The organism is Kitasatospora cystarginea, from assembly GCF_039533515.1.
In the GTDB taxonomy this organism is placed as follows: Bacteria; Actinomycetota; Actinomycetes; order Streptomycetales; family Streptomycetaceae; genus Kitasatospora; species Kitasatospora cystarginea.
In genome coordinates, this window is the sequence record NZ_BAAATR010000040.1 from 1 (window position 1) to 82,985 (window position 82,985).

An 82,985-nucleotide genomic window follows, 5' to 3' on the forward strand; every position below is an offset into this window, starting at 1 on the left:
GACCGGTGGGAGGTTGCCGTCCGGGTCCACCACCGCGCCCTCCGAGCGCGGGAAGAACTCGTACCAGGACCCGAACAGCGCCCGCTGCCGGTCCACCTGGAGCGGCAGCGGCCGGGAGGCGCTGACCAGTTCGCGCAGCGGGTAGCGGGCCAGCAGTTCGGTCACCTCGGGCGCGAGGGCGGCGGCCAGCCGGCTGAGCGGGGGCAGCCCGGGGTCGCGCAGCGCGTCCACGGCGCCGAGGACGTGCGCGCGCCCCTCCTTCTTCGGGACGCCTGCGGCGGCCCGCTCCAGCAGGTTCGCGCCCTCCTCCAGGACGAGCGCCGTGTCGATCCCGGCGGGCAGCTTTACCGCGGCGGTCTTGCGCCAGCTCTCGACGGGGTCGGACCAGGCCTCCACCAGGTAGGACCAGCGCCCGGGGGCGCTCGGGGCGATGTACGCGCCCCAGCGGTCGGTACCGGGCGCCAACTCGCGCATCGGCGTCCACGGGCCGCTGCGGCCGCGCGGGTCGCGCAGCACCACGTTGGCGTTGACCGCGTCGTGCCCCTCGCGGAAGACGGTGGCGGTGACCAGGAAACTCTCCCCGACCACGGCCTTCGCCGGACGGCGCCCGGCGTCGATCAGGGGGGTGACGTCAAGGACGGGGATGCGGCCGATCACGGTGTCGCTCTCTGTCGTCTTGCGGGCGGGGGCCCTTCGGGAGGAGGCCCGGGGTGCCGGCTTGCGAGGCGTCGCGGTCTTCCGGGCGGCGACCCCGCGCGGGGTCCGTTGATCAGGAGTCTGACGGTCAGTGTCCCGGTTGGCCGCCGCACGAGGAGACGGCAGTGGCGGTTCCGCCTCTGAGGGTGTATCGGGGCCGCCCGCCACCGAGATGGACTGGTCCCGTGTGTCGCCGTGCATGCCAAGCTCCTGCCCGAGATCGGCGGCAGCTCCCGCGGGCCGTGCGGGGCCGGGGGAGTACCGGGAGGACTACGTGGGTGTGGGGGAGGACGTACGTACGGCCGGCTGGAAAACCTGCCCGCGCCGCCGTGCGCGCGTCCCGGCGCGCAGCCCTCGGAGCACGCCCCGGAGTGACCCGACCCACCCGTGAACGAGCAGATCATGGGCCAGGACACGCGTGAGGACAGCGGCTGAGGCCGAATGGGCTACGAAGGCGCTTGATGGTTCGTCAACGCAAGGATCTCCGGCCGTGGGGCAGCAGGGAGGCGCCACCCGGATCGCACTTCCCGCAGCACCAACGACCTTTGTGCATCCTCGCACCACCGGCAAGCCCTGCGTATGGGTAAGCGCGCGATTTCGGACGGTAGGCAGGGGCATATCGGCCAGCGGAAACGGCGCTGTTCCCGGCTGTTCACGCGCCTGGAGCGCAGCTGGGTCATGGCGTGCGCCCCCGCGCGCCCCGTGTGGCCCTGTGCGCTGAATGTGATCTCATCAATAGCCCGAACGGGTGCGCAATACGACAGTTGACGACTCGTCACCTCAGTGCCGGGGTCTAGGCTTCACGCCGTGAAGGCAATCCGCAGATTCACCGTCCGCACCGTCCTGCCCGAACAACTCCAGCCGCTGCATGAACTCGCGCTCAATCTCCGCTGGTCCTGGCACCCCGAGACGAGGGAGCTGTTCCGCTCCGTCGACCCCGAGGTCTGGGCCGCGGTCGGCGAGGACCCGGTACGGCTGCTCGGCGAGGTTCCGGCGACCCGGCTGGCCGCGCTGGCCGGCGACCGCCGCTTCCTGCGCAGACTCGGCGACCTCCACGACGACCTGCGCGACTACCTCACCGGACCGCGCTGGTACCAGTCCGCCGCGTCCCTGGGCGACCGCAACGGCCCGCTGCCCGCCGCCGTCGCCTACTTCTCACCCGAGTACGGGATCGCCGCCGCACTGCCCCAGTACTCCGGCGGGCTCGGCATCCTGGCCGGCGACCACCTCAAGGCCGCCAGCGACCTCGGGGTGCCGATCATCGGCGTCGGCCTGTTCTACCGGCACGGCTACTTCCGCCAGTCGCTCTCCAGGGACGGCTGGCAGCTGGAGCGCTACCCGCTGCTCGACCCGGACGAGCTGGCCGTCAGCCTGCTGAGGGAGAGCGACGGCAGCCCCTGCCGGGTCGACCTGGCCCTGCCGGCCGGGCGCACCCTCGCCGCCCACATCTGGAAGGCCCAGGTCGGGCGGGTGCCGCTGCTGCTGCTCGACTCCGACATCGAGCCCAACAGCCCGGCCGACCGCGACGTCACCGACCGCCTCTACGGCGGCGGCAGCGAGCACCGGCTGCTCCAGGAGATGCTGCTCGGCATCGGCGGCGTCCGCGCGGTGCGCACCTACTGCCGGCTGACCGGCCACCTCGAACCCGACGTCTTCCACACCAACGAGGGCCACGCCGGCTTCCTCGGCCTCGAGCGGATCCGCGAGCTGATCGACCGGAAGGACGCCGCCGAGCCGGGCCTGGACTTCGCCGCCGCCCTGGAGGCGGTCCGGGCCGGCACCGTCTTCACCACCCACACCCCCGTCCCCGCAGGGATCGACCGCTTCGACCGCGACCTGGTGGCCCGCCACTTCAGCGGCGACGCCGCGCTGCCCGGGGTGCCCGTCGAGCAGGTGCTCGCCCTGGGCGCCGAGAGCTGGGACGGCGGCGACCCCAAGCTGTTCAACATGGCCGCCATGGGTCTGCGGCTGGCCCAGCGGGCCAACGGGGTCTCCACCCTGCACGGCCAGGTCAGCCGGTCGATGTTCAACGGGCTCTGGCCCGGGTTCGACGCCACCGAGGTCCCGATCGTCTCGATCACCAACGGCGTCCACGCACCGACCTGGATCGACCCGGCCGTGTTCCTGGCCGGCGCCGCCGAGATCGGCCTGGAGCGTGCCGAGGACGCCCTGATGACCGGTGAGGCCAAGCGCTGGACGGGTCTGGAGCGGATCGGCAACAGCGAGATCTGGGAGCTGCGCCGCACCCTGCGCGGCCAGCTGGTCGAGGAGGCCCGGCAGCGGCTGCGCGCCTCCTGGCGCCAACGCGGCGCGGCTGAGGCCGAGCTCGGCTGGGTCTCCAGCGTGCTGGACCCGGACGTGCTCACCATCGGCTTCGCCCGGCGGGTCCCGTCGTACAAGCGGCTCACCCTGATGCTGCGGGACCGGACCAGGCTGCGGGAGCTGCTGCTGCACCCGACCAGGCCGGTGCAGATCGTGGTCGCGGGCAAGGCCCATCCGGCCGACGACGGCGGCAAGCGCCTGATCCAGCAGCTGGTCGCGTTCGCCGACGATCCGGCGGTCCGGCACCGGATCGTCTTCCTGCCCGACTACGACATGGCCATGGCCCAGCACCTCTACCCCGGCTGCGACGTCTGGCTGAACAACCCGCTCCGCCCGCTGGAGGCCTGCGGTACCTCCGGGATGAAGGCGGCCCTCAACGGCTGCCTCAACCTCTCCATCCTGGACGGCTGGTGGGACGAGTGGTACGACGGCCAGAACGGCTGGGCCATCCCGACCGCCGACGGCATCGGCTCCGCCCTCGACCCGGACAGCTCCGAGGCCGAGCGCCGGGACGACCTCGAGGCCGCCGCGCTCTACGACCTGATCGAGCACCAGGTCGCCGCCCGGTTCTACGACCGGGGCGCGGACGGGCTGCCGCACCGCTGGATCGCCATGGTCCGGCACACCCTGGTCACGCTCGGTCCGAAGGTCCTGGCCGGGCGGATGGTCCGGGAGTACGTCGAGCGGCTGTACGCGCCGGCGGCGGCGGCCCGGCGGGAGCTCAGCGGCCCGGTGGTGCTCGGCGAGCCCTCGTGCGCCGGGGCGCGGGAGCTGGCGCAGTGGAAGGCGCGGGTCCGTGAGGGGTGGCCGGGCGTGCGGGTCGAGCACGTCGAGGCCGAGGGGCTGGCCGAGGCCCAGGAGCTGGGCTCCACGCTCACCCTCCGGGTCCAGGTCTCGCTCGGCAGGCTGGATCCGGCCGACGTCGAGGTGCAGGTGGTGTCCGGGCGGGTGGACGAGTCCGACGCGATCTTCGACGGCGTCGTGCTCCAACTCAAGCCGACCGGCGGTGCCGACCTCGACGGCCGGCACCGCTACGAGGGCTCACTCGAACTCTCCCGTACCGGCCCGTTCGGCTACACCGTCCGCGTGCTGCCCACCCACCGCCTGCTCGCCTCCCCGGCCGAGCCCGGCCTGGTCGCCCTCCCCGCCGAGACGGCCGGCATGGACGCGGGCCTGCTCAGGTAGCCGGGACCGGCCGGGCGGCAGCCCGGTTCCTCAGACGAGGCTCTCCCGCCAGGCGTGGTGGAGGTCGGCGAAGCGTCCCCGTCCGTCGATCAGTTCGGCGGGGGCGCCGTCCTCGACGATCCGGCCCTGGTCCATGACCAGGACCCGGTCGGCGATCTCCACCGTGGAGAGCCGGTGCGCGATGATCACGGCCGTCCGGCCGGCCAGCACGGTCTGCATGGCGCGCTGCACCGCCTGCTCCCCCGGCACGTCCAGCGACGAGGTGGCCTCGTCCAGGATCAGCACCGCCGGGTCGGCGAGCAGGGCGCGGGCGAAGGCCACCAGCTGCCGCTGCCCCGCCGAGATCCGGCCGCCGCGCTTGCGGACGTCGGTGTCGAAACCGTCGGGCAGCGCCGCGATGAACTCGTAGGCGCCGATCTCCCGGGCCGCCCGCTCGACCTCCTCGCGGGAGGCGCCGGGCTTGCCGATGGCGATGTTCTCGGCGACCGTGCCGGAGAACAGGAAGGACTCCTGGGTCACCATGACCACCCCGCGCCGGAGTTCGGCGGCGGACAGGTCGCGCAGGTCGACACCGTCCAGGGTGACCCGGCCGCCGGTCGGGTCGTAGAACCGGGCGAGCAGCTTGGCCAGGGTGGACTTGCCGGCCCCGGTCGCGCCGACCACGGCGGTGGTCTGCCCGGCGGGCAGCACCAGGTCGAAGGTGGGCAGTACCTCCTTGCCCGTCCGGTACGCGAAGCGGACCTGTTCGAAGGCCACCTCGCGGCCCTTCAACGGACTCTGCGGCAGCTGGACGGGCGCGGCGGGATCGGCCACGGCGGGCTCGTGGGCGAGCAGACCGGCCATCTTCTCCAGGGCCGCGGCCGCCGACTGGTAGCTGTTCAGGAACATCGCCAGCTGGTCGATCGGGTCGTACAGCCGCCGCAGGTAGAGCACGAAGGCGGTGAGTACGCCGAGTTCCAGGCTGCCGTCGTTGACCAGGAAGGCGCCGAGCACCACCACGCCGGTGATCCAGGTGTTGGCGGTGGCCCGGGAGCTGCCGACGTAGCGCGCCATCTCCAGCAGGCTGTCCGCGGTGGCGACGGCCGACCGGCGGTTGGCGGCGGCGAAGCCCTCGTTGTTGGCGGCCTCGCGGCGGAAGGCCTGGACCGGGCGGATGCCGTTCATGGTCTCGGTGAACTTGACGATCAGTTCGGCCGACGCCGTCCGGGAACGCCGGTAGACCCGCAGCGAGCGGTGCCGGAACGAGCGGACGGCCAGGTACATCGGCAGGAAGGAGACCAGGGCCGCCAGGCCCAGGCGCCAGTCCATCACCAGCAGGACCACGGTGATGTAGCAGACCGAGAGGATGACCGTCAGCAGTTCCTGGAGGCCCTCGGAGAGCAGCTCGCGCAGGGCGTCCACGTCGCTGGTGGCCCGGGAGATGATCCGGCCCGAGGTGTAGCGCTCGTGGAAGTCCAGGCTGAGCCGCTGGGCGTGCTTGAAGAGCCGGCCGCGCAGGTCGAGCAGGATGTCCTGGTTGATCCGGCCGCTGAGGCGGATGAACGCCCACTGCAGCGCGGTGCTCAGCAGGCCGCAGCCCAGGTAGGCGGCGATCACGGCGACCAGTGGGCCGCTGTCGTGGTGGCGCAGCGCCGGGATGCCCCGGTCCATCGCGACGGCGACCAGCAGCGGGCCCGACTGCAGCGCGGCCTGCTGGACCAGGATCGCCAGCATCGCGACGGCGATCCGGCCGCGGTGCGGGCCGAGCAGTTCGCGCAGCAGGGCGCGGGCGGCACCGGGCGGGACGGGGATGTCCTCGTCCTCGGCCACCGACGGGAGCCGGTCGGCCTCGCTGACGGCCTCCGTGTCCGGAGCGGACTTCGCGGGTTCGACGGTGGTGGTCATCAGGCGGGGCTCCCTTCGAGCGCGGGGGCTGCCGGCGCGCCGGATTGGCCCGACATCAGCTCGCGGTACACCGGCGAGCTCTGCAGCAGTTCCTGGTGGGTGCCGACCGCGACGATCCGGCCCTGGTCGAGGACCGCGACCCGGTCGGCGAGCAGTACGGTGCTCGGCCGGTGTGCCACCACCAGCGCTGTGGTGGAGCCGAGGACCCGGCGCAGCGCCTGCTCGACCAGGGACTCGGTGTGCACGTCCAGTGCGGAGAGCGGGTCGTCGAGCACCAGGAAGCCGGGTTCGCCGACCACCGCGCGTGCCAGTGCCAGGCGCTGGCGCTGGCCGCCGGAGAGGCTGAGCCCCTGCTCGCCGACCTGGGTGTCGGCCCCGGCGGGCAGCCCTTCGACGAAGCCCGCCTGAGCGGTGGCCAGGGCGGCCGCGAGCCGGCCGTCATCGGCGCCGGGTGAGCCCATCAGCACGTTCTCCCGGACGGTGGCCGAGAACAGCGTCGGCTCCTCGAAGGCGACCGAGACCAGCTCGCGCAGCCGCTGCCGGGGGATGTCCCGGATGTCGGTGCCGTCCAGGGTGATCCGGCCGCCGGTGGCCTCGTAGAGCCGGGGGAGCAGTGCGGTGAGCGTGGTCTTGCCGCTGCCGGTCGCCCCGACCAGGGCCATCGTCTCGCCGCTGCGGATGTGCAGGTCGATCCCGCACAGCAGGTCGGGGGAGTCGGCGGGGGCGTCCGGGTAGCGGAAGCGGACGTCGCTGAACCGGATGCCCCGGTCCGCCTCGGCGGGGTGGCCGGAGGGTTGGTCGGCATGCTCGGGTTCGTCCATCACCTCGAAGAAGCGGTCCGTCGCGGTGGCGGCCTCGTTGGCGTACGCGAGCAGCCAGCCCAGCGACTCGACGGGCCAGCGCAGGGCGAGCGCGGTGGAGAGGAAGGCGACCAGGGTGCCGGCGGTGAGCTCGTCGTCGGCCACCCGGACCGCGCCGAGGGCGAGGGCGAAGCCGAGGGCGATCTCCGGCAGGCCGACGATCACGGCCCACAGGTTGGCGAGCTGGTCGGCCTTGGCCAGTTCGGTGCCGCGCAGTTCGCGGGCCTGCTGCCGGAAGCGCTCGGCCATGGTGCGGTGGCGGCCGAAGGCCTTGAGGATCCGGATGCCGAGGATGGACTCCTCGATCACGGTGGCCAGGTCGCCGTTCTGGTCCTGGGCGCGCCGGGCGAGGGTGGCGTACTTGCCCTCGAAGTGGCGGGTGAGCATCACCAGCGGCACGGTGGGCAGCAGGGTGATCAGGCCGAGCCGCCAGTCCAGGGTGAACATCAGCACCGTACCGGTCAGGAAGACCAGCGAGTTGACGATCAGGAAGACCAGCGGGAAGGCCAGGAACAGCCGCATGGTGAACATGTCGGAGGTGGCCCGGGAGAGCAACTGCCCCGAGGGCCAGCGGTCGTGGAAGGAGACCGGCAGGCGCTGGAGCTTGGCGTAGAGGTCGCCGCGCATGGCCTGTTCCACCCGGGCGAGCGGGCGGGCCACGAGCACCCGGCGGACGCCGAACAGTCCGGCCTCGGCCAGACCGAGCAGCAGGAGCACTCCGGCCAGCGGCCAGAGCGCGTGCAGGTCGTGGTCGGCGATCGGGCCGTCCACGATGGCGCGGAGCACCAGTGGTACGACCAGCACGCTGCCGGAGGCGATCAGCGCGGCGGTGACCGAGCCGGCGATCCGCCAGCGGATCTCGCGCGCGTAGGGCCACAGGCGCAGCAGTGAGCGCACCGTGGACCGGTGGACGGGAACGGGGGTTTGGTTCGTGGCCATCGCGCAGAGGGTAGGCGCGACGGTCGCCACTTCTCACCTGGTTTTACCGGCCGGACGACATGAACTGGCCATGGTCGCACCGTGGTTCCGATTCAGAACGGCCTCGTCCGGGACCGTTACGGCGGCGGGTTGCCGGCTGCGCCGTTCCGCGCGGGCACGAGCGGCTGGTCCGCGTCGATGCGGAACAACCGGCAGGAGCGGGCCGCGAGTTGGATGGTGGCCAGGGCCTGGTGGGTGCGACTGGTGAGCTCGGGGCGGGCGGTGTCCAGGACGGACTCGTAGGCGGCGGCCCAGGGCGCGCCGGGCAGGGTGAAGGGGAGGCCCTGGGGGCCGGAGTTGAGCAGGAGCAGGAAGCTGTCGTCCGTGAGGTCGCAGCCGTGCTCGTCCCGTTCGGACATCGCGCTGCCGGAGAGCAGCATGCCGAGCACGGCGGTCGGCGCGAACCAGTCCGCCTCGGTCATCTCCCGTCCGCGCGCGTTGAACCAGGTCAGGTCCTGCTGCCCGCCGGGCACCGTGGCGTGTCCGGAGAAGAAGGCGCGCTGCCGTAGCACCGGGTGCGCCCGCCGCAGCCGGATCAGCCGGGCGGTCAGGTCGTGCAGTGCCCGCCAGTCGGGGTCCTCCAGCAGTGACCAGTCCAGCCAACTGACCGCGCTGTCCTGGCAGTAGGCGTTGTTGTTGCCGTCCTGGGTGCGGCCGAGCTCGTCCCCGGCGGTGAGCATCGGGACGCCGGTTGAGAGCAGCAGTGTGCTGATCATGTTGCGCAGTTGGCGGTGCCTCAGGTCCCGGACGGCGGCGTCGGGCGTCTCGCCCTCGGCGCCGCAGTTCCAGGAGCGGTTGTCGTCGGTGCCGTCCCGGTTGTCCTCGCCGTTGGCCTCGTTGTGCTTGCGCTGGTAGGAGACCAGGTCGCGCAGGGTGAAGCCGTCGTGAGCGGTGACGTAGTTGACGGAGGCGTACGGCCGGCGCCCGCCGCGCTGGTAGAGGTCGGAGGAGCCGGAGAGCCGGTAGCCCAGCTCCCGTACGTCGCGGCGGGCGCCGCGCCAGAAGTCCCGGACGGTGTCGCGGTACTTGTCGTTCCACTCGGCCCACAGCGGGGGGAAGCCGCCGACCTGGTAGCCGCCGGGGGCGACGTCCCAGGGCTCGGCGATCAGCTTGACCCGGCTGAGCACCGGGTCCTGGGAGACCGCGGCCAGGAAGGGGTGGTGCATCTCGACGCCGTCGCCGCCCCGGGCGAGCGCCGCGGCGAGGTCGAAGCGGAAGCCGTCCACGCCCATCTCGGTGACCCAGTAGCGCAGCGAGTCGGTGATCAGGCGGACCACCTGCGGCTGCCGGGTGTCCAGGGTGTTGCCGCAGCCGGTGTAGTCGGCGTAGCCGCGGCGGCTGCGGTCGAGCCGGTAGTACGCGGTGTTGTCGATGCCGCGCAGCGAGAGGGCCGGACCCATCACACCGCTCTCGGCGGTGTGGTTGTAGACCACGTCGAGGATCACTTCGATGCCCGCCGCGTGCAGGGCCCGCACCATCCGCTTGAACTCGCCGACCTGCTGGCCCCGGCTGCCGCAGGCGGAGTACCCGGCGTGCGGGGCGAAGTAGCCGAGCGTGTTGTAGCCCCAGTAGTTGGTGAACCCGCGCTGCTGGAGGTGGTCCTCGCTGACGTGGTGGTGGACCGGCAGCAGTTCGACGGCGGTGACGCCGAGGTCCACCAGGTACTCCAGCGCCGCGGGGTGGGCCAGGCCGGCGTAGGTGCCGCGCAGTTCCGGTGGAACACCCGGGTGGCGCATGGTGAAGCCCCGGACGTGCAGTTCGTACAGGACGGTCTCGGCCCACGGGGTCTTGGGGCGGTGGTCGTCGTACCAGTCGTCGTCGTCATGGACCACCACGGCCCTGGGCACGTACGGGGCGGAGTCCCGGTTGTCCCGTACGGTGTCGGCGACCTCGCGCTCGGGCCAGTTGCGGACGGCGGTGCAGACCGCGTCGTGGCTGGTGTAGTGGCCGTCGATGGCGCGGGCGTACGGGTCGAGCAGCAGTTTGGCCGGGTTCCAGCGGGCGCCGGTCCACGGGTCCCAGCGGCCGTGCACCCGGTAGCCGTAGCGGGTGCCGGGCAGGACGCCGGGCAGGTAGCCGTGCCAGGTCTGGAAGGTCTGCTCGGTGAGCGGGTGCCGGGTCTCCTGGCCGTCCTCGTCGAACAGGCAGAGTTCCACGGCCTCGGCCCCGGCCGCCCAGAGCGCGAAGTTGGTGCCCCGGCGCCCGGCCGGGCCGGTGCGGAAGCGGGCCCCGAGCGGTTGCCAGCTGCCGGGCCAGGGGGCGGCGGTGGTGGGCGGCGGGGTGGTGCCGCCCGGGTGGGCTCTGGCGGGCGCACGTCGACGGGTCTCCTGCCCCAGCTCCTGCCACGCTGCCATGGCCGCACCCTCCCAGCGCGGGGAGTCCCGTTCCCCGCCTCCCTCTTGTTCCCTGATCGGCCGCCGGTGTCACGTGACGGTGTGTCTCGTGACGGACCGTGAACGATTCTGTCCTTACGCTGGTCCTCCCGGCGTCCGCCGAATGAAATCGTTCCCTCGTGTCCACCCGACGATGCGGTCGTTATCACCGGCATCGGGCGGTGGAGACGGGACAACCGAAGCTGGGAGGGCCGATGCACCCGGCGGTACAGGCCTTGGGGCGGTGTGCGGGGGCGCTCGGGCTGCTGCTGCTCAGCGGCTGCTCCGGCCTCCCGGTGTCCGACGACTTCGCGCGGTCCTCGCGCGCCGTGATCACCACCAGCCCGGCGGACGGCGACCAGAACGTCCCGCTGGACGGTTCGGTCAGGGTGAAGGTCAAGAAGGGCCGGCTGGTCTCGGTCCGGCTGACCGACCGCGGCGGCAACCAGCTGAACGGCCGGATCAGCCGGGACGGCACCGAGTGGACCCCGGACGCCGGACTCGCCCTGGCCACCCCCTACCGGCTGGACACGGTGGCCAAGGACGCCTGGGGCCTGAGGTCGGTCAGCCACATCGCCTTCACCACCGTCACCCCCGAACACACCTTCGCGGCGTTCTTCAGCCCCGAGGACGGCAGCACGGTGGGCGTCGGCATGCCCCTCTCGCTGCACTTCAGCCGGCCGATCACCGACCGGGTCGCCGTCGAGCGGGGCATCGGGGTCGACGTCCTGCCGCCGGTGCCGGTGCGCGGCCGTTGGTTCGGCGACCGGCGGCTGGACATCCGTCCGGAGGGGTTCTGGCAGCCGGGCACCCGGGTCACCCTGTCGCTGCGGCTGAGGGACGCGCAGGGCGCGCCCGGCGTCTACGGCATCCAGCGCAAGGACGTCCACTTCACCGTGGGCCGGGCCCAGATCAGCACGGTGGACCTGGACGACCACACGCTGACCGTCCGCCAGGGCTCCCAGGTGCTGCGCACCCTGCCGGTCTCGGCCGGCGGCTCCGGGCACCCGACCTATCTCGGCACCATGGTGGTCTCGGAGAAGTTCGAGGCGACCCGGATGAACTCGCACACCGTGGGCCTCGGCGACGAGTACGACATCAAGGACGTGCCGCACGCGATGCGGCTGACCCAGTCCGGCACCTTCCTGCACGGCAACTACTGGTCGCCCAGGGAGGTCTTCGGCAGCGCCAACACCAGCCACGGCTGCATCGGCCTGGAGGACGCGAAGGGCGGCGACGACGAGGGCCCGGCCGGCTGGCTGTACACGCACTCGCTGGTCGGCGACGTGGTCCAGGTACGCGGTAAGGAGGGCGTGCAGGTGCTGGCCGACAACGGCCTCAACGGGTGGAACCTGCCCTGGGCCCAGTGGACGACCGTGATCGGTCCGGCGGCTCCGCCCGTCCACTGAGTGCACACGACCTCCACCCAGGATTCACTCAGCCGGTCCAGCTATCCTGACCTGCGCAGCCCGCCACTGACCGGTCGATCTTCGGGCCCGGTGCAACTTTTCCGGGGGCGTCACGCGTGTATTCGGTGTGGATACCGGGAGGAAAGCAGCAGTGAAGCCCAATCAGGCGGTCGGCGCCGCGATGGCGATGACCCACGGCCCGGCTCGGCGCGGCGGTGTCCGCGGGGCGGGCCGGCGGGCCGGCGCCGCGCTGCTGATGGGCGGTGTGCTGCTGCTCACCGCGGCCTGCAACTCCGACGGTTCGTCCTCCGGGGACGACGCCGCCGGAGGTTCGGCCTCGGCGGCGCCGAAGACCTCGGCGGCCGTGGTGACGGTCTCGGCCAAGGACGGCGCGGGCGACGTGGCCCCGGCCGGCTTCCAGGTCACCGTGGCCAGTGGCACGCTGACCGGCGTCACGATGGCCGACAAGGACGGCAAGCCGGTGACCGGCAAGGTCTCCTCCGACGGCCAGAGCTGGAAGCCCGACGCCGCGCTCGCGGTCGGCACCGCCTACACCGTGAACGCCCAGGCCAAGGACTCGGCGGGGCTGGTCTCCGCGGCGACCAGCAGCTTCACCACGCTCTCGCCGGCGAAGACCGCCGCCGCCACCGACAACATCGCGGACAACGGCACCTACGGCGTCGGCATGATCGTCTCGGTGAACTTCACCAAGGCGGTCAAGAACAAGGACGACGTGCTCAAGGGCATCACCTTCGAGGCCAGCGACGGCAGCGTGGTGAAGGGCCACTGGTTCGGCGACCGGCGGGTGGACTTCCGGCCGGAGAAGTACTGGAAGCCCGACACCAAGGTGACCATCCACTACCGGCTGAAGAGCGTCGAGGTCTCGCCCGGCGTCTACGGCGACGTGGACAAGGACGAGCCGTTCAAGATCGGCCGGGAGCGGACCAGCACCGTCGACGCGGCCACCCACCAGATGACGGTCCAGCAGGGCGGCAGCACCAAGACCATCCCGATCACGGCGGGCAACGACGACAACCCGTCCTGGAACGGCGTCATGGTCATCTCCAGCAAGGAGAAGGTGACCCGGATGAACTCGGCCACCGTCTCCAACGTGAAGGGCTCCGAGTACGACATCTCGGACGTGCCGCACGCGATGCGGCTCACCGCGTCGGGCACCTATGTGCACGGCAACTACTGGGGCAGCGCGTTCGGCAAGGCCAACGCCAGCCACGGCTGCATCGGTCTGCAGGACGCCAAGGGCGGTGACGACTCGTCGAGCGCCGGGAGGTTCTTCGCGGACTCGATCGTCGGCGACGTGGTGAAGGTGGTCAACTCCAAGGGCAAGACGGTCCAGCCGGACAACGGTCTGAGCGGCTGGAACCTGAACTGGGCCAACTGGTAGGCCGTTTCGGACAGCACGGGTCCGGCCGCCGAATCGGGTGGCCGGACCAATGTGGTGCCTTCGTGACTCGATCCTCGGTGTCGGGCGCAACTTATCGGGCGGATGCGGCGTGTATACCGCTGGGATTCAGTGATGAGGGGACGAAAGTGAAGTCGGTGCGCAGGGCCCTGGTGGCCGGGTTGCTCGGGGGCGCGCTGGCGCTGACCACGGCTTGCAGCAGCGGCGGCGGCGGTGGCTCATCGGACGGCGGCAAGACGGCCGAGTCGAAGGCGGCGGCGTCGGCGGCGCAGATCGCGATCACACCGAAGAACGGTGCCACCGACGTGAAGCCGTCGGACGGGCTGAAGGTCTCGGTGGCGAGCGGCAAGCTGTCCAAGGTCACGGTGACCGACAAGGACGGCAAGGCGGTCGACGGGGCGATATCCGCGGACGGGGCCAGCTGGGTGCCCAAGGCGGGCCTCGCGGTCGGCTCGCAGTACAAGGTCAGCGCCCAGGCCGCTGACGACAAGGGTGTGGTGGCCACTGCCGAGAGCAGCTTCAGCACGCTCACCCCGGAGAACACCATCAACTTCAGCGACAACCTGGCGAAGGACGGCACCTACGGTGTCGGCATGATCGTCCGGCTGGAGTTCAAGAAGCCGGTCAAGAACAAGGACGACGTGGTCAAGAACATCACGTTCGAGGCCACCGACGGCAGCGTGGTGAAGGGGCACTGGTTCGGCAACCAGCGCATCGACTTCCGGCCGGAGAAGTTCTGGAAGTCGGGTACCAAGGTGACGGTGCACTACCACCTGAAGAGCGTTGAGGTGGCGCCCGACGTCTACGGCGCGCGCGACCTCGACGAGTCGTTCACCATCGGCCGTGACAAGGAGAGCACGGTCGACGCCTCGACCCACCAGATGACCGTCGAGAAGGACGGCCAGGTGGTCCAGACCATCCCGATCAGCACCGGCGCCTCCGAGCCGGAGTCCTGGCGGGCCTACAACGGCACGATGGTGATCGAGGCCCGTGAGGGCTCGGCCATCATGGACTCCTCCACCGTGCCGGGCCTGCAGGGCGCGCCGTACAAGCACCCCGTCCCGCACTCGCTGCGGCTTACCGACTCGGGCACCTATGTGCACGGCAACAACTGGTCGGACTCGAGCGTCTTCGGCCACGAGAACGTCAGCCACGGCTGCGTCGGTCTGCGGGACGCGCCCGGTGATGCGGGCGGCGACGACACTCCGGCGGGCAAGTTCTACGCCGACTCGATCATCGGCGACGTGGTGACCGTCAAGAACTCGGTCGGCAACGACGTCAGCCCCGACAACGGGCTGAGCGGCTGGAACATCGACTGGAAGAACTGGTAGGCCGATCGCGCCGTCGGGATCTCGGACCGGCCGGCGACAGGGAGCGCGACGCCGCGGGCCCTGTCGCCGGCCGGTCCCAGCGCAGCACAACTCACAGGGGGGAAGAGCAGATGAGGCGGATCCGGGGCGGACTCACCGCGGGGGCACTGGTGCTGGCCACCGCGGCCTGCAGCGCGGGGGGTGGCGGCGGCTCCGACCAGGCCGCCGCCAAGATGGCGGCCTCGCCCAAGCCGACGGTGTCGGCGGCGCGGATCGACATCGAGCCCAAGGCCGGTGCCACCGACGTGAAGCCGTCGGGTGCGCTCAAGGTGTCGGTGGCGAGCGGCAAGCTGTCCAAGGTCACGGTGACCGACAAGGACGGCAAGGCGGTCGACGGGGCGATATCCGCGGACGGGGCCAGCTGGGTGCCCAAGGCGGGCCTCGCGGTCTCCTCCCAGTACAAGGTGACGGCGCTGGCCAGTGACGCCAACGGCATCGCCACCCAGGCGGAAAGCACCTTCGGCACCCTCACCCCCGAGAAGGACGCGGGCCCGCACGACAACATCGACGACGGCAGCACGTACGGCGTCGGGATGATCGTCTCGCTCAACTTCAAGAAGGCGGTGAAGGACAGGGACGCCGCCCTGAAGGGCATCAGCATCGAGGCATCGGACGGCAGCGTGGTCAAGGGCCACTGGTTCGGCGACGACCGGGTGGACTTCCGGCCGGAGAAGTTCTGGAAGCCGGGCACCAAGGTGACGGTGCACTACCGGCTGAAGAGCGTCGAGGTCTCGCCGGACGTCTACGGCGGGGTGGACAGCGACCAGACCTTCACCATCGGCCGGGACCAGCAGACCACGGTCGACGCCCGCAAGGACACCATGACGGTGGTCCGCGACGGCCAGACCGTCGACACCATCCCGATCACCGCGGGCAAGCCGGGCTTCGACTCCTGGAACGGCACGATGGTCATCGAGGAGAAGGCCGAGCGCACCAGGATGAGTTCGCAGGGCCTCAGCAACGTCTCCGCGGCGGAGTCCTACGACCTCTCCGACGTGCCGCACGCGATGCGGCTCACCGACTCGGGCACCTATGTGCACGGCAACTCCTGGGCGGTGGGCGCGATGGGCTCCTACAACGCGAGCCACGGCTGCATCGGTCTGCAGGACGCCCGGTACGGCAGCGACGGCTCCGACGCCGGCAAGTACTTCCGCTCCGCTCTGGTCGGCGACCCGGTCACCGTGGTGAACTCCAAGGGTGCCGAAGTGGCCGCGGACAACGGCCTCAGCGGCTGGAACACGGACTGGAAGAACTGGTAAACCGGCTGCGGCCGGTTCGAACTAGTAGGGGAGGGCGGGTACATGAGGTTGATGCCCCGAAGGGTGGCAGTCACCACACTGGTGCTGACCACCGCGGTCGGCGGTCTGACGGCCGGCGCGGGCAGCGCGTTCGCGGCCCAGCCGGCCGCGGCCGAGCGGCAGAGCGCAGGGCCGTACGACAACGTCACCAGCGGCAGCACGTACGGCGTCGGGATGATCGTCTCGCTCAACTTCCGGAAGGCGGTGCGGAACAAGGCGGCCGTCGACAAGGCCATCAGCTTCACCACCTCCGACGGCAGCAAGGTCAAGGGCCACTGGTTCGGCAGCTACCGGGTGGACTTCCGCCCGGAGAAGTTCTGGAAGCCGGGTACCAAGGTGACCGTGCACTACCGGCTGAACAACGTCCAGGTCTCGCCCGGCGTCTACGGAGGGGTGGACAGCGACCAGACCTTCACCATCGGCCGCGACCAGCGCACCACGGTCGACGCGGCCAAGCACACCATGACCACGGCCCGCGGCGGCAAGAGGGTGAGCAGCTACCCGATCACCGCGGGCAAGCCGGGCTACGACTCCTGGAACGGGATCATGGTGATCTCCGAGAAGGACGAGCACGTCGAGATGAAGTCCGCGCCCGGCGCTCCCAAGAACGAGCAGTACGACGTGAAGGACGTCCCGCACGCGCTGCGGCTCACCGACTCCGGCACCTATGTGCACGGCAACTACTGGGCCGTGGACTCGATGGGTCGGAGCAACGTCAGCCACGGCTGCATCGGGGTGCAGGACGTCGAGCACGGCAGCAACAGCTCGAACGCAGGGAGGTTCTTCCGCTCCTCGCTGGTCGGCGACCCGGTCACGGTGGTCAACTCGGACGGCGGCAAGGTGGCTCCGGACAACGGCCTGAGCGGCTGGAACCTCGGCTGGAGCAAGTGGTAGGCACCGGCTCAACTCGGCCTAGCCAAAGCTGACTTGCACCTGGCATATGCCAAATGAATAGTGATCGTTTCGTCATTGTCCGTACGCGGCCGCTTGCAGTCCGCAATGATTGGCGCATGGCGGGATGGGGCGAAGCGGAACGGGCATCACATCCGGGAGCGGACCTGGCTGCTGATGGCCGGTCGGCCGACCGGTCCTCGGCCCCGGAGACACTGATGCTGCTCACTCCTCGACAGCTCGAGGAGGAGTGCTTCAGCCGGCTCTGCGAGCTGGTCGCGGGTGAGCAGGAGGTCTTCCTGCCGTCCAGACCGGAGCTCGTCCGGGTGGTCAGACGGGCCGTCGTCGCGGTGCTGGAGGGCTGGCAGCTGCCGCAGCTGCTGGAGGTCGGCGAACTGCTCGCCGGTGAGCTGATGGCCAACGCGGTCCGGCACACCGGCGGGCGGACGGTCAGCGTCCGGCTCAGCCGGCGGCCGGGCTGGCTGCGGATGGAGGTGCGCGACTCCTCGCGGGCGCTGCCCTGCCTGGTCCTGGCCGAGCCGGGCGGCAGCGAGCACGGCCACGGGATCAAGCTGGTGGACGCGCTCTCCGAGCGCTGGGGGGCGGACTTGCTGCCGCGCGGCAAGGGCGTCTGGCTCGAACTGAAGATCCGCGAGCGGCCGGCCTGAGGCCCGGCCGCAGGCCTCGGAAGACGATGCGGGGCCCCGCCCCGCTGATGTGCGGTCGTCGGGGCCCCTGCATGGTCACCGCGGCGGCCAAGGGGGTGCGTGCCGCGCGGTGGATGACGGCCGAACCGGGTCAACTGGAAGGCCGTGAGTTGTCGACGGACGCGCATGCGTCCGGACATGTCCGACTATCGCATGGTCTCAGTACGGGAGCAAATTCGATTGAAAGGTTTGCGATCTATTGAACCTTTGGTATGCGCATAAATTCACGCTGATGCCTGTGAATATTCATTAATGATCTTTAATGGCATGCCTCCCGCAGAAAGCGGTCGAGTGATCGTGCCGTGGGTCCAGCCGCGGGTTCGGCCGTGGGTTCAGCTCTGACCGCCGGCTCCGCCCCGGTTCCACTGGACGAGGTCGTCCCAGGTGGGACCGCCCCGGCGGCGCATCCCGGATGGTTGCTCGGCGGCCGGGTGGCCGAGGCAGACGATCAGCTCGGGCGCCACCTCCTCCGGGAGGGCCAGCAGCGTGGCCACCGCCGCCCGGCTGAACGAGGTGACCGGCCCGGCGCCCAGGCCGATACCGTGTGCCGCCAGCAGCATGGTCGCGGCAGCGGTGCCCACGTCCACGTGCGGGCCCCGGGCGGTCGCAGGGAAGCCGTAACTCCTGGCCCGGGCCCAGTCGACGCAGACCACGATCGCGGCGGCCGGGTGCTGCAGCATTCCCGGTGAGACCAGCCGCAGCGCGCGCAGCAGCGGCGGGTGGGTGACGGCGACGTAGCGGTGCAGGCGGCGGTTCCCGGCGTGCGGCGCGAAGCGCGCGCTGTCGAGCACCGTGCGCAGTTGCTCCGGCTCGACGGGCTCCGCCGTCATGGCGCGCACCGCACGGCGGCTGCGGATGGCCTGGAGCACCTCGTTCACCGGGTGTCCCCGTTCAGGTCCAGGGTGGCCACCAGATGGGCGGCCACCGCCCGACACAGGGCGTCCAGTCGCTCGGTGTACCCCGCAGGATCGCCCGCGCCGACGGCCGTCTCCACGCACCCCTGCCGGACCTCCAGCAGCAACGGCCGCAGCCCGGCGCCGGCCTGAGGGGTGATCATTTCTGCCAGTCGGCCCGCCGCCGTGAGCAGCCGCAGCGGGGCGTACTCGGCCGCCTCGTCCAGCTGGGTACGGGCGGCCGTCACCAGGTACGCGAGCAGCTCGACGGCGTCGTCTTCGGCGAGCACGAGAGTCTGGGACACCGCGGGGCCTCTCTACGGGGCTACCTCAGCAGTCTGCGGCTGCGGCGACCGGACCGCGCGGTGGTGGCGCCCCAAGGGTCAGCTCGCCGGACGGCGTCGTCCCCGGCGAGCGCGAGCGCGAGCGCGGGACGGGCGCGGGAACCGGGGGCGCCGCAGCGGCCCTTCGGCCGGGGCCTCAGTGGTCCGCCGCCGGAGTGTCCCGGCCGCGTGTCGAACGTGCCAGGCGCACCGCTGTCCGGATCCGCTCGGCGTGGGCGTGGACCGCCTCGGGGCCGAGGGGCTCGGGGATGAAGGGCTCGGGGCTGACGGGCATCCTGTGGATCCTGTTGCCGAGGGTCTGAGCGCTGAGGAAGGTGTCGGGCTCGCCGGACGGGGCCTCTTTCCAGCAGTCGTGGCACAGACCTCCCGACAGGTGCTCCGGGCGGCCGGGTACGCCGCAGACGAAGCACTCCATGATCCGGATGATTACGGGTTCGGGCTGCCCGTTCAAGGTGTTCCCTCCGGTCTGGACGGGTGCGGGCGGCATCTTGGCGATGAGCCGCTTGCGGACGAACGCGCCCGCGCAGTGGACGGTTTCGGGCAGCCCGGCGGTGAGGACGGCCGTGAACTGGCGCCGGTCCACCCCGCACGCCAGCCACTCGGCGGCCAGGCCCTCCAGCGCGGCGCACTCGGCGGCCGAGAGCAGCAGCCGGGTGTCGGCGCGGCCGAGCGAGGCCAGCGCCTCGAACGCCTCGGAGCGGGCGGGCCTGGCCGGACGGGTGGCCTCGGTCGGACGGGCGGGGTCGGCCGAGCGGGCGGGCCGGGAGGAGGCTGCCAGTTGGGAGGAGGACGGACCGGCGGGCTGGGAGAAAGTGGCGGGTACCGGCTGCTGGATGCGTCGCGGGGTGGACCGTTGACCGGGGCGTCGGCTCGGTCCTGGGCCGGGCGGGCTGCTCGGGTGGGACGGGCGGTGTGGCTTCGGGCGCCTGGCGCCTCGCTCTTTCGGGTGAATGCCCTTCGGTGGGGCCGGAGTTGGTTCGGACTGGGCGCTGCCGATGCGCCTGGTCGCCAGGAAGTCCGCCCACCAGCCCTTGCCGCGGGCCGTACGGGAGAAGTACGTCCGCTGCACCCAACGGACCTGGCCGACGCCCGCGTTGTCCCTGACCCGATACAGATGTCCGGTTGCCGAGAGGTTCCTCAGTGCCGACAGGACGGCCTGCTGGCCGTAGAGCGGTTGCGAGCCGGCGAGAGTCTTGGCGTCGATGGCGGCGCCGTCGGGCAGCTTGTCGATGAGCGCCGCGATGATCGCCTCGCGTGCGGGAAGGTGTTCGAAGTCGCGTTCGCCTTGGGGAAGTTGATCCGGCGCGGAGTGCTTTCCGTAGCCCGGAGGGGCCATCTTGACCGCGTGCGGGGGCATGGGAGCGCTAAGGTTGGCAGCAGCCACGAGATCGCTCTATTCGATCGAACTGGTCAGGCCCTCGTCCGGTGTCGCAAGCACCGGCGGGGGCCGTTCTGTTGCTGCGCACGCTACACCGAGACTCCGCTGCGTGGCGAACGGTGACGGTAAGTCATATATGCGGGTATGTACGGCGCTTGGGTGGGAGGGTGGTTTCCAACCCACCACCCTCCTGGAAAAGAAAGCGCTCGGGTCTCGGCGCTGGACTCTCGTGCTTCGGGGGCCGGGCTTCGGGGCCACCCGGGTGAGCTCCTCGCGCTCCTCAAGGGCCAGCCTCCCCCGCGAGGGTGAGCCGTTCCCGTGCCCGGGGTGGATGTGTCGTCCGAGGGCTCCCTGCGATCTTTGGCTCGGGCCGGTGGACGAAGCCGGCCGTCCGCACCGATCATGCGCTCGATTCAGGAGGATTCCCTCATGGCGGCTCGCTCCGTCCTCGCAAGGTTGCACGGCCGGGTGGTGGCGGGTGTGCCCCGCTGGGCGGTGTGGGCTGCGTACGCGACCTCTCTGACCGCGCTGCCTGCCGGTCTCTGGCGAATCCTGAGCGTCGACCTCCGGCTGCCGCTGATGGAGGCCCCGACCGACGGCCGCCCGCCGCCGGCATGGTTCGGCGGTGAGTGGTGGTACGTCATCGCACTGAGCGTGGTCAGCGAGACCCTGGCGTTCCTGGCGGTCGGCCTGGTCAGCGAGTGGGGTGAGGTGTGGCCCCGATGGATCCCCGGCCTGGGCGGACGCCGGGTGCCGATCCTTGCCGCGGTCATCCCGGCCGGCCTCGGTGCAACGGTGAACACCCTGCTCTGGCCGTACTCGATGACCATGATCAGCATCGGTCGCAATGTCAACGGTGCTGTCCATACCGGTTCGGGCGTGCATGGCTGGCAGGCAGCCATCTTCTACGGAGCGTACTGGCCGCTGGCCGCCTGGGGGCCGCTGCTCGGCATCCTCACCGTGCACTACTACCGCCGTCGCCGCGCTGCCGAGTCCGCCGACACGGAGGCCCCCGGAAGGCTGGAGCAGTGTCCAAGCGCAGCATGACGGCCCGTTGGCTGGCTGCGTAGGTGAGACCTGGTTCTGGCTCAACCTCCGTGGAGTACTGACTCAGCGTGACTCTTGATCTCGTTCCGTCCTGCGCTCGAACTCCTGGAGGGGCTCACCGGCGCGTACGCCGAGGGGCACCCGGATGACGTCCTCCACCTGCGGCTCTGGCTGCTGGGCGAGGTGGGCCGCTGCGCGGAGGGCATCTCGGAGGCCACCGCCCTCAACGAGCGGGAGCCCGGCGAGTGGGACACCGCGCTGGCGCGGCTGCTGGAGCTGGACGGCCGGCTGGAGGAGGCCCTCGCGCTTCTCCGCTCGTCCACCCACTACCTGGCCGACCTCGACCTGGCCGACATGCTGATCAGGCACGGCCGCCCGGCCGAGGCCCTCGCCTCCATCCCCACGATCGCCGAGGAGCGCGCGGCCGCCGAGCGGAGGGAGCGAGAGGTGGCGGAGCTGCGGAAGCAGGACGACCCCTGGGCCGGGGTGGGCGAGTTCACCCAGGAGCCCCCGTTCTAGGGCCTGTGTGATGTGCCTAGGACACCGTGTCGGCGCAGGCGTCGGAGCTGCTCAGAGGCCGGGAGCGGAGACGGATACCGGCTTGAGGTCCTTGGCGTAGCAGATCTGCACGTACGGACCAGTGCAGTACGCCGGGATCTCGGCGTAGCCGTGGCGAACGTACAGCGAGCGGGCCTCGATCAGGTCGAGGCGGGTGTTGAGGACCATCCGGGAGGCGCCGAGCAGGCGCGCCTCGCTCTCCAGCAGGTCCAGCAGCAGGCCCGCGCCCCCCTTGCCACGGAAGGCGGGGCGCAGGTACACCCGGGTGAGCTCGGCGCGCTCGGCGTCCAGCATCAACAGCCCGCCGCAGGCGGCGGCCTCGCCGCCGTACCAGCCGACGACGAACTGACCCGTGGGCGGGGTGAGCAGCTCGACGCCGTCGTTGGTGAGGCCCTCGTCGATCTCCTGCGAGGTCGCGGGCCGCTTCCAGTAGCGGCTCGCGACCTCGTCGTAGTAGTCGCGGCGAAGTGCGGTCGCGTCGGGGGTGTCGAAGGACTCGGGGGCGAGGCGCCAGGAGGTCATGGCAGTTCTATAGCCGGGGGCGGCGAGCCCTGGCCAGCGAATTTCGGCAGGGGAGTGAGTGGCTACTCGACGCTCTGCCGGGCGGCGTACGCGACGAACTCGGCCCAGGAGGTGGGGGAGAAGGCCAGCTGCGGGCCGTCCTTGTCCTTGGAATCGCGGACGTGGATGGTGTGGGGGCGGGTGGCTACCTCGATGCAGTTGTTGCCATGGGCGTCGCTGTGGCTGGACTTGAACCACTTGAGGGGGGTGCTCATAGTTGCTCCGCTAGTTTGCTGATGAGACGTGCTGATTCCTCAACGGTCATGGCCTGCATGCGGATCATGCCGTAGCGCTGGGTGAGGGCGTTGACGCTCTTCCGGTCACTGTAAATCGCATGTGTCTGCTGCCCTTCCACATAGGCGAGCTGCTCATGCGTGGAGGTTTCGAGCAGGTAGAACGGCCCAGTGAGGCCGACATGAACAGTACTCCCTGAGGGGAGCACCTGGACCGAGAGATTACGCAACTCTCCTGCAGTTAGAAGGTGCTGGAGCTGTTGCTTCATTACTTCTCTCCCACCTACGCCGGTCTGCAGCGCCGCCTCGTAGATCACGAAGCTGAAGAGGGCTGGCGGTCTGCGGGTCAGTTTCTCCTGCCGCTTGAGCCGGAATGCCACTCGCTCCTCGACGATGTCCTCGTCCGGGGGCGGGCAGTGGCCGCCCAGCAGAGCTCTCGCGTAGCCCTCTGTTTGCAAGAGGCCTGGGATCAGTAGGGACTCGAACGCTTGCACAGCGATCGCGTCCTCCTCGGCTGCCATGAAGTCCTGTACGTGAGTCGGGAGCTTCTCCGGCTTCAGGTACTCCGTTGCGGCGATCAGCAGACCCCGCGCGCCGCACAAGTCGTCCGCCACCTGAAGCAGTTGCGGCGTGGGCCGCCGCCGCCCCTGTTCCATTGACTTGATGGTCTCGTACTGGTAACCGGCCTCCTCGCAAAGTTGCTCGCGGGACACCCCCGCCCGCTCACGCCAGAGCTTGATCTGGCTACCGCAATACCGCCAATTCATCGGCGGCGGTGATGCCTCGCTCGTCAACTCGCGCCTCCTATCGGCTCTATGCACGCCACGAGTACAACCGCTTCCGTACGCGCGCCGTGGCTCCCGAGAGTAGGGCCGCGACGGGATCGTAAGAGGGCCGATCGATGGAATCCGCCCCTTCCGGATGACATCCGACGGCCCGTTCAGTGCCAGCCGTGAGCCCCAAGGATCTTGATGACCGTGCGTCCCGCCCCGCCCAGAGTTCCCGTCGCCGCGCCCCCGGAGGTCGAGTGGCGCCTGCCACGCCACTTCCGCAGCGTGGGCCGCGCCCGCAGCCTGCTGCGCGACCAGGCGGCGACCTGGCAACTCCCCTCCGAGGCGGCCGAGATGGCGGTGCTGCTGCTCAGCGAGCTGATGACCAACGCCTGTTGGCACGCCCGCCTCCCCCGGGGCCGCCACATCGCCGCCCGCTGCGTCCGGTATGCCGGCCGCCTGCGCGTCGAGGTCTCCGACGCGAGCAGCGAGATGCCGAAGCCACGCCAGGCGGCACCCGACGACGAGTCCGGCCGGGGCCTCGCCCTGGTCGCCGCCCTCGCCGACGCCTGGGGCGCCCACCCCCGCGACTGCGGCATCGGCAAGACCGTCTGGTTCGAACTCGGCCTCCCGCCGGGCGACTCACAGCCCGATGCCCCACAAGGTGCCCCGGTAGCGGACCGGTAATCCGACCACCGGCCAGAGCCGCGAAACCGCGTGACCTCGGGCTGGTTCAGCTGCTGAGACCACCCCGGGTCGAAGGGCAGGGACGGGCGGCCGGTGACCTGCACCTACACTCCCGGGGTGCCAACTCATCAGCTGATAGCCGTGGCCGTCGGCCTCACCATCGGAATCGTCTTCGGCCTGCGCCTTCGCCGCGCGAACCAGCGCCGCGCGGGCAAGCCGCTGTCGTTCGACTTCAAGGCGCACGGCGGTCGGAACTTCATCGATCAGACGCTTCTCATCACCAATCCGAACGCGAGCGACGTGGCCCCCGTGCTGGCGTTCACGGCCCTGGGCAAGGACGGGAGCGCCGTGCCCGGGGTCCAGGTGACCACCGCTTTCGGCAGCGACCAGGGCAGGCTCGTGGTCCACTCGGGCAGGGGTTTCGACGTGCTGGCCTTCAGCGGTCCCGACGCGGCCCTGGTCGCCGACGTCCGGGTCACCGTCAAGAAGATCATCGCGATGCGGACCGCCGGCCCCGCGGGCTACATCGACGCGGAACCGCTCGACGGGAACGGCAAGCCGGTGAGCAGGTTCGCCCCGTTCACGGCCGTCGTTCTGCGGAACCCGCATCCGGTGCCCGTTTCGCGCCGCATCGTCCACCTGGCCTACGACTCGCCGAAGGCCGGAGCCTCGCAGCAGGTCGTCCATCGCACCCCGATCGGGAACCTGGCCGTCGTGCCGGCCGGGGGCGAGCTGGTCGTCCCCGTCCCCGAGCCGGTCGCGGCCGAGATCCGCCGCTGCTCGGCCGGCCGGGCGGTCAGCGTCAAGACGTACCCGTCGTCCTGCTAGTGCCGCATCGGCCGACGTCCGCCCCGGCGTTCCCGTCCCTCGCGCCGTTCTGTGAGCCGGTGGGCTCGTGGCCGTTTCCGGGAGTTGGAGGAGAGCTCGGACGGCTTTGGTCAAGAGCCCGGTCCCTTGTGCATCCCGTTCAGGAAAGGCTGGATCGCTGGGCGCGTCCCACCTTACGGTGGCGCCATGAGCAATCACTCCGAAGCGCCTGTCGCGCCCGTCGAGGCCTATGAACCCCCCTACTACGTGGCTGTGTTCACCGCGGTGCGAACCCAGGACCAGAGTGGCTACAGCGAGACCAACGCACGCATGGAAGACCTGGTGAAGGACGTCCCCGGGTTCCTGGGGATGGACCACGCGCAGACGCCTGGCGGGCTGTCCATCACCGTCGGGTACTTCCGCGACGCCGACGCCCTCGCGGAGTGGCGGGGCGACGCCGAGCACCGCGCGGCGCAGAAGCGCGGGCAAGCCGAGTGGTACCAGAGCTACACGCTGCATGTAGCGAAAGTGGAGCGGAGCCACGGGTTCGTGCGAGCGCAGGTCGCGCAGAGCCCGACAGCAGGCTGACCAGCCGAAGTCACCTCGGCGACCGTTCCGCCACAAGCTCGCATCGAACGGGTGGGCGTGCCCCTCGCGAGCCCGATCCGGCGCCGCATCAGAGAACCTTCGCACTCCGATGACCGGAAGTCCCCGGCCCGCAGGGCGCGGACCGGGGACTTCGGGCTTGCTCAGCGCGGGGGCGTCAGCACTCGATGACGTTGACCGCGAGGCCGCCGCGCGAGGTCTCCTTGTACTTGATCTTCATGTCGGCGCCGGTCTCCTTCATGGTCTTGATCGCCTTGTCGAGGGAGACGTGGTGGCGGCCGTCGCCGCGCAGGGCCATCCGGGCGGCGGTGACGGCCTTGACCGAGGCCATGCCGTTGCGCTCGATGCAGGGGATCTGGACCAGGCCGCCGACCGGGTCGCAGGTGAGTCCCAGGTTGTGCTCGATGCCGATCTCGGCGGCGTTCTCGACCTGCTCGGGGGTGCCGCCGAGGACCTCGGCCAGGCCGCCGGCCGCCATCGAGCAGGCGGAGCCGACCTCGCCCTGGCAGCCGACCTCGGCGCCGGAGATGGAGGCGTTCTCCTTGAAGAGCATGCCGATCGCGCCGGCCGCCAGCAGGAAGCGGACGATGCCCTCGTCGTCGGCGCCCGGGATGAAGTTCAGGTAGTAGTGCAGGACGGCCGGGATGATGCCCGCCGCGCCGTTGGTGGGGGCGGTGACCACCCGCTGGCCGGAGGCGTTCTCCTCGTTGACGGCCATCGCGTAGAGGGTGACCCACTCCATCGCGTTCGCCGGGCCGATGCCCTCGGCACGCAGCGCCCGCGCCCCGGCGGCGGCGCGCCGGCGGACCTTGAGCCCGCCCGGCAGGATGCCCTCGCGGGCCATGCCGGCCGCGACGCATTCCTTCATCACGGCCCAGATCTCCAGCAGCCCGGCCCGGATCTCGGCCTCGCTGCGCCAGGCCTTCTCGTTCTCCAGCATCAGACCGGAGATGGACAGGCCGGTCTCCCGGGTGAGGCGCAGCAGCTCCTCACCGGTGCGGAAGGGGTAGCGCAGCGCGGTGTCGTCCGGCTTGACCCGGTCAGCGCCGATCGCGTCCTCGTCCACCACGAAGCCGCCGCCGACCGAGTAGTAGGTCTTCTCCAGCACCGGGACGCCGTCGGCGTCGTACGCTGCCAGGGTCATGCCGTTGGCGTGGTAGGGCAGGGACCGGCGGCGGTGCAGGATCAGCTGGGTGCCGGGGTCGAAGGGGATCTCGTGGTCGCCCAGCAGGAGCAGGCGCTTCTCGGCGTTTATCCGCTCCACGTCCAGGTCGGCCTTGTCGACGTCGACGGTGCGGGGGGAGTTGCCCTCCAGGCCGAGCAGCACGGCCTTGGGGGTGCCGTGGCCGTGGCCGGTGGCACCGAGCGAGCCGAACAGCTCGGCGCGGACGGAGGCCGTCTGGGCCAGCAGTCCCTCCGACTTCAGGCGGCGTGCGAACATCCGGGCCGCCCGCATCGGGCCGACCGTGTGCGAGCTGGACGGGCCGATGCCGATGGAGAAGAGGTCGAAGACGCTGATGGCCACGGTGGACGTCCTTGTCTGGGTCTCGTGGAAGGACTTGCTAGCGGTACATGGGTCGGGGCACCGCGCTCACTGTCCAGTGTGCGCGGTGCCCCGGAGTTCCAGGTGACGGCGGCGGAGTGAGGCCGGTCACCCAGGGCGGGACGCCGGTGGCTCCCGGGGAGGCCTACAGCTCCGGGTAGAGCGGGTACTTCGCGGCCAGCGCGGTGACGCGGGCCCGGAGCGCGGCGGCCTTCTCCTCGTCGAAGGAGGGCAGCAGCGTCTCGGCGATGACGTCGGCGACCTCGCGGAAGTCCTCGGCCTGGAAGCCGCGGGTGGCCAGGGCCGGGGTGCCGATGCGCAGGCCGGAGGTGACCATCGGCGGGCGCGGGTCGTTCGGGACGGCGTTGCGGTTGACGGTGATGCCGACCTCGTGCAGCCGGTCCTCGGCGTCCTGGCCGTTCAGCTCGCTGTTGCGCAGGTCGACCAGGACCAGGTGGACGTCGGTGCCGCCGGAGAGGACGGAGACGCCGGCGGCGGCGGTGTCGTCCTGGAGCAGGCGCTCCGCCAGGATCTTGGCACCCTCCAGGGTGCGGCGCTGGCGGTCCTTGAACTCCTCCGAGGCGGCGACCTTGAAGGCCACGGCCTTGGCGGCGATCACGTGCTCCAGCGGGCCGCCCTGCTGGCCGGGGAAGACCGCGGAGTTGATCTTCTTGGCGAACTCGGCCTTGGAGAGGATCACACCGCCGCGGGGGCCGCCCAGGGTCTTGTGGGTGGTGGTGGTGACCACGTCCGCGTACGGGACCGGGGACGGGTGCAGACCGGCGGCGACCAGGCCGGCGAAGTGCGCCATGTCGACCATCAGCAGCGCGCCGACCTCGTCCGCGATGCGGCGGAACTCGGCGAAGTCCAGCTGGCGCGGGTAGGCGGACCAGCCGGCGATGATCAGCTTCGGCTGGTGCTCCTTGGCCAGGCGCTCGACCTCGGCCATGTCGACCAGACCGGTCTTCTCGTCCACGTGGTACGCGGCCACGTTGTAGAGCTTGCCGGAGAAGTTGATCTTCATGCCGTGGGTCAGGTGGCCGCCGTGGGCCAGGCTCAGACCCAGGATGGTGTCACCCGGCTGGATCAGCGCGAACATCGCGGCGGCGTTGGCCTGCGCGCCCGAGTGCGGCTGGACGTTGGCGTGCTCGGCGCCGAACAGCTCCTTGATCCGGTCGATGGCGATCTGCTCGACCACGTCGACGTGCTCGCAGCCGCCGTAGTAGCGCTTGCCGGGGTAGCCCTCGGCGTACTTGTTGGTCAGCACCGAGCCCTGGGCCTCCATGACCGCCACGGGGGCGAAGTTCTCAGAGGCGATCATTTCGAGGGTGGTCTGCTGACGGTGCAGCTCGGCGTCGACCGCCGCGGCGATCTCGGGGTCGAGCGCGTGCAGGGACTGGTTCAGAACCGTCATGGAGATGGGTCTTCCTGTGGGGCGGGGCAGGGGACCTGAGGAGGCGTGGGGCGGCCGCCGCGCTGCGGCCGCCGCCCCCGAAGGGCCGGAAGGGTCAGGCGCCGATGAAGGCGTCGTACCCGGCGGCGTCGAGCAGCTCGTCGGTCGCGGTGACGCGGACCTTGTACAGCCAGCCGCCGGTGAAGGGCTCGCCGTTGACCAGGGCCGGGTCGTCGATGACGGCCTGGTTGATCTCCACGACCTCACCGGTGGCCGGCGAGAACAGGTCGCTGACCGACTTGGTGGATTCGAGCTCGCCACAGGACTCACCCGCGGTGACGGTGTCACCGACGTTCGGGAGCTGGACGTACACGATGTCACCGAGCGCGGTGGCCGCGTGCTCGGTGATGCCGACGGTCGACACGCCGTCCTCGTCGGCGGCGGTCAGCCACTCGTGCTCCTTGCTGTACTGCAGGTGCGTGGGGTTGCTCATGGCGTCATTCTCCAGGATCGCAAGAGGGTAGGGCGAAGCCGTCCGCTGAGCGGACCGGACAGGCGGGGGTTATGAGACGGCCGGGGCGGGCCGTGGGCTCAGCGGGCGCGCTTGTAGAAGGGCAGCGCGACGACCTCGACCGGCTCGTGCTTGCCGCGGACGTCCACCGCAACTGCCGTACCGGGCGCGGCGTGTGCGACGTCCACGTACGCGATGGCGATCGGCTTGCCCAGGGTGGGGGAGGGGGCGCCGGAGGTGATCCGCCCGATCACGGTGCCCTCGGCGTCGACCACCGAGTACTCGGCGCGCGGCACCCGCTTGCCCTCGGAGACCAGGCCGACCAGCTTGCGCGGCGCCTTGGACTCGGCCTCGGCGGCGGCCTGCTCCAGCGCCTTGCGGCCGACGAACTCGCCGCCGCCCGTGGTCTTGTCGAAGCGGACCACCCGGCCGAGCCCGGCGTCGAAGGGGGTCAGCTCGGTGGAGAGCTCGTGCCCGTACAGCGGCATGCCCGCCTCCAGGCGCAGGGTGTCCCGGCAGGACAGGCCGCACGGGACCAGGCCCTTGTCGGCACCGGCCGCGCTCAGCGCGTTCCACAGGTGCTCGGCGTCGCCGGGGGCGCAGAAGACCTCGAAGCCGTCCTCGCCGGTGTAACCGGTACGGGCCAGCCAGACCTGACGGTCGGCCACCGTGGCGGGCAGCAGCGCGTAGTACTTCAGACCCGGCAGGTCGGCGTCGGTGAGCGAGGCCAGGATGGCGTTCGCCTCCGGGCCCTGGACGGCGAGCAGCGCGTAGGCGTCCCGGTCGTCCCGGACCGCGGCGTCGAAGCCGGCCGCGCGCTCGGTGAGCGCGTCCAGCACCACCTGGGCGTTGGAGGCGTTGGCGACCACCATGTACTCGTCCTCCGCGGTGCGGTAGACGATCAGGTCGTCGAGGATGCCGCCGTCCTCGCGGCAGATCATGGTGTAGCGGGCGCGCAGCACGCCGAGCGCCGAGATGAAGCCGACCAGTGCGTGGTCGAGCAGCTCGCCGGCCTGCGGGCCGGAGACGGTGATCTCGCCCATGTGCGACAGGTCGAACAGGCCGGCCTTGGTGCGGACCGCGATGTGCTCCTCGCGCTCGCTGCCGTAGCGCAGCGGCATGTCCCAGCCGGCGAAGTCGGTCATGGTCGCACCGAGGGAGCGGTGCAGGGCGTCGAGCGCGGTGTGACGGAGGGACACGGCGGAACTCCTTGGCTGGGGCACTCAGGGGTTGACCTGCGTACGGGCACACGGGGGTGGAGTCTCCCCGTCTGTCGTCACAACCTGAGAGCTTCACCGCTAACCAAGGATGGCGGCTTGCACCGTGGGTGGGCGCACGGCGCGGCCGTGTCCACTTTCCAGATCTGCCTCGCCCGTGCGGTAGGGGTGCCTGAGAGATTCCGGGGAGGACTTGCTCCTTCGGCGCCGGCCCGTGCCCGTGCAGGGCACTCCGGACTCTCCCGCGCGGGTTCGAACGGCCAGTATGAAATTGGGCGCTGCGTATGAGCGCGCTCATCATGGCATGCCGGGTGGGCCGAGGGGGAGAGGGGTCGGACATCTCCTCCCCAGGTGGGGCGGGTTCACCCTTGCGGTACGGGGGCGCATCGGGGACGGACCGCCTCCCGCTACCCTTCTGGCAGCGGTGGAGACCGGGGCAGCACCCGGTCAGGTTGGAGGGGCAGGAGCCGATGAGCTACCCGGCTGGCGAGACGCAGGCATGGGCTGAGCCCGGTACGGCCCCGACGGGCGGCGGCTGGCCCGCCAACGAGCTGGAGCAGGTGCTCACCGCCGCGCTCGGCGAGCCCGGCGCGACCGCCAGGGTGGTCGAGGTGCTGGCCCGCAGCCAGGTGTGGATCCCGCTGCCGGCCGGTGCCGACCCGCAGGGCGCCTCGCTGGACCTGCCGACCATCGAGCTGGCCGGCGCGCCGTACGTCCCGGTCTTCTCCTCGCAGGAGGTGTTCCTGCAGCACGCCCCCGGGATGCCGTTCGCTGTCGCCCCGGTCTGGGAGTTCGCCCGCGGGCTGCCGCTGGGGGTCGGGATCGCGGTCAACCCTCAGGCCCCGGTGGGCATCCCGATCCCGCCCGAGGGGGTCGGCGAGCTGCGGCGCGGCCCGCAGGGTGACCGCTGGCAGGGGCAGCCGGACGGCGCCAAGGTGGCGCTGCGCGAACCCGAGCCGCACGAGGAGCCGTACGCCTTCCTGGCCGCGGCCGCCGCCGAACTCGCCACTCTGCCCGGGGTGCTGACGGCCCGTCGGGCCTGCGCCTCGGTGGAGGGGGACGCCCCGGCGCTGTTCGTCGGAGTGCAGTTCGACCCCGACCTGCTGACCGATCCGGCACAGGCCAACGAGGCGCTCGGCCGTGCGCTGGGAACCGCCCCGCTGCCGTACGGCGTCCACCTGGTGCTGCTCGACCTGGTCGCCGACCCGGTGGTGGAGTGGCTGCTCACCCGGGTGCAGCCGTTCTACGTCCGGGGCTGAGCTGGTGAGTAAGGGGCGGTGGTGTCAAGTCCGTCGGCGCCGCCCCATAGGCTGCTGCCCGGCAGCGGCGTACGGTCGGGTGAGCGGCCCGCTGTCCGAGTAGCGGCAGCGCGTGCCGACGGACGAGTACGGAGAGGGCCCGACGTGAGCGAGCAGGGCATCGGGGCACCCCGGACCAGGGGGCGGTGGACGCGTACGTCCGCCATGCCCGGAGCGCTCGCCCGGGGCACCCGGCCGGAGGCGGGGGCATGAACGGCACAGTGGCAGGCGGCGCACCGGGCTGGGGCCAGCCCCCGGCCGCACGTCCGGCGGCCGATCCGGCTGCCATCGAGCGTGCCCTGCGCGACGTCGCACCGGAGCGCTGGGAGGCGTACGAGAACCTGCTGCGCGCCCTGGCCGAGGGTCAGGTGTGGATGCTGCTGTGGCACGGCACGCCGGGCAGCCCCGACGCCCAGTACGGGAACATGGACATCGGCGGGCACGGCTACGCACCCGCCGTCACCTCGCCCGAGCAGTTGACCGCGAGCGGCTGGGCCCGCGGCCATGAGGTGATCTCCGGGCTGGAGGTCGCGAACGCGCTCTACCGGACCCGCTGGGGCCTGTGGCTCAATCCCCATGTGCCGGGCGGCGGCATCGGCGTCCCGTGGGCCGACCTGCGCCGGATCGCGGCCGGGCTGGACCGGCTGCCCGCGGGGCCGCTCCAGCTGGGCGAACCCCAGGTGCAGGCACCCCAGTTCTACGCGGTGCTGGAGCAGCAGGCCTCCGAGGTGCGCCCGCTGCGCTCGCTGCGCCGGGCCTGGGTGCAGCCGGCCCTCGGCGAACCGTACCTGGCGATCGGGCTGGACCTGTACGACACCTCGCCGCCCGCCGTCGAGGCCGCCCGGGCCCTGGTGCAGCGGGCGGCCGCCCATGCGCCAGAGGGGCTAGCGGTCTCCACCGTGCTGATGGCCGACGACTACGACCCGGTCGCGATGTGGCTGCGCGCCTGCGCCCGCCCGTTCTTCGACCGCGACGCCTGGCAGGGCCACCCGACCCGCTGACCGGGGAGACCCCCCGGAGGGAGGGCGACCGCGTGACCGGCCGCCCGCCGAGCCGCAATCCCGCCCGGGCGGCCCTGTGGGCGCCGGGTGGCCGCAGGGCTCGGACGGCGTGTCAGTTCGCATGCGTGTGGCATCTTACCGGCACTGCGCCAGGTGGCTGAAGGGCCTCATGCGGCCGGATTCACCGTGCATGCCCGCAGATCACAGCTTTGCATCCTTCGGCTGCCAGGGCTGGCGCAAGGTTGTCCGAATGACGGAGAGTCTGCGCAAGCAATGACGGCGCCCGCCCCACAAGGGCGACATCGCGCCGACTGCCTGACCCCGCGCGCTGTGCACGCTGCGCGGCAGCACTTCGGCATGTCCTGCTCCGAATGCAACTCCCGCACCACTTGGCACTGTTCGCACTTCCACCGCGCGCCCGACGTCCGGCGCGATGTCAAGTGCACCCGTGAACAATCACTTCTTCACTGCCGCACCCGGGCACCACCGCACCGACGCACCCGCACCACACCGCAAATGTCGCGACAACCGGACCGTCCTCGGCCCGGGCCCTGACCGGGTCCGGTCACTCCGGGTACGGCCAGGACCGTGGGCCGGCCACCGTCGGCGAGGGGAACGAACTGACACATGACCACACCCACCGAGACCACCGGGTCCGCCCCTGAAGCCGGACCCGCCGAGGCCCCGTCGAAGCAGATCGAGGGCCGCTCACCGGGCCGGATCGCCTGGAGCCGGTTGAAACGCGACAAGATAGCCATGGCCGGCGGCATAGTGGTGATCCTGCTGATCCTGGCGGCGATCCTCGCGCCGGTACTGACCTCGCTGTTCGGCCATCCGGCGGACCAGCCGCATCCGGACCAGATCAACGCGGACACCGGCCTTCCCAAGCACCCCTTCGGCGGGATCAGCGGCGACTTTCTGCTGGGCGTCGACCCGGTCTTCGGCCGTGACGTCTTCAGCCGCATCGTTCACGGCGCCCAGATCTCGCTCACCGTGGCCTTCCTCTCCGCCGGCGTCTCGGTGGTGATCGGTGTACTGATGGGCGTCGCCGCCGGCTACTTCGGCGGCTGGGTGGACGCGGCGATCAGCCGGGTGATGGACGTCCTGCTGGCCTTCCCCCAACTGCTCTTCAGTATCGCGCTGGTGTCCGTGATGCCCGACAGACTGCTCGGGCTGAGCGGAACCGGCGTCCGAATGGCGATTCTGGTCCTGGTGATCGGCTTCTTCGGCTGGCCCTACATCGGACGCATCGTCCGCGGTCAGGCGCTGTCGATGCGCGAACGCGAATTCGTGGACGCGGCTCGCAGCCTCGGCGCCGGCAGTGGTCACATCCTGCTGCGCGAGCTGCTCCCGAACCTGGTGGCGCCGGTCCTGGTCTATGCGACCCTGATCATCCCCACCAACATCCTGAGCGAAGCGGCACTCAGCTTCCTCGGCGCCGGCGTCAAGCCGCCGACGCCCTCCTGGGGACAGATGCTCTCCGACGCCACCAAGATCTACCAGGTCGATCCCACCTACATGGTGATCCCGGGCCTCGCGATCTTCATCACCGTGCTCGCCTTCAACCTCTTCGGTGACGGGCTGCGCGACGCGCTCGACCCCAAGGGCAACTGAGCCCGCTGCACCACCCCAACTCCCAAGGCCGGCCGGCCGTTTCCGGCCACTGCCCGACTCGGGTGCCCCACAGCCCTCGGCGGACCGCTCAGGCCCGCGCATCTTCAGGAGGATCCGTACTCATGAAGCGAAACCGGACGCTCGCCGCCGCCGCCCTGGTGGCCACGCTGGCCCTCACCACCTCAGCCTGCGGCGGCTCGAAGGGCGGTGGTACCTCCGGTGCCTCCGGCACCTCCGGCGCCGGCTTCAACGCCGCCGTGGACAAGGTGGTCAACCCCTCTGACAAGAAGGGCGGCACCCTCAACCTCTGGACCAGCACCGACGCCGACTCCTGGGATCCGGGCCGCGCCTACTACGCCTCGGTCTGGAACATGGAGCGCTTCTACACCCGGACCCTGCTGTCCTTCGACGCCAAGCCGGGCAAGGACGGCCTGAAGCTGGTGCCGGACCTGGCCAGCGCGCAGCCCGAGATCTCCAGCGACGGCAAGACCTACACCTTCAAGATGAAGAGCGGCCTGAAGTTCGAGGACGGCTCCCCGATCACCTCGAAGGACATCAAGTACGGCATCGAGCGGCCGTTCGCCGCCGACGTGGTCGCCGGCGGCCCGACATACCTGATCAACGACCTGGACCAGGGCCAGAACTACAAGGGTCCCTACACCGACTCCGACCCCAACAAGCTGGGTCTGAAGTCGGTCGAGACCCCGGACGACACCACCATCGTCTTCCACCTGGCCAAGCCGGACTCCTCGTTCCCGTACCTGCTCGCGATGGGCCCCGCCGCGCCCGTGCCGCAGAAGCTGGACACCGGTGCCAAGTACGGTGACCACCCGGTCTCCTCGGGCCCGTACAAGTTCAAGTCGATCGAGCCCGGCAAGGGCATCGAGCTGGTCCGCAACGAGAACTGGGACCCGGCCAGCGACCCGTACCGCAAGGCGCTGCCGGACGTGGTCAAGCTGACCGTCACCACCAACTCGGACGACATGGACGCCCGGCTGCTCAACGGCACCGCGGACATCGACTACTCCCAGACCGGTCTCTCCCAGGCCGCCCAGGCCAAGGTCCTCGCGGACCCGAGTCTGAAGGCCAACACGGACGACCCGTTCACCGGCTTCATCCGCTTCATCTCGATCATCCCGAAGGTCGCGCCGTTCGACAACATCCACTGCCGCAAGGCCGTGATGTACGCCGCCGACACCACCGCGCTGCAGACCGCCCGCGGTGGTTCCTACGCCGGTGCGATCTCCGGGAACATGCTGCCGCCCAACATCGCCGGCTACGACAACTACGACCCGTACGGCCTGACCCAGGGCAAGCCGCAGCTCGACAAGGCCAAGGAGGAGCTGAAGGCCTGCGGCAAGCCGGACGGCTTCACCACCACCATCGCGGTCCGTGGCAACAAGGACAAGGAAGTCAACACCGCCGTCGCCCTGCAGACCGCGCTGAAGGCCATCAACGTCACGGTCAACGTGGACCAGTACGACGGCAAGCTGTACCAGTCCGTGATCGGCGCGCCCGACGTGGTCCACCAGAAGGGCTACGGCCTGATCGTGATGGGCTGGGGTGCCGACTTCCCGAACGGCGCCGGCTTCCTGCAGCCGCAGGCCGACGGCCGGTTCATCACCAAGACGGGCAACGCCAACTACCCCGAGACCGACGACCCGCAGATCAACGCCTGGTTCGACCAGGCGGCGGCCGAGCAGGACCCGGCCAAGGCCGCGGAGATCTACAAGCAGATCAACCACAAGATCACGGACAACGCGACCTGGCTGCCGATCGTGGACGACAAGGCGCTGAACTACCGCAACCCGCGCCTGACCAACGTCTACTTCAACGACGCCCTGCAGGAAGTGGACTTCCAGGCCCTCGGCGTCTCCGACGGCAAGTGATCCGCACCGCCCGCGTCCCTAGTTCGCTCCGCTAGTCCGAAGGGCAGGTGAAGGCTCCGTCCGGGCCGGCCGGCACCCCTACCGGGGTCCGTCGGCCGGTCCCGGCGGCGCCGACCGCAGTGCTCGTGTATTTCATCCGACGGCTGGTCAACGTCGTCGTCATGCTGCTGGTGGTCTCTGCGGTCACCTTCGGCATCTTCTTCATGGTGCCCAAGCTCACCGGCAGTGACCCCGCGCTGCTGTACGTCGGCAAGATCGCCGACAAGGCCGCGGTCGAAGGCATCCGCCACAAGATGGGCCTCGACAAGTCGATCCCGGAGCAGTACTTCCTGTTCCTGAAGGGCCTGTTCGTCGGCCGCGACTACAGCACCGGTGTCGACGTCACCCACTGCGCCGCTCCGTGCTTCGGGTACTCCTTCAAGACCGAGCAGGCGGTCTGGCCGCTGCTGCTCGACCGACTGGGCGTCACCGCCTCGCTCGCGGCCGGTGCCTCCGTCATCTGGCTGGTCTTCGGCACCGCCACGGGTGTGGTCTCCGCCCTGCGCCGCCGCACCATGCTGGACCGCATCACCATGACCACCGCGCTCGCCGGCGTCTCGCTGCCGATCTACTTCACCGGCATGCTGGCCAGTGCGATCTTCGTGTACCAGCTCGGCTGGTTCCCGCACGACTACGTCAACCTCGGCGACGACCCGGTCGCCTGGTTCCAGAACCTGGTCCTGCCCTGGATCACCCTCGCCTTCCTGTACGCGGCGACCTACGCCCGGCTCACCCGGGCCACCCTCCTCGAGGTGCTCGGCGAGGACTACATCCGTACCGCCAGGGCCAAGGGCCTGAACGAGCGGACGGTGATCGGCAAGCACGCCCTGCGCTCCACCCTCACCCCGATCCTCACCATCTTCGGCATGGACCTCGGCGCCCTGATCGGCGGCGCGGTGCTCACCGAGTCCACCTTCAACTTCCGTGGTCTGGGCTACGAGGCGGTCGCGGCGATCAGCGCCAGCGACCTGCCGGTGATCATGGGTGTGACGCTCTTCGCCGGCTTCTTCATCATCCTGGCCAACCTGCTGGTTGACGTCCTGTACGCCGTTGTCGATCCCCGGGTGAGGCTGGCATGAGCAAGACCGAGAAGACCCCCGCGCCCGCCCCGGAGCAGACCGTGGGGGAGCGGCCCTTCCTCTCCGTGCGCGACCTGCGGGTGCACTTCCCCACCGACGACGGCCTGGTCAAGTCCGTCGACGGTCTGAACTTCGACCTGGAGAAGGGCAGGACGCTCGGCATCGTCGGCGAGTCCGGCTCCGGTAAGTCCGTCACCTCGCTCTCGATCATGGGCCTGCACCGCACCGGCACCAAGCGTGGCGCCCCCCGGATCAGCGGCGAGGTCTGGCTGGACGGCGAGGAGTTGGTCGGCGCCGCCCCCGACCGGGTCCGGCAGCTGCGCGGCCAGAAGATGGCCATGGTCTTCCAGGACCCGCTGACCGCGATGCACCCGTACTACACGGTCGGCGCCCAGATCATCGAGGGCTACCGGGCGCACCACCCCGGTGTCGGCAAGAAGGACGCCCGCAAGCGGGCCGTCGAGATGCTGGACCGGGTGGGAATCCCCCAGCCGGACAAGCGGGTCGACGCCTATCCGCACGAGTTCTCCGGCGGTATGCGCCAGCGCGCGATGATCGCCATGGCGCTGGTCAACGACCCCTCGCTGCTGATCGCCGACGAGCCGACCACTGCCCTGGACGTCACCGTGCAGGCGCAGATCCTGGACCTGATCCGGGACCTGCAGCAGGAGTTCGGCTCCGCCGTCATCATCATCACCCACGACCTCGGCGTGGTCGCGGAGCTGGCCGACGACATCCTGGTGATGTACGGCGGCAAGTCGGTCGAGCGGGGTCCGGCCGCCACCGTCTTCGAGTCGCCCGAACACCCCTACACCTGGGGCCTGCTGGGTTCGATGCCCCGGCTCGACCGTGAACTGCAGGACCGGCTGGTCCCGGTCAAGGGCACTCCACCCAGCCTGATCAACGTGCCGTCCGGCTGCGCCTTCCACCCGCGCTGCCCGTACGCGGAACTGACCGGCGGCAGGTCGAGGAGCGAACTTCCGCCGCTGGCCGAGGCCGCGCCCGGGCACCTCGCCGCCTGCCACCTGCCCGCCGAAGAACGGCACCGGATCTTCGCCGAAGAGATCGCGCCCCGGCTGTGAGTCGGCACCACCCCTCAGGAGAAGCACCCATGACGGACAGTCAGAGCGCGACTGCCACCGCGCCCGCGCCGGCCTCCGATCGCGAGCCGCTGCTCAAGGTGGCGGGCCTGACCAAGCACTTCCCGATCACCAAGGGCCTGCTGCGGCGCCAGAGCGGCGCGGTGCGGGCCGTGGACGGGATCGACTTCACCGTGAACGCCGGGGAGACCCTCGGCGTGGTCGGCGAGTCCGGCTGCGGCAAGTCCACCATGGGCCGACTGGTCACCCGCCTCGCCGAACCGACCGGCGGGACCATCGAGTTCGAGGGCACGGACATCACCCACCTCGGGGTGAGCGCGATGCGTCCGCTGCGCCGCGACATCCAGATGATCTTCCAGGACCCGTACTCCTCGCTGAACCCCCGGCACACCGTCGGCACCATCGTCGGCGCGCCGTTCCGGCTCCAGAAGGTGGAGACCGAGCACGGGGTGAAGCGGGCCGTACAGGACCTGCTGGAACTCTGCGGCCTCAGCCCCGAGCACTACAACCGCTACCCGCACGAGTTCTCCGGCGGCCAGCGCCAGCGCATCGGCATCGCCCGGGCGCTCGCCCTCAGGCCCAAGATGATCGTCGCGGACGAGCCGGTCTCCGCCCTGGACGTCTCCATCCAGGCCCAGGTGGTCAACCTGCTGGACGACCTCCAGCGGGAGCTCGGCCTGACCTACCTGATCATCGCCCACGACCTCTCGGTGGTCCGGCACGTCTCGGACCGGGTCGCGGTGATGTACCTGGGCAAGATCGTCGAGATCGCCGACCGGGACTCGCTGTACCGGGCGCCGATGCACCCGTACACCAACGCCCTGATGTCCGCCGTCCCGGTGCCCGATCCGCGCCGCAAGGAGCGCCGCGAGCGCATCCTGCTCACCGGCGACGTCCCCTCGCCGATCAACCCGCCCAGCGGCTGCCGCTTCCGCACCCGCTGCTGGAAGGCCCAGGACGTCTGCGCGAGCCAGGAACCACAGCTGGTGGCGGCGAAGACCGGGCACCAGGTGGCCTGCCACTTCCCGGAGAACCCGCCCGAGTAAGGGGCCGGGGGGTGCCGGTCGGGTGCCGCCCAGGGGCACGGGGAGCCGCGCGAGGGTGCCCCTGGCCCCTGGCCCCTGGCCCCTGGCCCCTGGAACCGGGTGCCGGCCGCTGCCCCGGGCGCCCCGGTCGAGAGCGTGTGCGAGAACAGGTCCCGGCCCAGGTAAGAATTGACGGTGACCTCGCAGCTCTTCCCGCCCGGTGTCCAGCAGACGCTGGACCTCGTCGGCATCTTCGTCTTCGCCCTGTCCGGCGGCCTGCTGGCCGTTCGCAAGAACATGGACATCTTCGGCATCTGTGTGCTCGCCGAGGCGACCGCACTGGGTGGCGGGGTCATGCGCGACCTGGTGATCGGGGCCACGCCGGTGGTCGCGTTCACCAATCTCGGGTACTTCGTGACCCCGCTGGTGGCCGGTCTGGTGGTGTTCTTCCTGCACCCCGAGGTGGAGCGGATCAACCGCAGTGTGCAGACCCTGGACGCGCTGGGCCTCGGCCTGTTCTGCGTCACCGGCACCGCCAAGGCGCACGACTACGGCCTGGGCTCGGTCGCCGCGGTGGCCCTGGGCATGCTGACCGCGGCCGGGGGCGGCGTGATCCGGGACGTCCTGGCCACCGAGACGCCCTCGCTGCTGCGCTGGGACCGCGAGATCTACGCGGTGCCCGCGCTGGTCGGCGCCGCGCTGGTGGCGATCTTGATATCGATCGGGCGGCTGAGCACCGCCACCGCCTCGGCCGCCGCGCTGACCGCCTTCGGCCTGCGGATGCTGGCGCTCAAGTACGGCTGGCGCGCGCCGCGCGCCTGGCACCGCAACGGTTCTCGCACCAGCGAGGAGTAGGCGAGCCGCCGTACGCCAGCGAGATCGCCTCGGCCGTGCAGAGCAGCTCGGGGAGCAGGCTGCTCAGTTCGCCGGTCGGGGCCGGCCGGACCGGCGCCAGGACGGCGCAGGCCGCGACCGCCCGGCCCTCGGTGCCGACGACCGGGGCGGCCAGGCAGTCGACCGCCTCCCGGTGCCCGCCCCGGTCCAGCGCCCACCCCCGGCGCCGGACCGCGGCCAGCTCGCTCCGGAGCTCCCCGACGGAGCGGATGCCGCCCAGGGGATGCTCGGGAAGGTCCACGACTTCGAGATAGGCCGTCAGCTGGTCCTCCGGCAGGTCGGCCAGTAGCACCCTGCCGACCGCCGTGGACACCGCGGGTACCCGGCGGCCGATCCGCCCGGTCGGGCCGGGCCAGGAGCAGGGGAGCCCGGGACGGCGGCTCTCCACCGTGTCCAGGTAGAGCACCTCGCCCTCCTCCAGCACCGCCAACTGCACGGTGTGCCCGTACCGCTCGTTGAGCGCGGCCAGGTAGGGCGCCGCGACCTGGCGGACGTCGATCCCCTCCAGCGCCTGCCGGGCCAGCGCGAACATCCGGCCGCCGAGCCGGTAGCGGTGGTCCGCCTGGCGGTGCACCAGGCCGTGCTCCTGCAGGGTGCGCAGCAGACGCAGCGCCGTCGATCTGTGGACTCCGATCCGGGCCGCCGCCTGCTCCAGCGAGGCGGGCCCGTCGCCGAGCGAGGCGAGGATCGTCAGCGCCCGGTCGACCGTCTGAGACATTCCGCCCACCCCTCAGTGCCCCTGGCAGTGGGCAGGAGGCTAACGGCGCGTTCCCGGGCGTGCAATGGTCAAATCGCCTCCGGCGCGCGGGCGTCGGGATCAAGGCTGCGGGGATGCCCCTACACTGGACAGCGCTATGCCATATCTCGACCACGCAGCCACCACCCCGATGCTGCCCGAGGCGATCGCCGCCATGAGCGCACACCTCGGGGTCGTCGGCAATGCGTCCTCGCTGCACGCCGCCGGTCGCCGGGCCAGGCGGGTGGTGGAGGAGTCCCGTGAGTCGCTGGCGCTGTCGCTGGGTGCGCGGCCGAGCGAGATCGTCCTCACCGCGGGCGGTACCGAATCGGACAACCTCGCGGTCAAGGGCCTGTACTGGGCCCGGCGGGACGCCGATCCGGCGCGGCGCCGGGTGCTGTGCAGCCCGGTGGAGCACCACGCGGTGCTGGACGCGGTGCACTGGCTCTCCGAGCACGAGGGCGCGCAGGTCGAGTACCTGCCGGTCGACCCCTACGGGCGGGTGCACCCCGAGGCGCTGCGCGAGGCGATCGAGCGCGACCCGGCGTCGGTGGCGCTGATCACCGTGATGTGGGCCAACAACGAGGTCGGCACCATCCAGCCGATCACCGAACTCACCGGCGTCGCCCGCGAGTTCGGCATCCCGATGCACGCCGACGCGGTGCAGGCGCTGGGCCAGGTCCCGGTCTCCTTCGCCGAGTCCGGGCTGGACGCGCTGACCGTCACCGGGCACAAGATCGGCGGCCCGTACGGGGTCGGCGCGCTGCTGCTGTCCCGCAGCGCAACTCCGGTGCCGCTGCTGCACGGTGGCGGCCAGGAGCGCGACGTCCGCTCCGGCACGCTGGACGTCCCCGCCGCCGCCGGCTTCGCCGCCGCCGCGGCCATCGCGGTGGAACGGCGGGAGGAGCACGCGGAGTTCGTCGCGGGCCTGCGGGACGAACTGATCGCGGGCGTGCACGCCGCCGTACCCGACGCCGTCCTCAACGGGGACCCGAGTGCCCGGGGGCGGCTGGCCGCCAACGCGCACTTCTCCTTCCCCGGCTGCGAGGGCGACGCGCTGCTGATGCTGCTGGACGCCCAGGGCATCGAGTGCTCCACCGGCTCCGCCTGCTCGGCCGGGGTGCCGCAGCCGAGCCACGTCCTGCTGGCGATGGGGGCCGAGCCGCTGCTGGCGCGGGCCTCGCTCCGGTTCTCGCTCGGCCACACCTCGACCCGGGACGACGTCACGGCGCTGCTCGGCGCGATCGAGCCGGCCGTCCGGCGCTCCCGCAACGCCGGTCTGGCGGCCGCGGCGCGGCGCTGACGCGCCCCTGGGAAGCTCCCCCCGAGCTTCCACCGCGCGTCCGTACGCGCGCGAGCACGTACGCTTGGGTGCATCATGACTGAGTTCCCTGGCGCCCCCACTGGTCCCAATGACGGCCGTCGACTGCGTGTGCTGGCCGCGATGTCCGGCGGGGTGGACTCCGCCGTCGCCGCCGCCCGAGCCGCCGAGGCGGGGCACGAGGTGACCGGGGTGCACCTGGCGCTCTCGTCGAACCCGCAGTCGTTCCGGACCGGCGCCCGCGGCTGCTGCACCATCGAGGACTCCCGCGACGCGCGCCGCGCGGCCGACGTGATCGGCATCCCGTTCTACGTCTGGGACCTCGCCGAGCGCTTCCGCGAGGACGTGATCGACGACTTCGTCGCCGAGTACGCCGCGGGCCGTACCCCGAACCCCTGCCTGCGCTGCAACGAGAAGATCAAGTTCGCCGCGCTGCTGGACAAGGCGATCGCGCTGGGCTTCGACGCGGTCTGCACGGGCCACTACGCCAGGATCGTCGACCTCCCCTCCGGCGAGCGGGAGTTGCACCGCGCGGTGGACATGGCCAAGGACCAGTCGTACGTCCTCGGCGTGCTCACCGCCGACCAGCTCGCCCACTCGCTGTTCCCGCTCGGCGACACCACCAAGGACGTGATCCGCGAGGAGGCGGAGCGCCGCGGTCTGGCGGTGGCCAAGAAGCCGGACAGCCACGACATCTGCTTCATCGCGGACGGCGACACCCAGGGCTTCCTGGCCCGCCACCTCGGCACCGCCAAGGGCGACATCGTCGACACCGACGGCACCAAGCTCGGCGAGCACGACGGCGCGTACGGGTTCACCATCGGGCAGCGCAAGGGCCTGCGGATCGGCCGCCCGGCCGCCGACGGCAAGCCGCGCTACGTGCTGGACATCTCGCCGGTGAACAACACCGTCACGGTCGGCCCGGCCGAGGGGCTGGACGTGCTGGCGCTGACCGCGATCAAGCCGCGCTGGTGCGGGGCCGAGCCGGTCGGCGCGGGTGAGTACACCGCGCAGCTGCGCGCCCACGGCGAGGAGGTCCCGGTGACCGCCGAGATGACCGGCGGCGAGCTGCGCGTCCGCCTCGCCGCCCCGGCGCGGGGGATCGCGCCCGGCCAGGCCGTGGTGCTCTACGACGGCACCCGGGTGGTCGGCTCGGCCACCATCGCCACCACCGAGCGGCGCCCCGCCGGCGTGTGACACGCCGCCGCCGGGTACGGGACGAAACCCCCGTGCCCGGCGGGTCCGCGAGGTGGTACACCTGGTGACCACTATGAACATCACTGTCTTCTGTTCCGCGTACTCCCTCGACGAGCGCTACACCGCCCCGGCCGCCGAGTTCGCCCGGCTGCTCGGTGAGCACGGCCACACCCTGGTCTGGGGCGGCTCGCACGCCGGGCTGATGGGGCTGCTCGCCGACGGCGTCAAGGAGGCCGGCGGCCGGCTGGTCGGGATCTCGGTCCAGCTGCTCGCGCACAAGACCTACGAGGGCGCCGACGAGCTGGTGATGACGCGCGATCTCGCCGAACGCAAGGCCCGGTTGCTGGAGCGGGCGGACGCCGTGGTGGTGCTGGTCGGCGGCCTCGGCACGCTGGACGAGGTCACCGAGGTGCTGGAGCTGAAGAAGCACGCCCTGCACGACAAGCCGGTCGTGGTGCTCGACACCGAGGGCTTCTACCAGGGGCTGCGCACCCAGCTGGAGCGGATGGATTCCGAGGGCTTCCTGCCCCGCCCGCTCGCCGAGCTGATCCACTTCGCCGCCGATCCGGCCGAGGCCCTGGCCCACCTCGAAGCCTGACCTCCCACACCAGCAAGGAGCCCTGCCATGGGTGCACACCTGATCACCGGCGCCTCTTCCGGCATCGGAGCCACCGTCGCCACCAGGCTCGCCGAACGCGGCGAGCAGCTGTGGCTGCTGGCCCGCGACGCCCGGCGCGCCGCCGAACTGCGCGGGCGCTTCCCCGGCGCCCGTACCCTGGTCGGCGACCTGGGCGAACCGGGCAAGCTGTCCTGGGCGTTCGGCCACCAGGAGCTGCCGGTCGAACTGGACTCGCTGCTGCACATCGCCGGTGTGGTCCAGCTCGGCGAGATCGGCGAACTGCCGGTCAAGGCCTGGCAGGAGCAGCTGAACGTCAACCTGGTCGCACCCGCCGAGCTGACCCGGCTGCTGCTGCCCTCGCTGCGGCTCGCCAAGGGCCACGTGGTGTTCGTCAACTCCGGTGCCGGGCTGAACGCGAACGCCAACTGGGGCGCGTACGCGGCCAGCAAGCACGGGCTGCGGGCGCTCGCCGACTCGCTGCGGCAGGAGGAGCACGGCCACGGGGTGCGGGTCACCTCGGTGTACCCGGGGCGGACGGCGACCGCGATGCAGGTCTCGGTGCACCAGCAGGAGGGCAGGGAGTACGACGCCTCCCGCTGGATCGACCCCGAGTCGGTGGCCACCTCCGTCCTGACCGCGCTCGACCTGCCGCGCGACGCCGAGATCACCGACATCACGGTCCGTCCGGGCCGGTAGGCCCGCGCCGCCGCGGGCGGGCCTCAACGGCTCCGGGTTCCTGGCCTAGGCTCGTGCCCGTGAGCGAGTACTCCTTTCCCGAGCTGATCGGCGCCGCGACGGGCGTCGGATCGATGCCAGGCACCGATGCCCGTGAGGCCGCGAAGACCGCCGTAGGCGCGCTGGAGCAGCTGCCGTACCTGCCGGAGCTGCCCGCGCGAGGGCCCGGCGCCGACATGATCGGCCGCGGCGCCGGCCTGCTGGTCGAGCTGTTCGCGCAGGTGGAGCCGAGCGGGTGGCGGTTCGCCGACCGGCCGGGCCGGGACACCCGGCGGGCGTACTCGTGGCTGGGCGAGGACCTGGACGCCCTGGAGGAGTTCACCCAGGGGTACCAGGGTGCGCTGAAGCTGCAGGCGGTCGGCCCGTGGACGCTGGCGGCCTCCGTGGAGCTGAGGCACGGGGAGAAGGCGCTCTCCGACCCGGGCGCCTGCCGGGACATCACGGAGTCGCTCACCGAGGGACTGCGCCGTCACCTGGCGGAGGTGCGCAAGCGGGTGCCGGGTGCGCAGCCCGTACTGCAGCTGGACGAGCCCTCGCTGCCCGCCGTACTGGCGGGCGCGGTGAAGACCGCCAGCGGCTTCCAGCGGCTGCGCGCGGTGGACCGGCAGGTGGCCGAGGAGCAGCTGCGCGGCCTGGTCCGCGGCCTGGACGTGCCGGTGGTGGTGCACTGCTGCGCCCCGCAGGTGCCGCTGGCGCTGCTGCGCCGGGCCGGGGTGGCCGGGGTGTCGCTGGACTTCTCGCTGCTGACGGAGCGTGAGGACGAGGACCTGGGCGAGGCGGTGGAGGCGGGCACGGCGATCCTCGCCGGTGTGGTGCCGTCCACCGACGCGGGATTGTCGGACCCGGCCGGTAGTGTCCAGGTTGTCAGGAGGTTGTGGCGCAGGCTCGGGTTCGCTCCGGAGCTGCTGGGCCGCCGGGTGCTGGTGACACCGACCTGCGGGCTGGCGGGGGCCTCTCCCGGGTACGCGCGCAGGGCACTGTCACTCAGTGTGAAGGCGGCGCAGAGCCTGGTGGACAACCCGGAGTAGCACGGTAGTTGAGATGTAGGAGGGCGGCGTGGTGGCTGTCGAGGGCTGGGAGGACGTGCCGGCGGAGGTGCGCAAGCGGCACGCCGAGCTGGCAGTCGAGATCGAGGAGCACCGCGTCCGCTACTACGAGCAGGACGCGCCGACGATCAGCGACGCCGAGTTCGACCGGTTGATGCGCGAGCTGGAGGCGATCGAGGCCGAGCACCCGGTGCTGGTCACCCCGGACTCGCCCACCCAGAAGGTCGGTGGCGCGCCGGCCGAGGGCTTCGCGAAGGTCGAGCACCGCGAGCGGCTGCTGAGCCTCGACAACGCGATGGACGACGACGAGCTGGCCGCCTGGGCCGAGCGGGTCGCCCGGGAGCTCGACGGCCTGAAGTACCACTACCTGTGCGAGCTCAAGGTGGACGGCCTGGCGGTCAACCTCACCTACGAGAGGGGCCGACTGGTCCAGGCCGCCACCCGGGGCACCGGCCGGGTGGGCGAGGACATCACCGCCAACGTCCGCACCATCAAGGAGATCCCGCACCAGCTGAGGGGCGACAACATCCCCGAGCTGGTGGAGATCCGCGGCGAGGTCTACCTGCCGACCGAGGCCTTCGAGGAGCTCAACGCCTCGCTCGCCGCCGAGAACGAGCGCCGCAGGCAGGAGAACGAGCAGCGCGCCAAGGAGGGCAGGCGCCCGCAGGCCCTGGTCAAGCTGTTCGCCAACCCCCGCAATGCGGCCGCCGGTTCGCTCCGCCAGAAGGACCCGCTGGTCACCGCCTCCCGTCCGCTGCACATGGTGGTGCACGGCATCGGCGCCCGGGCCGGCTTCGACATCGACTGCCAGTCGCACGCCTACCAGCTGCTGCACGACTGGGGCCTGCCCACCGCCCGGCACAACACGGTGGTCGAAACCCTCGACGAGGTGCGGGCGTTCATCAGGCACTACGGCGAGCAGCGGCACTCGGTCGAGCACGAGATCGACGGCGTGGTCGTCAAGGTGGACGAGATCGCCCTGCAGGGCCGGCTCGGCGCCACCTCCAAGTCGCCCCGCTGGGCGATCGCCTGGAAGTACCCGCCGGAGGAGGTCACCGGCAAACTGGCGAGCATCCAGGTCGGCATCGGCCGCACCGGCCGGGCCACCCCGTTCGCGGTGCTGGCCGAGCCGGTCAAGGTCGCCGGTTCGATGGTGCAGTACGCCACGCTGCACAACCAGCAGGTGGTCAAGGCCAAGGGCGTGCTGCTGGGCGACACCATCGTGCTGCGCAAGGCGGGCGACGTGATCCCGGAGATCCTCGGCCCGGTGGAGGACCTGCGGGACGGCACCGAAGAAGAGTTCGTGATGCCCTCGCACTGCCACGAGTGCGGCACCGAACTGCGCCCGATGTCCGAGGGCGACATCGACCTGCGCTGCCCCAACGCCCGTAGCTGCCCGGCCCAGATCCGCGAGCGGATCGCCTACCTGGGCGGGCGCGAGTCGCTGGACATCGATGGCCTGGGCTACGTCGCGGCGACCGCGCTCACCCAGCCGCTGGAGCCCGCCGAGCCGCCGGTCGGGAACGAGGGGGACATCTTCGGTCTCACTCGGGAACAGCTGCTCCCGATCAAGGTGATGGTCCGCGATCAGAAGTCCGGCATGCCCAAGCTGGACGACCGGACGGGCAGGGAGAAGGTGGTCACCTTCTTCGCCAATCTCAGGGGCGAGCCGAAGAAGACCGCCGGTCTCCTGCTGGAGAACCTGGACAAGGCCAAGGACCGCCCGCTCTGGCGCTACCTCAACGGCCTGTCGATCCGTCACGTCGGCCCGGTGGCCGCCCAGGCGCTGGCCCGCGAGTTCCGCGACCTGGACGCGGTCTTCGCGGCGAGCGAGGAGCAACTGGCCGCCACCGAGGGGGTCGGCCCGATCATCGCCCGCTCCATCAAGGAGTGGTACGAGGAGGACTGGCACCGGGAGATCCTGGAGAAGTGGCGGGCGGCCGGGGTCCGGTTCACCGAGGAGGCGGCCGAGACCAAGGGGCCGCGTCCGCTGGAGGGCCTCACCGTGGTGGTGACGGGCACGCTGGCCGGCCACACCAGGGACGGCGCCAAGGAGGCACTGACCTCACGCGGTGCGAAGGTGACAGGGTCTGTCTCGAAGAAGACAGATTTCGTCGTGGTCGGTGACAACCCCGGGTCCAAGTACGACAAGGCGGTCCAGCTCGGCCTTCCGGTGCTGGACGACGCGGGTTTCGCGGTCCTGCTCGACCAGGGGCCCGAGGCCGCCCGGGCCCACCTGGGGCTGGCCTCCCCGGCCGAGGAGGCCCCGGAGAGCTGACCCCCGTTACCGTCCTGATGCCGCGTCACCCGGGTTCCTGCTCAGGAAAGAGGGCATTCTGTCACTGAGCGGCATCCATCGACGGGTGGCGCGCTCAGGGATGTCCGAAAGTCCGCCCTCTCGGCGTACGTCGGCATACCCTGGTGCGCAACAGAGTGTCAGCAGGGGTTGGCGGCATCGGACTTCCAGGCCGGTTCCGCAGGGGACGCCCCGTCAACTGGCGCCCACCGGCACCAGCAGGTGCCGCACCGAAAGGCGGCCTGACGGGGCGGGCCCGACGGAGGACAGGGCATATGGATCGTACGACCGGCGGTGCGCCCACACGCCCGCCGCAGGGGGTGGCAGGTGCGGTCCTGCTGCTCGGCGTGCTGCTGGCCGGCGCCGCGCCGCTCATACCGCTGGCCGTGCTGGTCTACCGGTACGAGCCCGAGCTGCTGCCGCTCTTCGCGGTGCCGCTGGCCGTGCTGGTCGCCGCCTGGCGGATGGCACGGGACCGCGCCCGGGACCAGCTCACCGACCCGCTCACCGATCTGCCGAACCGCCATGCGCTGCTGCTGGCGGCCCAGGAGGCGATAGCCGAGCACGACGGTGAGGAGGACTACAGCGTTGGGCTGATCCTGCTCGATCTGGACCGTTTCCGATCGCTCAATGACGCGCTCGGGCATACCGCAGGCGATCGCTTACTGGTCCACATCGCCCGCCGGCTGCACCGCGCGCTCCGCACCGGCTCCCACCACCACGGCGGGCATCCGGGCCGGGACGACCCGGACGACGTCTTCTCCAGCCTCCCGCCGACCATGCAGAACGGCGGCCGGCCGGTGGTCGCCCGGCTCGGCGGCGACGAGTTCGCCGTCCTGCTGCCCGGCGTCGGCCGCCCGGAGACCCTGGAGCGGGTGGCCAAGGCGCTGATCGCCGAACTCGCCGCACCGATCAGGCTCGACGGCCTGCTGCTGGTCCTGGAGGCCAGCGCCGGGGTCTGCGTCTACCCCGAGCACGCGCAGGACGCCGAGGCCCTGCTGCGCCGTGCCGACGTGGCGATGGGCCACGCCCAGCACCGGCGCAGCGGCGTCGAGCAGTACGACGAGGCCCGCGACATCGACACCCCGTACCGGATCGGCCTGCTCGGCGACCTGCGCCGGGCCCTGGAGACCGGTGAGGTGCTGCTGCACTACCAGCCCAAGGTGGCCTTCGACGGCCGGGTGGTCGGCCTGGAAGCCCTGCTGCGCTGGGAGCGGCCCGGGCAGGGCAAGGTGCCGCCGGACGAGTTCATCGGGCTGGCCGAGTCCAGCGGCCTGATGCCACGGCTCACCGACTACGTGCTCGAGGCGGCCGTCGGCCAGCTCGCCGCCTGGCGGGCCCAGGGCCTCCAGGTCCAGGTCGCGGTCAACGTCTCGCCCCGCGACGTGCTCAACCCCGGCTTCGCCGGCCGGGTCGCCGCCCACCTCGACCGGAACCAGGTCCCCGCGCACGCCCTCCAACTGGAGATCACCGAGCGGCTGCTGCTGGACGACTCGCGGCTCGCCGCCGACACCCTCGCCGAACTGCGCAGGTACGGCGTGGGCATGTCGCTGGACGACTTCGGCACCGGGCACTCCTCGCTGGTACGGCTGCGCAGCCTGCCGGTCGGCGAGCTGAAGATAGACCGCTCCTTCGTCTCCCGGATGGTCGCCGACGACCACGACGCCGCCGTGGTCCGCTGCTCGGTCGAACTGGCGCACTCGCTCGGGCTGACCGTGGTCGCCGAGGGCGTCGAGGACGACGAGACCTGGGAGCAGCTGCACGGGCTGGGAGTGGACGCGGTGCAGGGGTGGTTGGTGTCCGCCGCCCTCCCGGCCGACCAGGCCACCGCCTGGCTGATGGTGCACCGCACGGTAGACACCCCCGTTCCGGGCGGGCTGGTGGCCGCCCCGCCGGTCCCCAAGCCCCGCCCGGCCGTCGGCCAGACCGTTCCGGCGGTCCCGAGCGTCGCCCAGGCCGTCCCGAGCGTCGCCCAGGCCGTCCCGAGCGTCGCCCAGCACTTCTCCGCCATCGGCCAGCCCTTCCCGGGTGTGGGCCAGCCCTTCCCGACCGTCGGCCAGGCCGTTCCCACCGTCGGTCAGGCCGTTCCCACCGCCGCCCAGCCCGAGTAGCACCCCGGGGCCGCGGGGGCGGCACGGGACACCCCGCGGCCCGGTGCCGGGCCGGCTGCACGGCTCCCCGTGCCCCGCAGGTCCACCGTGCCGTGCTCCCGGAGGCAGTCCGGTTGCTCCGGACGGCCCCGCCGGACCGGGGACCCGCAATAAGTCGAGGCGGGCGCCGAACGGCTACCCAATAGGATGTGCCTAGACCAAGAGGACGGGTGTGCCCCAAAACCCCCGCCCCGGGTCGGGCACCCGGTGCCCGGCCTCATCCAGAACTCACCTTGAGGATCGCTGCATGCCTGGCATCACGCGCGAGGAGGTCGCCCACCTCGCTCGGCTGTCGCGTCTTGAGTTGCAGGCCGAAGAGCTGGACCACTTCGCCGAGCAGCTCGACGTGATCATCGGCGCGGTCGCCCGCGTTTCCGAGGTCGCCGGACAGGACGTCCCGCCGACCTCCCACCCGCTTCCGCTGACCAACGTCATGCGGGCGGACGAGGTGCGACAGTCGCTCACCCCGGAACAGGCGCTCTCCGGCGCCCCGGCCGCCGAGGAGCAGCGTTTCCGTGTGCCGCAGATCCTCGGGGAGGACTGACCAGCCGTGACTGATCTCTACCGTTACACCGCCGCCGACACCGCCGCCGCCATCGCCAAGGGCGAGGTGAGCGCGGTCGAGGTGACCCAGGCCCACCTGGACCGGATCGGCGCCGTCGACCAGAAGGTCAACGCCTTCCTGCACGTCGACACCGAGGGCGCGCTCAAGGCCGCCAAGGCCGTCGACGAGAAGCGCGCCAAGGGCGAGGAGCTGGGCCCGCTGGCCGGTGTCCCGCTGGCCCTGAAGGACGTCTTCACCACCAAGGGCGTCCCGACCACCTGCGGTTCCAAGATCCTCGAAGGCTGGATCCCGCCGTACGACGCCACGCTGACCACGCGTCTGAAGGACGCCGGTGTGGTCATCCTCGGCAAGACCAACATGGACGAGTTCGCGATGGGATCCTCCACCGAGAACTCGGCGTACGGCCCGACCGGCAACCCCTGGGACCTCTCCCGGATCCCGGGCGGCTCCGGCGGCGGTTCGGCCGCCGCGCTGGCCGCGTTCGAGGCCGCACTGGCGATCGGTACCGACACCGGCGGCTCGATCCGCCAGCCGGGCTCCGTCACCGGCACCGTCGGTGTGAAGCCGACCTACGGCGCGGTCTCCCGCTACGGTCTGGTCGCCTTCTCGTCCTCGCTGGACCAGGGCGGCCCGTGCGCCCGTACCGTGCTGGACGCGGCGCTGCTGCACGAGGCGATCGCCGGGTACGACCCGCTGGACTCCACCTCCATCAACGCGCCGGTCCCGGCCGTGGTCGAGGCCGCGAAGATGCGCGACATCCGCGGCATGCGGATCGGCGTGGTGAAGGAGTTCGCCGGCGAGGGCTACCAGGCCGGTGTGATGCAGCGCTTCAACGAGAGCGTCGAGCTGCTGCGCGAGCTGGGCGCCGAGGTCGTCGAGGTCTCCTGCCCGTCGTTCACCCTGGCGCTGCCGGCGTACTACCTGATCGCGCCGAGCGAGTGCTCCTCCAACCTGGCCCGCTTCGACGCCATGCGCTACGGCCTGCGGGTCGGCGACGACGGCTCGCGCAGCGCCGAGGAGGTCACCGCCCTGACCCGCGAGGCCGGTTTCGGCCCCGAGGTCAAGCGCCGCATCATGCTGGGCACCTACGCGCTCTCCTCGGGCTACTACGACGCCTACTACGGCTCGGCGCAGAAGGTCCGGACCCTGATCTCGCGCGACTTCGACGCCGCCTTCGCCGGAGTCGACGTGCTCGTCTCGCCGACCACGCCGACCACCGCCTTCCCGATCGGCGAGCGCGCCGACGACCCGATGGCGATGTACCTGGCGGACCTGTGCACCATCCCCTCGAACCTCGCGGGCAACGCGGCCATGTCGCTGCCCTGCGGGCTGGCGCCGGAGGACAACCTGCCGGTCGGCCTGCAGATCATCGCCCCCGCGATGGCGGACGACCGCCTGTACCGGGTGGGCGGCGCCGTCGAGGCCGCACTCAACGACAAGTGGGGACACACCCTGCTGGAGGAGGCACCGGCACTGTGAGCAGCACCGTGGCAAAGGCGAAGGGCTTCAAGCACAGCAAGCCGGGGCTCTGGCTGTCCATCGGTTCCAGCGCCTTCGGCGTGGTCGGGATCGCCAAGGACGTCAAGAAGGCCCGTCTCGAGAACGACACGCTGATGCTGGTCAACGCCGTGGTCGGCGCGGTGGCCCTGGTCACCGGCACCGCCCTGCTGGTGCGCGAGCTCCGGCAGCTCGGCCGCGACGACGTCCTGCTGGGCTGAGCGCCCGCACCGCCAAGACTTTTAGTGAAGGGGACGCTGTGAGCGTCGAAAGCCTGGTCCCGTACGAGGACGCCATCGCCTCGTACGACCCGGTGATGGGCCTTGAGGTCCATGTCGAGCTGGGTACCAAGACCAAGATGTTCTGCGGGTGTTCGACCGAGCTCGGGGCCGAGCCGAACACCCAGACCTGCCCGACCTGCCTGGGACTCCCGGGCTCGCTGCCGGTGGTCAACGCGACCGGTGTGGAGTCGGCGATCAAGATCGGCCTGGCGCTGAACTGCGAGATCGCCGAGTGGTGCCGGTTCGCCCGGAAGAACTACTTCTACCCGGACATGCCGAAGAACTTCCAGACCTCCCAGTACGACGAGCCGATCGCCTTCAACGGCTACCTCGACGTGCAGTTGGAGGACGGCGAGGTCTTCCGGGTGGAGATCGAGCGCGCCCACATGGAGGAGGACACCGGCAAGTCCTCGCACATCGGCGGTGCGACCGGCCGGATCCACGGCGCCGAGTACTCGCTGCTGGACTACAACCGGGCTGGCATCCCGCTGATCGAGATCGTCACCAAGCCGATCACCGGCGCGGGTTCGCGTGCTCCCGAGGTCGCCAAGGCGTACGTCACCGAGTTGCGTGAGCTGATCCGGGCGCTGGGCGTCTCCGAGGCCCGGATGGACAAGGGCCAGATGCGCTGCGACGTCAACCTGTCGCTGCGCCCGTACGGCACCGAGAAGTTCGGCACCCGGAGCGAGACCAAGAACGTCAACTCGCTGCGCAGCGTGGAGCGGGCCGTCCGGTTCGAGATCCAGCGGCACGCAGGCGTGCTCGACGAGGGCGGGAAGATCGTCCAGGAGACCCGGCACTTCCACGAGGAGAACGGCTCCACCACCTCGGGCCGGATCAAGGAGGAGGCGGAGGACTACCGCTACTTCCCCGAGCCCGACCTGGTGCCGATCGCCCCCTCGCGCGAGTGGGTGGAGGAGCTGCGGGCCACGCTGCCCGAGCTTCCCCGGGTGCGCCGGGCCCGGCTGCAGGCCGAGTGGGGCCTGTCCGACAAGGACATGCAGGCGGTGCTCAACGCCGGTGCGGTGGAGCCGATCCAGGAGACCATCGCGGCCGGCGCCCCCGCCGACCAGGCCCGCAAGTGGTGGATGGGCGAGCTGGCCCGCCGTGCCAACGAGACCGGCACCGAGCTGGCCGAGCAGCCGATCACCCCGGTCCAGGTGGCCCGGGTCTGCGCGCTGGTCGCCGAGGGCAAGCTGAACGACAAGCTGGCCCGCCAGGTCATCGAGGCCGTGCTGGCCGGTGAGGGCGAGCCGGACGAGGTCGTCGAGAAGCGCGGCCTCGCCGTGGTCTCCGACGACTCGGCGCTCGGCGCGGCCGTGGACGCGGCCATCGCGGACAACGAGGCGATCGCCGCCAAGATCCGCGACGGCAAGGTGGCCGCGGTCGGCGCGCTGGTCGGCGCGGTCATGAAGGCCACCCGCGGCCAGGCGGACGCCGCCCGGGTCAAGGACCTGATCCTGGAGCGTCTGGGCGTTCAGGCCTAAGGATCCTTAGCCGAAGCTAGTACCTACTTAGGTATCTGAGCCCGTACCTACTCCCTGCCGGGGGTGGGTACGGGCTCTCTAAGGTTCCGGGGGTCGGCAGGATCAGGAATGCTCCCGATGCGGGGCACCCCTCTGGGAGAGGAAGCTCTTAAGCGGACGAGGGAGGACCGGCCGAAGGGGCCGGCACTCGTCCGACACTAGGGGGAGACCCAGATGATCGAGTACCAGCTCATCCAGCACCGCGGTGCGGAACTGCGTCGGGAGGCCGAGCACGTCCGCCTGGTACGCCAGGCCCGTACCGCCCGCACCGCGGCCCGGACGGCCCGTCAGCACCGGGGCGTCCTCGCCCGGCTGGCGCGGGGCGTCCGCCGTCCGGTCGCCCGCCGGTACAGCGCTCAGCCGGTCGAATGCTGACAGCGGGGGGCGGCCCGGGCACCGGCCCGGGAGCACCCGCGGGCGGGCAACAGGGAGGGGAGGATGCCGACGGCACCTCCCCTCCGGGTTTTCCGGCCGCCGGAAAGGCCGTTCCGTCGACCTCCTGGGCCTATGGCATGCTCGCCGGTGTGGAGCAGATATCGATCAGTCCTGTCTTCGTCGGCCGCGGCACCGAGACCGAGATGCTCGCCGCGGCGCTGCGCAGGGCCGAGGCGGGGGAGCCTCAGACCATCCTGATCGCCGGTGAGGCGGGGGTGGGCAAGACCAGGTTGGTGGAGGAGTTCCTGGCGGCCGCCGGCGGCGAGGGCGTGGTCGCCGCGTTGGGCGGCTGCCTGGAGGTCGGCGCCGAGGGCCTGCCGTACGCGCCGCTGGCCACCGCGCTGCGCCGGCTGCACCGTTCGCTCGGTGCCGAACTCGAACGGGCCGCCGAGGGCATGGAGGGTCAGCTGTCCCGGCTGCTGCCGGAGTTCGGCGACACCGGCGCGGAGCCGAACGACGAGTTCGGACGGGCTCTGCTCTTCGAGCACACCGCCAGGCTGTTCGAGCGGCTCACCGCCGGCCGGACCCTGCTGCTGGTCGTCGAGGACCTGCACTGGTCCGACCGCTCCACCCGCGAGCTGCTCGCCTATCTGATCCGGACGCTGCACCGCTCCCGGGTCCTGATCGTCGCCACCTACCGCAGCGACGATCTGCACCGTCGCCATCCACTGCGTCCGTTCCTGGCCGAACTCGATCGGCTGCGGATGGTACAGCGACTGGAACTTGCCAGATTCGGACGCCATGAGGTCGCCGCACAGCTGGCGGGGATCCTCGGCAGCGGGAGCGCCGACGGCCTCGACCGCGACCTGGTCGACCGGATCCACTGCCGCTCCGAGGGTAACCCGTTCTTCGTCGAGGAGCTCGCCACCGCGCACCGGGACGGCTGTCCCGCCGGGCTGACCGACTCGCTCCGCGACATCCTGATGGTCCGGGTCGAGGCGCTGCCGGACGATACCCAACGGGTGGTCAGAATCGCTGCCGAGGGCGGATCCTACGTCGAACACGCCCTGCTCTCCGCCGTCCTGGACGAGGGTGAGGAGGCGCTGATCGAGGCACTGCGCAACGCGGTGGGCGCCAATGTGCTGCGCCCGGACACCGACGGCGAGGGCTACCGGTTCCGGCACGCCCTGGTCCGCGAGGCGGTCTCCGACGACCTGCTGCCCGGCGAGCGGTACCGGATCAACCGCCGCTACGCCACCGTGCTGGAGGCCAACGAGGTCCTGGTCGGCTGCGAGAAGCGCCCGGCGCGACTGGCCAACTACTGGTACCACGCGCACGATCCGGCGCGCGCCCTGCCGGCCGCGCTGGACGCCGCCAGGGCGGCCCGCCGCCGCAATGCCTTCGCCGAGCAACTGCGCATGCTGGAGCGGGCGCTGGAGCTCTGGGACGAGGTCTCCGAGGAGGTGCTGGAGAGCACCCTGCGCCCGTACGACTGGGCCGAGACCTACCCGGCGTGCAGCTGCGAGCCGGGCAGCCACGACGAGTCCTGCGAACGGCTCCAGCTGGTGGACGTGCTCGCCGAGGCCGTGGTGGCCGCCCGCCGCAGCGGCGACCGCGAACGCGGACTGAGCCTTGCCAAGCGGGCGTTGAAGCTGGTGGACGAGGAGCGCAGCCCGGAGCGCGCGGCCTGGTTCCGGATGAGCCGGGCGCGCATGCTGGTCCACCTGAAGCGCACCGGCGGGGACGAGGAGATCGAGTACGCCCAGCGGCTGGTGGCGGGCCTGCGGCCGTCGGCGGTGCAGGCGGAGGTGCTGGCGCTGGTCGCCTCGCACAACATGCTGGGCCGCCCGGCCGTGACCGACATCGCGCTCGCCGAACACGCGGTGGAGATCGCCAGACAGACCGGCGCAGCCGCGGTCGAGCAGCACGCCCGGATGACCCTGGGTGGTTTGCACGCCTTCTTCGGCAACGTGGACGAGGGCGTGGCACTGCTGACCGACGCGGTCGAGAAGTCCCGGAAGCTGGCCGCCGACGTGTACTGCCGGGGCCTGAACAACCTCTCCAGCCATCTGCTCGGGCTGGGTCGGGCCGCCGAGTCCGAGCGGCTGGCCAGGCAGGGCCTGGAGGCAGCCGGCCGGCTCGGCCTGCTGGCCAACACCGGGACGATCCTGACCGGAAACCTGGTCGAGGCGCTGATCGTGCTCGGCCGCCCCACCGGGGCCGCCGAAGTGCTCACCGCCTGGGCCGAGCGGTCCGGCGGCGACTCGCACCACGAGTTCCTGGACCGGCTGCGCGGGGACCTCGCCCTGGAGCAGGGCGACCCGGAGAGTGCCGCGCGGTACCTGGCCAAGGCCAGGTCCGCGGCCAAGGCCGCCGAACCGCAGCACGAGGTGCCCGCCGCCCGGCTGGCGGTCCGGATCGCCGCCCGGACCGGCCGCCCGCTCCAGGCCAGGGCCGAGCTGCTGGCCGCTTTGGCGGCCGCCGTCGAGCGGTACGCGGACCCGGACGGGCAGCTGCTGGACGGCGGCGCCGGCTGGCTGCTGCCGCTGCTGCTCGTCGGGGCGGCGAACGAGGCCGACGCCCGGGGCCTGCCCGCCGCGGAGCCGGGCCGGCCAGAGGCGCTCGCCGCGCTCGCCGCCGCGGCCGCCCGGCTCCGCCCCACGGTGCCGCTGCTGATCGGCTGCCTCCGGCTGCTGGAGGCGGAGTTGGCCCGGGCCGAGGGGGCCGACCGTCCGGTGCACTGGACGACGGCGATCGAGGCGCTGCGCGGGAGCGGGCCCACCGAGCCGCTGCTGACCGCCCTGTACCGGGGCGCCGAGGCGGCGGCCGCCGCCGGGCAGCGCGCCGCCGCCGGCGAACTTCTTGACGAGGCGCGGGAGTTGGCGGAGGCTCGGGAGAACCGTCAACTGCAGTGGGAGATTTCCCGCCTGTCCGACCGAGCCGGCCTCGCCCCCGGGCCGCGGCAGGCCGAGGAACCCCCGTCCGAGCCCGACCGCGGGCCGGCCGAGCCGTTCGGCCTCACCCCGCGCGAGCGGGACGTGCTGCGGCAGCTCGCCCGGGGCCGGACCAACCGCCAGATCGCCGAGGAGCTGTACATCTCGCCCAAGACCGCCAGTGTGCACGTCTCCAACATCCTGGCGAAGCTGGAGGTTTCCTCGCGCGGCGAGGCGGCGGCACTCGCGCACCGGCTGAGGCTCTTCGCGGACGAGGAGTTGGTGCCCGTAGGGGCGTAGCCCAGAGGAGCCGTGCGCCCCGGCCGTGCGCCGCTGCCAACCGGGGCGATCCCGCCGAGAACGGGGCACATCACCACGCACAGGCCATTACTCTAAGTTGAATGTGTGTGCCGTTGAGTGACCGAAGTGGTGTAGTGTCCCGACTGGTAACACTGGTACGGCGTAGCGGAACCGCTCCGTCCAGCCCTCCTGTGGGTACCGGAAGCAGCCTGCGGGGATGCTGCAGTGACGTGGCGTCAGATCACTTCACGCGGTGGCACGGCCGAGGCCCGGGCGGATGTACGCCCCGGGTCGGAGGGGGAGATGTCGAGTGAACTCCACCGATGCGGTGCTGCCTGCCGCGCCCCCGGCCAGCCGTGAGGACTCCCGTGGCGGCGCCCCGCGCGGCGACGGCACCCGCGGTGGTGAAGCCCGTGGCCGGATCCCCGGCGCCGTGCTGATCACGCTCTGCCTGGGTTACGCGATCGGCGCCTCGCTCGGTTGGGGATCGCCCGGACTCGCCCTGTTCATGGGCGACTTCGGGCTGGCCGGGGCGGCGCTGGCGGCCTCGCTCTCCTGCCTGCTGCACGGCTGCACGGCCGGCGGTCCGGCCCGCCCGGCCTGGCTGCTGTTCGGCCTCTCCTCCTCGATGGTGGCCTTCGGCAACGGCATCTGGGGCTGGTACGAGGTGGTGCTGCGGGCCCCCGTCCCGCCGGACTCCATCGCGGAGTACCTCTTCCTGCTCTTCGCCCCGCTGGCGATCATCGGCGTGACGGTGCTCGCCCAGCGGCCCCGTACCGCGGCCGGCTGGCTCTGCCTGTTGCTGGACGGCTGGCTGGTGGCGAGTTCGCTGTTCACGCTCAGCTGGAGCCTGGCGCTCGGCCGGGTCGCGGCCGGCGAGGTCTCCTCACCGCTGCGGCTGGCCCTGGGCCTGGCCTACCCGGTGCTGGACATCCTGCTGGTCAGCCTGGTGATGGGGCTGCGCTTCCGGTGCCGCGACGGCAACCGGGCGGCGGTGCACACCGCGATGGTCGCGCTGGCCGTCACGGTGGTCTGCGACGCCCTGTTCACCTCGCCCGCGCTGCACAGCAGCTACCACTCCGGCGAGCTGCTGGACGCGGGCTGGTTCGCCGGCAGTGTGCTGCTCGCCTGGGCACCCTGGTCGCACGACCGGGTCCGCCCGCACCGCGAGCACCCGGCGGCCGGCGGCGCCCCGCGCCGCCGGGTGGCCACCACCTTCAGCGCGCTCACCCCGTACGTGGCGGCCGCCGTGTGCCTGGCCGGCATCGTCTACAACGTGATGGGCGGACGGCCACTGGATCGGGTGATGATCGTCTCGGCCTCCACCTTCGGCCTGGTGCTGCTGGTGCGCCAGGGCGTGATGCTGCTGGACAACCTCTCGCTGGCACAGGAACTCGCCCAGAAGGAGGCGCACTTCCGCTCCCTGGTGCAGGGCTCCAGTGACGTCATCATGATCGCCGACGCCAACGGCCTGCTCAGCTACGTCAGTCCGGCCACCCTCACGGTCTACAGCCGCGATCCCGAGGAGCTGGTCGGCGGCAACCTGCTCAACCTGGTCCACCCCGGCGACGCGGAGCGGGTCATGGCCGAGGTGCGCCGGCTGATGGGCCACAACCCCGGCAGGCACGGCGCCGACGCGGCCGGTACCGAGCCCTCGGCCCGGGTGGAGTGCCGGATCCGCTCCGGCGGCGGCCACTGGCTGCACGTCGAGTCCACCGTCAACCGCTACCGGGACGGGCTGATCCTCAACAGCCGGGACGTCACCGAACGGGTGATGCTGCAAGCGCAGCTGCACCACAACGCCTTCCACGACCCGCTCACCGACCTGCCCAACCGGGCGCTGTTCGCGCAGCAGGTCCGCGCCGCCCTCGGCGAGCGCCCCGGCCGGGACGACTGGCCCGCCGAGGGTGCGCGCGAGCACCCCGGGGGCGACGAGCCCACCGTGGCCGTGCTCTTCCTCGACCTGGACGGCTTCAAGGCGGTCAACGACACCTCGGGGCACCAGGTCGGCGACGAACTGCTGATCCAGGCCGCCCGCCGGCTCCAGGGCGCGGTCCGGGCCGGGGACACCGTGGCCCGGTTCGGCGGCGACGAGTTCGCCGCCCTGGTCTGCGGGCGCCTCGGCCGCGCCCAGGTGCACGACCTGGCCGAGCGGGTCCGGGTCGCGCTCTCCGAGCCGTACTGGATCGGCGGCGCCGAACTCGGCGTCGCCGCCAGCATCGGCATCGCCTTCGGCCCGCGCGGCCACGCCCCGGACACCGATCCCAGGGCCGCCACCGACGAACTGATGCGCAACGCCGACCTCGCGATGTACCGGGCGAAGTCCGAGGGCAAGGGCCGGGTGGTGCTCTACAGCCCGGCCATGCGGGCCGAACTGGAGCGCCGGTCCGAGCTGGAGGAGCGACTGCGCCTGGCCGTCCGGGAGGGCGGCTTCACCCTGCTCCACCAGCCCGTGGTGGACCTCGCCACCGGAGTGATCGCGGCCGTCGAGGCGCAGGCCAGGTGGCGCTCCGCGCAGGGGCTGGTGCTCACCCCGGCCGAGTTCCTGCGCACCGCAGAGCAGGGCGACGCCGCGACCCGGTTCGCCCGCTGGCTGCTCCAGGAGGCCGTCACCGCGGCCGCCGCCCGCCGCCGCGCGCCGGGCGCACCGCGCGCGGTCCCGGTCACCGTACGGCTGAGTGCCGAGCGGCTCTGCGCCCCCGGCGTCTACGAGACCGTCGTCAGCGTGCTGCGGGAGACCGGCCTGCCCGCCGAACAGCTGGTGATCGAGCTGGCCAGGACCGGCCCGGACGACCAGGCGGACGAGATCGGCCGCCGGCTGGCCGCGCTGCGCCGCCACGGGGTGTCCACCTCGGTGGCCAGCTTCGGGGCGGGCCGCGGCTCGCTGGGGGCGCTGGCCAGGCTCCCGTTCGACTCGCTCAAGCTGGACCGCAGCCTGGTCCAGGACCTCGCCGAGTCCACCCTCACCCGGGCGCTCGCCGGGCACGCGCTGCGGCTCGGCCGGGACCTCGGCCTGGTCACCATGGCGGAGGGGGTGGACCACGCCCGGCAGCTCTCGGTGCTCCAGGAGCTGGGCTGCCGCCAGGGCCAGGGGCTGGCCTTCGCCCAGCCGCTGGACGAGCAGCGGCTGGGCCGGGCGCTGGCCCGGCGGGTCTACCCGATGCCGAGACCGACGGGCTCGCTCTCGGCGCGGCGAGCGCACCTGGCCGCGGACACCCGATCGGGTGTCCGTCCGGAGCCAGGCGGCGACGGGGACGGACCGGCCGAGGGCTGGGGGAGGGTCCCCGCGGCCGGCGGCCGGGGACGGGCCGTACACCACCACACCGCCCTGGACCTGCCCGAACGCCGCGCGATGCCGGGATCCTGCGCTGGTCCGAACGGCGGTCCGCATAGCGAGACGGCCGTCCCACCCACTTGACACCCGGTACCGCCGAGGAGGAAGGTCGGTGCCATGCGCACCCGAATTCTCGTACTTGGCAGGCGCGTCGGCTGAGCGGACACCCGAGTCCCGCTCGTGAGAGACCGACGCGCCACCCCTCGCATGCCCTTGGCACGAGGGGTTTTTTGTTGCACTGACACTGCTCGACCACCGCAGGACCACTGGCTTCGATCATCCCGAATCGGGACGATTGAGGCAGAGCCGGAGACCGGCCCACCAGCAGGGCAGCACCTCGCCAAGGCTGCCGGGGGCCGAACGAACCCGAGAAGAGACAGGCAGATGACTGAGCACGCCGCATCCCCCCGCCGCGGGGACAACCCGGCCGCCCACGCTCCGGGACACAACACCATCGCAGAGACGATGACCGGCGCACAGTCGCTCATCCGCTCGCTGGAGGCTGTAGGCGCGGACACCGTCTTCGGCATCCCGGGCGGGGCCATCCTTCCCGCGTACGACCCGCTGATGGACTCCACCAAGGTGCGCCACATCCTGGTCCGCCACGAGCAGGGCGCCGGGCACGCCGCCACCGGGTACGCCCAGGCCACCGGCAGGGTCGGGGTCTGCATGGCCACCTCGGGACCGGGCGCCACCAACCTGGTCACCCCGATCGCCGACGCCTACATGGACTCCGTCCCGATCGTCGCGATCACCGGTCAGGTCTCCTCCAAGGCGATCGGCACCGACGCCTTCCAGGAGGCGGACATCTGCGGCATCACCATGCCGATCACCAAGCACAACTTCCTGGTCACCGATGCTGCCGAGATCCCCCGGGTGATCGCCGAGGCGTTCCACATCGCCGCCACCGGCCGTCCGGGCCCGGTCCTGGTCGACATCGCCAAGGACGCCCTGCAGGCCACCACCACCTTCCGCTGGCCGGTGGAGCCCTCGCTGCCCGGCTACCGGCCGGTCACCAAGCCGCACGCCAAGCAGATCCGCGAGGCCGCGAAGCTCCTGGTGAACTCCAAGCGGCCGGTGCTGTACGTCGGCGGCGGTGTGCTCAAGGCACAGGCCAGCGCCGAACTGCGGATCCTGGCCGAGCTGACCGGCGCGCCGGTGGTCACCACGCTGATGGCGCTGGGCGTCTTCCCGGACAGCCACCCGCAGCACCTGGGCATGCCCGGGATGCACGGCAGCGTCCCGGCGGTCACCGCGCTGCAGAAGGCCGACCTGCTGTTCACCCTGGGCGCCCGCTTCGACGACCGGGTCACCGGCAAGCTGGACAGCTTCGCCCCGTACGCCAAGGTCGTGCACGCCGACATCGACCCGGCCGAGATCGGCAAGAACCGCCCGGCCGACGTGCCGATCGTCGGCGACGCCCGCGAGGTGCTGGCCGACCTGATCGTCGCCGTCCAGGCCGAGTTCGACGCCGGGCACGAGGGCGACTACCGCGACTGGTGGGTCAAGCTCAACGAGTGGAAGAAGACCTACCCGCTCGGCTACGAGCCCGCCCCCGAGGGTGAGCTCTCCCCGCAGCAGGTGATCGAGCGGATCGGCCGACTGGTCGGCCCGGACGCCATCTACGCCGCGGGCGTGGGTCAGCACCAGATGTGGGCCTCACAGTTCATCAACTACGAGAAGCCGGCCAGCTGGCTCAACTCCGGTGGCGCGGGCACCATGGGCTACGCCGTCCCGGCCGCGATGGGCGCCAAGGCGGGTCGGCCGGACTCGGCGGTCTGGGCGATCGACGGCGATGGCTGCTTCCAGATGACCAATCAGGAACTGGTCACCTGCGCGCTGAACGACATTCCGATCAAGGTCGCGGTCATCAACAACGGTTCGCTGGGCATGGTCCGCCAGTGGCAGACCCTGTTCTACAACCAGCGCTACTCCCACACCGTGCTGCACGCCGGGCCGGCCGGGACCACCGGCGGCTCGGCCGCGGACGACGGCATCGAGCCGCAGCGCTGGCAGGGCACCCGGATCCCGGACTTCGTGATGCTGGCCGAGGCGATGGGCTGCGTCGGTCTGCGCTGTGAGCGTCCGGAGGACCTGGACGCGGTGATCAAGCAGGCGATGGAGATCAACGACCGCCCGGTGGTCGTCGACTTCATCGTCCACCAGGACGCCATGGTCTGGCCGATGGTCGCGGCAGGCACCAGCAACGACGAGATCCAGTTCGCCAGGGGCGTCCGCCCGGACTTCGGCGACGACCTCGACTGACCGGCCCGCCCGTCGCCCGCCCTCCCGCCCTCACCCGGTCCGGCTTCGCCGGAGCACCCGCCCAGACGACCCGATAGAGAGCCCATGACCGACATGTCCAAGCACACCCTCTCCGTCCTGGTCGAGAACAAGCCCGGCGTGCTGGCCCGCATCGCCAGCCTGTTCTCCCGTCGGGGCTTCAACATCGACTCCCTCGCCGTCGGCCCGACGGAACACCCGGACATCTCCCGGATGACCATCGTGGTCAACGTCGAGGACCTCCCGTTGGAGCAGGTCACCAAGCAGCTGAACAAGCTGGTCAACGTGATAAAGATCGTCGAGCTGGACCAGGCCCAGGCCGTCCAGCGGGAGTTGGTCCTGGTCAAGGTCCGCGCGGACGCCGAGACCCGCTCGCAGGTCGTCGAGATCGTGCAGCTGTTCCGGGCCAAGACCGTCGACGTCTCGCCGGACGCGGTGACCATCGAGGCCACCGGCAGTTCCGACAAGCTGGAGGCGATGCTCAAGATGCTGGAGCCGTACGGCATCAAGGAGCTCGTGCAGTCCGGCCTGGTGGCGATCGGGCGCGGTGCCCGGTCGATCACCGACCGCTCGCTGCGCGCCCTCGACCGCAGTGCCTGACGGACCGCGGGTCTGACACGCAGTCGTCTCACCCCCTGAAGTACCGCCCCACACCCTCGCCGGTTGCAACTACGGTTAGCCGAACCGGCTTCACCACCACGCAAGGAGATGTGCCAGAAGTGGCCGAGCTGTTCTACGAAGACGACGCCGACCTGTCCATCATCCAGGGCCGCAAGGTCGCGGTCATCGGCTACGGCAGCCAGGGCCACGCCCACGCGCTGTCCCTGCGCGACTCGGGCGTCGACGTCCGCGTCGGTCTGCTGGAGGGCTCCAAGTCCCGTGCCAAGGCCGAGGAGGCGGGCCTGCGCGTCACCACCCCGGCCGAGGCCGCGGCCGAGGCCGACGTCATCATGATCCTGGTGCCGGACCCGATCCAGGCCGACGTCTACAAGGAGGCCATCGAGCCGAACCTGAAGGCGGGCAAGGCCCTGTTCTTCGGCCACGGCCTGAACATCCGCTTCGGCTTCATCAAGCCCCCGGCCGACGTCGACGTCTGCATGGTCGCCCCGAAGGGCCCGGGCCACCTGGTCCGCCGCCAGTACGAGGAGGGCCGCGGCGTCCCGTGCATCGTGGCCGTCGAGCAGGACGCCACCGGCGGCGCCTTCGCGCTGGCCCTGTCCTACGCCAAGGGCATCGGCGGCACCCGGGCCGGCGTCATCAAGACCACCTTCACCGAGGAGACCGAGACCGACCTGTTCGGTGAGCAGGCCGTCCTCTGCGGTGGCACCGCCGCCCTGGTCAAGGCCGGTTTCGAGACCCTGGTCGAGGCGGGCTACCAGCCGGAGATCGCCTACTTCGAGTGCCTGCACGAGCTGAAGCTCATCGTCGACCTGATGTACGAGGGCGGCCTGGAGAAGATGCGCTGGTCGATCTCCGAGACCGCCGAGTGGGGCGACTACGTCACCGGCCCGCGCATCATCACCGACGCCACCAAGGCCGAGATGAAGAAGGTCCTCGCGGAGATCCAGGACGGCACCTTCGCCAACACCTGGATCGCCGAGTACAAGGCCGGTCTGCCGAAGTACAACGAGTACAAGAACGCCGACTCCCAGCACCTGCTGGAGACCACCGGCAAGAAGCTGCGCAAGCTGATGAGCTGGGTCGACGAGGAGGCGTGACCTCGCGCTGAGGCCGCTCAACGGCCTTGTACAACAAGGCTGCTCCCGTCCGGGTGATTTCGCCGGACGGGAGCGGCCCCGTACCCGTCCCGTCGATACACTTCCGAGTGCGCGTCAGGCTCACAGCGTCGTGCGTCTACCTACGCGGCATGCCACTTTCCCCCTGCCCGTCACGCCACCTCCGTGGGCGGTGGGGACCGGACAGTCATAAGGACAAACCGTCGTGAGCAAATCTGTCGTACTGATCGCCGAAGAGCTGTCGCCCGCCACCGTCGACGCGCTCGGACCGGACTTCGAGATCCGCCACTGCAACGGCGGGGACCGCACCGAACTGCTGACCGCCATCGCGGACGTGGACGCCATCCTGATCCGCAGCGCCACCAAGGTGGACGCCGAGGCGCTGGCCGTCGCCAAGCGGCTCAAGGTCGTCGCCCGGGCCGGCGTGGGCCTGGACAACGTGGACGTCGCGGCCGCCACCAAGGCCGGCGTGATGGTCGTCAACGCCCCGACCTCCAACATCGTCACCGCCGCCGAACTCGCCTGCGGCCTGCTGATCTCGGTCGCCCGGAACATCGCGCCGGCCAACACCGCGCTGAAGAAGGGCGAGTGGAAGCGCAACAAGTACACCGGTGTCGAGCTCTCCGAGAAGGTGCTCGGCGTGGTCGGCCTCGGCCGGATCGGTGTGCTGGTCGCCCAGCGGATGTCCGCCTTCGGGATGAAGATCGTCGCGTACGACCCCTACATCCAGGCCGCCCGCGCCGCCCAGATGGGCGTCAAGCTGGTCACCCTGGAGGAGCTGCTCCAGGTCTCGGACTTCATCACCGTCCACCTGCCCAAGACCCCGGAGACCATCGGCCTGATCGGCGACGAGGCGCTGCACAAGGTCAAGCCGACCGTGCGGATCGTCAACGCCGCCCGCGGTGGCATCGTGGACGAGGAGGCGCTGCTCAGCGCGCTCAAGGACGGCCGGGTGGCCGGCGCCGGCCTGGACGTCTACACCCAGGAGCCGTGCACCGACTCTCCGCTGTTCGCCTTCGACAACGTGGTCTGCACCCCGCACCTGGGTGCCTCCACCGACGAGGCGCAGGAGAAGGCCGGCATCTCGGTCGCCAGGTCGGTCCGCCTGGCGCTGGCCGGCGAGCTGGTGCCGGACGCGGTCAACGTCCAGGGCGGCGTGATCGCCGAGGACGTCCGGCCGGGGCTGCCGCTGGCCGAGAAGCTGGGCCGGATCTTCACCGCGCTGGCCGGCGAGGTGGCCGTCCGCCTCGACGTCGAGGTGCGCGGCGAGATCACCCAGCACGACGTCAAGGTGCTCGAACTCTCCGCGCTGAAGGGCGTGTTCGAGGACGTCGTGGCCGAGACGGTGTCCTATGTCAACGCCCCGCTGTTCGCCCAGGAGCGCGGCGTGGAGGTCCGGCTGACCACCTCCAGCGAGAGCCCCGAGCACCGCAACGTGATCACCGTGCGCGGCACCCTCTCGGACGGCAGCGAGAGCGCCATCTCCGGCACCCTGGCCGGCCCCAAGCTGGCCCAGAAGATCGTCGGCGTGGACTCCTTCGACGTGGACGTCGCGCTCACCGACCACATGGTCTTCTTCAAGTACGACGACCGCCCCGGTGTGGTCGGCACCCTCGGCAAGATCCTCGGCGACGCCGGCATCAACATCGCGGGCATGCAGGTCGCCCGGGACAACGGCTGCGCGCTGGCCTCGATCACCGTGGACAGCGAGGTGTCCCAGGAGGTGCTGGCCGAGATCGCCGGCGCGATCGGCGCCCAGTTCGCGCGGGCGGTCAACCTCGGCTGACGCCGGCCGCTGATGACTTTTCGACAGCCCTTCCCCGCTGTTGTGCTGATTGTGCAACAGGACCGGGGAAGGGCTGTCGGCCACTAGAGAGGGGCCTCTACAGTCTTGTCGAACGATGGCACGACAAAAGGGGAATCCCGCCATGAGTAACGGCTTCGGCGACCTGCTCGGCTTCGCCCAGCAGCTGCTTGGCAGCGAGCCGCAGCAGGGCCACGGGGAGCAGCACGACAACTTCCTGCAGGGCCTGAGCCAGCGCCTGCTCTCCGGTGAGGAGCCGGTGCAGAACGGCGTGACCTACGAGATCGACGAGAAGTTCTTCTCGCCCACCCACGACTTCTGGATCAAGCGCAACGGTGAGCGCGTCTTCCAGGTCGACGAGAGGATGTTCAGCTTCAGCGGTGTCATCGCCCTGCAGGACGTGAACGGCAACGAGCTGTACCGGATCTCCGAGAAGATCATGACGCTCCGCGACATCCGCTACATCCAGCGTGGTGAGCAGCGGATCGCGACCGTGAAGAAGGCCCTGTTCTCCCCGCTGGTCTACAAGTTCACGGTGACCTTCGAGAACGGCGCCGAGCTGCACGTCACCGGCAACATCACCGACCACCAGTACGCCATCACCTATGGCGAGCAGGAGGTCGCGCACATCGACCGCAAGTGGTCGCTGCTGAGCGAGCACTACGGCGTCACCATCGTTCCCGGCCAGGACGACGCGCTGATCCTGACCATCGCGGCCTGCGCCGAGGCCATGGTGCTGGACGACTGATCGACCGTCGGTGGAAGGGCCCGGACCGCTTCGGTCCGGGCCCTCGCGCGTCTTCGGGGTGAACGCCGTCTCAGATACTAGGAAATCCAACTATTCGTGCAGACAGCGCCTGCCCGGCGTCGTACTTTGGAAGGAGCCGCACGGTGAGCCGCCCCGACAAGCGGGAGCGCCGGCCCGTGCGTGCCGTCCGCGTACCGGCAGGCGACCCCTGTCCGGCGTGCCGGCCCGTCGCCCGCCACCACCATGCCAGGGCGCGGTGCGCGGCACTCCCAGTCCTCCTGAACCCCTCGGTGCGCGCCCTCGTGCGCGCCCTCGCCCGAAGGAGCCCGGTATGCCCCCCACCGCAGACCGCCGTCCCGTTCCGACCACTCCCGTCCGCGCCCCGCGCCGGCGGCGCCGGGTGGCGCCCGACCCGCACGCCGCCGCCGCGCTCCAGCGCGCCCTGGACCGCCGCGACAACGGCGGTGCCACCGGCCACGTCGGCTGAACCGGCCCTTTCGCCCGGAAGCCTGACCGGTCGTCACCCGCATGAGTGCACTCCCTCCCCGAAGGAGGGAGTCGGCTCGCCCGTACCGGCGCGATGATCGTAATTTGAGCCCTTCCGGAGGGGTGATCAACGTCCGCGCGGCGCGGGCGGCAGTGAGATCTGTCCGCCCCTGCCGGGGAAGGACGGCTCCGTGCGCATCCCACCGGTTCCCAGCCGAAACCCCTCCGCCAGGCCCCCGCGGCGCGGGCGGCCGACCAGGCTGGGGGCCGCCCTCGCCGTACTGGCGGGCTGCGTGGCGCTCACCGCGGCCCCGCCCGGCGTGGCAGCCGGACCGAGGCCGCTGCCCGGGCGGGCCGGACCGCCGCAGCGCGTCCTGCTGGAGCTGGACGCCGAACCCGCGGCCCTCGCCTGGCACCGGGCGGCCGATGGCGCCCGCCGGTCCAAGCGCTCACCGGAGGAGGTCCGCCGGGCCGCCGCCGAGGCCGGGGCAGGACAGCGCCGCCGGGCCGACCGGGCGCTGGACACCCTGGCCGGCGCGGTCCGCCGCGCCGCCCCCGCTGCCCGTGAGCTGTACCGTACGCACACCCTGATCACCGGGATCGCGGTGTCCGCGCCCCCCGACCGGCTGGCCGGGCTGCGGCGGCTGCCCGGGGTCAGGGCGGTCCACCCGATCACCCTCAAGCGCCGCTCCAACGGGTACTCGGTGCCGCTCACCGGCGCCCCCGCCGTCTGGTCGGGCACCGCGGGGTTGCCGGGCAACACCGGCGAGGGGGTCAGGGTCGGCATCATCGACTCCGGCGTCGACTACACCCACGCGGATTTCGGCGGCCCCGGCACCGAGGAGGCGTTCCGCTCGGCGGCCGGCGCCAGGACCGTTCCCGCCGGGCTGTTCCCCAGTGCCAAGGTGTTCGGCGGCAAGGACCTGGTCGGCGACGACTACGACCCCGACCCCTCCTCCGCGCATCCGCAGCCGGTGCCGCACCCCGGCGACAACCCCATCGACTGCATCGCCAACGGTCACGGCACCCATGTCGCGGGCACCGTCGCGGGCCTCGGCGTCACCGCGGACGGCCGCACCTACACCGGGCCCTACCGTCCCGGTCTCGATCCGGCCGCCTTCAAGGTCGCCCCCGGAGTCGCCCCCGGCGCAAGGCTGTTCGCGATCCGGGTCTTCGGCTGCGAGGGATCCACCGACCAGCTCGCCCAGGCACTCGACCTGGCCGCCGACCCCAACGGCGACGGAGACCTGACGGACCGCCTGGACGTGGTCAACCTCTCCCTCGGCGGCCGCTTCGGCGGACCGGACGACGCAGACGCGATCGCCGCCGACCGGCTGGCCGGGCTCGGGACGGTGGTGGCCGCAGCGATCGGCAACGACGGCGACGTGTACGGCATCGGCGGCAGCCCCGGCACCGCGGCGCGCGTCATCGGGGTGGCCGCCTCGGTCGACCGGCACACCGACGCGGACGGCATCCGAGTGCTCGCCCCCGAGTCGCTGGCCGGAGTGGTCCCGGCGCACTGGAGCGCCAAGTACCCCCGCTGGTCCACCGAGGACGTCAGCGGTCAACTCGCCCTGCCAGCCGACCAGTCGGACGGCTGCACACCGTTCGGCCCGGCCGACGCCGAACGGCTGCGCGGCAAGGTGGCGGTGCTCTCCTGGCGGACCAAGGACGCCGACAGGGCCTGCGGTTCCGCACTGCGGGCGGACAACGCGGCGGCGGCCGGGGCGGTCGGCGCGCTGTTCGCCGCCGACGGCGACGGCCTCGGCGAACTCGCCGGCGACGACCGGATCCCGGTGGCGATCCTGGCGAAGGCGGACGGCGAACGGCTCACCAAGGCCATGGCCGGCGGACCGGTGAAGGTCCAACTGGCCGCCAGGGAGAACCGGTTGCACGGCTCGGTCGGCCAGGACCAGCCGCAGCGCACCGACACCCTGGCCTCCTTCACCTCGCGCGGCATCGGCCTGCCGGGCGTGGTGAAGCCGGACCTCGCGGCGCCCGGCGAGACCATCTGGTCGGCCAGGGCGGGCAGCGGTAGCGGCGGGACGCGCGAGGACGGCACCTCGATGGCCAGCCCGCACGTCGCCGGACTCGCCGCCCTGGTCAGGGCCGCCCACCCGGCCTGGACGGCCGCCGAGGTCAAGGCGGCCCTGATGAACACCGCGGCCGACACCCGGCTCGGCGACAACCGCACCGGGCCGGTGTACGGGCCCGAGCGGGCCGGTGCCGGACGCGCCCAGGCGGACCAGGCGGTACGGACACCCGCCGTGGCGTACGCGGCGGGCCAGGGGGCGGTGGACGGCGCGGTCGGCGTCTCCTTCGGCCCGGTGCCGGTCACCGGTCCGACCGCGCTGAAGCGGGAGGTGGAGATCCGCAACTTCTCGTCCCATCCGGTCGGTTACACCACCGGTTACCAGTCCTCCACCGAAGTCCCGGGCGCTTCCTTCGAGATGACGCCGCGCCAGGTGACCGTCCCGGCCCAGGGAACGGCCAGGGTCACCGTCATGCTGCGCGTGCCGGGACAGCTGGGCCGCTCGCCCGACCCGACCGTCGACCTCCTCCAGGCGGGCCGGGCCCGCAGCTGGCGGGCCGAGCTCTCCGGGCGGCTGGTGCTCACCCCGGCCGACGCGGGGCTGCCGGTACTGCGGGTGCCGTTGTTCGCCGCGCCCCGCCCGGCCTCCGAGCTCAAGGCCGGTCCCCAGGTGCGCACCTCGCCGTCCAGCACCCTGCTCGCCCTGAACGGCACCGCCGCGCCCGGTGCGGGCGGCGGCCTGGTCAGCGCCTTCGCGCTGGGCGGAGCGGGCGCGCGCTGGCCCGACTGCCCGGACGGCGCCACGGATGCCCTGCACCAGGACGGGCGGGAGCCGGATCGCAAGGGCGCGGGGCCGTGCGCCGGCCAGGACGGCGACCGGGCCGCCGACCTGCGTTTCGCGGGCGCGGCCAGCGACGCCCCGGAGCTCGGCGGCGACGGCCTGGCCCAGGGCACGCTCTACCTGGCCGCCACCTTCTGGGCCCCGGCGGCCACCCCGGTGGGGAACTTCGCCGTCCGGGCCTCCCTTGACACCGACGGCGACGGTGTCGCCGACGCCGTCGTGGCCGCCGACCGGCTGCCCGGCAGCGACGTCCTGGTGGCCCGCACCCTGGACGCCGCCACCGGCGCGGAGCTGGACGTCCAGCCGCTGAACGCCCGCTGGGGCGAGACCGAGACCGGCCTGCTGGACGGCGACACCGTGGTGCTGCCGGTCCGGCTGGCCAAGCTGCCCCGGCTGAAGCCGGGTGCCACGGGCATCCGCTACGGACTGTGGACGGGTTTCACCGGCGGCAGGCCGGTGAGCGCCCTGGACGCCATCTCCTCGATCGGGATGGACGGCGAGAAGCCCACCATGGGCATCGACGTCCTGCACCCGGCGCTGGACGTCCGCAGCGGGCCGGGGGGACCGGCCGCGGTGCTGGCCCGGGAGCAGCCGGGCGGGGCGCTGGAGCTGCGCCGCGCGGCGGGCGACCGCTCCGGGCTGCTACTTGTCCACCACCTCAACCGGAACGGCGACCGCGTCCAGCTGGTCGACGCCGGCTGAGCCGTGCGGACCGGCCGGGGCGGGCGTCCGGGCCCGGCCGGTCAGCACGATCTTCGACAGCACGAAGGTGACCGGGATCGCGACCAGCGCGGCCACCAGCGGGGCGATCTTGCTGTCCAGGTGCACCCAGCGGACCAGGGCGACGACCCCGGTGCTCTGCACCAGGTAGTTGGTGATGTTGGGCAGCGGGAAGAGCAGGAACTTCTTCCAGGTCGGCCTGGTCCGGTAGGTGAAGTGGGTGTGCAGGAAGAACGAGCCGACCATGCTGAGCAGGAAGGCTATGGTGAACGCCGCGAAGTACGGCAGGAAGGGGTGCAGCGCCAGGTAGATCAGGTAGAAGGTCGCGGTGTTGGCGACGCCGACCAGTCCGAACCTGACGATCTGCCAGAACTGCGGCTTCACCGCTCTTCCTCCTGGGAGCCGCGGTAGCCCTCGGTCCTGAAGGTCGCGCGCGGCGCGTTGGTCTCCTTCACCAGGAAGTGCGGTCGGCGCTTGGTCTCGTAGTAGATCCGTCCGATGTACTCGCCGATCAGCCCGAGCATCACCATCTGCAGGCCGCCGAGAGCGACTATCGCGACGATCAGGGTGACGTAACCGGGGGAGTCGATCCCGTCCACCATGGCCGACGCGGTGATCCACGCCGCGTAGAGGGCGGCCAGGCCGACCAGGGTGAGGCCGAGGTAGATGGCGAGCCGCAGCGGGCGGTTGTTGAAGGAGATCAGGCCGTCCATGCCGTAGTTCAGCAGGGCGCCGAACCGCCACTTGGTCTCGCCGGCCTCGCGGGCCACGTTCCGGTAGTCGAAGGTGACGGTGTCGAAGCCGATCCAGGAGAACAGGCCCTTGGAGAAGCGGTTGTACTCCGGCAGTGAGAGCAGCGCGTCCACGGCCTTGCGGGAGAGCAGTCGGAAGTCGCCGACGCCGTCCTCGATCTCGACGTCCACCCACTTGTTGATCAGCTGGTAGTACAACCGGCTGACGGCGCTGCGGACGGCCTTGTCGCCCTCGCGGGTGCGGCGGGCGATCACCTGGTCGTGGCCGCGGTCGTAGAGCTCCAGCATCCGCTCGATCAGCTCCGGCGGGTGCTGGAGGTCGGCGTCCATCAGCACCACGGCGTCGCCGGTGGCCTCGCGCAGGCCGGCCAGCATGCCGGCCTCCTTGCCGAAGTTGCGGCTGAAGGACACGTACCGAGTGCTGCCCGGGTGCTCGTCGGCGAGCTTGCGCAGGTGCTCCAGGGTGCCGTCGCGGCTGCCGTCGTCCACGTAGCAGAGCTCGTAGTCGATCGGCAGTTCGTCCAGGTTGGCGCGGATCGACTTGTCGAAGAGGTCGATCACGTCTTCTTCGTTGTAGCAGGGGACCACGACCGACAGTCGCACTGGCTCACCTCCGGTAGTGGGCACTCAGGGCGGCTGGTCGCACTGCCACATTTGTCCCGATAATCACGTCGATGGTACCGGGGTGGCCGACCCAACCGCCTTGCCCCTGCGCCGCAGCCTAGCGGCGAGCGGCACTCCGACGAGGACAACCAGGCCGACTCCGCTGACCGCGAGTCCCGGTGCGAGCCCGGGGGTGCGGTAGCTGCAGGACAGGCGGGAAGCCCCGCTGCCGAGCGGCACCCCGATCATCCCGAGCACGGACTGCACCGGGCGGGCGGCGCCGCCGTCCACCGAGCACTGCCAGCCGGTGACGGCGGGCAGCGCGACCAGCGCGGTACCGCTCGAGGAGGCGGGCAGCTCGGCGCTCAGGGTGTGCCCGCCCGCGCTGACGTGGGTGGCGCCCTTGAGCCCGGCGAGCGCCCGGTCGAGGGCCGGCTGGTTGAAGCAGCCGATCGGCTGGGCCGGGATCTGGGCGGCGGCCGAGGCGCGCAGCTGCACCTGGACCCTGCCGTCGGCGCCGACCGTGCCGAGCGACCTGATCGGCATGGCGGTCATCGGCTGCCTGCCGTAGCTCTCGTACTTGGCGCCCATCCCCATCACCGTGCCGCCGAACCACGGCGCGTAGAAGAACGCGCTGCTGCCGGGGGCGCAGCTGCCGGTGAAGGTGGTCCAGGCGCTGCCCCTGGGCGTGGCCGGGACGGACCAGCCGCTGCTGCCGTGCAGGGCGGGCCGGGGGCCGGCGGTCGGGGTCAGCTGCGGGACCTCGTACACCTCGGCGCCGAGCAGGGACTCCTGGCGGGACCAGACCGAGGAGGTGTCCGGCTTGATCGAGGGGTGCACGGTGACCAGCGGCGCGGCGGCGGCGTGCTTGGCGGTGAAGCCGTTCGGGTCCGAGCTGCTGTCCAGGTAGGTGGTGACCCCGAACAGGGCCCGGCCGACCGGGTCGGCCGGGCTGAGGGTGTGCCGGCCCTGGATGAACCAGCCCGCGCCGAGGTCGTGCAGCAGTTCGGCGGTGGTGGCCGGGAGGTAGCTGCTGTAGTACGAACCGCCCTCGCCGGCCAGCAGCATCGGGTCGTTGGAGGCGAACTCGTGCGGGCCCGGGTCGGTGCGGGAGGCGGGCCAGTCGTCGTGCCGGCTGAGCACCTGGTACGCGGCCAGGCTCGGCCCGTTGATGGTGGGGCGGGGGAAGAAGAACGGCAGCTTGTCGCGGATCACCGTGGCCGAGTACGTGGACAGGGTGGTCCCGGCCAGCACGCCGCAGGTGAGCACCAGGACGGCGATGCGCCCGGCCCGGCGGTCGCCGTGCCAGTGCTCCAGCGCCCAGAGCGCGGCGAAGGTGAGCGCGCCGCCGGCCAGGACCAGCACCCAGGTCATGGCGTAGACCGAGCTGCGGCCGTGCCCGGCCAGCACGACCAGGGCCACCAGCGCGGCGCCGCCGGTCAGCGCGAAGAGGTCGGGGCGGCGGGAGAGCGAGACCCAGGCGGCCATCGTCAGCATGCCGCTGAGCACGAAGGCGGCCCGGTACGGGCTGCCGTTGGGGATCGCCAGGCCGTGCCAGAGCAGGATGGTCGGCTCCCAGACGAAGCTGAGCGCGACCAGCAGCAGCAGCGCGTACCAGGCCACCCGCTCGCGCACGCCGAGCCGCCGGTTGAACGGCAGCGAGGCGACCAGCAGCAGACCGAGCACCCCGATGAAGACGTTCGGCACGCTCACCGCGGAGCGGCCGCCGGGCAGCAGCTGGGCCAGGTAGTCGGTGAGCGCGGGCGGTCCGTCGTAGGTGGCGAGTGGCGCGGGCTGGGAGGCCTTGCTGGCCTTGAGGCCGACGAACATCACCGGCGCGGTCAGCAGCACCCCGGTCACGACCATGGCCGCGGCCCGGCCCAGTACCAGCAGCCGGGCCCGGACCGGCCGCTCGTCCAGCACCACCCGAAGCAGCAGCACCAGTCCGGCACCGATGGTGGCCATCGCGCCGGTGTAGAAGTTCCCCGCCCAGGCGACGGCCACGAAGAGCGTGCCGAGCACCCAGCGGCGGCCGCGCAGGCACCAGTCGCAGGCGATGCCGACCAGCGGCAGCGAGACCAGGCCCCACATCCACATCGGGTCGGGGGAACCGTCGTTGACCGCCCAGGCGCAGACCCCGTACCCCGTCCCGAGCAGCGCGCGCAGCCACGGCGACCCGGGGTGCAGCCGGCCCAGGAAGTACGTCATCACGGCCGCGCCCAGGCCGATGCTGAGCAGCGTCACCAGGAAGACCGGGAAGTTCACCGCGTCGCGCGGGAAGAGCCCGACCAGCCAGGAGAACGGATTCGTCAGATAGGTGAAGAAGTCCGCCAGGAACGGCGCGCCGTAGCCGCTGTTCCAGTTGAAGACCAGGTCACCGGTGGTGTTTCCGTGCTGGAGGTCCCACAGGTGGGCGTGGAACGGCACGAACTGGTTGCCCAGGTCGTTCACCGCGCGCGAGCGCGCGCCGAACGGGTACGTGCCGCGCAGCGCCAGTGCCAGGCAGTAGGCGCCCATCGAGAGCCCGGCCGCGAGCAGGGCCGCACCGAGCTCCGGGCTTCTCAGGCGGCGGACGAGGGCGGTGCTCCGGCTCACGGCGTGCGGCTCCCTGCTGCGGGTCGTCTTGAACTGGTCGAGCATAAGCGGCCCTGTCCCACGAGAACCGGCGGCCTCAGGGCGCCATGGTCCACTGGCCGAACGGCTGGTCCTCGGCCGGGCGCCGGGCGACGTAGAGCATGCCGTCGCAGCCCACCGCGACGGCGACCGGCAGGCCGGCCCGGTCGGTGGCGAGCGAGGGGGTACCGGTCAGCAGCGGTCCGGAGCGCAGCCACTCCTGGCCGCCGGAGTGCAGCCAGTCCTGGCTGGTGGAGAGGGCGACGCGCCCCTTCCCGTCCCGGACCGCCAGCGCGTTCGCGGTGGCCGCGACCCGGCCGAAACCACCCGGTGGGATGGTTTCGCCGACAACCTTCCAGGTCCCTCTGCCGGGCTGGAGCTCGGCGGTCAGCACCTTCGCCGACTTGGGCTCGCGGAAGTGCAGCCGCAGCCGGCCGTCCGGGGCCAGCAGGGCGGTGATCGGGCCGCCCGGCACCGGCAGACCGGTCGGCGAGGCCGGGCGCAGCGGCCCGCCCGGGGTGTCGCTCATCCAGTGCGCGACGCTCCTGCCACCCGCGAAGACATGGGTCAGCCCGTTCGCGTCGAGCACCGCGCCGAGGCCGTCCTGGACCTGCTGGCCCACCCCGCTCGGCAGCGGCAGCGCGTTCCAGCCGCCGTCCAGCGTCCGTACCGCGACGGTGCCCGCGAAGGTGCGGACGAAGACCTGCACGCTGCCGTCCGGGCGGGCGAGGGCGCACGGGTAGCCGAACTCCATCGACTTCACCGAGTCGTCACCGTCCGGCGAACCCAGGCTCTGCCAGTCGCCGAAAGACGGCGGCTCGCCCGGAGCGCCCGGGCTCTGCACGCAGGTGACGACCTCACGGCGGTGGTCCCGCAAGGTGTACCCGAGCACGGTGCGCACGCCGAGCAGCCGCAGCAGCCCGTCGGATTGACGGATCACCTGCAGCTGTCCCTCCAGACCTCCGCCCGCGATCCGCCGGGGGCCGTGCCAGCCCTTGGCGTCCTCGTACCAGTACGCGGCCGCGCCGTTCAGCAGCGTGAAGGCCGCCAGCCTGCCGTCGGCGGTCCGCTGGAGCCACTGGCCGCTGCCCGCCGCGCGGTAACGGGTGCTCTGCGCCCAGCCGTTGCGCAGCGCGCCCTTGCCGACCTTGCGGTCGCCGCAGCCTGCCGGGTCGCCGCAGTCGCGGTCGTCCGCCCAGCCGTAGGTGTCGATCAGTCGCGCCTTGCGCTGCACGGTCGCCTGGTCCAGGTTGGCCGGCAGCTCGGCGTTGACGTAGCCGAGGTAGCTCTCCACCGTCGCGGTCCGGGCCAGGCCGTCGCCCCAGTGCTTGGCGAGCGCCGCCTGGGTGAAGTACGCCGAGTAGGTGTGGTCTTGGTGGTCCAGGTAGAGCAGGCCCTGCGCTCTGGGCGGCGCCTTGGGGGCATGGTCCGGGTTGGGGTCCAGCATCCGGACAACGGTGGGGCGGAAGTGGTCCATGATGTTGACCAGGGTGTCTATCAGCTGGTCCCGGGTGTAACCGGCCTGCGGGGGCAGGCCGCTGTGCGCCGGAGGCAGGGTGGATATCCGCTCCTCCTGGCCCAGCCACAGACCGCGCAGGCTGTCCGTCCTGGGGGTGCTCACCGCACGGGCCTCCACCAGCGCCGGGAATATCAGTTGCACGTGGGGAGCGGCCCGCAGGGTGTGCTGCTCGACCGAGATGCCGTCGTGGTAGCTGACCAGCTTCACGTCCCACGGGCTGTTCTCGTCGCCGGTGGCCATCACGGCGTACGAGGCGGCGAGCCCGTTGATCCGCGCCCTGGTGTAGTCGGGGCGATCGGCGGGGACGCGCCTGTGGCCAGCCTCGCTGTGCAGCACGTTGCGGCCGTCCGACTCGCCGTCGGTGAGGCAGACCGTGACACAGGAGGCGCCGGTGGCGACGGCCTGGTCGAGGTCGGGGTTCATGAAGTAGAGGTTGTCGTCCGGATGGGCGATCACATGGACGAAGGACATCCGCTCCGAGCTGCCCGCGATACCGCTGGCCTGGATGGTCTCCGGGGGAGCCTTGGTGGCGTGCGGCTTGGGCGGTGCGGAACGGGTGGCCTCCCACAGGCCGTAACCGGCCGCGGGCAGTGCCGCCATCCCGCCGGTGAGCCACAGGGCGCGGCGCCGGCTGATGGGATTGACCATCTGTGATCCCCCGTGAAGAAACCATGAACTCTGGATGGATATTACCGGTTACGCCCGCTTCGTTCGAAACTGCGTACCACCGTTCCCGCGACACGCGACGTCCGGATGATGGACAGAACGTGTCACGACATGGGACGCGCGAGTATGGTCCCTGCCATGTCTCGCAGCCTTCGTCTCGCAGTGATCCCCGGTGACGGCATCGGCCAGGAAGTGGTGGCCGAAGGCCGTAAGGTGCTTGCCGCCGCCCTCCCCGCCGACGTCGAGGTGGAGACCACCGAGTACGACCTCGGTGCCCGGTTCTACCACCGCACCGGCGAGACCCTCCCGGACAGCGTGCTGGCCGAGCTGAAGACCCACGACGCCATTCTGCTCGGTGCCGTCGGCGACCCGTCGGTGCCCTCCGGGGTACTGGAGCGCGGACTGCTGCTGAAGCTGCGGTTCGCCTTCGACCACTACGTCAACCTGCGCCCCGGCAAGCTCCTCCCGGGCGTCACCGGTCCGCTGGCGGGCCGGCCGGAGATCGACTTCGTGGTCGTCCGCGAGGGTACCGAGGGCCCCTACGCCGGCAACGGCGGCACCCTGAGGACCGGCACCGCGCACGAGATCGCCACCGAGGTGAGCGTCAACACCGCCTTCGGCATCGAGCGGGTGGTGCGCGACGCGTACCGGCGTGCCGCCGCCCGGCCGCGCAGGAAGCTCACCCTGGTCCACAAGAACAACGTGCTGGTGCACGCCGGCCACCTGTGGACCCGGACCTTCGAGCAGGTCGGCCGGGAGTTCCCCGAGGTCACCACCGACTACCTGCACGTCGACGCGGCGACGATCTTCTTCGTCACCCAGCCCGAGCGCTTCGACGTGATCGTCACCGACAACCTGTTCGGCGACATCCTCACCGACCTGGCCGCGGCGGTCACCGGCGGCATCGGCCTGGCCGCCAGCGGAAACATCAACCCCAGCGGTGAGTTCCCGTCGATGTTCGAGCCGGTGCACGGCTCGGCACCGGACATCGCAGGCCAGGGCAAGGCCGACCCGACCGCCACCGTGCTGTCCGTCGCCATGCTGCTGGAACACCTCGGCTTCACCGCCGAGGCGGCCAAGGTCGAGGCCGCCGTCGCGGCCGACCTGGCCGAGCGCACGGGCCCCCGGACCACCTCCCAGGTCGGCGACGCGCTCGCCGCCCGAGTATCCGGCTAGCGGGCCGGATCCCTGGCAGGGGAGTCCCGGCTAGCGGGCCGGATCCTTCACGGGGAAGTTCCGGCCGACGGGCCGGAGCACATAACGGAGCAGCTTGCCAGCTGTTCGGCACGGCCCTCTGGATGCGAGTATCGACAGTGGGCCGTGCCGTCGTGTGTTCGAACACCGGTGGCGGGGCCCGGACCAACCCCACGGTGAAGGACAGACTGACATGAGTACGCCCACCCAGGCGCCCATCACGTTCGAGCTCAAGCCCTCCGCGCACCCGCTGTCCGACGCGGAGCGGCAGGCCCGGCTGGCCAACCCCGGCTTCGGCCGCGTCTTCACCGACCACATGGTCACCATCCGCTGGACCGAGGGCCGGGGCTGGCACGACGCCCAGCTGACGCCGTACGCGTCGCTGGAGATCGACCCGGCCAACATGACGCTGCACTACGCCCAGGCGATCTTCGAGGGCCTCAAGGCGTACCGGCAGGCCGACGGCTCCATCGCCACCTTCCGGCCCACCGCCAACGCCGAGCGCTTCCAGGCCTCCGCCCGCCGGCTGGCGATGCCCGAGCTGCCGGTCGAGACCTTCATCGAGGCTGTGGAGCTGCTGGTCCAGCAGGACCAGGCCTGGGTGCCCAGCGAGCCTGAGCAGAGCCTCTACCTGCGGCCGTTCATGTTCGCCACCGAGGTCGGTCTGGGCGTGCGCCCGTCCAACGAGTACCTCTTCATGATCATCGCTTCCCCGGCCGGCGCCTACTTCCCCGGTGGCGTCAAGCCGGTCTCGGTCTGGCTCTCCGAGGAGTACGTGCGCGCCGCGCCCGGGGGCACCGGTGCCGCCAAGTGCGCCGGCAACTACGCCGCCTCGCTGGTCGCCCAGGCCCAGGCCGCCGAGAAGGGCTGCGACCAGGTCGTCTGGCTCGACGCCGCCGAGCACCGGTGGATCGAGGAGATGGGCGGCATGAACCTGTACTTCGTCTTCGGCGAGGGCAAGGACGCGAAGATCGTCACTCCCGAGCTCTCCGGCGCGCTGCTGCCCGGCATCACCCGCAACTCGCTGCTGAAGCTGGCCGCCGACCTCGGCTACGCCGTGGAGGAGCGGAGGATCTCCACCGACGAGTGGAAGCAGGGCAACGCCGACGGCACCCTGACGGAGGTCTTCGCCTGCGGCACCGCGGCCGTCATCACCCCGGTCGGCTCGGTCAAGTCTGCCCGCGGGGACTGGACGGTCGGCAAGGGCGAGCCCGGCCCGATCACCATGGAGCTGCGCCGGAACCTGCTCGCCATCCAGGGCGGCCAGGTGCCGGACACCCATGGCTGGCTGCACAAGATCGTCTGATCTCCGGCCGGGCGTCCCGGTCCGCCGTGGCGGGATGGGACGCCCGGCGTGGGTAACCTCGAATCGCTCCGCTCGTTGAGTTCTGCGGACTGGAAGGAGGGTTCGTGACCGCGCTGACGCACGACATCTCCGACACGGCGGGTGGCGAGGACGACGGCCTGCTGGAGGCCTTCCTCGCCTTGGATACCCCCGAGGGGTTCAAGGCCGAGCTCATCGAAGGGGAGATCGTCGTGACCCCACCACCGGACGGCGGCCACGAGACCGCGATCGGCCGGATTGTTCGACAGGTCTTCCGGCTGTGCGCAGACGACATCGATTTTGCCCCTGGCAAGGGCCTTATCGTGCCGGACGGCCGGTACATTCCTGACGGCACGTTCACCGAGGCCGACGCCATGCTGGGCCAGGAGTCCTGGTCCAAGCCGGAGGGGGTGCTGATGGTCATGGAGGTCACGTCCAGCCGCCCGGGCAAGGACCGCGAGGCCAAACGGAAGGGCTATGCGGCCGCCGGCATCCCGCTCTACCTGTTGGTGGACCGCCAGGCGAACCGGATCGTCCTGCACAGCGCTCCCCGGCGTGGCGACTACACGACCACCACCGGGGTCCCGGTCGGCGATCCGCTGCCGCTGCCGAAGCCCTTCGACTTTGACCTGGCCACCGACCGGCTGGTCTGAGACGTCCCGCATCGCGAGACGGGCAGGCCGGATCCCGGATGGTGTGCCACACTCCAAGGGTGTCCTCGCTTTCGCTGATTATTAGCAGCAGGCGCGCCGGTCCGCAGTGACCGCTCTCCGGTAACCCCCCGGTACGGAGCGATCACCGTCGTCCAGACCCGCGCGCAGACCTCTCGCACCCGCGAGGGGTCTTTTTGTTTCCGCCCGGACCGGCCGAAGCCCCCACAAGGGGTCGAGGGACACCGGGGAGCGCGCGGGATGGTGGACAGTGGAGCCGGAGAATCCGGCAAAACGACAGCAGTACCCCCGGAAACGGAGAACCCAGGGTCATGACCGAGGCCAATAGCCGTCCCGACGACAGCTTCCACGTGTTCGACACCACGCTGCGCGACGGCGCCCAGCGGGAGGGCATCAACCTCACGGTCGCCGACAAGCTGACCATCGCCCGGCACCTGGACGATTTCGGCGTCGGCTTCATCGAGGGCGGCTGGCCCGGCGCCAACCCGCGCGACACCGAGTTCTTCGCCCGGGCCGCCGCCGAACTCGACCTCAGGACCGCCCGGTTGGTCGCCTTCGGTGCCACCCGCCGGGCCGGCGGCCGGGCCGCCGAGGACCCGCAGCTGGCCGCCCTGGTCACCTCCGGCGCGCCGGTGATCACCCTGGTCGCCAAGTCCCACGACCGCCATGTCGAACTGGCGCTGCGCACCACCCTGGAGGAGAACCTGGAGATGGTCCGGGACAGCGTGGAGTACCTGTGCTCCCAGGGCCGCCGGGTCTTCATCGACTGCGAGCACTTCTTCGACGGCTACCGGGCCAACCGCGAGTACGCCCTCGCCGTGGTCCGCACCGCGCACCAGGCCGGCGCCGACGTCGTCGTGCTCTGCGACACCAACGGCGGGATGCTGCCAGCGGGCGTCCGCGAGATCGTCGCCGACGTGCTGAAGGAGACCGGGGCCCGGCTCGGCATCCACGCCCAGGACGACACCGGCTGCGCCGTCGCCAACACCCTGGCCGCCGTGGACGCCGGGGCCACCCACGTCCAGTGCACCGCCAACGGCTACGGCGAGCGGGTCGGCAACGCCAACCTGTTCCCGGTGGTCGGCGCGTTGGAACTCAAGTACGGCCGGCGGGTGCTGCCCGAGGGCAGGTTGGCCGAGATGACCCGGATCTCGCACGCCATCGCCGAGGTGGTCAACCTCGCCCCCTCCACCCACCAGCCCTACGTCGGCCTCTCCGCCTTCGCCCACAAGGCCGGGCTACACGCCTCCGCGATCAAGGTCGACCCGGACCTGTACCAGCACATCGACCCCGAACTGGTCGGCAACACCATGCGGATGCTGGTCTCCGACATGGCCGGCCGGGCCTCGGTGGAGCTCAAGGGCAAGGAGCTCGGCTACGACCTCTCCGCCGACCGCGACCTGGTGGGCCGGGTGGTCGCCAGGGTCAAGGAGCAGGAGAACCTCGGCTACACCTACGAGGCCGCCGACGCCTCGTTCGAACTGCTGCTCCGCGACGAGGTGAAGGGCCGCCGGGAGCGCTTCTTCACCCTGGAGTCCTGGCGTACCATCAGCGAGCAGCTGCCGGACGGGAAGGCGGGCAACGAGGCCACCGTCAAGATCTGGGCCAAGGGCGAACGCAGGATCGCCACCGGCGAGGGCAACGGCCCGGTGAACGCGCTGGACATGGCGCTGCGCACGGCACTTGAGCACATCTATCCGGAGCTCGCCCGGATGGAGCTGGTGGACTACAAGGTCCGCATCCTGGAGGGCCAGCACGGCACCGGCTCCAAGACCCGGGTACTGATCGAGTCCGGCGACACCGCATCGACCTGGTCCACGGTCGGGGTCGCCGACAACGTGATCGCCGCGTCCTGGCTGGCACTTGAGGACGCGTACACCTACGGGCTGCTCCACGCCGGACTGGATCCGGCGGAGGGCTGAGCCCCCGGGGGTGCGGGGAGCCGCGCGAGAGACCGGGCACCTCGGTGGCCGGTCCTCCGCACGGTTCCCCGCACCCCTGTTCGACGCCTTCGACGGCCTGGACGGACGGTCCAGGTTCTCCTCAGCTCATCGGAGGCGGGTGAGGAGAGGGCCCCTCCTCATCGGAGGCGGGCGAGGAGAGGGCCCCTCCTCATCGGAGGCGGGCGAGGAGAGGGCCCCTCCTCATCGGAGGCGGGCGAGGAGGGCGTGTTCGACGAGGGTGATGAGTGCGCTCTTGGCGC

Annotated in this window: 63 protein-coding genes, 1 pseudogene and 1 riboswitch; of the genes and pseudogenes, 45 read left to right on the top strand and 19 right to left on the bottom strand. The window is 71.4% G+C overall.

What is annotated here, in order from left to right; genetic code table 11:
• The coding region (locus ABD369_RS31965) for a maltotransferase domain-containing protein (RefSeq protein WP_344640096.1) at positions 1-657 on the bottom strand (657 nt) is incomplete at its 3' end.
• A gap of 846 nt (positions 658-1,503) precedes the next feature.
• On the opposite strand from ABD369_RS31965, the gene glgP reads away from it, so the two are divergent.
• Positions 1,504-4,203: an alpha-glucan family phosphorylase gene (glgP, locus tag ABD369_RS31970; RefSeq protein WP_344640097.1), complete on the top strand. Its 2,700-nt coding sequence runs from the start codon at positions 1,504-1,506 to the stop codon at positions 4,201-4,203.
• A 30-nt stretch (positions 4,204-4,233) separates the two neighbouring features.
• Here glgP and ABD369_RS31975 read toward each other — a convergent pair whose 3' ends face one another.
• The 3 genes from ABD369_RS31975 to glgX all read right to left on the bottom strand — a co-directional run bounded on the left by ABD369_RS31975 (position 4,234) and on the right by glgX (position 10,279).
• Complete coding sequence (locus ABD369_RS31975) at positions 4,234-6,087, bottom strand: ABC transporter ATP-binding protein (RefSeq protein ID WP_344640098.1); 1,854 nt, start codon at positions 6,085-6,087, stop codon at positions 4,234-4,236.
• Positions 6,087-7,886 (bottom strand): ABC transporter ATP-binding protein, encoded by a 1,800-nt coding sequence (locus tag ABD369_RS31980; protein WP_344640099.1) that lies wholly within the window; start codon positions 7,884-7,886, stop codon positions 6,087-6,089. Before ABD369_RS31980 ends, ABD369_RS31975 begins: the two co-directional genes overlap by 1 nt.
• Positions 7,887-8,002: 116 nt before the next feature.
• A complete protein-coding gene (gene glgX / locus ABD369_RS31985; RefSeq protein ID WP_344640100.1) occupies positions 8,003-10,279 on the bottom strand; it encodes a glycogen debranching protein GlgX in 2,277 nt (758 codons plus the stop codon).
• A 233-nt stretch (positions 10,280-10,512) separates the two neighbouring features.
• Here glgX and ABD369_RS31990 point away from each other — a divergent pair, with 233 nt between their 5' ends.
• From ABD369_RS31990 to ABD369_RS32015, 6 genes are all read left to right on the top strand, one after another.
• Positions 10,513-11,706, top strand: coding sequence for a L,D-transpeptidase (locus ABD369_RS31990; protein WP_344640101.1), 1,194 nt, complete (start codon positions 10,513-10,515; stop codon positions 11,704-11,706).
• A 151-nt stretch (positions 11,707-11,857) separates the two neighbouring features.
• Positions 11,858-13,108, top strand: coding sequence for a L,D-transpeptidase (locus tag ABD369_RS31995; RefSeq protein ID WP_344640102.1), 1,251 nt, complete (start codon positions 11,858-11,860; stop codon positions 13,106-13,108).
• A gap of 155 nt (positions 13,109-13,263) precedes the next feature.
• Positions 13,264-14,457 (top strand): L,D-transpeptidase, encoded by a 1,194-nt coding sequence (locus ABD369_RS32000; RefSeq protein ID WP_344640103.1) that lies wholly within the window; start codon positions 13,264-13,266, stop codon positions 14,455-14,457.
• A gap of 110 nt (positions 14,458-14,567) precedes the next feature.
• The gene (locus ABD369_RS32005; protein ID WP_344640104.1) at positions 14,568-15,755 is read left to right on the top strand and encodes a L,D-transpeptidase; all 1,188 of its coding nucleotides are present in this window, start codon (positions 14,568-14,570) and stop codon (positions 15,753-15,755) included.
• Between the two features lie 63 nt (positions 15,756-15,818).
• Positions 15,819-16,688 (top strand): L,D-transpeptidase, encoded by an 870-nt coding sequence (locus ABD369_RS32010; protein ID WP_344640105.1) that lies wholly within the window; start codon positions 15,819-15,821, stop codon positions 16,686-16,688.
• Between the two features lie 215 nt (positions 16,689-16,903).
• The gene (locus ABD369_RS32015) at positions 16,904-17,353 is read left to right on the top strand and encodes an ATP-binding protein (RefSeq protein WP_344640106.1); all 450 of its coding nucleotides are present in this window, start codon (positions 16,904-16,906) and stop codon (positions 17,351-17,353) included.
• Between the two features lie 371 nt (positions 17,354-17,724).
• Here ABD369_RS32015 and ABD369_RS32020 read toward each other — a convergent pair whose 3' ends face one another.
• The 3 genes from ABD369_RS32020 to ABD369_RS32030 all read right to left on the bottom strand — a co-directional run bounded on the left by ABD369_RS32020 (position 17,725) and on the right by ABD369_RS32030 (position 19,986).
• Positions 17,725-18,270 carry a nitroreductase family protein gene (locus ABD369_RS32020; protein WP_344640107.1) on the bottom strand — a complete coding sequence of 182 codons (546 nt, stop codon included), beginning with the start codon at positions 18,268-18,270 and terminating at the stop codon, positions 17,725-17,727.
• Positions 18,267-18,590, bottom strand: coding sequence for a DUF6092 family protein (locus ABD369_RS32025; RefSeq protein WP_344640108.1), 324 nt, complete (start codon positions 18,588-18,590; stop codon positions 18,267-18,269). Before ABD369_RS32025 ends, ABD369_RS32020 begins: the two co-directional genes overlap by 4 nt.
• Before the next feature lie 175 nt (positions 18,591-18,765).
• Positions 18,766-19,986, bottom strand: coding sequence for a MarR family transcriptional regulator (locus ABD369_RS32030; RefSeq protein WP_344640109.1), 1,221 nt, complete (start codon positions 19,984-19,986; stop codon positions 18,766-18,768).
• A 450-nt stretch (positions 19,987-20,436) separates the two neighbouring features.
• On the opposite strand from ABD369_RS32030, the gene ABD369_RS32035 reads away from it, so the two are divergent.
• Together ABD369_RS32035 and ABD369_RS32040 are read left to right on the top strand one after the other, a co-directional pair.
• Positions 20,437-21,054 (top strand): hypothetical protein, encoded by a 618-nt coding sequence (locus tag ABD369_RS32035; protein WP_344640110.1) that lies wholly within the window; start codon positions 20,437-20,439, stop codon positions 21,052-21,054.
• Positions 21,055-21,129: 75 nt separating this feature from the next.
• Positions 21,130-21,573: a hypothetical protein gene (locus ABD369_RS32040; protein WP_344640111.1), complete on the top strand. Its 444-nt coding sequence runs from the start codon at positions 21,130-21,132 to the stop codon at positions 21,571-21,573.
• A 51-nt stretch (positions 21,574-21,624) separates the two neighbouring features.
• Here ABD369_RS32040 and ABD369_RS32045 read toward each other — a convergent pair whose 3' ends face one another.
• The 3 genes from ABD369_RS32045 to ABD369_RS32055 all read right to left on the bottom strand — a co-directional run bounded on the left by ABD369_RS32045 (position 21,625) and on the right by ABD369_RS32055 (position 23,200).
• Complete coding sequence (locus ABD369_RS32045) at positions 21,625-22,134, bottom strand: GNAT family N-acetyltransferase (RefSeq protein WP_344640112.1); 510 nt, start codon at positions 22,132-22,134, stop codon at positions 21,625-21,627.
• Between the two features lie 62 nt (positions 22,135-22,196).
• Entirely contained in the window at positions 22,197-22,388 is a 192-nt protein-coding gene (locus ABD369_RS32050) for a DUF397 domain-containing protein (protein ID WP_344640113.1), read from the bottom strand.
• A complete protein-coding gene (locus ABD369_RS32055) occupies positions 22,385-23,200 on the bottom strand; it encodes a helix-turn-helix domain-containing protein (RefSeq protein WP_344640114.1) in 816 nt (271 codons plus the stop codon). The genes ABD369_RS32050 and ABD369_RS32055 overlap by 4 nt, the downstream gene beginning before the upstream one ends.
• Positions 23,201-23,377: 177 nt before the next feature.
• Between ABD369_RS32055 and ABD369_RS32060 the strand changes: the two genes are divergently transcribed.
• From ABD369_RS32060 to ABD369_RS32070, 3 genes are all read left to right on the top strand, one after another.
• Complete coding sequence (locus tag ABD369_RS32060) at positions 23,378-23,863, top strand: ATP-binding protein (RefSeq protein WP_344640115.1); 486 nt, start codon at positions 23,378-23,380, stop codon at positions 23,861-23,863.
• Positions 23,864-23,980: 117 nt separating this feature from the next.
• Positions 23,981-24,691 (top strand): hypothetical protein, encoded by a 711-nt coding sequence (locus tag ABD369_RS32065; protein ID WP_344640116.1) that lies wholly within the window; start codon positions 23,981-23,983, stop codon positions 24,689-24,691.
• 186 nt (positions 24,692-24,877) lie between these two features.
• Positions 24,878-25,258, top strand: a complete 381-nt coding sequence (locus tag ABD369_RS32070; protein ID WP_344640117.1) for an antibiotic biosynthesis monooxygenase family protein — start codon at positions 24,878-24,880, stop codon at positions 25,256-25,258.
• Between the two features lie 175 nt (positions 25,259-25,433).
• Here the strand turns inward: ABD369_RS32070 and ABD369_RS32075 are convergent, their stop codons facing one another.
• From ABD369_RS32075 to gcvT, 4 genes are all read right to left on the bottom strand, one after another.
• Positions 25,434-26,801 carry an L-serine ammonia-lyase gene (locus tag ABD369_RS32075; RefSeq protein ID WP_344640118.1) on the bottom strand — a complete coding sequence of 456 codons (1,368 nt, stop codon included), beginning with the start codon at positions 26,799-26,801 and terminating at the stop codon, positions 25,434-25,436.
• A gap of 163 nt (positions 26,802-26,964) precedes the next feature.
• On the bottom strand, positions 26,965-28,233 hold the full coding sequence (glyA, locus tag ABD369_RS32080; protein WP_344640119.1) for a serine hydroxymethyltransferase: 1,269 nt from the start codon (positions 28,231-28,233) through the stop codon (positions 26,965-26,967).
• A 94-nt stretch (positions 28,234-28,327) separates the two neighbouring features.
• Complete coding sequence (gene gcvH, locus ABD369_RS32085) at positions 28,328-28,705, bottom strand: glycine cleavage system protein GcvH (protein ID WP_344640120.1); 378 nt, start codon at positions 28,703-28,705, stop codon at positions 28,328-28,330.
• Between the two features lie 98 nt (positions 28,706-28,803).
• On the bottom strand, positions 28,804-29,922 hold the full coding sequence (gene gcvT / locus ABD369_RS32090; RefSeq protein ID WP_344640121.1) for a glycine cleavage system aminomethyltransferase GcvT: 1,119 nt from the start codon (positions 29,920-29,922) through the stop codon (positions 28,804-28,806).
• A gap of 168 nt (positions 29,923-30,090) precedes the next feature.
• Positions 30,091-30,195: riboswitch (glycine riboswitch) on the bottom strand.
• Between the two features lie 215 nt (positions 30,196-30,410).
• On the opposite strand from gcvT, the gene ABD369_RS32095 reads away from it, so the two are divergent.
• From ABD369_RS32095 to ABD369_RS32130, 8 genes are all read left to right on the top strand, one after another.
• Positions 30,411-31,199, top strand: a complete 789-nt coding sequence (locus ABD369_RS32095) for an enhanced serine sensitivity protein SseB C-terminal domain-containing protein (RefSeq protein ID WP_344640122.1) — start codon at positions 30,411-30,413, stop codon at positions 31,197-31,199.
• A gap of 248 nt (positions 31,200-31,447) precedes the next feature.
• Positions 31,448-32,239, top strand: coding sequence for an enhanced serine sensitivity protein SseB C-terminal domain-containing protein (locus tag ABD369_RS32100; protein ID WP_344640123.1), 792 nt, complete (start codon positions 31,448-31,450; stop codon positions 32,237-32,239).
• Between the two features lie 627 nt (positions 32,240-32,866).
• Positions 32,867-33,853, top strand: a complete 987-nt coding sequence (locus ABD369_RS32105; RefSeq protein WP_344640124.1) for an ABC transporter permease — start codon at positions 32,867-32,869, stop codon at positions 33,851-33,853.
• A 122-nt stretch (positions 33,854-33,975) separates the two neighbouring features.
• Positions 33,976-35,742, top strand: a complete 1,767-nt coding sequence (locus tag ABD369_RS32110; protein WP_344640125.1) for an ABC transporter substrate-binding protein — start codon at positions 33,976-33,978, stop codon at positions 35,740-35,742.
• A 119-nt stretch (positions 35,743-35,861) separates the two neighbouring features.
• Positions 35,862-36,860, top strand: a complete 999-nt coding sequence (locus ABD369_RS32115) for an ABC transporter permease (protein ID WP_344640126.1) — start codon at positions 35,862-35,864, stop codon at positions 36,858-36,860.
• Positions 36,857-37,942, top strand: a complete 1,086-nt coding sequence (locus ABD369_RS32120; protein WP_344640127.1) for an ABC transporter ATP-binding protein — start codon at positions 36,857-36,859, stop codon at positions 37,940-37,942. The genes ABD369_RS32115 and ABD369_RS32120 overlap by 4 nt, the downstream gene beginning before the upstream one ends.
• Positions 37,943-37,971: 29 nt before the next feature.
• Positions 37,972-39,006 carry an ABC transporter ATP-binding protein gene (locus ABD369_RS32125; RefSeq protein WP_344640128.1) on the top strand — a complete coding sequence of 345 codons (1,035 nt, stop codon included), beginning with the start codon at positions 37,972-37,974 and terminating at the stop codon, positions 39,004-39,006.
• A gap of 174 nt (positions 39,007-39,180) precedes the next feature.
• Complete coding sequence (locus ABD369_RS32130; RefSeq protein WP_344640129.1) at positions 39,181-39,840, top strand: trimeric intracellular cation channel family protein; 660 nt, start codon at positions 39,181-39,183, stop codon at positions 39,838-39,840.
• Here the strand turns inward: ABD369_RS32130 and ABD369_RS32135 are convergent.
• The gene (locus ABD369_RS32135) at positions 39,776-40,597 is read right to left on the bottom strand and encodes an IclR family transcriptional regulator (RefSeq protein ID WP_344640130.1); all 822 of its coding nucleotides are present in this window, start codon (positions 40,595-40,597) and stop codon (positions 39,776-39,778) included. The two genes, ABD369_RS32130 and ABD369_RS32135, sit on opposite strands and share 65 nt — an antisense overlap.
• 136 nt (positions 40,598-40,733) lie before the next feature.
• Between ABD369_RS32135 and ABD369_RS32140 the strand changes: the two genes are divergently transcribed.
• The 21 genes and pseudogenes from ABD369_RS32140 (at position 40,734) to ABD369_RS32240 (ending at position 71,422) form a co-directional block, all read left to right on the top strand.
• The gene (locus ABD369_RS32140; protein WP_344640131.1) at positions 40,734-41,918 is read left to right on the top strand and encodes a cysteine desulfurase family protein; all 1,185 of its coding nucleotides are present in this window, start codon (positions 40,734-40,736) and stop codon (positions 41,916-41,918) included.
• Positions 41,919-41,993: 75 nt separating this feature from the next.
• Complete coding sequence (mnmA, locus tag ABD369_RS32145; protein WP_344640132.1) at positions 41,994-43,133, top strand: tRNA 2-thiouridine(34) synthase MnmA; 1,140 nt, start codon at positions 41,994-41,996, stop codon at positions 43,131-43,133.
• A gap of 73 nt (positions 43,134-43,206) precedes the next feature.
• Positions 43,207-43,731 carry an LOG family protein gene (locus tag ABD369_RS32150; RefSeq protein ID WP_344640157.1) on the top strand — a complete coding sequence of 175 codons (525 nt, stop codon included), beginning with the start codon at positions 43,207-43,209 and terminating at the stop codon, positions 43,729-43,731.
• Positions 43,732-43,758: 27 nt separating this feature from the next.
• The gene (locus ABD369_RS32155) at positions 43,759-44,448 is read left to right on the top strand and encodes an SDR family oxidoreductase (RefSeq protein ID WP_344640133.1); all 690 of its coding nucleotides are present in this window, start codon (positions 43,759-43,761) and stop codon (positions 44,446-44,448) included.
• Positions 44,449-44,507: 59 nt separating this feature from the next.
• Positions 44,508-45,515, top strand: a complete 1,008-nt coding sequence (locus ABD369_RS32160) for a methionine synthase (protein WP_344640134.1) — start codon at positions 44,508-44,510, stop codon at positions 45,513-45,515.
• A gap of 31 nt (positions 45,516-45,546) precedes the next feature.
• Entirely contained in the window at positions 45,547-47,811 is a 2,265-nt protein-coding gene (ligA, locus tag ABD369_RS32165; RefSeq protein WP_344640158.1) for an NAD-dependent DNA ligase LigA, read from the top strand.
• A 356-nt stretch (positions 47,812-48,167) separates the two neighbouring features.
• Positions 48,168-49,940, top strand: a pseudogene (locus ABD369_RS32170) (putative bifunctional diguanylate cyclase/phosphodiesterase); the annotation flags it as partial.
• Between the two features lie 286 nt (positions 49,941-50,226).
• Complete coding sequence (gene gatC, locus ABD369_RS32175; RefSeq protein ID WP_344640136.1) at positions 50,227-50,523, top strand: Asp-tRNA(Asn)/Glu-tRNA(Gln) amidotransferase subunit GatC; 297 nt, start codon at positions 50,227-50,229, stop codon at positions 50,521-50,523.
• A 6-nt stretch (positions 50,524-50,529) separates the two neighbouring features.
• On the top strand, positions 50,530-52,023 hold the full coding sequence (gene gatA, locus ABD369_RS32180) for an Asp-tRNA(Asn)/Glu-tRNA(Gln) amidotransferase subunit GatA (RefSeq protein WP_344640137.1): 1,494 nt from the start codon (positions 50,530-50,532) through the stop codon (positions 52,021-52,023).
• Positions 52,020-52,262 (top strand): hypothetical protein, encoded by a 243-nt coding sequence (locus ABD369_RS32185; RefSeq protein WP_344640138.1) that lies wholly within the window; start codon positions 52,020-52,022, stop codon positions 52,260-52,262. Before gatA ends, ABD369_RS32185 begins: the two co-directional genes overlap by 4 nt.
• 38 nt (positions 52,263-52,300) lie before the next feature.
• Positions 52,301-53,809: an Asp-tRNA(Asn)/Glu-tRNA(Gln) amidotransferase subunit GatB gene (gene gatB / locus ABD369_RS32190; protein WP_344640139.1), complete on the top strand. Its 1,509-nt coding sequence runs from the start codon at positions 52,301-52,303 to the stop codon at positions 53,807-53,809.
• Positions 53,810-54,022: 213 nt separating this feature from the next.
• A complete protein-coding gene (locus ABD369_RS32195; protein WP_344640140.1) occupies positions 54,023-54,223 on the top strand; it encodes a hypothetical protein in 201 nt (66 codons plus the stop codon).
• A gap of 137 nt (positions 54,224-54,360) precedes the next feature.
• Entirely contained in the window at positions 54,361-57,456 is a 3,096-nt protein-coding gene (locus tag ABD369_RS32200) for a helix-turn-helix transcriptional regulator (RefSeq protein ID WP_425557826.1), read from the top strand.
• Positions 57,457-57,766: 310 nt separating this feature from the next.
• Positions 57,767-60,874 (top strand): putative bifunctional diguanylate cyclase/phosphodiesterase, encoded by a 3,108-nt coding sequence (locus ABD369_RS32205; RefSeq protein WP_344640142.1) that lies wholly within the window; start codon positions 57,767-57,769, stop codon positions 60,872-60,874.
• A gap of 300 nt (positions 60,875-61,174) precedes the next feature.
• Positions 61,175-63,055, top strand: a complete 1,881-nt coding sequence (locus tag ABD369_RS32210; RefSeq protein WP_344640143.1) for an acetolactate synthase large subunit — start codon at positions 61,175-61,177, stop codon at positions 63,053-63,055.
• 93 nt (positions 63,056-63,148) lie between these two features.
• On the top strand, positions 63,149-63,673 hold the full coding sequence (ilvN, locus tag ABD369_RS32215) for an acetolactate synthase small subunit (protein ID WP_344640159.1): 525 nt from the start codon (positions 63,149-63,151) through the stop codon (positions 63,671-63,673).
• Between the two features lie 119 nt (positions 63,674-63,792).
• Positions 63,793-64,791 (top strand): ketol-acid reductoisomerase, encoded by a 999-nt coding sequence (ilvC, locus tag ABD369_RS32220; RefSeq protein WP_344640144.1) that lies wholly within the window; start codon positions 63,793-63,795, stop codon positions 64,789-64,791.
• Between the two features lie 223 nt (positions 64,792-65,014).
• A complete protein-coding gene (serA, locus tag ABD369_RS32225; protein WP_344640145.1) occupies positions 65,015-66,595 on the top strand; it encodes a phosphoglycerate dehydrogenase in 1,581 nt (526 codons plus the stop codon).
• 142 nt (positions 66,596-66,737) lie between these two features.
• Positions 66,738-67,361 (top strand): LURP-one-related/scramblase family protein, encoded by a 624-nt coding sequence (locus ABD369_RS32230; RefSeq protein WP_344640146.1) that lies wholly within the window; start codon positions 66,738-66,740, stop codon positions 67,359-67,361.
• Positions 67,362-67,692: 331 nt separating this feature from the next.
• The gene (locus ABD369_RS32235) at positions 67,693-67,848 is read left to right on the top strand and encodes a hypothetical protein (RefSeq protein WP_344640147.1); all 156 of its coding nucleotides are present in this window, start codon (positions 67,693-67,695) and stop codon (positions 67,846-67,848) included.
• Positions 67,849-68,038: 190 nt separating this feature from the next.
• Entirely contained in the window at positions 68,039-71,422 is a 3,384-nt protein-coding gene (locus tag ABD369_RS32240; RefSeq protein WP_344640148.1) for a S8 family peptidase, read from the top strand.
• Here the strand turns inward: ABD369_RS32240 and ABD369_RS32245 are convergent.
• The 4 genes from ABD369_RS32245 to ABD369_RS32260 all read right to left on the bottom strand — a co-directional run bounded on the left by ABD369_RS32245 (position 71,363) and on the right by ABD369_RS32260 (position 77,575).
• Entirely contained in the window at positions 71,363-71,824 is a 462-nt protein-coding gene (locus ABD369_RS32245) for a GtrA family protein (protein WP_344640149.1), read from the bottom strand. The two genes, ABD369_RS32240 and ABD369_RS32245, sit on opposite strands and share 60 nt — an antisense overlap.
• Entirely contained in the window at positions 71,821-72,795 is a 975-nt protein-coding gene (locus tag ABD369_RS32250) for a glycosyltransferase family 2 protein (RefSeq protein ID WP_344640150.1), read from the bottom strand. The genes ABD369_RS32245 and ABD369_RS32250 overlap by 4 nt, the downstream gene beginning before the upstream one ends.
• Before the next feature lie 63 nt (positions 72,796-72,858).
• Complete coding sequence (locus tag ABD369_RS32255) at positions 72,859-75,390, bottom strand: YfhO family protein (RefSeq protein WP_344640151.1); 2,532 nt, start codon at positions 75,388-75,390, stop codon at positions 72,859-72,861.
• Between the two features lie 76 nt (positions 75,391-75,466).
• Positions 75,467-77,575 (bottom strand): PIG-L family deacetylase, encoded by a 2,109-nt coding sequence (locus ABD369_RS32260; RefSeq protein ID WP_344640152.1) that lies wholly within the window; start codon positions 77,573-77,575, stop codon positions 75,467-75,469.
• A 156-nt stretch (positions 77,576-77,731) separates the two neighbouring features.
• Here ABD369_RS32260 and ABD369_RS32265 point away from each other — a divergent pair, with 156 nt between their 5' ends.
• The 4 genes from ABD369_RS32265 (at position 77,732) to cimA (ending at position 82,704) form a co-directional block, all read left to right on the top strand.
• Positions 77,732-78,769, top strand: coding sequence for a 3-isopropylmalate dehydrogenase (locus tag ABD369_RS32265; RefSeq protein ID WP_344640153.1), 1,038 nt, complete (start codon positions 77,732-77,734; stop codon positions 78,767-78,769).
• Positions 78,770-78,980: 211 nt separating this feature from the next.
• On the top strand, positions 78,981-80,093 hold the full coding sequence (locus tag ABD369_RS32270; RefSeq protein WP_344640154.1) for a branched-chain amino acid aminotransferase: 1,113 nt from the start codon (positions 78,981-78,983) through the stop codon (positions 80,091-80,093).
• A 104-nt stretch (positions 80,094-80,197) separates the two neighbouring features.
• Positions 80,198-80,764 (top strand): Uma2 family endonuclease, encoded by a 567-nt coding sequence (locus tag ABD369_RS32275; protein WP_344640155.1) that lies wholly within the window; start codon positions 80,198-80,200, stop codon positions 80,762-80,764.
• Positions 80,765-81,093: 329 nt separating this feature from the next.
• Positions 81,094-82,704 carry a citramalate synthase gene (gene cimA, locus ABD369_RS32280; RefSeq protein ID WP_344640156.1) on the top strand — a complete coding sequence of 537 codons (1,611 nt, stop codon included), beginning with the start codon at positions 81,094-81,096 and terminating at the stop codon, positions 82,702-82,704.
• The last annotated feature ends 281 nt before the right edge of the window (positions 82,705-82,985 follow it).

What these genes read in the sequence shown, in the direction of transcription:
- ABD369_RS31975 (WP_344640098.1), bottom strand. Translation starts at nt 6,087, where the DNA reads ATGACCACCACCGTCGAACCCGCGAAGTCCGCTCCGGACACGGAGGCC.
- ABD369_RS31980 (WP_344640099.1), bottom strand. Translation starts at nt 7,886, where the DNA reads ATGGCCACGAACCAAACCCCCGTTCCCGTCCACCGGTCCACGGTGCGC.
- glgX (WP_344640100.1), bottom strand. Translation starts at nt 10,279, where the DNA reads ATGGCAGCGTGGCAGGAGCTGGGGCAGGAGACCCGTCGACGTGCGCCC.
- ABD369_RS31990 (WP_344640101.1), top strand. Translation starts at nt 10,513, where the DNA reads ATGCACCCGGCGGTACAGGCCTTGGGGCGGTGTGCGGGGGCGCTCGGG.
- ABD369_RS32005 (WP_344640104.1), top strand. Translation starts at nt 14,568, where the DNA reads ATGAGGCGGATCCGGGGCGGACTCACCGCGGGGGCACTGGTGCTGGCC.
- ABD369_RS32015 (WP_344640106.1), top strand. Translation starts at nt 16,904, where the DNA reads ATGCTGCTCACTCCTCGACAGCTCGAGGAGGAGTGCTTCAGCCGGCTC.
- ABD369_RS32030 (WP_344640109.1), bottom strand. Translation starts at nt 19,986, where the DNA reads ATGCCCCCGCACGCGGTCAAGATGGCCCCTCCGGGCTACGGAAAGCAC.
- ABD369_RS32035 (WP_344640110.1), top strand. Translation starts at nt 20,437, where the DNA reads ATGGCGGCTCGCTCCGTCCTCGCAAGGTTGCACGGCCGGGTGGTGGCG.
- ABD369_RS32045 (WP_344640112.1), bottom strand. Translation starts at nt 22,134, where the DNA reads ATGACCTCCTGGCGCCTCGCCCCCGAGTCCTTCGACACCCCCGACGCG.
- ABD369_RS32050 (WP_344640113.1), bottom strand. Translation starts at nt 22,388, where the DNA reads ATGAGCACCCCCCTCAAGTGGTTCAAGTCCAGCCACAGCGACGCCCAT.
- ABD369_RS32060 (WP_344640115.1), top strand. Translation starts at nt 23,378, where the DNA reads ATGACCGTGCGTCCCGCCCCGCCCAGAGTTCCCGTCGCCGCGCCCCCG.
- ABD369_RS32070 (WP_344640117.1), top strand. Translation starts at nt 24,878, where the DNA reads ATGAGCAATCACTCCGAAGCGCCTGTCGCGCCCGTCGAGGCCTATGAA.
- glyA (WP_344640119.1), bottom strand. Translation starts at nt 28,233, where the DNA reads ATGACGGTTCTGAACCAGTCCCTGCACGCGCTCGACCCCGAGATCGCC.
- gcvH (WP_344640120.1), bottom strand. Translation starts at nt 28,705, where the DNA reads ATGAGCAACCCCACGCACCTGCAGTACAGCAAGGAGCACGAGTGGCTG.
- ABD369_RS32095 (WP_344640122.1), top strand. Translation starts at nt 30,411, where the DNA reads ATGAGCTACCCGGCTGGCGAGACGCAGGCATGGGCTGAGCCCGGTACG.
- ABD369_RS32100 (WP_344640123.1), top strand. Translation starts at nt 31,448, where the DNA reads ATGAACGGCACAGTGGCAGGCGGCGCACCGGGCTGGGGCCAGCCCCCG.
- ABD369_RS32105 (WP_344640124.1), top strand. Translation starts at nt 32,867, where the DNA reads ATGACCACACCCACCGAGACCACCGGGTCCGCCCCTGAAGCCGGACCC.
- ABD369_RS32110 (WP_344640125.1), top strand. Translation starts at nt 33,976, where the DNA reads ATGAAGCGAAACCGGACGCTCGCCGCCGCCGCCCTGGTGGCCACGCTG.
- ABD369_RS32120 (WP_344640127.1), top strand. Translation starts at nt 36,857, where the DNA reads ATGAGCAAGACCGAGAAGACCCCCGCGCCCGCCCCGGAGCAGACCGTG.
- ABD369_RS32125 (WP_344640128.1), top strand. Translation starts at nt 37,972, where the DNA reads ATGACGGACAGTCAGAGCGCGACTGCCACCGCGCCCGCGCCGGCCTCC.
- ABD369_RS32135 (WP_344640130.1), bottom strand. Translation starts at nt 40,597, where the DNA reads ATGTCTCAGACGGTCGACCGGGCGCTGACGATCCTCGCCTCGCTCGGC.
- ABD369_RS32140 (WP_344640131.1), top strand. Translation starts at nt 40,734, where the DNA reads ATGCCATATCTCGACCACGCAGCCACCACCCCGATGCTGCCCGAGGCG.
- mnmA (WP_344640132.1), top strand. Translation starts at nt 41,994, where the DNA reads ATGACTGAGTTCCCTGGCGCCCCCACTGGTCCCAATGACGGCCGTCGA.
- ABD369_RS32150 (WP_344640157.1), top strand. Translation starts at nt 43,207, where the DNA reads ATGAACATCACTGTCTTCTGTTCCGCGTACTCCCTCGACGAGCGCTAC.
- ABD369_RS32155 (WP_344640133.1), top strand. Translation starts at nt 43,759, where the DNA reads ATGGGTGCACACCTGATCACCGGCGCCTCTTCCGGCATCGGAGCCACC.
- gatC (WP_344640136.1), top strand. Translation starts at nt 50,227, where the DNA reads ATGCCTGGCATCACGCGCGAGGAGGTCGCCCACCTCGCTCGGCTGTCG.
- ABD369_RS32195 (WP_344640140.1), top strand. Translation starts at nt 54,023, where the DNA reads ATGATCGAGTACCAGCTCATCCAGCACCGCGGTGCGGAACTGCGTCGG.
- ABD369_RS32200 (WP_425557826.1), top strand. Translation starts at nt 54,361, where the DNA reads ATGCTCGCCGGTGTGGAGCAGATATCGATCAGTCCTGTCTTCGTCGGC.
- ABD369_RS32210 (WP_344640143.1), top strand. Translation starts at nt 61,175, where the DNA reads ATGACTGAGCACGCCGCATCCCCCCGCCGCGGGGACAACCCGGCCGCC.
- ilvN (WP_344640159.1), top strand. Translation starts at nt 63,149, where the DNA reads ATGTCCAAGCACACCCTCTCCGTCCTGGTCGAGAACAAGCCCGGCGTG.
- ABD369_RS32230 (WP_344640146.1), top strand. Translation starts at nt 66,738, where the DNA reads ATGAGTAACGGCTTCGGCGACCTGCTCGGCTTCGCCCAGCAGCTGCTT.
- ABD369_RS32235 (WP_344640147.1), top strand. Translation starts at nt 67,693, where the DNA reads ATGCCCCCCACCGCAGACCGCCGTCCCGTTCCGACCACTCCCGTCCGC.
- ABD369_RS32260 (WP_344640152.1), bottom strand. Translation starts at nt 77,575, where the DNA reads ATGGTCAATCCCATCAGCCGGCGCCGCGCCCTGTGGCTCACCGGCGGG.
- ABD369_RS32265 (WP_344640153.1), top strand. Translation starts at nt 77,732, where the DNA reads ATGTCTCGCAGCCTTCGTCTCGCAGTGATCCCCGGTGACGGCATCGGC.
- ABD369_RS32270 (WP_344640154.1), top strand. Translation starts at nt 78,981, where the DNA reads ATGAGTACGCCCACCCAGGCGCCCATCACGTTCGAGCTCAAGCCCTCC.
- cimA (WP_344640156.1), top strand. Translation starts at nt 81,094, where the DNA reads ATGACCGAGGCCAATAGCCGTCCCGACGACAGCTTCCACGTGTTCGAC.